Genomic DNA, 115,343 nt, shown 5'->3' on the forward strand with positions numbered 1-115,343 from the left:
CAACCCCTCTGCTTGAAGAGGAGATTCGCGCAATCCTGTTGTCAATGGGGCAAACTGTTGATGTCTTTGATACGAATATCAAAGAAGGTGATGTGGTTCAAATCATTGATGGCGCCTTTATCGGGCAAGAGGGTCGTGTCGTAGAAATTGAAAACAACAAGGTCAAGCTCATGCTTAATATGTTTGGCTCAGAAACCTTAGCAGAGGTCGAGCTTTACCAAATCGCAGAGCTATCGTCCTGATAGGCTTCTAAAGCTATTATTCATACCATAAAAAATAAAAGGCTGGCATCGGCTCTCTAAAATACCGATGTTAGGCCTTTTTTGTTGGTCTTCTACAGCCAAGACTCAAATTAACCAGGCCCTAAAAAGAGTTATTGTCCCTTCGCTTTTAAGTCTCTAACCGATCGCCCTAGCTTATTTTTAATCCAGCAATCGCAACAGATCAAAAGTTAAATGATATCGTGCAGTTATTGATTGGTATAGACAAAAATACGCTCAAAAAAAGATTGGAATATACAAAAAAAAAAAACATTACCATTTTATCTCATTTATAAAATTAATATAATAGTCACGTGAGAATTTAGCTGATAAATGCTTACGAACGATAAAAAACCGAAGGTCGTTACTCAGTGTTAGTAGTTGTCTTTGGTTTGACAATGTCTAAAAGTAATAGAATTGTCACATAAAGTAATATAAAAGGGTTATAGAGGAGAGAAAATGGCAAGGAAGCACTTTAATAAATATGCTCGCCGATATGGGTTAACATCAGCCGCAATTGTCCTTATGGCCGCAGCCATTGGTTCAGGAACAAGTGTTCAGGCGCAAAAACGTAATTTACAAGAATTAAAACAGACAGTAGCTAAATTTCCTAAAGTTAAAGACACTGTTATGGCTTCTAGCTGGTATTATAACAATGACTATACGACACCTTCTATTAAGGATTATTTAGATAAGTTGGAACAATACTTTATAAAGTATTTTGAATTACTAAATAAAGAGCTTGAGCTTCCTGGCCCACAAGGTCCTGTCGGTCCTGCTGGTCCTGTCGGTCCTGCCGGTCCTGCCGGTCCAATCGGCCCACAAGGTCCTGCAGGACAAAATGGTATAAGGGGGGTGCCAGGTCTCCCTGGCCCACAAGGTCCTGTCGGTCCTGCTGGTCCTGTCGGTCCTGCCGGTCCAATCGGCCCACAAGGTCCTAGAGGTGATAAAGGAGAAAGAGGTGAACGAGGCGAGACAGGTTCCGTTGGCCCCCGAGGAGAACAAGGTCCACAAGGAGTGCCAGGTGCTAATGGTCGTGATGGCGAGCGTGGTGAAGTCGGTCCTCAAGGTCCAAAGGGAGACCAAGGTGAAGTAGGTCCTCAAGGTCCAAAGGGAGATCAAGGCGAAATGGGTCCTCAAGGTCCAAAAGGAGACCAAGGTGAAGTCGGTCCTCAAGGTCCAAAGGGAGACCAAGGCGAAATGGGTCCTCAAGGTCCAAAGGGAGATCAAGGCGAAATGGGTCCTCAAGGTCCAAAGGGAGACCAAGGCGAAATGGGTCCTCAAGGTCCAAAGGGCGACCAAGGAGAAGTAGGTCCTCAAGGCCCAGATAGTCCTCAAGGCGAGCAAGGACAGGAGTCTAAACCGGACATGCCTGCACCAAAAGTTCCAGAGCAAATCCCAGCACCTCAGGCACCAAGTACTGCCACAAAAATGGTTTCAAGGCCTCAAAAAGCAGCAGCTCTGCCGGCAACAGGAGAGACAAGCAATCCCTTCTTTAGTCTTGCCGCTCTTAGCATTATCGCCAGCGCTGGTATGCTAATACTTAAAGAAAAAAAGGATAGGTAATATAGTCTTGGTTTGCTTGATAGATGGTGGTTGGCAACCGACCATTCGAGTGCTTTCCTTAACTATAAACTCCTAATCAATTCTAGCGTTTAAAAAAAATAAGATTATTCTTGGAGAGAAGCAAAGGGCTTCTCTCCTTTTTGAGTTGTAGCATTCTTGATCCTGATCCTATAGATAGAGCCCTGTTTGTCGGACTATTGAGATGAATAGGGGTATTTATATAGTGACCATATGGTCTTACATAGGTGTGTATGGTTTAAGGCCTAAATACTCTTCAAGCTTAGTTCTTGGGCAGTCAGTTCGGATTGGCTGGCTGATTTTTAAGCCTTTAATGGCTTAGTAGTAAGACAAACCAGCTTACGTTTGCTAAAAAGCCCCTAAGGCTACAACCATTTTTTGTGACTAAGATAAAAACTAGACCTTTTGAGATTTGTAATAATTTAGATTATTGTTTTTAAAATTAGCAAATATTAAACACTTTTTTTATTGAAGATACAGATGATAGTAATGGCAGAGCTAAAAAATAAGAGAAAATAAAAAAGTCTACAATTTATAATGTAATAAAAAAATGAGCTGACTGTTGTGTTTTAAAGGCTTTTGTCTATTTGTAATCGGTTAATTTGCGAACAATTCTAAGGTATTTCTGGCTAATAGTATGCTATAATGCAACTCTATTCTACAACCGACATTAAGAGTTAATGAAATAGTGTTGTGTTGCGGTAAGTTTTTAATCAGGAAAAGTATATTTAGGAGCTAAATACCATGTCTATAGATAATCTCTTTACCAAGCAGCAGTGGCGAGAGCTTGAGTTGATTACCTTATTAAGTGAAACGAAAAATCCATTATATTATAAAGATGCTTGTCAGCTGTTGGATTGTTCAGTTTTAACGCTGCAATCGTGCATCACGAATTCTGTTTTTATGGAAGATTTAGGCAAGCTGTTCTACAAGGATTCTCAATTTCATATTCATTACAATCATCAAAGTGGCTTAAAGGAGGTTTATCGGAGAGCCTTGCTAGAGTCTCCTTCTCTTCAGTTGATGTCAGCCTTGTTTTTTGATGATTTTGCGTCATTAGATGATCTTGCAGAGGCACTTTTTATTAGCTTATCAACCTTAAAGCGTTTGATTCGTAAAACCAATCTTTATTTAAAAGAGCATTTTGATATTATCATTTCGGCTAAGCCTATTCGTGTGGTTGGAGATGAATACAATATTAGATTGTTTTATATCAAGTATTTTTCAGAAGCATATACTTTTTCTGAATGGCCTTTTGCTTCCCTGCTCAACGAAAATCACCATGAGCAATTTGTTCAATTAATGGCATCTTTGACAGAGGTTAAGATTGATTTTGCGATTTTTCGTCACCTCAAGCTATTAAGTGCGGTTAATCTTATTCGCTACCTCAAAGGCTTTAAAATTGGTAAGCATAAAGCACTGGGTAGTCTTTCGCTGGAGTTGTTACAGGATTCTCAGGAGATGAAAAAGCTATCGCATTTGTTTGTGCTTAAATTTTCAGTACCGCTTGATGATCTTGTCTTGTCAGAAATGTTTTCTAATTATTTAGATGATGATTTGGTATTAGGAAAGTCCTTGCAGGTAGATAAGGTTAAGGAGGAAGTTCCGGGCCCTCAGTCCTTGCTGAGCTGGATAGACTTGCTTAGTGAAATGGAGGGAGCTACAGGTATTGTATTGCCAAATAAATATGAGGTTGCCAGATATCTTCATGCCACTGTTATTTTAGGAGTGGAGGATATTAATGAAAGCTTTCTGATTTACGATTATAAAAAGGATTACTTGGCCTTCTTTAAGAAGCATTATACCTATGTTTATTTTAGGTTTACCGATTATGTGAAGAGGCTATTTAAGGACGGGGATATGGTGCTTGCCACTAATCTGCTCAACAATTTGGTTTATTCCTTGCTGATAGCTTGGGAGAATTTCTTTTTAACCATGTGTGAATTGATGAAAAAACCAAAGCTCTTGATTATAGAAAGAAGTCATGGCAGTACGGGAAGCTTTTTGAAAAAATACATTGGTGAATTTTTTGAGATTACCATTTTTGATAAATTAACTATAGAAGCCTTGTGTCTACAGCATGACTATGACGTCATTATCACTGATACGGTCATTAGGGGTTGTGAGCATGCTGATATCTTTTTCTTTAGTCGATTTGTGCCAACCGTTATAGTCGCCAAGCTTAACCATTATCTAAGAAAACGAATGGGTAGTATCTTTGAAACAAAAACAACCAACAAGCTTGGAAACATCGGCTATTGATAGATATCGGTATATTTCATTAAAATAGGCACAACTTATCATTGTGTAAAATTAGTGAGCTTTGTTAATCCTATAAAATTAGGTAGAATGTAGTTATAGGTTAACGTGTAACTCCCTTAGGGAGTAGGTGCTTTGGCCTGGGAAATAGGAAAATAAAAAGGAGAAACAAACAACATGAAGAGTCGTAAATCAGCCCTACGTAAGGCAGTTATGGCCGCAATGCTGGCAGGTGCTATCACAACCACAGGAGGAGTGAAAGCTAGAACTTCAAACCCACTGATTATTAAATTAATGACTACTATAGTTAATGCTAAAGTTAGTGGGGAAGTTAGAGAGTCTCCAGTTTTGGACGACCTAGCAGAAGAATTTTCTCGATTATCGGCGGACGAAATGCGTGAACTCCTTGATATGTTAGCGAAAGAGGACTCATCACTTAAGATGATTAAACATGCAATTGGTGATAATGAAGATCCCGATGTATTTCTACACGCTCTTATAGATGGTATAGAGACTCACGTTCAAAATGAAGAAAATCTCAGAGAAGAAAAAAGCAAGTTACAAAGTGATTTAGAAAGATCTATTAAAATTTCAGAAGAGTTGGTCAATAAGCTTTCTCAAGCAGAATCAGATCGTGATATGGCTCTCAGTGAATCTGCCGACCTTGCCAACAAACTTTCAGCAGCTCAAGCAGAAGTAGAGCGTTTAGGGCAGGCTGTTGATAGTCTGGGTCGATTGACTGAATCTGCTAAGCGTGAGCTCACAGAGAAGCTTGCTGAGATTGAGCAATTAACACAGGACAAGGCTAAAGCAGATGCTGACCTTGAGGCTGCTAATGCTAACATCACAACACTTCAAGAGGAGCTAGTAGACGTTAAGGCTGACGTTGACAAGCTTTCGGAGGAAAAAGCTGCGGCAGATCAGGCACTTGCTGAAGCTAATGCAAGAGTATCAAATCTTGAGCAAGAGATAGTAGCAGCTAATAATAGAGTGGCTGACCTTGAAGCGCAATTAGCTGAAAAAACAGCTGAGCTTGATATGGTTAAGGCAGACAAGGCTGAGCTTGAGGCTAAGGTCAAGGAGCTTCAAAGCCTACTTGAGCAAAAGGACCATAATAATGCTGACCTTCAAGCTGAGATTAAGCGCTTGAAGCAGGAGCTTGCTGATAAGTTTAAGGATCTGTCACAGCCTCGCGCTAAGACTCCTCAGGCATCGAACTCGGTCGCAAAGCAAAAAGCAAGTAGACCAGCCGCAAAACCAGCAGGTCAGTTGCCATCAACAGGTGAAGATGCAGCAAATCCATTTTTCACTGCTGCTGCAGTTGCGATTATGACAGGTGCAGGTCTAGTGACAGTCATGCCAAAACGTCAAAAAGATTAAGCTATTCTCAATTCTCTCCCCTTTAACTATTGGTTTATAGCATTTTACTAATGGACATTGGCATTCCTATAAGCTCTATTGAGCCTCTTATCTAATAGAAAGGATAAGGGGCTTTTTAGTAGCTTAGCAAGCACTCCTTGGTCAAGCTCAATACCTCTTTGAGAGCTTAAAACCAGAGCTAGATCAGATCTGAAACCAAGTGAGGTAATAGTGGGTATTTGGCTGTTTTATGAGTTTGCTCGTAAGGCTTGAGCTTATGCGTCGCAGAGACGCGCTATCTAGTCTAAAGGGCTTTAGCAATGTCGTGACAAACGCATGAAGACAGTGATGCTTTCTCGTAGCGAGTTTTCATCATCAGTATAGTTTTTTTGGCAATATGTTAGGAAATAGTCAAATAGAAATCGAGAAACTGGTGATATTGCAATGCAAAACCGCTGAACATAGATTAAAAAATGCATGTAGCTAGAAAATGGTTACATGCATTTTTGTGATGCCGACGTCGTGGCAGCAATATGGCTTGCCCATTCCTAAAAGCCTGATATCGTGCTATAATAAGAAGACTAGACTTTTTACATGGGAGAATTCACATGACATTTTACAATCACAAAGCCATTGAGCCTAAGTGGCAGGCCTTTTGGGCTGATAATCATACCTTTAAAACGGGGACAGACGCCTCAAAGCCTAAATTTTACGCTTTAGATATGTTTCCTTATCCTTCTGGTGCGGGTCTACACGTGGGGCACCCTGAAGGCTACACTGCGACTGATATTTTAAGCCGCTTCAAGCGTGCACAGGGCTATAATGTTCTCCACCCAATGGGCTGGGATGCCTTTGGTCTGCCTGCTGAGCAATACGCGATGGATACTGGGAATGACCCTGCTGAGTTTACAGCAGAAAACATTGCGAACTTCAAACGTCAGATCAATGCCCTTGGCTTCTCGTATGACTGGGATCGTGAGATCAATACAACTGATCCTAATTACTACAAGTGGACACAGTGGATCTTCACAAAATTGTATGAAAAAGGCTTGGCTTATGAAGCTGAAGTGCCAGTTAACTGGGTTGAAGAGCTGGGAACAGCTATTGCGAATGAGGAGGTTCTACCTGATGGCACATCAGAGCGTGGGGGCTATCCAGTTGTTCGTAAGCCCATGCGCCAATGGATGCTCAAAATCACAGCCTACGCAGAGCGCTTGCTAGCAGATCTGGAGGAAGTGGATTGGCCAGAGTCGATCAAGGATATGCAGCGCAACTGGATTGGTAAATCAACAGGGGCTAATGTAACCTTCAAGGTCAAAGATACCGATAAAGACTTCACCGTCTTTACAACACGCCCAGATACCTTGTTTGGTGCAACCTATGCTGTTTTGGCACCAGAACACGCCTTAGTAGATAGCATTACCACAGCAGAGCAAGCGCAGGCTGTTGCTGAGTACAAACGCCAAGCGAGCCTCAAATCTGACCTTGCTCGTACCGATCTTGCCAAGGAAAAAACAGGTGTCTGGACAGGAGCCTATGCGATCAACCCGGTCAATGGCAAAGAAATGCCTATCTGGATTGCGGATTATGTGCTTGCAAGCTACGGTACAGGTGCTATCATGGCAGTGCCAGCGCATGATGAGCGTGACTGGGCATTTGCAAAGCAATTCAATCTTGAGATTATTCCAGTGCTTGAAGGGGGCAATGTTGATGAGGCTGCCTACACAGAGGACGGTATTCACATTAATTCTGGCTTCCTAGATGGTCTTGATAAGGCTTGTGCCATTGCTAAAATGGTGGCGTGGCTGGAGGAGACTGGTGTTGGTCACGAAAAGGTCTCTTATCGCCTACGTGACTGGCTGTTCAGTCGTCAGCGCTACTGGGGTGAGCCAATCCCAATCATTCATTGGGAGGACGGTACCTCGACAGCAGTTCCTGAGCAGGACCTACCGCTTGTTTTGCCAGTGACCAAGGATATTCGCCCATCTGGTACAGGAGAATCACCACTAGCTAACTTGACTGACTGGCTTGAGGTGACTCGCGAGGATGGGGTCAAAGGGCGTCGTGAGACCAACACCATGCCACAGTGGGCTGGCTCAAGCTGGTATTACCTTCGCTATATTGATCCACATAATGATAAGCAACTAGCTGATAAGGACCTGTTAAAGCAGTGGTTGCCAGTAGATATCTACATTGGAGGTGCAGAGCATGCTGTGCTTCACTTGCTCTATGCGCGTTTCTGGCACAAGGTGCTCTATGATTTGGGTGTAGTGCCAACCAAGGAGCCATTCCAAAAGCTCTTTAACCAAGGCATGATTTTAGGAACCAGCTATCGCGACCATCGTGGTGCCCTTGTAGCTACTGATAAGGTTGACAAACGTGACGGCAGCTTCTTTCATATGGAAACAGGCGAGGAGCTTGAGCAGGCCCCTGCTAAGATGTCTAAGTCGCTGAAAAACGTTGTTAACCCAGATGACGTAGTGGAGCAGTACGGTGCAGATACTCTGCGTATGTACGAAATGTTCATGGGACCACTTGATGCCTCAATCGCTTGGTCTGAAGAAGGCCTGGAGGGAGCACGCAAGTTCCTAGATCGTGTTTACCGTTTGATCACGACAAAGGAGATTGTTGCAGAAAATAGCGGGGCTTTAGACAAGACTTACCATGAGACTGTTAAGGCGGTCACAGAACAAATCGAAGGCATGAAATTCAACACTGCTATCGCCCAGCTCATGATTTTTGTCAATGCAGCCAATAAAGAGGACAAGCTTTATGTGGCATACGCAAAAGGCTTTGTTCAGTTGCTTGCCCCATTTGCCCCACACTTGGGTGAAGAATTATGGCAGATCCTAACAGCTTCAGGCCAATCCATCTCGTATGTTGCATGGCCAACCCATGACGACAGCAAGCTCGTTGAAAATGATGTCGAAATCGTTGTTCAAATTAAAGGAAAGGTTAAGGCTAAGCTTGTTGTGGCAAAAGACCTCTCAAGAGAGGAGCTAGAAAAAGTAGCCCTAGCACATGATAAAATACAGGCTGAAATTGTAGGCAAGGAAGTGATAAAGGTTATCGCTGTTCCTAATAAGCTCGTTAATATTGTGGTGAAATAAAGACCCTTCTTTATAAGTTTTGAGCCCAATACTATAAAAAGCTGATAACCACTCGTTTACATGAGTGGTTATTCTTGTTTTGTAACACGCTATTAAAACTGATATTAAACAATCATAAGGACAATGATAGAATAAACTCCTAAAATATTTATTATGTATGGAGGATTTTTCAACATGAAAAAATTGGTTTTAGCCAGTGCAGCAGCACTTGTACTCGCAGGAGCAGTTGCAGGTACAGGGGAAGTAAGGGCTTTTAGTTATTATCGTGGAGTGGAGTATAATCCTTATTCGTATCGAACAGAAACCGAAAAATCACTAGAGAGAAGTAAGCAAGAACTTATAGAAAAAATCAAAACATTTGGTTTATCTGAAAAGACAGTACAAGATTTTGAACGTAGAATTATGTCTTTGACAGATGCTTCCCCTTTAAACGAAATTGAACAGGAAGCAAAATGGGCTAAACAAGGATTGAGTGATGAGGAAAAATTTGATCTAGGTTTGCAAAATCTGAAGCAAGAAATAGAAAAAATATCAGATTTATATCGAGTACATAAAAGAGCTATGAAAAATCGGTTAAGTGATTTAGAGGGTTTAAAGCACGATATTTATTTTTCAGGTAGACAAAAAATGGAGAAGTTACAAGAATTGGAAGAATGTGTTGCTAAACCAAGTTTAGCAAGAAGACAATATTGGTATCGTATTTATTAATCTGGTAACTTTTACAATTACTTTATAGAATATTTTTACCGCATATATTTTATGTGGTATTTTTACTATGCTAATCTGATATTTTGATAGTGGATCATAAAAGTATTAAACAGTAAACTAAGGCAAGTTCAGTTGTTGAACTTGTCTTTTTCGTATTTATTTAAGTATTTTTTATCAGGTCTAATTTTGAACACATTACTGTGTGTTTCTTGGTCTTTTTTAAAACGCTTACATCTTTTACAATTATTGTATAGAAAATATCATATTTATTAACTGTGAAAAGAGGTAGTTCTTATGGAAATGCTCCTAGCTCCCCTAAACTGGTTTTCGCAAAATATTTTGCAAAATCCGGCTTTCTTTGTAGGTCTTTTGGTTTTAATTGGCTATTTGCTGCTTAAAAAGCCCCTGCATGAGGTATTTGCTGGCTTTGTTAAGGCAACGGTTGGTTACCTGATTTTGAATGTCGGTTCTGGAGGCTTGGTTAACACGTTTCGTCCAATCCTAGTGGCATTGGGTAAGAAATTTGAATTAAAGGCTGCAGTTATTGACCCTTACTTTGGACTTGCAGCAGCAAATACCAAGCTAGAGGAGATGGGATTCATCAGTGTTGCCACCACAGCTCTTTTGATTGGCTTTGGGGTCAATATTTTGCTAGTGGCGCTTCGTAAGGTGACAAAGGTTCGTACGCTCTTTATTACAGGTCATATCATGGTGCAGCAGGCGGCAACCATCTCTGTGTTTGTTCTTCTTTTAATCCCTCAGCTTCAAAATGCTTTTGGTGCTTGGGCGGTCGGTATTATCTGTGGCCTTTACTGGGCTGTCAGCTCCAATATGACAGTTGAGGCGACTCAGCGCTTGACAGGTGGTGGAGGCTTTGCCATTGGGCACCAGCAGCAGTTTGCGATCTGGTTTGTTGACAAGGTGGCGCCTTTCTTTGGTAAAAAAGAAGAGAACCTTGACAATCTCAAGCTACCAAGCTTTTTAACGATTTTTCATGATACGGTGGTTGCTTCTGCCACTCTAATGCTGGTTTTCTTTGGTGCTATCTTGGCTGTGCTTGGCCCAGACATGATGTCTAATGCAGAACTTATAGGTGCTGGTGCCTTTAATCCAACTAAGCAGGCCTTCTTTATGTATATTTTGCAAACCTCCTTAACCTTCTCAGTTTATCTCTTTATCCTGATGCAGGGTGTGCGTATGTTTGTGTCAGAGTTGACCAATGCCTTCCAAGGGATTTCAAGTAAGCTCCTTCCGGGTTCATTTCCTGCGGTGGACGTTGCAGCGTCATATGGCTTTGGCTCTTCAAACGCTGTTTTGTCAGGATTTACCTTTGGCCTTATCGGTCAGCTAATCACTATTGCACTTCTTGTGATCTTTAAAAATCCAATCTTGATCATCACAGGATTTGTTCCGGTCTTCTTTGATAATGCTGCGATTGCTGTCTATGCAGATAAGCGTGGCGGCTGGAAGGCAGCACTTGCTCTATCCTTTATTTCCGGTATTCTTCAGGTTGCCTTAGGTGCTGTGGCAGTTGGTCTGTTGGGCTTGACAGGTGGTTATCATGGCAATATTGACCTGGTGCTTCCTTGGCTTCCATTTGGTTACCTCTTCAAGTTCCTTGGTATTGCAGGCTATGTGGTGGTATGTGCCTTCTTACTTGCTATTCCACAGCTACAATTTGCTAGGGCTAAGGATAAAGAGGCTTACTACCGCGGTGAAGCACAATAAGCTAGGTGACAATAGCTGCTTATTCGTCTTTTAGGAAAGGCTGGTAGGAGTTTGTTGACAGACTTCTACAGGTCTTTATTCATATCAAATCATATATATTCGGAGGAAAATAAAATGGTTAAGGTTCTTACAGCATGCGGCAATGGCATGGGATCATCAATGGTTATTAAAATGAAGGTTGAAAACGCACTTCGTCAGCTTGGGGTGACTGATATTCAGTCTGCTTCTTGCTCAGTGGGTGAGGCAAAGGGACTTGCCTCAGGCTATGATATTGTGGTTGCTTCTAATCACCTGATTCATGAATTAGATGGGCGTACAAAGGGTCATTTGGTTGGACTAGATAATCTTATGGACGACAATGAAATCAAAACCAAGCTACAGGCGGTGCTTTAGAGCGGCCCTGATGACATCAGTGCTGCTCATGGCAAATGATAGTGAGCCTAAGAGCAGCCACTTGGCTGTAAGCTAAGCTGTAGCAATCAACTTTCAGTAAGGATAGATGGAGTGAGAGTTGTGAAGAGAGGTTCCAGCTCTTTCTCTTTATCAGCTAGATAGGAGTGAGGCAAAAAGTGTCTAGCCAAAGAATTTGATTTAGAAAGGATAGTTATATGAATTTAAAAAAAGCATTTATCGAAAACAACTCTATTCGCTTGGGCTTGTCAGCAGCTAGCTGGCAGGAAGCGGTTAAGCTAGCTGTTCAGCCTTTGATTGACAGCGGGGCGGTGACCTCTGAGTATTATGACGCTATTATCGCATCAACAGAAAAGTACGGGCCCTATTATGTCCTTATGCCGGGAATGGCCATGCCACACGCAGAGGCTGGTGTAGGGGTCAAGCGAAATGCCTTTGCGCTTATCACACTGACCAAGCCGGTGACCTTTTCAGATGGCAAAGAGGTTTCGGTATTGCTAACCTTGGCGGCAACTGATCCTTCTATTCATACAACAGTTGCTATTCCACAGATTGTCGCCCTTTTTGAACTGGAAGACGCTATTTCGCGCTTAGTTGCCTGTCACACTCCAGCAGAGGTTTTGGCTTTGGTGGACGAGTCCAAAAATAGTCCTTATTTAGAGGGCTTGGATTTGGATTCTTAGACAAGCCATCATCACTAAACGAATCAAACACAACAGAAAGGATAGGAGCTCGCTATTAAGCATTGAAGGCGGTGCTACGGGCTCTTGGTAGAAAATCATGACACATATTCCAAAATTACAGGTTGCCTTAGATCATTCTGATTTGCAGGGGGCGGTCAGGGCTGCTGTTGCAGTTGGTCACGAGGTTGATGTAATCGAAGCAGGGACAGTTTGCCTGCTTCAAGTAGGCAGCGAATTGATTGAGGTGCTGCGTAGCTTATTTCCAGAGAAGATCATCGTAGCAGACACCAAGTGTGCAGACGCTGGCGGTACTGTTGCTAAGAATAATGCTAAGCGTGGTGCGGACTGGATGACTTGTATTTGCTGTGCCACTATTCCAACCATGGCAGCCGCACTGAAAGCCATCAAAGAAGAGCGTGGGGAACGTGGCGAGATTCAGGTTGAGCTGTATGGTGATTGGACCTATGAACAGGCACAATTGTGGCTAGATGCAGGCATTTCACAGGCGATTTACCATCAATCACGTGACGCCCTACTCGCTGGTGAAGTATGGGGTGAAAAAGATCTGAACAAGGTCAAAGCCCTCATTGACATGGGCTTTCGTGTGTCGGTGACGGGTGGCTTAGATATCAATACCCTCAAGCTCTTTGAAGGGGTTGATGTCTTTACCTTTATTGCAGGTCGTGGTATCACTGAAGCAGAGGATCCTGCAGCAGCGGCACGTGCCTTTAAAGACGAGATTCGACGCATTTGGGGGTAACAATATGGCGCGTCCTATTGGTATATATGAAAAAGCAACGCCAAAGCATTTTACTTGGCTGGAACGCTTGCAATTTGCAAAGGCATTAGGCTTTGATTTTGTAGAAATGTCTGTCGATGAATCAGATGCTCGCCTAGCGCGCTTGGATTGGAGTAAACAGGAGCGACTAGACATTGTCAAGGCTATTTATGAAACAGGGGTTCGTATCCCAAGCATTTGCTTCTCTGGTCATCGTCGTTATCCACTTGGCTCTAGCAATCCAGAAACAGAAGCGACATCATTAGAGCTAATGAAAAAATGCATTGTGCTAGCACAGGATCTTGGTGTGCGTACCATTCAATTGGCTGGCTACGACGTTTATTATGAAGAAAAATCACCTGAAACGCGTGCACGCTTTATCAAAAATCTCAGACAGGCCTGCACTTGGGCAGAGGAAGCACAGGTCATTTTGGCTATTGAAATCATGGACGATCCTTTTATCAACTCAATTGAGAAATACCTGGCTGTGGAAAAAGAAATTGACTCCCCTTATCTCTTTGTCTATCCAGATACGGGCAATGTCTCTGCTTGGCATAATGACCTCTGGAGTGAATTTTACAATGGGCATCGGTCTATTGCTGCCTTGCATCTAAAGGACACCTATGCTGTGACAGAAACATCTAAAGGGCAATTTCGTGATGTGCCATTTGGTCAAGGCTGTGTTGATTGGGAAGAAATGTTTGATGTGCTCAAGAAAACGCATTATCATGGTCCATTTTTGATTGAAATGTGGTCAGAAAACTGTGAAACTGTAGAGGAGACAAGAGCTGCCATCAAGGAGGCACAGGATTTCCTTTATCCACTGATTGAGAAAGCGGGGTTAAGCTAATGGCAAAAAGGCTACAAGAAATGCGTGAACGTGTCTGTGCAGCCAACAAGGCCCTACCGCTGCATGGGCTGGTGAAATTTACCTGGGGCAATGTCTCAGAGGTCTGTCGTGAGCTGGGACGTATCGTCATCAAGCCAAGCGGCGTTGACTATGACCAATTAACACCGGAAAATATGGTCGTTACAGACTTAGATGGCACTATTGTTGAGGGAGAGCTGAACCCTTCTTCTGATTTGCCAACTCATGTGCAATTATACAAGGCATGGCCAGAGGTTGGCGGTATTGTGCACACACACTCAACTGAGGCAGTCGGTTGGGCACAGGCTGGGCGAGATATTCCATTTTATGGGACAACGCATGCGGATTACTTTTATGGTCCGATTCCTTGTGCTCGCTCTCTAACTGCCGATGAGGTTAACGGGGCATATGAAAAGGAAACTGGTACAGTCATTTTAGAAGAATTTGCTGCTCGTGGTCTTGACCCCATGGCAGTGCCTGGCATTGTTGTTCGCAATCATGGTCCTTTTACTTGGGGCAAGACGCCTGAATTAGCGGTTTATCATTCAGTAGTGCTTGAAGAGGTGGCCAAGATGAACCGCCTGACAGAACAAATCAATCCTCGTGTGGAGCCAGCTCCAGCCTATATTATGGACAAGCATTACCTTAGAAAACATGGTCCAAATGCTTATTATGGCCAAAAAGGTAGCCTGCATTAAGCCAGCAGCTAGTGATTTAGTCTAGCTGCTTAGCTAGGCTTAAGGTCAAGGTGTTAGTCACTGTTGCAATCTGGGATAAAAAGCCTCTTGTTTTAGAAAAGTTTAATAATTAATTCAACTATTACAATTATAAAAGAAAAAAGCGAACTAATTAGGAATTTTATCTTCAGAAAACTAATGATCGTTCGTTTTTTACTATTTAGAGACTGACTTTGACCTAGTATTCTTTCCTACAGATAGGTAAAATGGTAAACTGATAAAGCTGTGTGGTCGTGATGTTTCATAGAAGGGAGGTATGAACGTGATTATTTTGGATAAAAAAAGCTATGATCTGCTGTCATATCTGATTCGATTGAAGGAGGCTGAGACAGTCATGGCGATTTCAGCTGCCTTGGGTCAGTCGCGTCGTAAAATTTACTATCATCTTGATAAAATTAACGAAGCACTGCCCAGCCATGTTGCTCAAATTGTCTCTTATCCTCGGGTTGGCATCTTGCTAAATAGTGAGCAAAAGGCTGCCTGCCAACAGCTCCTCAATGAAGTGACAGATTATCACTATGTCATGAAGGGTGATGAGCGCAGGAGCTTATCAGCGATTTATATTGCAGTGGCAACAGAGCGGGTGACGCTGGATAAGCTCATGATGATTAATGATGTTTCCAGAAATACCATCTTAAATGACCTTGCTGAATTGAGAGAGGAATTGTCTAGCTGCAACAATAAGATTCAGCTGCATGCCACCAAGGCCAAAGGCTATTACTTTGACTGTCACCCTATGGCTTTGATTCAGTACCTTTACAAGGTACTGGCAGGTGTTTATCAGGGAGGCAATAGCAGCTTTATTGAGCTTTTTGATCATAAGCTTTCTGAGACACAAGGCTTGTCAGCTTATTTTTCAAAGGAGGTTTTGGATTATTTTCACGAATACCTCTTTTTGTCTCAGGCTAGCCTAGGCAAAACAATTAATATTCAGGATAGTCAGTTTATGCTGCAAATTCTTCCTTTTATCCTGCTTAGCTATCGCAACATGCAATTGCATTCGGAAACTAAAACAGCGCTTAAAAGGGATTTTAACCTGATTTGGAAGCGCAAGGAATACCAGATTGCTAAGGCATTGGCTAGTGAGCTTTACCACAATTTCAAGCTGCATTTAGATGACATTGAGGTAGGCATGGTAGCCATGCTGATGCTATCCTTTAGAAAGGATCAGGATCACCATGTTGAAAGTCAGGATTATGAGCAGATGCGAGCTACCATTGGTGATTTTATTGCCCAGCTGGAGCTGCGCTATCAGCTGCATTTTACCCACAAAAAGGACTTGCTTAGACAGCTGACCAGACATTGCAAGGCCCTTGTTTATCGAAAGGCCTATGGGATTTTTTTGATCAATCCTTTAACAGACCATATTAAGGAAAAATACGAGGAGCTTTTTGCTATGGCCCAATCCTGTGCTGTGATCTTAGAGCAGGCTTGGCAGATTAGTCTAACAGATGATGACGTGGCTTATCTAACGATTCATCTAGGAGGAGAGCTGCGCCATAGTCATGCTGACTGGGACAAGACCAAGCTTGTGATCGTTTCAGATGATGGCATTGGGATTCAAAAGCTGCTGCTGAAGCAGTGTCAGCGTTATTTGCCCAATTGTCAAATCGAGGCTGTCTTTACAACAGAGCAATACCAGAGTGTCTTTGATCTGATGTCTGTTGACATCGTGGTATCAACAACAGACGCATTGGAGGCCCTTGTTCCCATACTGATTGTTAATCCTATTTTGAGCGATGATGATATTATTAGATTGATCCGTTTTTCAAAGCAGGGGCGCTTGAGTGACAGCTCTCGTTTTTCTCTTGAGCTAGAAAAAGCGATTGAGACCATTGTTAAGGACGATGCTGACCGCTATGCCTTGAAAACAAAAATTGAAAAGCTCATTCATCACGAGTTATTGTAAGCTTACTAGCTTGCCTATTGATAAGGACCCCTCAGCTATCTATTGGTTTAGGAGAAGGCTGGGGCTTTTAGTTTATTTTGAGCCAAAATTCAGTCCAGTTTTGAACACAAGAATGTGTGACACTTGGTCTTTTTATGAGAATAAAGAAGGTCTATACTTAGAGTATAGATAAAAATTCATTTTGGAGGAAACATAATGGCTAAAGTACAAGATATAACTCGTGAATCATGGATTCTTAGCACCTTCCCAGAATGGGGAACCTGGCTAAACGAAGAAATTGAAGAAGAGGTAGTGCCTGAAGGAAATTTCTCTATGTGGTGGCTAGGTAACTGCGGTATCTGGATTAAAACACCGGGTGGTGCCAATGTTGTCATGGACCTATGGTCCAATCGTGGAAAGGCAACTAAAAAAGTAAAAGACATGGTTCGTGGTCACCAAATGGCCAATATGGCAGGAGTTCGCAAGCTTCAACCAAATCTAAGAGCTCAGCCAATGGTTATTGACCCCTTTATGATTAATGAGTTAGACTATTACTTGGTGTCTCATTATCATAGTGACCACATTGATATCAATACTGCAGCAGCCATTATCAACAATCCAAAGCTTGACCATGTCAAATTTGTCGGCCCTTATGAGTGCGGCAAGATTTGGGAGAGCTGGGGTGTTCCAAAGGATCGTATCATCGTGGTAAAGCCAGGAGATAGCTTTGCATTCAAGGATATCAAGGTTACTGCTGTTGAATCTTTTGACCGTACCTGTATCGTTACCTTGCCAGTTGCTGGCGCTGAGGAAAATGGCGGTGAGTTGGCAGGACTCCCAGTGACTGACGAAGAATTAGCTCGCAAAACGGTTAACTACATTTTTGAAACACCGGGAGGAACCATTTATCATGGTGCAGACTCCCACTTCTCAAACTATTTTGCTAAGCATGGACGTGACTACGATATTGATGTTGTCTTGAACAACTATGGTGAAAATCCAATCGGTATTCAGGATAAGATGACCTCTATTGACCTACTTCGTATGGCAGAAAATCTCCGCGCCAAGGTTGTCATTCCAGTTCACTATGATATCTGGTCAAACTTCATGGCCTCAACTGATGAAATCCTAGAGCTTTGGAAGATGCGTAAGGAACGCTTGCAATACCAATTCCATCCATTCATTTGGGAGGTTGGTGGTAAATACACCTATCCACAGGATCAGGATCGTATCGAGTACCATCACCCACGTGGCTTTGACGATTGCTTCTTGGAAGACTCAAATATTCAGTTTAAAGCCCTTCTCTAAACCTATTTTGCCTCATCTAGCCTTGCTAGGTGGGGCTTTTGATTTATCTAGAGTGCTATTAGACATGACTAGCAGCTATATGGTCAAAGCAAGCTAATGCTTTGCTTAGCAGCTCTTATTGCTATTGGGAGCTTGCTTGGCAGTCTAAGCATTGGTTTGGTTGCAGGACAAGAGTCAGATAGGTCAATCAAGTCAGCTAGAGGAGGCTGCTGGGTAAACTCTCAAGGCGCTAAGTGTCAGAAAGGCCTGCTTGCTGTGGTCTGCTCAGGATTGTTAAGTGCTTGGTTGACTAGTGATATCACTACTTAGGACGATCCTGATACTTGGGGAGCAAGCGTCCAGCTTGACAAAAAGTGACCATATATTGTATAATCAATGTGTTCTGTTTAGGCAGACTCTTTTTTTAAGCAAAAAGTGACCCATTGTTTTAAAATTGTGGTGGCACTTTTAGAAATCTATTAAGCTAATTTAGCTTTAATCAAGGAAGAGAACAAGAGAGGAAAAGAATGGGAACTATTTTAGAGGTCAGGCATTTGAGTAAATTGTTTGGCAAAAAACAAAAAGCAGCTCTTGAAATGGTCAAGGCTGGTAAAAGTAAGAGCGCTATTTTTAAGAAGACAGGAGTTACTGTCGGGGTCTATGATGCCAGCTTTGAGGTTCAGGAAGGCGAGATTTTTGTGATCATGGGACTTTCAGGCAGCGGCAAATCAACGCTTGTCCGTATGCTTAATCGGTTAATTGAGCCCTCAACAGGCTCTATTTTATTAGAAGGAAAGGATATTTCTAAAATGTCTGTGGATCAGCTCAGAGAGGTTCGCAGGCATGATATTAATATGGTTTTTCAAAGCTTTGCTCTTTTTCCGCACAAGACGATTTTGGAAAACACAGAGTTTGGCTTGGAGCTGCGTGGGGTACCAAAGCAGGAGCGTCGAGAGATTGCAAAGCGTGCTCTTGATCACTCAGGGCTTCTTGAGGTCAAGGACCAATACCCTGATCAATTGTCTGGTGGTATGCAGCAGCGTGTTGGCTTGGCGCGTGCCTTGGCAAACAGTCCCAAGATTTTGTTGATGGACGAGGCTTTTTCTGCCTTAGATCCCTTGATTCGTCGTGACATGCAAGATGAGCTGTTAGAGTTACAGGAGACGACGAAGCAGACCATTATTTTTATCAGTCACGATTTGAATGAGGCCCTGCGTATTGGTGATCGTATTGCCTTGATGAAGGACGGTCAGATCATGCAAATTGGGACAGGTGAGGATATTTTAACCAATCCGGCCAATGATTTTGTTCGTGAATTTGTAGAGGACGTTGACCGCTCAAAGGTGCTGACTGCTCAGCATATTATGATTAAGCCTATCACAACGACAGTTGATTTGGACGGTCCACAGGTGGCTTTGAATCGTATGCACAATGAGGAGGTGTCTATGCTCATGGCAACCAATCGTCGTCGTCAGCTAATAGGAAGCCTAACAGCAGACGGAGCGATTGAAGCACGTCAGAAAAAGCTCCCCTTGTCAGAGGTTATTGATCGTAATGTCAGAACGGTCTCAAAGGATACTGTTATTACGGATATTTTGCCCTTGATTTATGACTCTTCTGCGCCAATTGCAGTGACAGATGAGCAGCACCGCTTGTTAGGGGTTATTATTCGTGGGCGTGTCCTTGAAGCCTTGGCTAATATTCCAGATGACGACCTTAATTAGAATGGAGAGACTGTATTTTGGAAAACCTATTACAAACAACTCTACCAGTGGCACAGCTGGTTGAGCAACTAACTGAGTGGCTGACAAAAACCTTTTCAGGCTTCTTTGATCTGCTGCAGCTTGTGGGCAATACTTTGATGGATTGGATCACGCAGACCCTTTTGTTTATCAATCCGTTACTGTTTATGCTATTGGTTACCTGTGCGATGTTTTTCTTGGCAAGAAAAAAATGGCCTTTGCCGATCTTTACCCTCCTGGGTCTGTTATTTGTCTATAACCAAGGTCTGTGGGCAGAGTTGATCAATACCTTTACGCTGGTTTTGGTAGCAAGCCTCATCTCTGTCTTGCTTGGTATTCCCTTGGGCATTTGGATGGCTAAAAGTAAGACTGTTCACCAGGTGATTAATCCAATGCTGGACCTTATGCAGACCATGCCAGCCTTTGTTTATTTGATTCCGGCTGTAGCCTTTTTTGGCATTGGTATGGTCCCTGGTGTCTTTGCGTCGGTTATCTTTGCCTTGCCGCCGACTGTTCGCTTTACCAATTTAGCGATTCGTCATATTCCGACAGAATTGGTTGAGGCTTCAGATGCCTTTGGCTCAACCCCTAAACAAAAATTACTGAAGGTCGAATTACCCTTGGCAAAGCATACGATTATGGCAGGTGTTAATCAGACCATGATGTTGGCTCTATCAATGGTTGTGACAGGCTCAATGATTGGTGCTCCAGGTCTTGGACGTGAGGTCCTATCGGCCTTGCAGCATGCTGATATTGGGCGTGGTTTTGTTAGTGGCTTGGCTCTTGTTATCTTGGCGATTATTTTGGATCGTATGACCCAGCATTTTAACGGTAAGCCACAAGAAAGGACGCAGACTGGCAAAACCAAGAAATGGCTTGGTCTAGCTGCTTTAGCTGTCTTTTTGTTGTCAGCTTTGGGACGTGGCTTTGCTGCGATGTCATCAAGCTCATCAGACAAGGGGCAAAAGGTGACCATTGCTTATGTGCAGTGGGATTCTGAGGTGGCTTCTACTCATGTTATCGCTCAGGTCTTAAGAGATGAGGGCTATCAGGTCACCTTGACGCCACTTGATAATGCTGTGATGTGGCAAACCATCGCAAATGGCGATGCAGACTTTTCAACAAGTGCCTGGTTACCAGTGACCCACCAGCAGCAGTATCAAAAATATCAGGATAAGCTGGACAACCTTGGCCCTAACCTGAAGGGAACAAAGCTAGGACTTGCTGTGCCAGCCTATATGAGCGATGTGAACAGCATAGAGGAGCTTTCTGACCAAGCCAATCAACAGATTATTGGGATTGAACCGGGAGCTGGTATTATGACTGCTGCTGATAAGACGCAAAGGGCCTATTCCAACTTGGCAGATTGGGAGCTCGTTGCTGCTTCAACAGGTGCTATGACCACCTCACTTGATCAAGCCATCAAGAAAAAAGAGCCGATCGTTGTGACGGCTTGGTCTCCTCATTGGATATTTGCTAAGTACGATTTGAAATACCTGGCAGATCCAAAGAAAACCTTTGGTTCAAAGGAAAATATCAATACCATTGCACGTAAGGGCCTAAAGGCCGATCTGCCAGCTGTTCATAGGATTGTTGATCACTTTTACTGGACTCAAGAGGATATGGAGGCTGTCATGCTTGACATCAATCAGGGCATGACACCAGAAGCCGCAGCCAAGAAATGGGTGGCCAGTCATGCTGATAAGGTGGCCAAATGGACTCAGTCATAAGGTTGCTCGCTTAAATGGAGCTTAGCCTAATCATGGATTTTGCAGAAGGCTTTCCGTCCATATCAGTTGAGGAAAGTCATCGTATAACAGATGATGTCATCAATTGGAGGTTGGAATAAAGTCTGATCCCAAATAGAACAAACGAACGGGTCTAGTTTTCTGAGATTTTGAAAACTAGGCCTGTTCGTTTGTTAATGAATTAGATAACAAAGGATATTAGTTAAGAATCTCTAAAGTGTCACTCTTTTTATCTCAGTCTCTTTTTTGGTAGAAATGTTTTGCTGATAAAGCAAAATTGGACCTTTTGATCAAGCTACGGGTATGCTGCTTTACCTGCTGGTGCTTGCAAAAAGCGAAGCTGGTCAGAGCAAAGCAGGGCACTGTGTGGTATAATAAAGGCATGGAAAACAAGAATAAATTACTTTTGATTGATGGCTCCTCAGTGGCCTTTCGTGCCTTTTTTGCCCTCTATAACCAGATTGACCGCTTTAAAAATCACAGCGGTCTTCACACTAATGCGATTTATGGCTTTCATTTGATGCTAGACCACATGATGAAGCGTGTTCAGCCGACGCATGTCTTGGTGGCCTTTGACGCGGGTAAAACAACCTTTCGGACAGAGCTTTTTGCTGATTACAAGGCAGGACGTGCCAAGACCCCTGATGAATTTCGGGAGCAGTTTCCTTATATTCGTGATATGCTGGGAGCGCTTGGTATTGCCTTTTATGAGCTAGAGCATTACGAGGCAGACGATATTATCGGAACGCTTGATAAAATGGCAGAGCGTACAGAGATTCCTTTTGATGTGACTATTGTCAGTGGTGACAAGGATTTGATTCAGCTGACAGATGCAAATACCGTTGTTGAGATTTCTAAAAAAGGAGTTGCTGAATTTGAAGAGTTTACCCCAGCCTACCTTATGGACAAAATGAGGCTTACGCCAGAGCAATTCATTGACTTGAAAGCGCTCATGGGAGACAAGTCTGATAATATTCCAGGAGTGACCAAAATTGGGGAAAAAACAGGTCTAAAGCTCCTGCACGAATATGGAAGCTTGGAGGGGATTTACGAGCATATTGATAGCTTCAAGCCTTCAAAAATGAAGGAAAACCTGCTTCATGATAAGGAGCAGGCCTTCCTCTCAAAGACACTTGCTACTATCAACACTAGCGCTCCGATTACGATTGGATTGGAGGATATTGTCTATCAGGGTCCAGATCTAGATCGCTTGTCACAATTTTATGATGAGATGGATTTTGTTCAACTAAAAAATGCCTTAGCTAGTCAGTTGCCACAGGAGCCGGTAGCTGAGATTGCTTATCAGGAAGTTACTGACATAAGGGCGGACATGTTTTCAGACGATACGGTGTTTTATTTTGAAGCTTTGAGGGATAATTATCACCGCGAGGAGCTGATTGGCTTTGCTTGGGGCAACCAAGACCAGATTTATGCTTCAGCAGATATTAGTCTCCTCACTACAAAGCTCTTTAAAAAGGTTCTTGAGCAGCCGATTGCTACCTATGATTTTAAGCGCAGTAAGGTTCTGCTTAGTCATCTGGGGCTTGATTTGCCGGCTGCCAGCTATGATGCCCGCTTAGCTAATTACCTCTTGTCAACTGTAGAGGACAATGAGATGGCTACTCTGGCACGTCTTTATACCACTATATCACTGGATACAGATGAGGTTGTCTATGGTAAGGGGGTCAAGCGTGCTGTGCCTGACAAGGCTGTTTTGTTAGGACATCTGGCGCGTAAGGTTCAGGTCTTGCTGGATAGTAGACCAGTCATGCTTGATAAGCTGGCAGAGCATGAGCAGGTTGATCTCTACACTGACATTGAACTGCCGCTTGCCAATGTCCTTGCGAAAATGGAAATCGAAGGCATTGCTGTCAATCAAGATAGCCTGCAGGAAATGGCAGAGCAAAATAAGGTGGTCATTGAGGAGCTGACACAGGAGATCTATGAGATGGCTGGTGAGGTTTTTAACATTAATTCTCCAAAGCAGCTAGGAGTGATACTCTTTGAGAAAATGCAGCTCCCTCTTCATTTGACAAAGAAAACCCAGACAGGCTATTCAACGGCTGTTGATGTCTTGGAGCGCTTAGCGCCAATCGCACCAATTGTTGCTAAGATTTTGGACTATCGCCAGATTACTAAGCTGCAATCAACCTATGTGATTGGACTGCAGGATTACATCATGGCTGATGGTAGGATCCACACCCGCTATTTACAGGATTTAACCCAGACAGGCCGACTTTCCAGTGTTGATCCTAACCTGCAAAATATCCCGATTCGTCTGGAGCAAGGGCGCTTGATCCGTAAGGCCTTTACCCCATCTCATGATGACGCTGTTTTGCTTAGCTCGGATTATTCGCAAATTGAATTGCGTGTTTTGGCACATATTTCAGGAGATGAGCATTTGATTGCTGCTTTTAAAGAGGGGGCGGATATCCATACCTCAACGGCAATGCGTGTCTTTGGCATTGAAAAGCCAGAGGACGTCACTGCCAATGACCGCCGGAATGCTAAGGCTGTTAATTTTGGCATTGTGTACGGAATTTCTGACTTTGGCTTGTCTAATAACCTTGGAATTCCAAGAAAGCAGGCCAAGGCTTATATTGACACCTACTTTGAGCGCTATCCTGGTATCAAGGATTACATGGAAAGGGTTGTGCGTGAGGCCAAGGATAAGGGCTATGTTGAGACGCTCTTTAAGCGTCGTCGTCAATTGCCAGATATCAATTCTCGTCAATTTAACCTTCGTTCATTTGCGGAGCGTACAGCCATTAATTCGCCAATTCAGGGCAGTGCAGCTGATATTCTCAAAATTGCGATGATAAATCTTGACCAAGCCCTAGTAGCTGGTGGCTTTGAGACCAAAATGCTGCTTCAGGTGCATGATGAGATTGTACTTGAGGTGCCAAACCATGAGCTAGCGGCTGTTAAAGAGCTGGTCAAAGAAACAATGGAATCAGCTGTCAATCTGGCAGTTCCGCTGCGTGTGGACGAAAGTGCTGGCAAGAGCTGGTATGAGGCCAAGTAGGCTAGATTAGCACTGGTGTTAAGTGGCAGCCTGCTTGGCTGCTGTTACATGATAGACGCGTGAAGGATTTTAAGTAAGAAAAGAAAGCTTTTTTATATTTCATGTTCAGCTATTTCAAGCATATGTCTTATTTTTTATAGATTTTACTATGGGAAAAATGTGAAAAGTGCCTACTTTAATTGATATTATCATTCGGAAATAACTGTTTCGCGCCTCTGTCGTAGCTACTATTATCTCTTGTGTTCCTCATTTTAAAAACTTATGCTATAATGAAGAGAAAAAGCGGCAGAACATGCCATGCTAGGAAGAGCCTTCTTTGAGCTTGTTAGCCAGATGGTTGGCTATGTCATGCTAGCAGCTACTGTCTTTCTCTGTTGTTGATGTGCTGTTAGGTGTGCTTGATAAAAAAGGAAGTAACTGATGACTGATACATTTCAAAATCCCTCTGATGAGACTATCGCCTCTTATCTTGAATCTGCCAAGACCATTGCAGTGGTTGGCTTATCTGATCGTCAGACCACAGCTGCTTATGATGTGGCTAGGTTTATGCAGGCTAAGGGCTACCGGATTGTCCCTGTCAATCCCAAGCTGGCAGGTCAGTCTATTTTAGGAGAGGTCGTTTATGCTAGCCTTGCGGCTATTCCTTTTGCGGTGGATATTGTTAATGTCTTTCGACGAAGTGAGTATTTGCCTCAGGTTGCTCAGGACTTTTTAGCTTGTCAGGCTCAGGTCTTTTGGGCGCAGCTTGGCTTGTATAATCAGGAAGCTGAGAAGCTTTTGCGCTTAGCAGGCAAAGCTGACATTGTTATGAATCACTGTATCAAGATTGACTATTTACAGCTGATCACTAAGCAGGATCAAGATTCCTGCTAGTTAGCGCCACAGTTACAAAAGGAGGAGGTTGTAAGCTTGGACATTCATTCACATCAGCAAGCTCTAAATGCCTATGAAAATGTCCTAGAGCATCTACGTGACAAGCATATTCGTATTACCGAGACGCGTAAGGCGATCATTTCGTACATGATTCAGTCCACTGAGCACCCCAGTGCAGATAAAATCTATCGTGATTTACAGCCTCAATACCCTAATATGAGCCTTGCTACGGTGTATAATAATTTGAAGGTTCTTGTTGATGAGGGCTTTGTATCTGAGCTGAAAATTAGTAATGATTTGACGACCTATTATGACTTTATGGGACATCAGCATGTCAATGTTGTTTGTGAGGTTTGCGGGACAATCGCTGATTTTATGGACGTAGATGTGATGGATATCGCTAAGGAAGCACACCAGCAAACAGGCTATAAGGTCACCCGTATTCCAGTTATAGCCTATGGTGTTTGCCCTAGCTGTCAGACGAAGCAGGGCAAGGACACAGACTATTGAGAGCTGGCCTTTTTGATCTTGACTGCTCGTGTAGCTGATGATATGGTACAAAGTCTAGAAGAGAGAGTTAGAGACTCGCTCTTTTTTGTTGGCTGAAAAACCTTTAGCGATCACTATTGACAATAAAAAATGTTATAGACCAGATTGGTGTCTTTATCTTTGTTATATTTTTAAAAAATTTAACAAAAAACCCGTTTGTATCTTGACTTTTCTTGAAATTTTTTGTAAATTATAAGTGATATTTGAGTGTCACAATCAGGCTAATATCAGAGTGGCAGCTACTAGTGATAGTAGCTGTGATATGACACATATTGCTATTGTTCGAGCTTGCTAGGGCTCTAGAAAAGGAAAAAGAAGAATGAAGAAATTCACGAAACGGTGTCTTAAGGGCTGCGGTCTTGTTGGATTAGTTTTCAGCACAGGACTGGTTGCCTTGTCGGATAATATTGATAGCGCTTTAACAGTAGGGGCGGAAGAAAAGATTGAAGCATTTGATCCACAAACAGGTCAACATGTGAACTGGCATATAGATATGCCCAAAAATTATGCAGTTGAATTAGGAGAACCAATTACTATCTCAGATCTTATGAGTCAAATTACAGTCACTCGTGAAGATAGTAACGGAAGGGTTAGTGAGGGAGAGACTTTTGATTTTATTACCAATGGAAAGGAACCAAGAATCATAGCAGCTCCTGGTGTTGATATATGGTTTGAATTCTATAGTGGTAATGGTCAAAAGCTTTTAAATGATGATATTTTAGCTTCAAGTGAATATAGTGTACCAGGAGGTTATTATACTATCCAAGTTCGAGTATACTACGGAAAACAAGACGTTAGGAAGTACTTTATCACTAGTTTACAAAATTCTAAGAGCGATAAAACTGAATTAAAACAATCTCTTGCTACTGCTAACGAAAAGTTACAGGCTCCTGAGGGAACGTATTCTGAGGAATCACTACAACATTTACAAGAATCAGTTTTCCTTGGTCAAACCTATTTGAACAGTGACCCTGATCAAACAAAGGTAAATGAAGCACAAAAGACTATTGACTCCGCTGTTTCTGGTCTTGTTGATCTTACTGCCTTAAATACTGCTGTTAATCAAGCAACACCATTGTTAACAGATGGCAAAGAGTATCCTAAAGAAGCGTATGACGGTCTTGTGCAAAAGCTTGCAGCGGCAGCTAAGCTTCAAAATTCATTTAACCCATCACAAGAAGACGTTAACAAGGCTACGGCTGATTTAACGCAAGCTCTTACGACGCTTAAGACTGCTGTAGCGCATGAAGCCTTAGATCAAGCCTTGGCTAAGCTGTTAGAGCTTTACCGAGAAAATCCAAACCTTGCTTTGACATCAGAGTCTTTGAAGGAATTGTACAATAAGGCCATTGAAGCAGCAGGCACCTTCTATAGAACTGTTAGCAATGATAAGAAGAGAGAGGGAATTTCCCTTTATGAGCTAGAGCGCTACACTACAGAAACAAACTCAGTTGTTGATACTATTTTAAAGGTAAAGGCTGCGATTGCCGAAGAAGGAAAGGCAAAATTGCGTTCTGCTTTAGACCAATTAAATGCTCTTATCGGAGAAAATCTAGACCTATCTCCATATACAGCAGCTTCTGCTCAAGCCTATACAGACCAGCTAGCTAAGGCTAAGGAGGTCGCAGCAGCGGGTGAGACAGCTTATGCTCAGGAGACAGAACCGACAGCTATTACTAACAGCTTGGTTAAGGTGTTAAATGCTAAGAAATCCCTCTCAGATGCCAAGGCAGCCTTGGTTGCTAAACCAGTCGACCCGGTCGATCCAATCGACCCAGCGGATCCAGTAAAACCATCAGATCCTGAGGTTAAGCCAGAGCCTAAACCAGAATCTAAGCCTGAAGCTAAGAAGGAGGACAAGAAAGCAGCTGATAAGCAGCAAGTGCTTCCGGCAACTGCTGATAGAGCTAACCCATTCTTTACAGCGGCAGCTCTTGCAGTTATTGCTTGTGCAGGCCAGCTTGCTATTGTGTCAAGACGCAAAGAATCAAATTAACTGTAGGCGATGATTTTCCCCCTTTAATTAATTTCCTATAGTACGATATCTTTGTTGGACTGATTATCAACTGTAATGGTTGGTGGTCAGTCTTTACTTTGCTTAAATGTTTTATGTTTAAAGGAGAAGACCCCATGTTCAAACCCTATACTGATGGTAAGCAGCGCTTTGCCATTAAAACCTTTAAAACAGGCACAGCTTCTGTTTTGGTTGCAACCCTATTTCTAACACTGGGGCTGACAACCGTTTCTGCTGATGAGCAGCAAGCAACAGCTAGTGCAGCTACAGCAACCGCGCTAGAAGCAGAGGAAGCTGCCAATCAACAAACAGCTGACCAATCAACAACCGCCGCGCAAGACACAGCAGCTGAGAGATCCTCAGAAACGCTGTCCGTAACAGTTACCGCCAATACTGAAGCAAATGACTCTAAAAGTCAAGCAGCCACAGCAGAGCAAGCTACTGAGGCTTCCACCGAAGAAACCACAAATCAGGAGCAGACAGAAGTATCACAAGCAGTAGAGACCACCGATAAGACTGAAACTAAGGACTATATCTACTTATCAGATGAGACACGTGTCAACCCGTCCAAGGTTGGGCATGGCAGCTTTTTACAGGACAAAAACCCTGCCGGTGGCACCATTACTCTAGTAGTTGATGGCGAGGTGCTTGCATTTGATAAGGGAATTGCTGTACATGCTCCTTCCCAGCTTTATTATGATGTTGAACAATACTCCAATGAATACACACGTCTATCAGCCTACCTAGGAGTTGATTACAGTAGACGTGGTAAGGGCGACGGTGTTAGCTTTAACATCTATAAGTCTAAGGACGGGAAAAATTGGGAAAGCCTGGTGACAACTGGTACAGTAACTGGAGCTAGTGAGGCTGTTTATGTTGACCTAGACATTACAGGTGCTAAATATGTAAAGCTAATTGCAAATTCACTAAAAAATAACGGTAATGACCACTCTGTTTATGCAGATCTCAGGTTGCTCAAGACAGATTATGATTTATCAAGCGAGGTGTCTTATGACAGGCTAAAGACAACTGAAGAGTATGATGCCCTTCTCAGCAAGAACAGTGTCACAGATAATTATGATAATCCAGACAATTTGGCATTAGTGCTTGAGCGCGAATTTGTCAATCGTGTCGGCTACCACACCATTCAATCTGCTGTCAAGAAAAATGAAAAGGTCAAGGTCGCTCTTGATTGGCTATTGTCAGATGAGGACGCTCTGTCACTGTTTTTAGAGGCAGGCTCGATGTTTAACGGCTCTACCCTAAAAACCTTGAACGCCTTAGGAGACCTTTATGCTACTAATAAGGCAGATTTAGAGGACAAGGAAAATGGCTATGTCTACAAAAAAATGATGCTGGCGACCGCTGTTGCTTACTGCAAGGAGATCAAATCCTTTGTGGTTAACTATGGTGGTGCCTACCTTGCTTCTGACCCAGTGCTGAAATATCAAGCCTTTAAGGAATTGTATCGCGACAACGAATTCTTAAGGAAAGAAGAATTCGCCAACTACAATATGGAGTTGGTGCGTGCTGTTATGGATGCCAAAATAGATGACGAGGAAATTCTATGGCTGCACCATTACGCCGAACAAAAATATGGAGATAAGGTTGCTAGCTATACCAGTGGCTACTCTTATACGAAATACAAAAACATCGGCTATGGTGGTGCAGACATGCGCAGCGCTGACAATCAAGCTCAATGGACAGAAAAATACCAGCTCGTTGGCACCCTCAATGACGATGCCTTTAATGTTACTTATGACAATCGTCATCGGATCTGGATGCTGATGGAAAAAGGAGCTATTTGTTGGGGGTTATCAAACTTAGGTGTAGCAGTCAATGAGGTCTTTGGTATTCCAGCGGTCAATATTTATCAAAAAGGTCACGAGGCTTATTTGGTTTACCGTCAAGATGATCAGGGCAACGGGATTTGGGATATTAGAGACAGTGTTTATGGTAATCGCTGGGCAATCTCTTATTCTCGTTGGGGAACCACAACAGCAACAGAGGCTAGACTCTTGCTTGGCTGGGGCCTAAAATCCTACAATGACATTCATAAAAACGCTAGCTACATGCTACTGGCGCAAGCAGCCTTAAACCAATACGATAAGTTTAAGGAATCGCTTTATTATAATCTCATCGCTAATGTCTACAAGGCTGGCAGTGATCAACAGATTGAGGCCTACAGTAAGGCTTTAGATGTACTAGAGCTTAATCTAGATACTTACGATGGCTTGATAGAGGCCTATGCAAAAAATGGCCAAAAAACAGATCAGGACTGGCTGGACTTAGGAAGGCGTGTCATTGCAGCTTACACCTACTATCCACAGGTCATGGTAGAGGCTATCAAGCGTATCACGCCTAATATCAGCGATCAAGCAGCTAAGGCTGAGCTAGATTTACTGAGCTATAACGCCCTAATCGCAGCCAAAACAGCAACTGATAAGGAAGTGCTCCAATCTAATGAGGTTAGAATTATCGCCAACTATATCCTAACGGGCAATCCAATCGAAACAGCAAGCTTTAGCTTTGATGACAAGACCCTTCGTTTGCATGAGAATTATCAGGATACAGATTTGACAGTCCGCTATTCTATTGATAATGGAAAAACATGGCTTGAAACCAAGGACAAGGTTATCGTTTTTAGTGATGATCTTTTGACTAAGCTTAATGTAGAGGACGGTATTTTAGTTGGCTTTGACGCGGTATCGGCTACCTATAGGATTGACCTGACAAAAGCAGCAGCACCGACTAACAGCAGCCTTTATGGCAATGACTTGGAAAATCGCTTGATTGGTGCTATTGAGTATTTGGAGGTTAGTCTAGATAATGGACAATCTTGGCAGGCTTATGATGGCACAGAGCGCTTCAATGACAACATCACAGTTCTTGCTCGCTATCAGGCTCATGGTACCAGTCTAGCAAGTGACAGCGTTACTTATACCTTTACCACAGACAGCACTGATGCTACAATGCACTACATCTCGATTGATGATATTCAGGCGGTGACCTATGCTAATGAGCAATCAGGCAGATCTGGCAAGCACATGGTAGATGGTAGAGATATGGCTACCCAATGGCATACCTTATTTAATCAGGTTACTGAGGACAAGTCATATACTGTTGAGTTTAAGGACGATAAAAACTTCTCTGCTATTGCCTATCTCCCAGGAGGTGTTAATGGTATGATCCATTCTGCAAAGGTCGACATCAGCTCAGACGGTAAGGTCTGGACAACGGTTGTCGATAGCACTGATTGGAAGCAAAATACTGAGCTAAAAACAGTCAGCTTTACACCAACAACAGGTCGATTTGTTAGAATAACTGCCTTAGACACCTATGGAAAGAGTAGTGGACAGGCCAATAAATTTGTCAGCGGCTCTGCTTATCGCTTCTTTGAAGATATCTCTAGCCCCATTGCAGCACCGGTTAGAAATGACATTCTAGCGCTTAAAGACGGTATTTTAACCATTCTAAAAGAGACCAATACAGCTACCAAGGAGATTGAGAGCTTTGCTATTACAAATAGTGGTCTAACAGCGGCAACAACTGAAAAAAATCAAGCAATCCAAGGCAAGATTTTAGAGACAATCAAGGACTTAGAGCTCACAGGGACTTATTACATTACTCTTGAGAACACTGGTACTTATGATGACTTAGCTGATTTGCTAAACCATCAGCTTGTTATTACTTATCAGGATAAGACAACAGGTCCATTATATGTATTGGCGATGAACAGCCTGTCCTCAGGCGATCAGGCCTTAGATGCTGAATATAGCTTAGGCTTGATCAAATCAGCCTTAAAATCAGTCTTAGAGTCAGAGCACGTTGACCTCAAAGCCTTTAAGGGCTTATCAATCTCTAGTCAATTACCAGCAGCAAAGACAGCTGTTAATACCGCCTTAATGGAAAAGCTACATCAGCTTCTTCCGGGAGATTATTTTATTGACCTAGCAGGCCTGCCAACAGCAGCCTCAATTGATGAGCTATTAGATAGCCAGCTCTTTATTTACTATCGTGAGAGCCATTGGACGACTGGCTATGCCTTAGACCGAGGTGCTTTTCAGCAGCTCTAGGATAGCCTTGGATTAACATTGCTAAAAGAGGGCCTGTAAGTACGCCTTCCAACCGTTAGATGTGTCATCTAGCTTTGGATAGGCAACTGATGGGCTCCTCTTTTTTACTATAAAAAAGTTATCAAAGGTCATGCAAAAAACCTCTATGTCTACTCTGAACAAGGTCATGAGAGACATAGAGGCATATCGTTAAGGCTAGCTAATAGCAGATGGGGCTTCTTTTGAGCCTGTGATAGTGAGTCTTTCAGCATCTATCGGCAGCTCTGTTTCATCGTGAATGTGCTTTAAACGGTGGTAAAAGGTCACATCAGCAGTGGTGTAATAAGGCAGTACGTAGATATAGAGCAGGCCAAAAGACAAGATCACTAGGATAAACCAGCCAATAAAGCTAAGGTGCAGTAAAAAATACTTTCCTTTGTAGCCTGAGATCATGTCCTTGCTCTCTTCGATTGCCGTAATAGCACCCAAATAGGTGCCTTCCTTGACCTTGTCATAGAGAATGTACTCAGCCATGCTGTAAGCACAATAACGATTCATATAGACAATAAGTCCGACAATAAAAATCACAAGACCAACAATCATAAAGATGATTGGAGTCATCACAGCAGCACCAGTATTGTAGCTTGTCAGTAATGCCGCAGAGCTAATCGTTAGGATAACCAAGCCAACAATCCAAATCAAAGACCATAGGACAAATAAAAGCCATTTGATGATCAACAAAACAAGAACCTTGCCAAACAAGTTTCCAGAAAAAGCTATCGTTGCCTCTGAAAAAGAGACCTCACGACGATAGTAGCGGATAACCTCTAGCATGGTATAGGCTGCTGATAAGGTAAAGACCGTCAGCATTATCAGAACAATCAAAGGAAAGTAGCTTGCCCCGACTGATACCTCAATCCCCTGAGTAGTCACATAGGTCTGATGAACCTCAATTCCTGAGTAAAAAATAGATAAGATAATCGGTACTAAAAATAAGAGGTATTTCCCCTTTAGTCCCTTTAAAGTCTGCCTAGCTTCACGTTTTATTTCTCTAATTGACATCGTACAACTCCTTTGGTACATTATACCATATTCTAGGAGCCAGTGATACCCATACCGTCATTGTTCAGAGCTATTGTCTCTTTGAGGGCATGACAAGTCAGGGATTTTTTGATAAAATGATAGGGCTCTAAACAAGCCCATACCGCTTGGCTAAGTGCTTTGTAAGTGGTATGCAAAACGCTCAAGACTGTTTATCTTGATAGCAAGGAAAAAAGAAACAATGACTAATTATCCTATTACTTATCGTTTGATTAAAAAGGAAAAGCACACAGGTGCTCGTCTCGGTGAGATTATCACCCCGCATGGGACCTTTCCGACTCCCATGTTTATGCCGGTAGGGACACAGGCGACGGTTAAGACACAGTCTCCTGAGGAGCTCAAGGAGATTGGGTCAGGTATTATTTTATCAAACACCTATCACCTATGGCTAAGACCAGGAGATGAGCTGATTGCGCGTGCAGGTGGTCTCCACAAATTTATGAACTGGGATCAGGCAATCCTGACAGACTCAGGCGGCTTTCAGGTTTACTCCTTGGCAGACTCCAGAAATATCACTGAGGAGGGGGTGACCTTTAAAAATCACCTGAACGGCTCAAAGATGTTTTTATCACCAGAGAAGGCTATCTCTATTCAAAATAACCTAGGCTCTGACATTATGATGAGCTTTGATGAGTGCCCGCAATTTTACCAGCCCTATGATTATGTGAAAAAGTCAATTGAGCGCACCAGCCGCTGGGCAGAGCGTGGTCTGAAGGCCCATCGTCGTCCTCATGACCAAGGCCTCTTTGGTATTGTGCAAGGGGCAGGCTTTGAGGATCTGCGTCGTCAGTCTGCTGCGGACCTGGTGGGCATGGATTTTCCGGGCTATTCTATCGGTGGCTTGGCAGTTGGGGAGAGCCATGCTGAGATGAATGCCGTCCTTGATTTCACAACGCCCCTTTTGCCTGAAAATAAGCCACGCTACCTGATGGGAGTCGGTGCGCCTGATAGCTTGATTGATGGGGTGATTCGTGGGGTTGATATGTTCGACTGTGTCCTGCCAACGCGTATCGCTCGCAATGGTACCTGTATGACAAGTGAGGGACGCCTGGTGGTGAAAAATGCCAAATTTGCAGAGGACTTTACCCCACTGGATCATAACTGTGACTGCTACACCTGTCAGCATTACACGCGTGCTTACCTGCGTCATCTCTTAAAGGCTGATGAGACCTTTGGCATGCGCTTGACCAGTTATCATAACCTATACTTCTTGGTCAACCTCATGAAGCAGGTGCGTCAAGCTATCTTGGACGATAACCTTTTAGAGTTTCGTCAGGATTTCCTTGAGCGCTATGGTTACAATAGCTCAAGTCGCAATTTTTAAGCATGACAGGGCCAAAGAGCAGTGAGATCTAGTCTTAAATCGTATAAAGGTCTAGGCTTTCGCCTAGGCCTTTTAAGCTTGCCTATCAAAAGAAGGCTTTCTTTAAAAGTCATCAGGTATCAAAAAACATTAAAAAATCTAACAACAGTAAAAGACAAAGCCAGATTATCCTCGTTGCTTACCCTTTATCAAAACGGATAAGCTAATGAAAAGCTCGCTAACATAGGCAGTCTTCCTAAGCTAAAGGCCAATGCCAAAAGACACTAGCGTCAGACAATTGACCCTTTGATTAGAAAAAAAAAAAAAAACGAAACTACGGAAGCGAATTCCTCAAAACATATTCACAGCCCGCAAGTGTCATGTTAAGATTTTCTTTGGAAGAAAAAAGATTAGAAATCGTTAACATTTCTAAACTAAAAGGAGAGAAACATGAAGAATAAGAAAACAAGTATCAGGCTTGTTCAGAAGTACGGTATCTGCTCGGCAGTTGTCGCCCTAGCAACCATAGCTAGCTTAGGGGGAGCCGGTAACGTAAAAGCAGAAGACTTTACGTATCCTTCGATGTATAATCAAGGATATTTCTTTCAAAAGTTCATAAAAAACGAAATACTTAAGCCTGGTTCTGGTAGCTCAAGTGACTGGGAAACTTCGACACATTATAACAATGGTCGAATGTTAGAAAATGTTTTAAGATATCTATGGCGAGTGGAGCAATTTTTAAAAAAATCGACAGGCCAATCAGAGCAATTATACAAATTGTATGAGAAAGATTCATTAGGGATACCAGGCCCTCAAGGTCCAATGGGTCCCGCAGGTCCGCAGGGCTTAAAGGGTGAGCAAGGTCCAGTAGGCCCTGCAGGTCCTCGAGGCGAACGAGGTCCACAAGGAGCGCCAGGCCAACAAGGACCAAAAGGCGATACTGGTCCACAAGGAGCGCCAGGCCAACAAGGACCAAAAGGCGATACTGGTCCACAAGGAGCGCCAGGCCAACAAGGACCAAAAGGCGATACTGGTCCACAAGGCGAGCCAGGTCAACAAGGACCAAAAGGTGATACTGGCCCACAAGGCGAACCAGGTCAACAAGGACCAAAAGGCGACACCGGTCCACAAGGCGAGCCAGGTCAACAAGGACCAAAAGGTGATACTGGCCCACAAGGAGCCCCAGGTCAGCAAGGACCAAAAGGTGACACCGGTCCACAGGGAGAATCACAAAAGGTGCCAGAAATGCCAAAGGCTCCAGAAACACCGGAGAAACAAGAGCAGCCACAAGCACTAAAAAAACCAGAGACTCCAAAAGTACCTGAAAAGACTCCTGCACCAGAAGCTCCAAAGGCTTCAGAGCAGTTAGCTGGCCCTAAAGCACCAGCTCCTAAATCAGCACCAAGTAAATCAGCGTCCCCAACAGGTCAAAAAGCAGTCCTACCAGCTACAGGAGAAGCAAGCCATCCATTCTTTACTCTTGCTGCGGTTAGCGTTATTGCCAGCGCAGGTGTTCTAAGCTTAAAGAAAAAGCAAGATTAGTCATTGCATATCTCTCTAACAGATAGCTATAAAAGAGGGTCACAGGACCCTCTTTTAGTGATATGTCAGGTAGAAATAAAGGATTTTTTCGAATGCTCAGGGAAAAACAAAAGCAATTTAGACGAAATGCCAACTTGCCTCCGAAACAGTAACTGAAAAAAGAGAGGGGGCTATACTCTGTGAGAAAGAAGACCTCGTAGTTCAAATGGACAGCGCCTAAGACATCTAGCATCTTCTCTTCAGACCTATAGTCAGAGCATAAAAAAGCCGCCTGATTAGTTTAAGATTTGACGGATTATTGTGTGACTATGATATAATGGTTTTTGCAGAAAAGTTAAGGCGGTGGCTCTTATTTCTGAAAGGTGGTGGTGCCTATGGGCAATTCATCAAAATCCAACAGAAAGGAGCGATTTATTGTCTACTTACGAGGCCCTTCAGCTCATGCTTGCTTTTGGTTGCTTCTTACTTACCTTAATCAGCTTAGTTGTTGCAATCGTCATATTAAACAATAAAAAATAACCGTCTGAACTTTGGTAGGTCGACGATTATTTTTTAATAATTAAAGATATGCCACCGTCTTAAACGGTTTTGCACAGGGTAGTTGTTTAGAGCAACTGCCCTTTTCTATTGTCATTATATCCCAATAGGGAAAAATAGTCAAACGAGACCCCGTATTTTGGCTAGCTTGTTTGTTAAATTCAATTAAAGCTGAGCCTTATTAATGGATCTTTATAATCATGTTAGACTATGTTAAATTAGCCTAGCTTTCTCATGTGATTGTGATATAATGATCATTGCAGAAAAGTTAAGGCGGTGGCTCTTATTCTGAAAGGTAGGTGGTGCCTATGGACAATGCATCAAAATCCAACAGAAAGGAGCGATTTATTGTCTATTTACGAGGCCCTTCAACTCATGCTTGCTTTTGGTAGTTTCTTACTTACCTTAATCAGCTTAGTTGTTGCAATCGTCATATTAAACAATAAAAAATAACCGTCTGAACTTTGGTAGGTCGACGATTATTTTTTAATAATTAAAGATATGCCACCGTCTTAAACGGTTCTGCATAGGGTAGTTGTTTAGAGCAACTGCCCTTTTTCTGTCCTCATTATATCTCAATAGGGAAAAATAGTCAAACGAGACCCCGTATTTTGGCAGCTAGATTGGTAATCTTTTTCCCACACTCGGTTAAATCTGAACCTTCTTAAGCCAACCTTTATAGTCATATAGCTATTTGTGTGGTGCTGGTAAGAAGCAGCCGCCTATGAGGACTACCTTATGCTTTTTTGGTGTTTTTTAATGCTTTTAGTAACCCTATCTGTAAATATAGGTTGACAAAATAAAACGAATGCTTTATCCTTTTAATAAGAGGATAAGACATGAGGAACTGTTTTGGTATCGCGCTTGATCAGGAGTATCGCTGTGTGCATTATCACACAGTGTTGGATATTGTCGGCTTGAAGTGTGCTCGATGTCAGGCTTATTATGCCTGTTATCATTGTCATAACACGCTTCAAGATCATGCTTTTGAGCCGACAGATCACAAGGAGGCCTATCCGGTGATTTGTGGTCATTGCCGACAACTGCTGAGAAGATCTGATTATGAGTGTGGCAGCTGTCCTTTTTGTTTTAGCCCTTTTAACCCAGCTTGTCATAAGCATCAGGATATTTATTTTTCAAAGGAGTTATGAGATATGTTGTCAACCAAGGACTTGGTGAAGGTGGCAATGATGACCACCTTAATCATTATTTTAGGTCTTATTCCAGCGATTCCTCTAGGCTTTGTTCCAGTGCCGATTGTTTTGCAAAACTTAGGAGTCATGCTTGCTGGCTTGATCTTAGGTGGGAAAAAAGGAACCCTGTCTATCTTGCTTTTTCTAGTGATTGGTCTGTTCTTGCCAGTATTTTCAGGCTCTAGAACAACTGTTCCAGTCCTAATGGGACCATCGGCTGGCTATGTTTTGGCCTGGCTCTTTGTTCCACTAGTTTTTGCATTCTTGTACCGCAGCTGGCTAGCAAGGTATCGGTCTCTTGCTTTTTTAGCAATCTTTATTTCTGGTGTCCTGCTGGTGGATCTGTTGGGGACTATTTGGCTAGCGGTTTATACAGACATGCCGCTTACTAGATCGCTCGTTGCTAGCCTTGTCTTTATCCCAGGAGATACTATTAAGGCAGTCATCGCAACGGCGCTTGCTGTTAGCTATAAAGACAGCTTTTTAAACACCAACAACTAAATACCAAGCCTGTAAGTCCTAGCTCTTGTACACTAGGACTTATTTTTTGCTGCTATTTTTTGTTATAATAAGGGCAAAGCATGAAGGAAGGTTTTGTGATGAAGTTAACAACACTTGGTTCCTGGGGAGCCTACCCCTATCAAGATGCTGGGACGACAGCCTATCTTGTGACAGGGCATGACGGTTTTCAATTATTGATGGATGCTGGTAGTCGTTCTCTTAATGAATTAGAAAAAGAAATCAATCCGCTGGATTTAGATGCTGTTATGATCAGCCACTATCACCCAGACCATGTGGCAGACCTGGGTGTTTTGCGTCATTATTATCAGCTCTATCCCAAGCATCTTGGCAAGCCAAGGCTACTGCCTATTTATGGGCATGACGAAGATGAGGCTGAGTTTGCCAAGCTAACTCTGCCAGGTGTCTCAAAGGGCATTGCTTATCAGGTTGATGGGGTTGAAGCTCTTGGACCTTTTGACATTACCTTTATTAAGACGGTTCACCCGGTTGTGTGCTATGCTTTTCGTATTGTGGAAAGAGCAACTGGGCAGGTGCTTGTCTTTACAGGAGATACAGGTTACTTTGAGGAGCTGGCTGATTTTGCTGCGGAGGCTGATGTGTTTTTAGCAGATGTGTACCTTTATGAGGGCAATGAACATCATATGGCGCATTTGACCTCAAAAGAGGCTGGGCAGCTTGCCAGTCGTGCTAAGGTGAAGCGCTTGGTCTTGACCCATATGCCGCCTCTGCCGCCAGAGGGGATTGATCCTAAGAGGCATTTGGAGGTGCTGCGACAGCAAGCTCAAGGCTATGCTGGTCAGATTCCTGTTGATCTTGCTCTGCCACATAGGGCTTGGGATTTGGGGAGCCTATCTCAATGAGCTATTCCAAACAAGAGCAAGAGTATTTTATGCGAGAAGCCCTCAAGGAGGCTGAGAAATCGCTGCTAAAGGACGAGATACCGATCGGCTGCGTTATTGTGAAGGCTGGTCACATTATCGGGCGTGGTCACAATGCTCGTGAGGAGCGCAATCAGGCGATTATGCATGCTGAGATCATGGCTATTAGTGAGGCCAACGTGCATGAAGGCAATTGGCGTCTCTTGGATACGACTCTTTTTGTGACGATTGAGCCTTGTGTCATGTGCAGCGGAGCCATTGGGCTAGCTCGAATTCCTCATGTGGTCTATGGGGCCAGCAACCAAAAGTTTGGTGGTGCTGGTAGTCTTTATCAGATCTTAACCGATGAGCGCCTGAACCATCGTGTACAGCTTGAGGCAGGTCTTTTAGCTGATGACTGTGCCAAGCTCATGCAGACCTTTTTCCGGCAAAGGCGTGACCAGAAAAAGCAGGATAAGGAAAGTAAGGTTTAGCCCATTGAGCGATTAGCAAGAAAAAAGCCCCTTGAGAGCCTAGCACAGCTCTTTAATGGCTGGTAGAGCCATGCCATAAGCGCTTGTGCTTGTCTGTCAGGGTATTAGGCTATTGCTGATTGATAAAGCTAATGCTAAAGGTGCTGGGGTGTAGACTGTAGAAATAGCCAGCAGCATTAGGCCAATAAGCTTGAAACAGGCTATGGTAGCTGTCAGAATGCTGCTCAAGATCACTTACCATTTGGTTGTAGAGGTCCTGATTAGCAAATTGTAAGCTGGTCTGTGGCTGATTAGTCCTTAATTGCTGCTCAAGACTGGCCAGAATGTCTGGTCTATCAAAGGCAGTAAAGTAGCTGTGATTGAGCTTGGTATAGAGCAGAGAATCGTCTGAGCACTCAGGAATTGTCCAGACATCGGTCAAGGTTTCTGTCTGATTGATCACAATATCCCTGCTGGCTTGATGCGACTGCTTCATGAGCTGGTCTGGCAAGCATAAAAAGTTATAATTAACCTCTAGTTGTTTAATGGATTCGTTTTGATCAAAGACGGGATCTCCAAAGGTTGTGTCAACAGCATAGTTCTTGCCTGCAATCTGAACAGTATTCCAAGCATGAGTAAAAACGTCCTGTGATCGATCAAAGGTGACTGACCCTCGAATATAGGTGACGGGAATACCGGCCTTTTGGCAGAGAAACTGAAAGGCCTGTGCATAGCCGTTGCAGACAGAAAGATGATCAAGAAAGACACTGCGAATGTCTTGATTAGAGGCTATCAAGGCCTCATGACCCGATTGATATGCCTCAAAGGCATCTCTATTGTAGTCAGTTTGCTTGATGATCCACTCATAAAAATACCTCACGCGCTCATAGTCATTGGTTGCTGGCATGTCAGCGATGATATCATCTCCAATGGCTTGAAGCCTGTGATATGTTTGTTCGACCTCTTCTGGCAATGGAAAGGTAACAAAAGCTACCTGATCTGAACGCTCCAAGCGGTAGTTGGCTGAGGTAATCCAAAAAAAGGCAGGATTATCCATCATAAAGGCATCAATGGTTTTCATCAAGCTATGCTTAGAAGCTGGTGCTAGGCTAGTCACCTCGTGAAAGGCTGAGAGGTTATCATACAAAAGAAGGTAATTTTCCTTTTCTGCCTGACTAAGCTGCTGGTAATAATAATGTTGATCGACCTGATTAAGCACCTGCTGACGTCTTGCTCCAGTCAGGCTGAGCTGTTGCTCCTTGTCAGCAAGAGGATTGGATCTCCATGCACAGGCTGAGAGACCGACTATAGTAAGTGCTGCCAGCAGGAATAGGCTAAGCTTGTTTTTCATATCATCTCCACTCAGGTTTGTTAGTACCATTATAGCACAAGTCTAATCGAGCTTGGCTTTAAGGTATGGCCTTATTGATAGCGTTTGCTTGTTTGTTTTGATCAGCTTTGCCAGGCCTACTGCTGAGCTAATTAAGCTTTATGAGCCAGATGTGAGACGTTTTTGAAATAGGACTTGTTTTAGGGTACAACATATGCTACAATAAAAGTGGAGCAACACTTGTGCGTGAAGTGGGTCAGGGGAGGAATCCAGCAGCCCTAAGCGATGTCGGGTGTGTGCTCTTTTTTTATTTTCAAATAATGGCATTTTTTATATAATAGTGATAAGGAGTTGCTATGAGAAAATATTTGCAGATTAGGTTGTATGAGCTATCTCATTATGTTGAGATCATTATTTCCATCATCTTGGTGATTTCGTTACTAGTGCTGACAGGGCGCTTGGCCTTGACCTTGACAGGTATTTTTACCATAAAAAGTGGCATTGATACCTATTTACAGAGCTTTTTAAACCAAGCCATGAGTATTGCTATTGGTGTCGAGCTGATTAAAATGTTGAGTAAGCATACCTCAGGGACCATTATTGAGGTGCTTTTGTTTGCGATTGCTCGGCAAATTGTTGTCGCTCATGGCTCTGCTAAGGATTCTTTGTTGAGTGTCATAGCTCTTGCTATTTTATTTGCGACGCGAAAATACCTCTTTACAAGCTTTGATGATACTTCAAGCATTATCGTTCGGGGCAGTCAAAAGGTCAAAATAGCTAATGTGCTAGCGCGTGTCGAGCTGCCGGTTATTAACAAAAACGAGCTAATGCGTGATTTAATGCTGCGCCATTTGGAAGAGGAAGGAAAAACTGCAACGATTGGGGCATCTATTGCTTTTTCTGATGTTGCCTTAAGAGTAGATCATATGCATGAGGGGGTTATCACTCGCATTGAGATCATCAAGTCTCTAAAGTAACCTCTTGCCCTTATCCGTTAAGGAGCTCCTTATAGAATTGCTTTGTTACCAATATGAAGTGGCCTGATAAGGGCTGCTTTTTTGATGTCAAAAAAGAGAGCGAAAAGCGGCTGTCCAAAGCGCCTTGGTTTTGGACGGGCCATTTAGCTGCTAGCAGCAGCCACAGACTACCTCAGGTGTTATTTGTCTTTTGTAGGGAATTGATGACTGGGTAAGCATAGGCAAATCTTAGAAAAAGCTGTAATGACACTAAGATTAATCTATCTTTAATAGAATGGTAAATTAATGACCTTGTTTGCTTGCTGTGACAGATAGTATATTATGGTTAGCGTTTAAAGGCAAATTACAAAGCGCAAGAAAGGAACAATCCAATCACTATGGGAACTTTAAAAAACCTCATAACTGTTGTGGCCTTTAGTATCTTTTGGGTACTGTTGATTTACGTCAATGTTTATCTCTTTGGTGCTAAAGGAAGCTTGTCAATTTACGGCTTTTTGCTGATAGCTTATTTATTAGTCAAAATGTCCTTATCCTTTTTTTACAAGCCATTTAAGGGAAGGGTTGGGCAATATAAGGTTGCAGCCATTATTCCCTCTTATAACGAAGATGCTGAGTCATTGCTAGAGACCTTAAAAAGCGTTCAACAGCAAACCTATCCTTTATCAGAAATTTATGTTGTTGACGATGGAAGCGCTGATGAGACAGGTATTAAGCGCATTGAAGACTATGTGCGTGAAACTGGGGACCTATCAAGTAATGTCATTGTTCATCGGTCAGAAAAAAATCAAGGAAAGCGTCATGCACAGGCTTGGGCCTTTGAAAGATCAGATGCTGATGTCTTTTTGACCGTTGACTCAGATACCTATATCTATCCTGATGCTTTAGAGGAGCTGTTAAAGACCTTTAATGACCCAACTGTTTTTGCTGCGACGGGTCACCTTAATGTCAGAAATAGACAAACCAATCTCTTAACACGCTTGACAGATATTCGCTACGATAATGCTTTTGGCGTTGAACGAGCTGCCCAATCAGTTACGGGTAATATCCTTGTTTGCTCAGGCCCACTTAGCGTTTACAGACGCGAGGTGGTGGTTCCTAATATAGACAGATACATCAACCAGACTTTCTTGGGCATTCCTGTAAGTATCGGTGATGATAGGTGCTTAACCAACTATGCAACTGATTTAGGAAAGACTGTTTATCAATCCACTGCTAAATGTATTACAGATGTTCCTGACAAGATGTCTACTTACTTGAAGCAGCAAAACCGCTGGAACAAGTCCTTCTTTAGAGAGTCCATTATTTCTGTTAAGAAAATCATGAACAATCCTTTTGTAGCCCTATGGACCATACTTGAGGTGTCTATGTTTATGATGCTTGTTTATTCTGTGGTGGATTTCTTTGTAGGCAATGTCAGAGAATTTGATTGGTTAAGGGTTTTAGCCTTTCTGGTGATTATCTTCATTGTTGCTCTTTGTCGTAATATTCACTACATGCTCAAGCACCCTGTATCGTTTTTATTATCTCCATTTTATGGTGTGCTGCATTTGTTTGTCCTACAGCCCTTGAAATTGTATTCTCTTTTTACTATTAGAAATGCTGATTGGGGAACACGTAAAAAATTATTGTAGACCAGTTGACCTATGCTCTGATAAAGGGACTAAGCTAGGGAAGAACAAAGAGTTTTGATCCGACTCGAGCAGCTCATAAACGAAAGCTATCCCACTTGTAATTGAAGCTAAGAGCTTTTAGCTTGCAGCTCTATAAAGACGAACCAGAGGCTGAGTGTCAGCTTTGGTGTGAGGGCTAGGTCATTATGATCCTTCAGGTGTGGCACCTGAGCTCCGGCAGTAGCTAACTGTACTAAGGTATCAAAGGAAAAAATGAAGTGAAAATTTCTGTAGCAGGCTCAGGATATGTCGGCCTATCCTTGAGTATTTTACTGGCACAACATAATGACGTCACTGTTGTTGACATTATTGATGAGAAGGTGAGATTGATTAATCAAGGCATATCTCCAATCAAGGATGCTGATATTGAGGAGTATTTAAAAAATGCGCCGCTAAATCTCACAGCGTCGCTTGATGGCGCAAGCGCTTATAGCAATGCAGACCTTATTATCATTGCTACTCCGACAAATTATGACAGCGAACGCAACTACTTTGACACAAGGCATGTTGAAGAGGTCATCGAGCAGGTCCTAGACCTAAATGCGTCAGCAACCATTGTTATCAAATCGACCATACCACTAGGCTTTATTAAGCACGTTAGGGAAAAATACCAGACAGATCGTATTATTTTTAGCCCAGAATTTTTAAGAGAATCAAAAGCCTTGTACGATAACCTTTATCCAAGTCGAATCATTGTTTCTTATGAAAAGGACGACTCACCAAGGGTTATTCAGGCTGCTAAAGCCTTTGCTGGTCTTTTAAAGGAGGGCGCTAAAAGCAAGGATACTCCGGTCTTATTTATGGGCTCACAGGAGGCTGAGGCAGTCAAGCTCTTTGCGAATACCTTTTTGGCCATGCGGGTGTCTTACTTTAATGAATTAGACACCTATTCAGAAAGCAAGGGTCTAGACGCTCAGCGCGTGATTGAAGGAGTCTGTCATGATCAGCGCATTGGTAACCATTACAATAACCCTTCCTTTGGATATGGCGGCTATTGCCTGCCAAAGGACAGCAAGCAGCTGTTGGCAAATTATAGGGGGATTCCTCAGTCCTTGATGTCAGCGATTGTTGAGTCCAACAAGATACGAAAATCCTATTTAGCTGAGCAAATATTACACATGGCATCTAATCAAAAGCAACCTGGCCTACCATTGACGATTGGCTTTTACCGCTTGATTATGAAAAGTAACTCTGATAATTTCCGAGAAAGCGCCATTAAAGATATTATTGATATCATCAACGACTATGGGGTTAATATTGTCATTTACGAACCAATGCTTGGTGAGGACATTGGCTATAGGGTTGTAAAGGATTTAGAGCAGTTCAAAAACGAGTCTACAATCATTGTGTCAAATCGCTTTGAGGACGACCTAGCAGATGTCATTGACAAGGTTTACACGAGAGATGTCTTTGGAAGAGACTAGTCAAAAAACAAGTGGCACTCATAAGGAACCACAAATCAAGGAGGAACTCATGACAAAGGTCAGAAAAGCCATTATCCCAGCCGCCGGCCTAGGCACCCGCTTCCTACCTGCCACTAAGGCACTGGCCAAGGAAATGCTCCCAATCGTTGATAAGCCAACCATTCAATTCATCGTCGAGGAAGCCCTAAAGGCAGGTATCGAGGAGATTCTTGTCGTCACCGGCAAGGCCAAGCGCTCTATCGAAGACCACTTTGACTCCAACTTCGAGCTTGAATACAATCTCCAAGCCAAGGGCAAAACCGAGCTACTCAAGCTCGTTGATGAGACCACTGCCATCAACCTGCACTTCATTCGTCAAAGCCACCCTAGGGGGTTAGGGGACGCTGTCCTCCAAGCCAAGGCCTTTGTTGGCAATGAGCCCTTTGTGGTCATGCTAGGAGACGACCTCATGGATATTACCAATCCTAGTACCAAGCCCTTGACCAAGCAGCTTATCGAGGACTATGACTGTACACACGCCTCAACGATTGCTGTGATGAGGGTTCCGCATGAGGAGGTTTCTAATTATGGTGTGATTGCACCGCAAGGAAAGGCTGTTAAGGGCTTGTATAGTGTAGAGACCTTTGTTGAGAAGCCAAGTCCTGATGAGGCACCCAGTGACTTAGCGATTATTGGACGTTATTTGTTGACACCTGAGATTTTTGCCATATTGGAGAATCAGGCACCTGGTGCTGGCAATGAGGTTCAGCTGACAGATGCGATTGACAAGCTCAATAAGACACAGCGGGTTTTTGCGAGGGAGTTTAAGGGAGAGCGGTATGATGTTGGGGACAAGTTTGGCTTTATGAAGACCTCACTTGACTATGCTCTCAAGCACCCTCAGGTCAAGGACGACCTCACTGACTACATTATAAGGCTCAGTAAGCAACTGAACAAGGACGTCAAGAAATAGGCGTTTATTGATCAGCCATTGCAGAGCTATTTAAAAGCATTTAGAGCTTTAAGGTGGGATACTAGAGGATTGGTATCTCACTTTTTAGGCTGACTTGTATTAATACCAAAAGCCAAAACCAGGCAGATAAGCATAAGGAATTAGATTAAAAATAAGGAATCAAAACATGAAAAACTACGCCATTATCCTAGCAGCTGGAAAGGGAACGCGCATGAAGTCAGCGCTTCCCAAGGTGCTGCACAAGGTATCAGGCCTAAGCATGCTGGAGCATGTCCTCAATAGCGTCTCAGCCCTAGCTCCTCAAAAGCAGCTCACAGTGATCGGCCATCAGGCAGAGCAGGTACGTGCCGTCCTAGGTGATCAATCACTGACAGTGGTGCAAGAGGAGCAGCTGGGAACAGGTCATGCAGTCATGATGGCAGAAGAGGAGCTATCTGGCTTAGAAGGGCAGACCCTAGTGATTGCAGGTGACACCCCCTTGATCAGAGGAGAAAGCCTCAAGGAGCTGCTAGACTATCATATCAGAGAAAAGAATGTGGCAACCATTCTCACAGCCAGTGCCAAGGACCCCTTTGGCTACGGCCGAATCATTCGCAATGCATCAGGAGAGGTGGTCAACATCGTTGAACAAAAGGACGCTAATGAGGCAGAGCAAGAGGTCAAGGAGATCAACACAGGGACCTATATCTTTGACAATAAGCGCCTCTTTGAGGCTCTAAAGCATCTCACGACTGATAATGCCCAAGGGGAATATTACCTAACCGATGTGATCAGTATTTTCAAGGCCAGCCAAGAAAAGGTTGGGGCCTACCTGCTGAAGGATTTTGATGAGAGCCTAGGGGTTAATGATCGCCTAGCCCTAGCTCAGGCCGAGGTGATTATGCAAGAGCGGATCAATAGGCAGCACATGCTTAATGGGGTGACCCTGCAAAATCCAGCAGCTACCTATATCGAAAGTAGTGTAGAGATTGCGCCGGACGTCTTGATTGAAGCTAATGTGACCTTAAAGGGACAGACTAGAATTGGCAGCAGAAGTGTTATAACCAATGGGAGCTATATCCTTGATTCGAGGCTTGGTGAGGGCGTAGTGGTAAGCCAGTCGGTGATTGAGGCTTCAGTCTTAGCAGATGGAGTGACAGTAGGGCCATATGCCCACATTCGCCCAGACTCTCAGCTTGATGAGTGTGTTCATATTGGGAACTTTGTAGAGGTTAAGGGGTCCCATTTAGGTGCCAATACCAAGGCAGGGCATTTGACTTACCTGGGGAATGCCGAGATTGGCTCGGAGGTTAACATTGGTGCAGGAAGCATTACGGTTAATTATGACGGTCAAAGGAAATACCAGACAGTGATTGGCAGTCATGCCTTTATTGGGAGTCATTCGACTTTGATAGCTCCGGTAGAGGTTGGGGAGAATGCTTTAACAGCAGCAGGGTCTACGATAGCCCGGTCAGTGCCGGCAGACAGTGTGGCTATAGGGCGCAGCCGTCAGGTGGTGAAGGAGGGCTATGCCAAGAGGCTGCCACATCACCCAAATCAAGCCTAGTCGTTCAACCAAAAGAGGTAAGTGAAAAAGCCCATGCCATTAAAAAAGCTTTTGAAAAGAGATGATTATCGGGTAGCTAGGGGTAGCCATCTGTTTCTTAAATATAAAAACATTGAAATATTGAATAGAAAAGGTTATGATACTAATGAAACTTTAAAAGTTAAGGGAGTAAAATAATGTCACATATTACATTTGATTATTCAAAGGTTCTTGAGCAATTTGCCGGACAGCATGAAATTGACTTTTTACAAGGTCAGGTAACAGAGGCTGACCAGGCACTACGTCAGGGCACTGGACCTGGATCAGATTTCTTGGGCTGGCTTGAGTTACCTGAAAACTATGACAAAGAAGAATTTGCTCGTATCCTTAAAGCAGCTGAGAAGATTAAGGCTGACAGTGACGTTCTTGTTGTGATTGGTATTGGTGGCTCTTACCTTGGTGCTAAGGCTGCGATTGACTTTTTAAACAGCCATTTTGCCAACCTACAAACAGCAAAAGAGCGCAAAGCACCACAAATTCTTTATGCTGGTAACTCCATCTCATCAAGCTATCTTGCTGATCTTGTGGACTATGTTCAAGATAAGGATTTCTCTGTTAACGTGATTTCTAAGTCTGGTACAACAACAGAGCCTGCAATCGCCTTTCGTGTCTTTAAAGAATTACTTGTTAAAAAGTACGGTCAAGAAGAGGCCAACAAGCGTATCTATGCGACAACTGATAAGGTCAAGGGTGCCGTTAAGGTTGAGGCTGATGCAAATCATTGGGAAACCTTTGTTGTGCCAGATAATGTTGGTGGCCGTTTCTCAGTGCTGACAGCTGTGGGCTTGCTACCAATTGCAGCATCAGGGGCTGATATTACCGCGCTGATGGAAGGAGCAAATGCAGCTCGTAAGGACTTATCATCAGATAAAATCTCAGAAAACATCGCTTACCAATATGCTGTGGTCCGCAATATCCTCTACCGCAAAGGCTATGTGACTGAAATTTTGGCAAACTACGAGCCATCATTGCAGTATTTTAGCGAATGGTGGAAGCAGCTGGCTGGTGAGTCTGAAGGCAAGGACCAAAAGGGTATTTACCCAACCTCAGCCAATTTCTCAACAGACCTGCATTCTCTTGGTCAATTTATCCAAGAAGGCTACCGTAACCTCTTTGAGACAGTGATTCGTGTGGACAAGCCACGTCAAAATGTGATTATCCCAGAAATGGCTGAGGACCTTGATGGCCTTGGCTACCTACAAGGAAAAGACGTTGACTTTGTCAACAAAAAAGCAACAGATGGTGTCCTTCTTGCCCATACAGATGGTGGTGTACCAAATATGTTTATCACGCTTCCAGAGCAAGACGAGTTTACACTAGGTTATACGATCTACTTCTTTGAGCTTGCTATTGCCCTTTCAGGCTACCTCAACGGGGTCAATCCATTTGATCAGCCAGGTGTTGAAGCTTACAAGAAAAACATGTTTGCCCTTCTTGGTAAGCCAGGCTTTGAAGAGCTAGGAGCAGCGCTCAACGCACGCTTGTAAGCCTTGCTTAGCCAGATCAAGCACGCTAAAGCATAACAAAGAGTCTCGTGAGAGGCTCTTTTTTTTGCTTCTTTTCAAGGTCGGTCAGGTTTGTCAAGGCAAGTAGTGCGCTAGGTTATTGTTCCTGAGGGCTCTTGTCCTATTTTGAATACTATTTAAGTCAGGCTTTTTGGGGTCTACGCTTAGTAGGATCAGTCTCAATGGCTGCTCGTTTAATATGCTGCTGTTAGCTGTAGCTGCTGGGCTGTGACTTTGTGAAAAGAAGGTGTCAAACGCTTCAAATAGCATTGGTCAGGCGATTTAGCTGGTGATTTCCATCAGGCAATCCAGCCCTTCGCCTATGCTTACAGGAGGCTTAAGTGATCAAGAATCATATCATCAGCTTGTCTAAGAGCTGTTTTAGAGTGCTATGGGCTGTCATTACTTCGTAAGGGCTAATCAATTAGTTCATGATATTTTTAGAATATGAAAAAAAGTCTGTCTTAATATCATCTTGTAAGCGTTTTATAATAAAGCTGTTAAAATCTTTTAAAGGAGGCTGTTATGACAGATTGGTTAAACATTTCAGGTAAGACAGTGATTGTCACTGGAGGCTCATCAGGCATTGGTCAAGCCATTGTTGATGAGCTATTGGCCTTAGGCGTTAAGGTGGCTAACTTTGATATTGTTGACAATGGCAACAGGCATGATCACTTGCTGTTTATCAAGGTTGATGTGACGTCACGTCAAGAGGTAGAGGCAGCTGTGGATCAGGTGGTAGAGCATTTTGGAACGGTTGACGCTCTGGTCAATAATGCAGGAATCAACATTCCAAGATTGTTAGTTGATCCTAAGGACCCTCATGGGAAATATGAGCTGGACGATAAGACCTTCGAGAGAATAACAATGATTAATCAAAAGGGCTTATATTTGGTTAGTCAGGCTGTTGGACGTATTTTGGTTGCTAAAAAAGCAGGTGTCATTATTAACATGGCTTCTGAGGCAGGTTTAGAAGGCTCAGAAGGGCAAAGCGCCTATGCGGCAACTAAGGCGGCTGTTTACAGCTATACACGCTCTTGGGCTAAGGAATTAGGCAAGCATGGCGTTCGAGTTGTCGGCATTGCACCAGGTATCATGGAGGCGACAGGACTGCGGACATTGGCTTATGAAGAGGCTTTAGGTTATACTAGAGGAAAAACCGTTGACCAGATTCGTGCGGGCTATGCTTCGACCAGTACAACACCTTTAGGACGAAGCGGTAAATTAAGTGAAGTAGCAGACCTTGTTGCTTATTACATATCAGATCGCTCAAGTTATATTACGGGCATTACAACAAATGTAGCAGGTGGTAAAACGAGAGGCTAGTATCTGACAAGAGAGGTAGGACGTGACATTAGTTAATCGTTGGTATCGCATTTTAGAGCCCTTAGTTGCCCAAAATCAAATGGCCTTTGAAGAGCTGCGGCTTCAATTAGATGTAAGTGCACAGACCCTTGCTAAAAGCATTGAGCAGCTCAATGACATTCTTGATGGAGATGCGACCATCACCCAACAAGGCGCCTTTTTGCAGCTGCAGGTCTATGATTATGTTAGATTAGAGACGATATTAGCTGGTAGCTTACGTAAGGCTAGTGATTTTAATTCCGCTAGCAAGCGAGTAGCTTATCTTCTAAAAAGACTGCTGCAAAGCTCCTCAGCCTTAGTCATTGATGATTTGGCTGAGGAGATTGGCGTCAGTCGCAGTACGATCAATAAAGACCTAAAGACAGCCAAGGCCCTTGCTAGGTCTTATTCGGTCATGATTCAAGGCAAGCCCAATCATGGCATACAGGCTGTTGGCACTGAGTTGAACCTTCGGCTGCTTTATGTTCATGAGGTTTACAAATACTTTGAGCCGCAGGGCCTGTCTGGTGATAGCTTGTTTTTTCTAGACGAGCTGTATCAGACCTACCAGCTTCCACGCAAAATCCAAGAGCTTTTGACCAAGAGCCTTGCGATAACCATTGAGCGAATGCGTCAGGGGAGGTATCTGACAGACCCTATTCCTTACTACAGCAATGAGGTTGATTCCAATGCCTTTATGGAAGAGCTGGTCTATCACATCGAGCTAGCCTACCAGCTGTCACTGAGCCAATACGAGCGTCAGTTTATGAGCTTTCCCTTGAATATCCAATACATCGAGGGCCTAGCTTATCAGGAAAGGCCCCTGCAAGAGAGCATTGTCAGGCTTTATTCAAAAATGATTGAGCAAATCAAGGCCAGTCTCTTGGTGACTATTGACCAAGACAAGCTTTTTGTCGCTTTGCATACGCATTTAAAGCTCTTAGTGAATCGTTTGATTTTTCATGTTCAGGCCAATGATATTTTTCATGGAGAAATTAGATACAAATACCCCTTGGCCTTTGATATGGCCAATGTCGCAGCTCAGGTCTTAGCAGAGGAGTTTGACTGTGCCATAGAGTTATCTGAGTGCAGCTACTTGGCCCTTTATTTTGAAATGATGATGCAAGACGCTGAGCATGTGACAGAGCCAACAGTGAAAAAAATTGCAGTTGTCTGCACGACAGGTCGTGGCACTGCCAATATGATTTGTCGTCGCTTGAGCAAGGTGCTAGGTCCTGATTTGCTGATCTCACAATTCTCTGAGGAGCAATTCAATCCGGCTGATAATGATCACTATTTTGCCATCTTCACTACTGTGCCACTAAAGTTTGGTCAGCTAAAATCTCCTGTTGTCCAAATCACGAATCTGTTTGATGACCAGTGGCTGCAAAATGAATGGCGCAGGGTACATCATTATCACCAGAAAAACCTAACGACCATCACCCTGCACTTTGCTCGTCTGTCAAAGGGGAAGGCTTATACTGACTACCTGATTGAAATGGCGGAGCTGCTTGAGGACAAGCAGCTGGTTGACAGGCAGTTTGGCCAACGCCTGCTAGAGCGTGAGGCCCTGCAATCAACCTTATTTGGTAATCGCATTGCCTTTCCACATACGATTAATGACAAGGAAACAAAGACTGTTCTGTTGCTAGGCCTATTAGATGAACCTTATCGTGAGCATGACTGTCTGGTGGAGTTTATTTTTCTAGTGGCTATTCCCAAGAGGGTTGAAGCGCAGATGGAGGCTGATCTCTTGGACATTTATGATGATATTTTCAAAATAGCAAGCGACGATAAGCTTCAGGCGGAGCTAAGAGGCCTAAAAAATCAAGCTGATTTTATCGCATTTACCAAGGAAAAAGGAGTTTTTTAATGAGTTTCATGGTTATTTTTGGACTATTTGTCATAGCTGCTTACCTTTTTCAATTATTGTTAGGCCTGAGACAGCTTAAGCACTTCAATGCTGTTTATGCCAGCCTTAGACGACAGGGGCGCGTTGCCATTGGCCGTAGAGCCGGGAAAATCAGGGCCGGAACCATTGTCATGTTTGCCTTGGATCAGTCAGGTAAGGTATTAGATGCTAGACAAATGCAGGGTGTGACAGTGGCCGCCAGGTTTAAGCCGATGCAGGCCTACATTGGTCAGGATATTCATTACTTTGATCGCTATAATCCCCTGATTAGACGAGAAAATAAATTGCTGCGCCTAGCCATTGAAGATGCAAGAGAGGTCTTCTTGAGGGTTGAGGCAGGTGTCTATGAGGACGCCCCAAAGTATGCCTCAGCCTTTGATTGGACCCTGCAGGCCAAGCAGCTGCTAGCACGCTTCAAGTAAGGCACCAAAAGCAAGACTGATTGCTTGTCCTGTCAACATAAGAGCTATTTTGAGTTCAGCTCAAGCAGCTATTATCCAGCAGGCAGTGTGTCTATATTGCCTTACTTATCTCAATGCTTTTAAGTACATCATATGAGGAGTTTATTTATGGAAATGATAACAAGATTTGCGGAAGGCTTTATGAAGCTCTTCCAGCTTGGTGGTGAAACCTTTGTCAGCTGGATGACTGGCATTGTGCCGGTGGTCTTGATGCTGCTGGTTGCAATGAATGCCTTAATTGGTATTTTAGGAGATCAAAGGGTCAATCAATTGGCGAAAATCTCTGCTAAAAACCCTATCAGTCGCTACATGATATTACCTTTTATTTCAGCCTTTATGCTGGGTAATCCAATGGCAATCAGTATGGGACGTTTTATGCCTGAGTATTACAAGCCAAGCTATGTTGCCGCTCAAATGCAATTTTGTCATACGTCAAACGGTGTCTTTCCACACATTAATCCGGGAGAATTGTTTGTCTGGTTAGGTATTGCCTCAGGTATCAAGACGCTAGGCTTGAGCCAAATGGACTTGGCGATTCGTTACCTCTTGGTTGGGCTAATCATGAACTTTGTTGGTGGCTGGGTAACTGACTTTACGACAGCCTACGTGGCCAAGCAGCAGGGCGTAACATTAAGCAAGACGATTGAGTTATAGAAGAGAGGTAGCATGATGACTTATCACAGTATTACAGTTGTTAAGGGGAGCGGTGGCTATGGTGGGCCGCTAACCATTACACCAACAGAAGCTAAGCACAAATTTATCTATATTACTGGCGGTGGAAAAAAGCCTGACATTGTCGATAAAATTGCTGCCCTAACAGGTATGGAGGCGGTCAATGGCTTTGTTACCTCAATCCCTGATGATGAGATAGCCTTAGCTATTGTGGATTGTGGCGGCACCCTACGCTGCGGTATTTACCCTAAAAAAGGCATTCCAACCATTAATATCGTGGCGACAGGTAAAAGCGGTCCCTTGGCACAGTACATTACCGAGGACATTTACGTGTCTGCTGTAGGTCTTGAGCAAATCACAGCCAGTGACGCTCAAGCACAGACCATCAAGCCTGAGCCTGTAGCTCCAAAAGCTGCCAGCTATGACACCAACAAGAAAATAACAGAGCAGCGTGCAGAAAACAGCTTTGTGGCTCGCATTGGCATGGGAGCAGGTAAGGTTGTTGCGATCTTCAACCAAGCGGCGCGTGAGGCCATTCAGACCTTGATCAATACGATTCTGCCATTCATGGCATTTGTCTCTCTTTTAATTGGTTTTATTCAAGGCTCTGGTGTTGGAAATTGGCTGGCTAAGCTCATGGTACCATTGGCTGGTAATATTTGGGGCTTGATTATCATTGGCTTTATCTGTTCGTTGCCATTTTTATCACCGCTGTTAGGACCTGGTGCAGTTATTAGCCAAATCATCGGAACGCTCATTGGTGTTGAGATTGGAAAAGGCACTATTCCACCACAAATGGCTCTGCCTGCGCTTTTTGCCATTAACACGCAAAATGGCTGTGATTTCATTCCAGTAGCGCTTGGTTTATCAGAGGCTGATGCTGAGACAGTAGAGGTTGGTGTGCCATCTGTGCTTTACTCACGCTTTTTAAATGGTGTTCCTCGAGTTGTTGTTGCTTGGATTGCAAGCATTGGTTTGTATCAGTAAGGAGCTATCGTGTGATAGGAAGAGAGAATGTATGATAAAAGTATTTGAAACAAGAGTTACCGCTATTGGATCGGAGGCGGCAGACATGATTAATGCTGCCAATATGCTTATTCTTTTTGGTCAGGGAGCACCCGCAGACTTGGCAGACTTTTGCTATACGATTGACAACAAGCAAGTGTCTGGGCCTATCTCTGTTGGTGGTCAGCTGGTCATTGATCAAATGGCATATGACATCACAGCAGTAGGTGCTGTTGTTGAAAAAAATCTTGCTCAGCTAGGGCATATAACCATTTCTTTTGATGGCTCCACAGCCAGCTCTCTTCCCGGTACTCTGCATGTCAAGGGCAAAGGGCTGCCGCAGGTCAGACAAGGTAGCCTGGTACAAATCTTTGCTTAGCTTAGGTGCAGCTGAGACACGCCGTAGACCAGCAGGCTAAGTGCTGCTATCCTTGCAGGGCATTTCCTTTAGCTGTAGGCATGAGCCAAGCTAATGTCAGGTGATAAGGTCATCTCACAACTTGCTTTAGCAAGAGCTCTGCTAAGGGGGGGATTGTGTCATAATAATGATAGGTGCTAATAACGCTGTTCAATCAAGGATTTGATCGTTCTACAATCTAGTGAAATTGATAGTATAAATAATTTTTACAAATGTCAAAGCTAGTCGAAAAAAATCAATATTAAATTTCGAATAATAGAGTCTGGGACAATAATAGTTCCCGACCAGACAAAAAGCAACGGTTTTAATGCCGTTGCTTTTTGCTTTCATGAGTTAACCTTGATACAATATAGTTGTCAAGAAAATATTAGAAAGGTTTTCTCATGTACAGTCACTATAACACAAATCAAACGACTTTACCACTAGAAATCCGTTCCTTCTTGCCCCAAAATCATTTAGTCTTTACGATTGAACAGGTAGTGAACACACTTGATGAACGAGTGTTTGAGAACTGCTACCATGAAGTCGGTCGTCCTTCTTATCATCCTAAAATGCTTCTGGCTTCTCTGCTATTCGCCTACTCTCAAGGCATTTTTTCTGGGCGAAAGATCGAAAAGATGATGATTGAAACTATCGCCATGCAGTATCTAACAGGTCAGTTGGTGGTTTCCTATCGGACGATCAATCGTTTTCGAGTAGCTACTGGAATGAAAGACTTGACTCGTGATTTGTTCATTGACCTTAATCTTCGCTTGAAAATGGAAGAATTAGTCACTTTAGACTGTCTCTATATTGACGGGACTGAGATTGAAGCGAATGCCAATAAATACAGCTTTGTTTGGAAAAAAGCCACTGATAAGTTTTCAGCTAAACTCCAGACCAAATTGAAAAGCTATTTCCAAGAAGAAATCACTCCACTTATTCAAAAGGCTATCATTTTAGATGAGGAGGAGCCTGTTACTTCCCAACAGTTATCAGAATTTGCTCAGCTCTTGGAGGATGAGTTACAGGCTGTTAACCAAACTATTGAAGAAAATCCTATTAAAGGCAAGGACGAGCGAAAGACGAAACGTCGTAAACTCAAGAAAGTCCTACGAAAAGTGACGGATGATTTTTCAGTGCGCGCTAAAAAATATGAGACCCATCAAGAGACGTTTGAAGGGCGTAACAGTTTTTCTAAGACAGACACAGACGCTACCTTTATGCGCATGAAAGAAGACCACATGAAGAATGGTCAACTCAAGGCTGGCTATAATCTTCAAATCGCAACGGAAAACCAATTTGTTCTTCACTATGATGTCTTCCCAAATCAGGCAGATACTAAAACCCTTTTGCCATTTCTCAAAACTTATCCACATGACTTAAAGACAGTTGCCGCAGATGCAGGATACGGAAGCGAAGAGAACCTCCTTCGTTTGGATGAAAGCAATGTGAACCATTTGATGAAGTATGCCATGTTTGATAAGGAACAGAAGAAAAGGGACAAACAGTCGGCTAGGAACTTGGCAAACTGGCACTATGATGACAAAGAGGATCGCTATACACATCCTGACGGGTGGTGCTATCGTTTTCATCATATCAAACACACGAAAACACAGACGGGCTTTGAACAAGAAATCAAAGTCTACTACGCTGATGATCCTGAATCAACTCCTCAAAAGGGATGCTATATTAATGAACGCTATCAACAGTTAAAAGCTAAAGAATATCAAGCGCTTTTATCTCCCGAAGGTAGACGGATTTTCGCTCAACGCAAGATTGATGTGGAACCTGTCTTTAGGCAGATAAAGGCTTGTTTGGGGTACAAGCGTTGTCACCTGAGAGGGAAGCGTCAGGTAAAAATTGACATGGGATTAGTACTCATGGCTAATAATCTCCTGAAATACAACAGGAGAACCGCTCAAAACTAAAAAGCTAGAGGTCCACCATTGGGAAGCTCTAGCTTTTTTGTGACTGAGAACTATTTTGGATCAGACTCTATTTTTTGAACTGAAACTCCTTTTGTCCCAAACTCTTGAAATTATGGTATAATAGTAGCGAGAAAAAATCTCGGAGGCAAAATATGCTAATAGAATTTAAAGTTAAGAATTTTACATCTTTTAAGAAGGAAGCTACATTTAGTATGGTTTCTTCGGAAAAGTTGAATGAATTATTGGATAATAGAATTGAAATGGAAAATGATTTTCATTTACTAAAGGCTGCAAGTATTTTTGGAGCAAATGCCAGTGGTAAGAGTAATTTACTGAAGGCTTTAGGGTTTATGGTTGCTTTTATTGAGCGTTCTATGAGAGATTCACAAGAAGGGAAAAGAAATTTTAAAAACTTAACTTTTTCATTGGACAATGAAAGTAAAGATAAAGCAACTGATTTTGAGATATCATTTCTTATGGAAAATCAAATTGTAACATATAATTTTTCTCTTTATAAAGGAGATATAGCTTCAGAAAGTCTAACAGTTGATGATTTAGAGATATTTAGAAGAGATGCTAGTGGTATAGTAACATACTCTGAAAAAATCTTTCACACAAAAGATGAACTAAATCTGAAATTTAGCTTAACAAATTCTAATTCATTATTTTTAACTGTTCTGTCTGTGACAAATACAAAATTGGCAGAAGATATTATTAAGTATCTTACAGGAAATATTACTTTTTTATCAGGATATGGAAATAATGCTAAATTTACTAAAACAGTTATTAAGGAAGATGACAGTTATAAGATAAAAGTATTGGATTTACTTAAAGTAGCAGACTTTAATATTACTGGTTTAGATGTTAAGCAACATGAATTTGAGATAAAGCCATTGGGACAATCTGATGAAGAAATTCCTGAGGAAGCTCGTGATAAAGCGAATCGTCTTTTATCTAAACATAATATTTATGATTCCAAAGGTATGATTGTAGATAATAAGTTATTTGATGTTGATAGCTTTGAATCTAGCGGAACTAGAGTGTTTTTAAGTTTAGCGGGTCCAATAATTAGTGTATTAGAAAAAGGTGGTGTCTTAATAATTGATGAAGCAGATGCATTATTACATCCTCTAGTTACTAAGTATTTAATTGAACTTTTCAATACTACTGAAAATAGTAAATCTCAATTAATTATTACGAGTCATAACTCAAATATTCTTGATCAGGAGTTGTTGAGAAGAGATCAGATTTGGTTTGTAGAAAAAGATGAACTAGAGGTGAGTCATTTAACTTCACTTTCAGAATATAAGTTCAATGGCTCAGTTGTTCGTAGTGATGAAAGATATGCTAAAAATTATTTAAGAGGTAAATATGGAGCGATTCCCTATATTAAGAATGATATGATTCATAATATCTTTAAATCTGGATTGGGAGATTGATTTATTATGGGGAAGAATAAATTTTCACGAGATAAAAAGACTGGTAAAAAAGAACAATTGCCAATCATTTTGATTGTTTGTGAGGGTGAGAAAACAGAACCTAACTATTTTAAGCAGTTTGAAGTAGCTAGTGTAAAAATAGAAGCTAGAGGAATTGGAGATAATACTAGAAGACTGGTAAAATATGCTATTGAAGAATCAAAAAAAGGTTCTTACGATCAAGTTTGGTGTGTGTTTGATAAAGATAGCTTTCCAGATAATGATTTCAATACAGCAGTAGATTTGGCTCGAAATAAAAATTGTGGAATCGCTTATAGCAATGAATCGTTTGAACTTTGGTATATTTTACATTTTGAATACTTAAATTCTCAAATTGGTCGTGATTCGTATATTGATAAATTAAATAAAATATTTAAATCTAAACAATCAGAAGGATTTCCAGATTCTTATAAAAAGAACGATTCAAATATATATAGAATGTTAAAACCATATCAAAATACGGCTTTGAAAAATGCAAAAAGATTATCCCAAGATTATCAAAGTGAGGCAACTCCATCAGCTGCTCAACAATTTCCTGTAACTTATGTATATAAGTTAGTTGAAGAGTTAAATAGGTGGATTCCTTCAAATAGGCTTGATTAACAAATAAAAATTAACTTTTAAAAGTTTTCATAGCTAAGTGATTTTTATTTGTGATATCTTAAAGATAATCTTAAAATAATTGACATTGGTTTAAAGCTCTTTGCAATAAGTGGTATTTTGGGGAAATAGAGGTCTCATGAAACTGTCATCAGTTAGTTTTTAAAAGCGAGGGATTTGACCAGTAGTATGGTACCGCTGGTTAATGTTAATCATTTTTCTGAATAGAGGAAGATTATATTATTTATAACTCCTTAAAAATTGGTCTCTATCAGGCGGAGCATTGGACTTATCTATATCATAAAAAAGAGGCTGGTGATAGCCTCTTTTGTGGTCTTAGGTCATCTTTTTAGGCTGTTTTTGCTAAAAAAATGAGAAAAGCTGTTATGAGCTCATTGCCTAATGGGAAAGGTGCAATAGCTGGTTTAGTCTTTCTTTCCTTTTAGTGTTAGCACACCAGCGCTAGCGATAACGCTAAGGGCTGCAATGGTAAAGAATGGGTTGTTTGCTTCTCCTGTTGCTGGCAATGCTGCCTTTTGAGCTGCTGGTGCCATAGCTTTAGGTGTTGCTTTTGGAGCAGGTGATTTCTCAGGAGCTTTAGGTGCTGATGGCTTGCTGTCTTTGCCATGTTGACCTTTGTGTCCTTGTTGGTCTTGCATGCCCTGCTCACCTTTATGGTGCATGTGACCTTGCTGGTCTTGCATGCTTTGCTCACCTTTATGGCCCATGTGACCTTGTTGGTCTTGCATGCCTTGCCCACCTTTATGGTGCATGTGACCTTGCTGATCTTGCATACCTTGGTCGCCTTTTTCGCCCTTAGGCCCTTGCTCACCTTGTATGCCTTGGTCACCTTTTTCGCCCTTAGGACCCTGCTCACCTTGCATGCCTTGGTCGCCTTTTTCACCCTTAGGTCCGGCAGGTCCTTGAGGTCCCATTGGTCCAGCTTCCCCTTGAGGGCCTTGGATACCTTGGTCACCCTTTTCACCCTTAGGCCCTTGCTCACCTTTTTCTCCAGGTGCGCCCTTTTCACCTTGAGGTCCTTGAGGCCCCATTGGTCCAGCTTCGCCTTTTTCTCCTGGATCACCTTTATCACCCTTTTCGCCTTTTTCTCCTTTAGGTCCTTGAGGTCCAGGTTCTTTAGCTTGTTTTTCTAGGTCTCCTAAATAAGATTGTAGAAATTCATGTAGTTCGTTAAGATATTTTCTAGCTTCCCAGTCACCTGTCCAAGTATAGCGAATTTTTTTAGCAGGATCAGGTAATTGTTCTAATTTTTTCGCTTCCTCAGCTTTGGCGCTGCCAGCTGTTCCTAAGCTTGCTACTGTTGCTAGGACGATAGCTGCTGAGCCTAATCCGTACTTGCGAGCACGCTTGCTCTGCTTAAGTGTATGTGTCATGTTTCTCTCCTTTTATGGTAGAAATGGTAAAGTTTTTCTATAACTTCCTTTCCCAAAGGAGATTTTAACACGCTGGCTATTAGGGAGGAAATAGTTGTCTATTGGTTTTAATCCTTGGTTTTGTTTGTTCTAATAGTTAATTTAAGGATTAATAATTTTGATTTATCATTAAATTTACATTAATATCATCTTATCATGAATGAAGCGCTCTAAGAGCTTGCCTTAATAGCAAGAGCTGATCGGTTCTTGAGCTTTTTTTCTAATGTTTTGACGATGAAATAATCTAATGCTAATTAGCCTTGTCTTGCTTTTTTCTGATCAGCTTCACATTGGTACAGGTAAAGCCTAAAAAGGCACCTAGCACAAATGTACCAGATGCCCGGGAGATTATGAAAAGGGAAAACGAGGGATTCCATTCTCCCGGCAGTCTTTAAAAGACTGCTCTATTTAGGATAGCTGTATTATATAGCAGAAAGCTTAAACTTTCCTTAACCTAGAAAAAGGATTCTTTGACCTTCTGAACTCAAAATCCTACTTCAAGAAGCAAGAAGAACATTCACTGATTGAGTGGCTGTCTGTTTTGTCAGGATAACTAAGGAAAGAGTCTTGATGGTGGCCGATCCTTGAATAGTAGCTGCGCTTTGTGTTATGATATGGGCATGATTAAAAAAGACTATCGCCAACGGGTGCTTCAGCGCCTAGCTATGATGACCCCGGAGGATAAGCTGCAAAAGGACTTAGCTCTGCTATCAGCAGTGGTTGCTAGCAGCAGCTATCAAGAGGCGCAGACCCTTGCGACCTATCTGCCCTTGCCACATGAGTACCAAAGCCATCTACTGATTGAGCAAGCCCTGCAGGACGGCAAGACCATTCTTGTGCCTAAGACCCTTTCTCATGGGGAGATGGTGTTTGTGGCCTATGATCCTTGTGATTTGGTGCAGACGGCCTTTGGTCTTATGGAGCCTAGGAGTGCTTTGGGTGTTGACAAGGCAGAGATTGACGCCATTCATGTGCCGGGGCTTGTCTTTCACCCTGCGGGCTATCGTATAGGCTATGGTGGCGGCTATTATGATCGTTACTTGAGGGATTATCAGGGTGCTACCTTTAGCACGATCTATGCCTGTCAACGGGAGGATTTTGTGGTAGAGGCACATGATATTGCTGTGAAGGAGGTGTATTGCCAATGAGACTGATGATCAAAAAATACCCGATAACATTCTTTTTCTTGGGCTTGACTGGTTTAGTTTTTCTGATAATGCAGCTGGTCTATGGCCAGTTTGCTACGCACCCTTATGCTGTTGTTATATTTGGTGGCATGAATGGTTTAGTTGTCAGAGCAATGCCTGGTCAGCTGTGGCGCTTGGTGACACCGATAGTGGTTCATATTGGCTTTGGGCATTTTTTCATTAATGCTTTAACCCTTTATTTTGTCGGGCGGCTGGCTGAGTCCATTTGGGGCTCAAGACAGTTTTTGCTGCTGTATGTGTGTTCAGGGATTATGGGGAATGCTTTTATCATGTGGCTGACACCAGATACCGTAGCAGCAGGTGCTTCCACCTCTCTTTTTGGTCTTTTTGCGGCGATTGCTGTCTTAGGAATGGGAGGAAACAGCCATTCCTTGAGAGAGCTAGGCAGATCCTATCAAGCCTTGATTGTGATGAACCTGTTGCTCAATCTGTTTATGCCTAATGTGAGTATTGCTGGTCACCTTGGAGGTGTTGTCGGTGGCGGGCTATGCGGTGTTGCCTTGTCCAATCAGCTGCCAAATCAAGCCTTTTCGATCCGGCAAAGAAGGCTGGCAGCCTTGGCTTATGTAGTGATTGTGGTAGGCATAGTAAGCCGTAGCTTTCTGTCCTTGGCTAGCTAGCAGGCGCTCTTAGTGACAGCTGGTTGCTAGTTACCAGTGCGTTAGAACATCGTTGCTGTAGCGGTGCTGATGTGAGCCCTAAGCTCTGCCAGCTGGAGCAGAAGCTTCTAGGCTTAGAGTGCTAAGGTTTTCTTCTACTGTTTTGAGCTACTCCAAAAAAGATCAATAAGGTCTTTGCCCCTCAAGCTTATGACAGCTAGGACAGGACTGTCCTTGACTTAGACAAAAAGCAACGGTTTTGCTGCCGTTGCTTTTTAATGCTTCTAGGAAGGTTGTCTTAGTTCCTATTTTGTTTGCTGTTGAGTGCTTTCTAATGCTTTACCCAGCTTTATAATGTAGTCAGTGAGGTCGTCCTTGACCTGAGGGTGCTTGAGAGCATAGTCAAGTGAGGTCTTCATAAAGCCAAACTTGTCCCCAACATCATACCGCTCTCCCTTAAACTCCCTCGCAAAAACCCGCTGTGTCTTATTGAGCTTGTCAATCGCATCGGTCAGCTGTACCTCATTGCCAGCTCCAGGCGCCTGCTTCTCCAATATGGCAAAAATCTCAGGCGTCAACAAATAACGTCCAATAATCGCTAAGTCACTAGGTGCCTCATCAGGACTTGGCTTCTCAACAAAGGTCTCCACACTATATAAGCCCTTAACAGCCTTCCCTTGCGGTGCAATCACGCCATAATTGGAAACCTCCTCATGCGGAACCCTCATCACAGCAATCGTTGAGGCGTGTGTACAGTCATAGTCCTCGATAAGCTGCTTGGTCAAGGGCTTGGCACTAGGATTGGTAATATCCATGAGGTCATCTCCCAGCATGACCACAAAGGGCTCATTGCCCACAAAGGCCTTGGCCTGGAGGACAGCGTCCCCTAGTCCTCTAGGGTGGCTTTGACGAATGAAGTGCAGGTTGATGGCAGTTGTCTCATCAACGAGCTTGAGTAGCTCGGTTTTGCCCTTGGCTTGGAGATTGTATTCGAGCTCGAAGTTGGAGTCAAAGTGGTCTTCAATAGAGCGCTTGGCCTTGCCGGTGACGACAAGAATCTCCTCGATGCCTGCCTTTAGGGCTTCCTCGACGATGAATTGAATGGTTGGCTTATCGACGATTGGGAGCATTTCCTTGGCCAGTGCCTTGGTGGCAGGCAGGAAGCGGGTGCCTAGGCCGGCGGCTGGGATAATGGCTTTTCTGACCTTTGTCATGAGTTCCTCCTTGATTTGTGGTTCCTTATGTGTGCCATTCATTTTCTGAGCGAAATTCATTTGACATCATGCCCAGAATGCTTTCTTTAATGTCAGCACCTTCGTAGATAGACTTGTAAATCGCGCTGGTAATTGGCATATAAACCCCTAGCTCTTGGGCAATTTCGTAGGCTACCTTGGTTGTGGAAATGCCTTCAATCACCATGCCCATATTGTTTTCGATGTCCTTGAGCTTTTCGCCGCGACCAAGAGCAGCACCAGCTCGCCAGTTGCGTGAATGCACAGATGTTCCTGTGACAATCAAATCACCAACACCAGATAGGCCGCTATAGGTCAGAGGGTCTGCCCCAAGCTTGACCCCTAGTCGTGTGATTTCTGCAAGACCGCGTGTGATGACAGCAGCCTTGGCATTGTCACCATAGCCAAGGCCATGCAGAGCACCGGCTCCAACAGCAATGATGTTTTTGAGAGCACCAGCGGTTTCAACACCGATCACATCAGTATTGGTGTAGAGACGGAAGTAGTGGTTGCTAAAGAGGGTCTGAACATACCTAGCAGCTGTGATGTCCTTTGAGGCTGCAGTGATTAGGGTAATGTCACGAACGATGGTCTCCTCGGCATGGCTAGGCCCAGACACAACCACGATCTCACTGCGCAGCTGGGCAGGGATCTCCTCTTCGAGGATCGTTGAGAGGCGCTCATGGGTCTCAGGCTCTAGTCCCTTTGAGGCATGCATGACAATAGCCTTGTGATCTAGGACCTGAGCGACCTGCTTAGCGACTAGACGGGTCACCTTGGTAGGGACAACAAAGAGGATAGCATCAGCGTCTGCTAGAGCTTCCTTCAAATCAAGAGTTGCCTTGATGGCTTCATCTAGGACGATATCCTTAAAATAATGACTATTGGTATGGCATGTATTAATTTCGTTGATTTGTTCAGGGATATTTCCCCATAGTCGGACCTCATGTCCGTTGTCATTTAGGACCTGTGCCAGGGCTGTGCCCCAAGAGCCAGGTCCCAAAATGGCTACCTTTTGTTTTGGCATTTTTATTCTCCTTTAAGAGCTAATCACCTTATTATATCATAAGACAAGGCCTAACTCTAATAGAAAAGGTCTGCTGGCCTAGCCTGTCAGCTTAGTGGTGCTAGCAAGGGGTAAGTAGCAGGGAAGATAGTCAGATCGTAAGCCTTTTTGGTTGACAATAGTTTCCAAGAGAACTAAAATGGTTATCATGAGAACTAAGGAGGAAGGAAATGCCAAGAATCATTGCTGAGCTTCGTGAATTGACCCATCAGGTTGAGCAAATTAGCGAAGAAATTGCTAAAAAGTATGACCTTCAGCATCTTGCTGGTCCACAGGGGCATGTTCTTGTCTTTTTGCATTGCCATCAAGACAGAGATATTTTTGTCAAGGACATTGAAAAGGAGCTTCAAATCTCAAAATCGGTTACGAGTAATCTGGTGAAGCGTATGGAAAAAAATGGCTTTATTCGAGTTGTTGCCTCGGCTACAGATAAGCGCTGCAAGCAGGTTGTCTTGACCTCGGCTGGTAGGGCTAAGCTGCCGGTATTAAAGGAGTGCCGCAGAGATATTGAGCGCTATTTTTTCAAGGAAATTTCAAGAGAAGAGCTGCTGACGGTAAAAAAAGTTATCGATCAGCTGAAACAAAATATACGAGCTTATAAAGGAGATACAGATGCTTAGAAATGCTGTGATGAAGTATAAATGGTATGCGGCTCTGTCCCTGGTGATGATCTCTGGGGTCGTAGCCAGTGCTCTGCTCCAGCCGCACTACCTCAAAGATGTTCTAGCTGCTATTATGGAAAATGATAAGGCAAGGATTGCAGAGGTGGGCTTTTGGCTGTTAGTGATAGCAGGGATTGGCTTGGTGTCAGGTGCGGTCAATACCGTCTTGTCTGCCAAGATTGCTCAAGGGGTATCAGCTGATATTCGTGAGCAGACCTTTAGAAAGATCCAGTCCTTTTCCTATGCTAATGTGGAAGCCTTCAATGCTGGAAATCTTGTCGTTAGAATGACAAATGATATTAACCAAATCCAAAACTTTGTGATGATGCTTTTTCAGATATTGCTGCGCCTGCCGATTTTATTTGTCGGCGCCTTTATTTTAGCGGTACAGGCCTTGCCCAGTCTTTGGTGGGTCTTGGTGCTTTTGGTTGTGATGACAATGGTGGTCATTGGGCTAGTGATGAGCCAGATGGGCCCTCGCTTTGGAATCTTTCAGCGCTTGATGGATAGGATCAATCAGATTGCTAAGGAAAACCTCCGCGGTGTGCGGGTAGTCAAGTCCTTTGTTCAGGAAAAAAGCCAGTATGACACATTTAAGGAGGCTTCAAATGACTTGCTAGGTCTGAATTTATTTATCGGCTATGGCTTTTCAATCATGCAGCCTATTTTGATGCTGGTGTCTTACATGGCCATTTATTTGTCCTTGTATCTGGTTTCAGGGCTGGTCAAAACAGATCCTGCTGTTATTGGGAATATGGCTTCCTTTATGACCTATATGGGACAAATCAGCTTTGCGATCACGATGGTTGGCTTTATGGGTATGCAGGCAAGTCGTGCCTTGACCTCGATTGGTCGGATCAGGGAGATTTTAGAGACAGAGCCTGCTATGACCTTTGTTAACCAGCAGCATGAAGAGTTGACAGGTAGCATTGTCTTTGATGATGTGAGCTTTACCTATCCAAATGACAGTGAAGCCACCCTGAAGCATATTTCGTTTGAGGTTGAGCTCGGTCAAATGGTTGGTATTGTTGGTGCGACAGGTGCTGGCAAGTCAACCCTTGCCCAGCTGATTCCGCGCTTATTTGATCCGCAGGAAGGGCAAATCCTGATTGGTGGAAAGGCTCTGCCAACTATCAGTCAAGAGACTTTGCGCGATACAGTCTCTATTGTGCTGCAAAAGGCTATTCTTTTTTCTGGGACTATTGCGGACAATCTGCGTCAGGGCAATCCCTATGCTGACCAACTGGCTTTAGAAAATGCAGCACGCATTGCGCAGGCCAAGGAATTTATCGACCGTATGGACGCTGGCTACCAGAGTGAGGTAGAAGAGCGCGGCAATAATTTTTCTGGCGGTCAAAAGCAGAGAATGTCAATTGCTCGTGGTGTGATTAACAATCCTAAGATTTTGGTGCTTGATGATTCGACATCAGCTCTAGATGCCAAATCTGAAAAGCTTGTTCAGGAGGCCTTGAATAAGGAGCTCAAAGAGACAACAACAGTCATCATCGCACAAAAAATATCGTCAGTTGTCAAGGCAGATAAGATTCTTGTTCTTGATAATGGTCGATTGATTGGAGAAGGGACACATGCTGAGCTGGTTGCTTCTAATCCGATTTATCGTAAAATTTACGAAACTCAAAAAGGAAGAGAGGAGAACTAATGAAGACACTGCGATTTTTCTGGTTTTATTTTAAACGTTATAAGCTCTCTTTTGTTGTGATATTTCTTGCCATTGCCCTAGCGACCTATCTGCAGGTTAAGGCCCCTGTCTTTTTGGGAGACTCTCTAGCTGAGCTGGGAGAATGGGTGCAGCGCTATTATAAGGCTCAGGCTCTTAGTAAAATGACTGGCCAGCCCTTAGTAGAGCCGTCTATGGCTCCTTTTAGGACTGTTATGGGCAAGCTATTGTTGACCTATCTCTTTACAGCAGCGGCCAATCTTATTTACAGTATTCTCTTTACAAGGATTATTTCGCATTCGACCAATCGCATGCGTAAGGGCTTGTTTGGCAAATTGGAGCGCTTGACTGTCGGCTTTTTTGATAGTCACAAGGACGGTGCTATTTTGTCACGCTTTACCAGTGATTTGGATAATATCCAAAACTCCATGAACCAGTCTCTGATTCAGGTCTTGACAAATATTGCCTTATATATTGGTCTAGTGCTGATGATGTTTAGGCAGGATAGTCGCTTGGCTTTGATAACGATAGCCTCAACCCCTGTGGCTCTTATCCTTCTTGTTGTCATCATTACAATGGCCCGCAAATATACTGATTTGCAGCAAAAGGAGGTCAGTGCTTTAAATGCTTACATGGACGAGAAGATTTCTGGCCAGAAGGCTATTATTGTTCAAGGGGTGCAACAGGATGCTATTGATGGCTTTATTGAGCACAATGAGAGGGTGCGTGCAGCAACCTTTAAGGGACGCCTTTTTGCTGGTCTGCTGTTTCCTGTGATGAATGGGATGAGTCTTTTGAATACAGCTATTGTCATCTTTGCTGGCTCAACCATTGTCCTTGGTGACAAGTCCATGTCAACAGCAGCTGCTCTTGGCTTGGTGGTGACCTTTGTTCAGTATTCACAGCAGTATTATCAACCGATTATGCAGATTGCCTCTAGCTGGGGTGAATTGCAGCTGGCCTTTACAGGTGCTGGTCGTATCCAAGAAATGTTCGATGAAAAAGAAGAGGTTCGCCCTGAGCATGCTCCTGTCTTTACAGCATTAAAAGAAGGGGTTGAGATTAAGCATGTTGACTTTGGTTATCTGCCGGGACAAAAAATTCTGTCAGATGTGTCGATTTCAGCTCCAAAGGGGAAAATGGTTGCTGTTGTTGGACCGACAGGGTCTGGCAAGACCACGATCATGAATCTGATTAATCGTTTTTATGATGTTGATGCCGGCTCAATTACCTTTGATGGGCGTGATATTAGGGAATATGACTTGGATAGTCTGCGTCAGCAGGTTGGTATCGTCCTACAGGAGTCAGTCTTGTTTTCTGGGACTATTGCTGACAATATTCGCTTTGGTAACCAGACGATCAGCCAAGAAGAGGTTGAGACAGCAGCGCGTGCGACCCATATTCATGATTTTATCATGTCCTTGCCTGATGGCTACCAAACTCAGGTATCTGATGATGAGAATGTCTTTTCAACAGGTCAAAAGCAGCTTATCTCAATTGCTCGTACGCTGTTAACAGACCCACAGGTGCTCATTTTGGACGAGGCAACATCAAACGTTGATACCGTTACCGAAAGCAAGATTCAAAAAGCTATGGAGGCTATCGTGGCAGGCCGAACAAGCTTTGTGATTGCCCACCGCCTAAAAACCATTTTAAATGCTGATGAAATCATCGTTCTAAAGGACGGTAAGGTTATTGAGCAGGGAAATCACCATGAGCTGCTAAGGCAAAAGGGCTTTTATGCCGAGCTTTATCACAACCAGTTTGTGTTTGAGTAGCCCCTAAAAATAGGCTGCTATTGTTACGCTTAACAAATATCAAAGCAGCTTTTGCTGATTGACTCCGCTTTGGCGGAGTTTTTTGATGAAAAGCATGTCAAAGCAATGTGCTATAATAAAAGAGACAGACAATAGAAGGTAGAAGATGTAATGATTGACTTGCAAGAGATTCTAGCTAGAATGAATCCAAACCAGAAAATAAACTATGATCGGGTCATGCAGCAGATGACCAAGGCCTGGGCTAGAGAGGACGTGCGCCCCAAGATTTTGATGCATGTCTGCTGCGCTCCTTGCTCGACCTATACGCTAGAATATTTGACCCAGTATGCTGATATTACGGTTTATTTTGCCAATTCAAATATTCACCCCAAGGACGAATACCATCGTAGGGCCTATGTTACTCAGAAGTTTGTAGCAGAGTTCAACGATAAAACAGGTAATAGCGTGCAGTTTATCGAGGCAGATTATGTTCCAAATGAATTTGTCAAGACTGTCCGAGGCTTGGAGAAGGAGCCTGAAGGGGGCGATCGTTGTCGTGTTTGCTTTGATTATCGCTTGGACAAGACGGCACAAAAGGCTGTTGAGCTGGGCTTTGATTATTTTGCTAGTGCTTTGACCATCAGTCCCCATAAAAACTCACAGACGATTAACGATGTGGGCATTGATGTTCAAAAGGTTTACACCACCAAGTATTTACCGAGCGATTTTAAGAAAAATAATGGCTACCGCAGGTCGGTCGAAATGTGTGAGGAATATGATATTTACCGTCAGTGCTATTGCGGCTGCGTCTATGCTGCAAACATACAAGGGATTGATCTGGTTCAGGTGAAAAAGGACGCCAAGGCTTTTATGGCAGATAAGGATTTGGAGGCTGATTTTCCAAGGATTCGGTTTAGCTATGCCGGCAAGGAGATTTAGCTTTCCTTTACTTTTCCTGGGATCTGCTGGTAGGTGCTGCTGATGTTTTGCGGTGTCCTTACTTTTTTGCTATTCTTTTGCGAATATCTTATAATAAGAGGACTAAAAAAGAAAAAGGAGAAGAGAGCTTTTGTTAGCTGTGCTATCAAGTAGCCTTAGAGCTGCTGTGGTGACTAGCCAAGGCTCTTGGGATTAATCATGACAAAGATTCGAGGCTTTGAGCTTGTGTCAGGCTTTACTGATACTGAGCTCTTACCAAAACGTGAGACTGCTCATGCAGCAGGCTATGACCTTTCTGTTGCAAAGGAGGTTAGCATTGCACCGGGTGAGATTGTACTTGTGCCAACAGGGGTCAAGGCTTATATGCAAGATGGTGAGGTGCTTTATCTCTATGATCGCTCTAGCAATCCCCGTAAAAAAGGCTTGGTGCTGATCAATTCTGTTGGTGTTATTGACGGTGATTATTACAATAACCCTGCAAACGAAGGGCATATTTTTGCTCAGATGAAAAATATTACGGATCAGACCATTACCTTGTCAGCTGGTGAGCGCATTGTTCAGGGGGTGTTTATGCCTTTTTTGATTGCTGATGGTGATCAGGCCAGCGGTGAGCGGACAGGTGGCTTTGGTTCGACAGGAAGATAGGGAGTCAGTGGGCTGTGTCAGCAGTTGCAGCCTATTAGTGTTTAGGGTCAAGGAGGGAATGTGCTATAGCTAAGAAAAAGGCAAGGTTTATCTGTGGGGAATGTGGCTATCAGTCACCCAAATATCTGGGGCGTTGCCCTAATTGCTCTGCCTGGTCTTCTTTTGTAGAGGAGGCTGAGGTCAAGGATGTCAAAAATGCCCGTATTAGCCTGACTGGAGAAAAAAGTAAGCCCATCAAGCTAAAGCATGTCAATGGCGTTCGCTACCAGCGTATCCAGACTGAGATGAATGAGTTCAATCGTGTGCTGGGCGGAGGTGTTGTGCCGGGGAGCTTGGTGTTGATTGGTGGTGATCCTGGTATTGGTAAGTCAACATTGCTTTTGCAGGTATCTATCCAGCTTGCAGATAAGGGAACTGTTTTATATGTCTCTGGAGAGGAATCGGCAGAGCAGATCAAGATGCGCAGTGACCGCTTGGGACAGACCGACAATGACTTTTACCTCTATGCAGAGACCAATATGCAGGCAATTCGAGCAGAGATTGAAGCCATTCAGCCGGACTTTTTGATTATTGACTCCATTCAGACCATTATGAGTCCTGATATTTCCGGTGTTCAAGGCTCGGTTAGTCAGGTGAGAGAGGTCACTGCCGAGCTGCTCCAGCTAGCTAAGTCTAATCATATTGCAACCTTTATTGTAGGACATGTCACCAAGGAAGGTACCCTAGCAGGGCCTCGCATGCTGGAGCATATGGTTGATACGGTCCTTTATTTTGAGGGCGAGAGGCATCATACCTTTCGTATCTTGCGAGCGGTTAAAAATCGTTTTGGTTCAACCAATGAGATTGGTATTTTTGACATGCAATCAGGTGGCTTAGTGGAGGTTCTCAACCCCAGTCAGGTTTTCTTAGAGGAGCGTCTGGACGGCGCAACAGGCTCTGCTGTGGTAGTCACCATGGAGGGGAGCAGACCGATTTTAGCTGAGGTGCAGGCCTTGGTGACACCGACTGTTTTTGGTAATGCTAGACGAACGACAACTGGGTTGGACTTTAATCGTGTTAGTCTGATTATGGCTGTTTTGGAAAAGCGCTGCGGGCTTTTATTACAAAATCAAGATGCCTATCTCAAATCAGCAGGCGGTGTTAAGCTAGATGAGCCTGCTATTGACTTGGCAGTTGCTGTGGCGATTGCCTCTAGCTACAAGGAAAAACCGACCAACCCTCAGGAGGCTTTTTTAGGAGAGATTGGCTTGACTGGTGATGTTCGGCGTGTGACCCGTATTGAGCAGCGGATCAATGAAGCTGCTAAGCTTGGTTTTACCAAGCTTTACGCGCCTAAAAGCTCATTGCAGGGGATTGATCTGCCAAAGGGGATTGAGGTTGTTGGTGTGACGACAGTAGGAGAGGTTTTAAAGGCAGTCTTTGCTTAGGCTTGCTGCTTTTGATGTGAGGGTTAGGACAGTTATTTCTAGCCCTTTTTGGTTTGCCAGTAGCTATTGGTAGCTTTCTTATGGTGTCTCATAAGGCTAAAAAGCCCTTAGAGAGCTGGTCTCTAAGAGCCTTGTGATATGGATAGCGTATTAGTAGATCTTAGAAGCTTTTAAACCACTGCCATATAAAGTTAAACCAGCCTGAAATCCAAGTGAAAAATGGCGATCGTGAAGGTGCTTGGTAATCTTGATTAAAAAGAATGTCCCATCCTCCATTATCCTTAGGACATTTAAACCATCCATTACCTAGATCAATACACTTGTCTCCACTAACCTGACTGGCATATACGGTCTGTGGTTGTGTCTGGCCTGTGCTGAGAGGAGCTAGGGTTAGGACCGCAGCAGCAGCCAATAAGCAGATTCTTTTTATTCGTTTCATTGTTATTCTCCTCAATTTAGTATTGTTGGCTTAGCAGCTAGCGACTACCAAGGCCTTCTGAGAAGAGTTTAACATGCTGGTGAATCCTGATAAACAGCTTCTTATCAGCTTTTCTCCGTAGTTTCGTTTTTTTTTTTTTTTTTTAATCAAAATGACAATCGTCTGATTTTGTTACATAAGCTTGGTCTTTGTTTGGCTACCTGAGCTAGGCTGTTTTGCTCTACTAGCAGAAAACAGCAGTTCAAGAGTCAGACATTTCAGGCAAAAGATGGTAAGATAGACAGACAGCTCAAGGCTGAGATAGCTTAGAGATTAGTCTGGGAGGACCTTATTCATGTCATATTTTGAACGCTTTTTATCTGCTAACAAAGCCTATGTCGCCTTACATGGGACCGCCCATTTGCCCCTAAAGCCTAAAACTAAGGTAGCTATTGTGACCTGTATGGACTCAAGGCTACATGTGGCGCAGGCCTTGGGCTTGGCGCTTGGTGATGCTCATATTTTACGCAATGCTGGTGGTCGGGTAACCGATGACATGCTTCGGTCTCTTGTGATTTCTCAGCAGCAGCTGGGGACGCGTGAGATCGTTGTTCTTCATCATACGGATTGTGGGGCACAAACCTTTACCAACGAAGCCTTTAGACAGCAGCTTCACACTGCCTTGGGGGTGGACGTGTCGGCTTGTGATTTTCTCCCCTTTACTGATGTGGAGGCAAGTGTTCGTGAAGATATGGCTATATTGCAGCAATCACCGCTGATCCCAAAGGACGTGGTCATTAGTGGTGCGGTCTATGATGTTGACACTGGACGCATGTCTCAGGTGGCGATGCCAGAGTCGTGACAGCTGACTGGCTTGTGGTATGGCTTTGAGACGGTGTAGGAATGGCAGAGACAGTAGCTAGTGGACAATGCTGCCAAAAAAGGCTATACTTGATTGTATCAACAAAATCATACAAAGGAGTGGTGTTATGGCCTATAATCGAATGACCTATACTATTGACAGCAGCATGCAGTTTCCTCTTGTTGAAATTGATTTGGACATGGGGGAGTCTGTCTTTCTACAAAAGGGCAGTATGGTTTACCACACACCATCAGTTAGCTTAAATACCAAGCTCAATGGACGTGGCTCAGGTCTTGGCAAGCTGGTTGGTGCGATTGGCCGTTCAATGGTTTCAGGGGAGTCCATGTTTATCACACAGGCAATTGCTAATGATGTTAGTGGCAAGCTAGCTCTTGCTCCTTCAATGCCTGGTCAGGTTATTGCTCTTGAGCTAGGAGTGGACCAATACCGTTTGAATGACGGAGCCTTCTTGGCTTTAGATGGCTCAGCTCACTACACCATGAAGCGCCAAAAACTTGGTAAGGCCTTATTTAGCGGTCAGGGGGGCTTTTTTGTGATGTCGACACAGGGAGAAGGAACCCTGCTGGTCAATGCTTTTGGTTCAATTAAAAAAATCACGCTTCATGGTGACAGCATGACGATTGATAATAGTCATGTGATTGCTTGGAGTCAGGATTTGGACTATGATATTCATTTGGAAAATGGCTTGATGCAGTCTATTGGTACAGGTGAGGGAGTGGTCAATACTTTTAGCGGGTACGGAGATATCTATGTGCAAAGCCTGAATCTTCAGCAATTTGCTGGAGTTTTACAGAGCTATATTGTCACAGGTAGTCATTAAACAGCTGGGAGTAGACCAAGCCTTGCCAGTCGGTGGATTGAAATAGTTGGAGTTATTGGAGCACCTAGTAAAAGCTTTAGTCTCGCCTTTCATGGGCGAGTGGATTAAAATGGATATGATAGGTTCGTGGTTGCCAGACTATATTGTTGCTCTCTTTGTGGGGGCTTAGATTGAAATGTTATTCTGCTCTGCGACCTAACCCAAATAGCCATGTTGCTGCCTTTTCTGGGGCATAGCTGGAGATCAGGAGCTTTTGCAGGTTAATGGCCTTTTGTCAATGGTCTGGCTAACGTCTATAGCCAGGCATGTATGAAGCTGTTGAAAGAGGCAGCACTGCTTGCCAATGAGCTGCTTATAGAGCTATCCTAGCTCTAGGCCACACCAAACGCATAAGGAGCTTTACGCTTCTAATAGCGATTTTGGTCATTATTAGTAAGGTCTTTTTTAAGTCAATTCAGGCTACACTTAAGCTGAATGTGACCAGTTGATGATATCAAAATGTTAGAAGTAGATTAAAAAATGCATGTAGCTAGAAAATGGTTACATGCATTTTCGTTATGCAGCTGTTCTAAGTTGATTTTTGTCGCCCAATGCTTGAAGTTGTGCTATAATAGGAGCGATTGAAATCTTTAGATTTCCAAGGGATTAGCTGTATTTTTGTTCCTTATCGACCATTTTCTCATAGAGCAAGCCTACCGTAGGAACGGTTTATAGCCCAGGATCCCTTCTTTCAATGAAACCATAGGAGAAAAAGAATGTCTAAACCAATTCGTGTGCGCTATGCACCAAGCCCAACAGGCCTTTTACATATCGGAAATGCGCGGACAGCGCTCTTTAACTATCTTTATGCTCGTCATCATGGCGGTGACTTTATTATTCGTATTGAAGATACTGATCGTAAGCGTCATGTCGAGGACGGCGAGCGTTCTCAGCTGGAAAATTTAAAATGGCTTGGTATAGATTGGGACGAAAGTCCTGAGACGCACGAGCGTTATCGTCAGTCAGAGCGTCTAGCCCTTTATCAACAATACATTGACCAATTATTGGCAGAAGGCAAGGCTTACAAGTCTTATGTGACTGAGGAGGAGCTGGCAGCAGAGCGTGAGCGTCAAGAGGCAGCCGGTGAAACACCTCGCTATGTCAATGAATACCTTGGCATGTCAGCAGATGAAAAGGCGGCCTATATTGCAGAGCGTGAAGCAGCAGGTATTGTGCCTACGGTTCGTTTAGCGGTCAATGAGGCTGGCGTTTACAAATGGACAGACATGGTAAAAGGCGATATCGTATTTGAGGGTGGCAACATCGGTGGTGACTGGGTTATCCAGAAAAAAGATGGTTATCCAACCTACAATTTTGCTGTCGTTGTTGATGATCATGATATGCAAATCTCACATGTTATTCGCGGAGATGACCATATTGCTAATACGCCAAAGCAGTTGATGGTTTATGAGGCGCTTGGCTGGGAAGCACCTGTCTTTGGTCACATGACCCTTATCATTAATTCTGAGACAGGTAAAAAGCTCTCAAAGCGTGATACCAATACCCTACAGTTTATTGAGGATTACCGTAAAAAAGGCTATATGCCAGAGGCAGTCTTTAATTTCATTGCCCTTTTGGGCTGGAATCCTGGCGGGGTGGCTGAAATCTTTTCTCGTGAGCAATTGATTGACTTGTTTGATGAGAGTCGTCTTAGCAGGTCGCCAGCAGCCTTTGACCAGAAGAAAATGGACTGGATGAGCAATGAATACCTTAAGCATGCTGATCTTGATGAAGTATACGCGCTTTGTAAACCGTTTCTTGAAGCAGCAGGTCGCTTGACTGAAAAAGCAAAGAAGCTAGTCGAGCTGTATCAGCCTCAATTAACCTCTGCTGATGAGATTGTTCCATTGACTGACTTGTTTTTCCTAGATTTCCCAGAGCTGACCGCAAAAGAGAAGGAAGTGATGGCAGTTGAGACTGTTCCAACAGTTTTGAAGGCCTTCAAGGAAAAGCTCGAGGTGATGTCAGATGAGGACTTTAAGCCAGAAAACATCTTCCCACAAATCAAGGCTGTCCAAAAAGAAACCGGCGTCAAGGGCAAGAACCTCTTTATGCCAATTCGTATTGCTGTCTCTGGAGAAATGCATGGCCCAGAGCTGCCAAACACCATTTACCTCCTTGGACGTGAAAAATCAATTGAGCATATTGCCAATATGCTTTAAGCACTATCGTAGCTAACAGCTTGGTTTAGCTGGCTATCGCCCATAAAGGTAACATCATGAATGAAGCAGAGATGAGATATCTGATGTTTGCTTCATTCTTTTTTTTGTGTGCTTGAGGCAGCAACGTGACGTCCAGTAGCGCGCAGCTAGATATCATAGTCAAGTAGGCTGATCTGCTTGATTTGTGATCATTATGGAATATATTATTAAAATAAATATTAAATTGTCACTGGTTTTCTTAGATTATTTGTTATACAATATTTTTTCCTAGATAGGGTAAAGCTGGTCAGGCATTTTGATTTGCTTTAATGATTGGCAGCTGCCTTGTGAGCCTTGTCATAAACAAGCTGTGAGCTGTTTTTACGCTTGTCACTGCTTATATAAAAAATTCGTATAATAAGGATTGACACAAAGTGTGTTAAAATAATAAAGTTGGTAAGGAGGCAGAATGACTGATATTTATTATCTCTTTTTATTACTATCACTGATGATTTATTATGTGACAGAAATTAGTATTTTTTCCTTTTTATCAGACATTAAGCTGGCACTTTGGAAGCAGATTTTTGTCTTGGCGGGAGCTCTCTTTTTGAATCAGTTTGCTTTATTGCCGCCCTTGATGATTGATCCTTTTCTGCTACTAGCTGTATTGGCCTTAGAAAAGCGGCCCTGCTTTAGCTTAAAGGCCTTATTCTTAGCCTTTGTTCCTGGAGTGTTTGTTGATTTATTATCGCGCTTTATTTTAGCGATTGTGCTTCCTTATATTTTTTCAGTTAATGGCGGCTATGTTAGACACCTTGTCCTAGACTTTATTGCTTATGTGATGATTTTCCCAAGCTTTGCCTTGATTAATTATTTTGTAGGAAAGGATTACAAGCAGATTGTTAAGGCCGATAGGTTTGAGAAGGCCAGCAGCTTTTATAGCTTATTTTTGCTCTTTAGTCTGGCCTACTATATTGATTTATTTATGATTTTGGGATTTACTGATCCCTTTCTTGACCTTAAGTCTCCGATGATGATGTCAACGTCTTATAAGGTGCTGTTTCTCATCTTTACTTTATTGTTGATTTATTTACTATCTTATTTTAATCATCAATCCAAGGAGTACCTCAAACACGAATTGAAAAAGGAGCAGCAGGCTTATATTGCTAATCTGGAAACCTACGGAAAGCATCTGGAAAAGCTCTATAAGGGTGTTAAGGTATTTCAGCTAGATTACCTCAAGAGGCTAGAAAGGCTGGGGCAGGCTATTGACTCTGGCTCTGTGTCAGATGTACAGACTGTCTATGCCCAAACAGTAGATGAGGCGACAGATTATTGGGACGATAAGCACTACAATATTTCAAAGCTCAGTAAAATCAGTGTATCCTCGATAAAAAGCTTGCTATCATCAAAAATCATTAAGGCTGAGAAGGCAGGAATCGCCTTAAGCTTAGAAGTTCCAGATCGGATTCGGGATAGCTATATCTCAGAGCTGGATTTATTGCTGCTTGTGTCTATTTTTTGTGACAATGCTATTGAAGCTGCTCTAGAGACAGCCCGGCCAGCAGTGGCGATAGCCTACTTTTTATCTGATAATCAGCAGATTTTTACCGTCACCAATACGACCAAGGACGAAAGGGTCATGATTAATAAGATTTTTGAAGAGGGCTATTCCTCAAAGGGGAGCGGTCGAGGGATAGGCTTGTCTAATGCCAAGCGGATTTTGCAGAAATACCCTCAGCTATCCTTGCGCACCAAGAGTCATGATTATCAGTTTAGTCAGACCCTAATCATGCCAAAAATAGAGAAAGAGTAGAGTTTTGTTTTATGCTAGGTATGTCATTCTTTTATGCTCTGATCTTTGTGAATAGCTGGGTCATCTTTTCGACGTTTTCAGGCATTAAGCTAGCTGTTAGATCATTGCTTTTGGTTGGTGCCTGCTTTGTTGTGGCTAATCTGCTGCTAGATCATGTGCTGTTAGTTGATCAGCTGGTGTTTGTTGCTATCAGTGTTGGCTTTGCGCCCCATAAAAAGGCTTCTGAGCATCTGTTTAATGGCTTGTTTGCGATTATGATTGTTGAGCTGCTCTTTCGTATTATTGGTTCTTTCCTTTTGCCAGCGGTTTTAGGCTACAGCATTCATCAAATCAATAATGACATAAGTCTGTTGATGATCTGTCATGCCTTAGTTTTGCCGGCCTTTTACCTGTTTAGCTATATTTTTAGCGTTGATTTGACCCTTATCAAATTTATCAGCGAGGACAAGCTAAAGAAGTGGGTCTTTTGGATGAATGCAGCCTTGCTGTTCTACTATGTTATGGTTCATTGCATGATCAATATCCAAGGTGATTTTCTCAAGTTTTACTTTCGTTACCGCTCTGTCATGATTTTTCTTTACCTCATGCTGCTCATCTGGGTCATTGTCAAGCTGGACCGTTTTGCTAAGGACCAACTAGCTCAAAAATTAGCGCTGGCACAAAAAGAGCGTGTTGCCTACCTTGAAAAGCACAATCAGTATATTGAGCGGCTTTGTCGTGAGATTAGGGCCATTAAGCATGATTCAGAAAATATTCTAATTAGTCTAAAGGACAGTATTGATAGTGGAGATATAGCTGCTATCTCCAAGGTTTATCAAACAGTTATCCAAGAATCAGCAGCCAATATCAGTCAGCTAGCCCCTGAATTATCAGCCCTTGATAATGTTCAGGATTCGGTGATTCGCAGTCTCTTGCATGCCAAGCTATTAGAAGCAAAGCTGCAGGGCATTGATGTTTACATCGACATTCCTGAAACGCTTGCTAGGTCTTCTGTCAGGCTGTTAGATGTCATTGTTCTTTTCAAGGTAGTTATTGATAATGCTATTTTGTCAGCTAAAGGCAGCTCTCGTCCTTTTTTATCCATTGCCTATTTTAATCAAGATGGCAAGCGATTTTTTATCATTGAAAATAGTACAAGGCTCAAACGGGTTGATATTGCCAAGCAATTTGATGCTAGCCGATTGGAGCTAGGAAGCCATGCTCATAAGCGCCTGCTACAGTTCTCGGCTGTGTTAGAGCGTTATCCCCACATCACCTTTTCAACCAAAAGTGATCACTACCGTTTGAGACAATTGTTAGAAATGAGATAAGCCATGCTAAACATTTTTATTTTGGAAGACAATTTGATTCAACAAAGTCGTATTGAGGCCATTGTGGCGTCCATATTAGAGGAGGGTAAGATTCCTCATAACCAATTAGAGGTGTTTTCAAATCCTCAAAAGCTGTTTGATAGCATTCAGGAGAGAGGCGATCATCAGCTGTATTTTTTAGATATTGAAATTGGTGACAAATCAAGAAGTGGGCTGGAGCTAGCTTCAGATATTCGCCAGAAGGATCCCAATGCTGTGCTTGTTTTTGTCACGACGCATTCAGAGTTTGCGCCGATTTCCTTTAGGTACAAGGTGTCTGCCTTGGACTTTATTGATAAAGCGGTTGACAGTCAGCAGTTTAAAGAGCGCATTGAGGAGTGCATTCGCTACACCTATGAGATGATGTCGAGTCGTCAAGTAGAAGAGATGTTTTTATTTGAGACCCCGCAGACCCGCCTAAAGCTGCCTTATAAGGACATTCTTTATTTTGCAACTGCAACAACGCCTCACAAGGTGTGCCTGTGGACGCAAACAGAGCGCTTAGAATTTTATGGGAACTTATCTGAGATTCATGCGGTAGCTCCTAAGCTGTTTTTATGCCACCGTTCTTACTTGGTCAATCTTGACAATGTTGTTCGAATTGATAAGGCTAAGCAATTGGTGTATTTTGAAAATGGTGATTCTTGTATGGTCTCTCGTTTGAGAATGAAACAGCTTTTTGAAAAGTGGAAGTCTTTTCGCTAAAAATTAAGTTGAATGACATTTTAGGACGAAAAATGAACATTTCAGGAAATTGTCATCTTTTTTAGTGATTTTTCGCTATAATGTCTAGTATGAATAAAGATTTACGAAATCATTAGGTAATGGAGTGGTCCATCCCCAATTCAATCAAAATATTGTTTTCTCTCTCTCCATAAACAAATAGTATTTTTGATATGGCTGCTTGTTATTAAAATGATTGTTTCAGTTGTCTTTGTTTGGATATCATATTTGCTGATGCTCAAGTCAGCGGAGATAAAGCTCGGTTTACCGGGCTTTATTTTTTTCTCTCTCACTTGATTCATGACCAAGCAAGCGTTGAACTGTTTGTTAGAGTAAACAGTTAGCTCATTACCAGCAGGTGATAGAGGCTAGCGCTTTTGGATAACAGAAGTGAGTGATACTAATATTTTGGAGATTGTCAATGACACGATAAATACCTAGGAAAACATCATATTCTAAATGAATTTTCGGTAAAGTAATCGTTAATTTTATTAAAGCATCATTACAAGCTATTATTAGTCATGATATGGATTGGTTATTTTACTGCCTCTATATGGTAAATGTTAGGATAATAAAAAATATATCGACAAATTTGATGTGTTTATGTTAGAATAAAATTAGTAAAACGGTAAATAAGTTCAATACTGTAATATTTTTTATCGGTTTTATTAATCATAGATTATAGAAATTTAAGTGTAGTTTCTTTGGACTGTCATTGATGAAGACTTTATAGTGTTGGTATGATAGGACGGTAATGCGATATGTTGTAAAGTATTATTGATAATTAGTATCAAGTAGAAAAGAGGTTATTTTAATGGTTTTAAATATTTTTGATAGTATTGATTTGTATTTATCTAATAAGCATACGACAACTGTTCGTAATCATGCTGCCTTATTTTGGATTTTTGTTCTATTGATAGTTTTCTACTTTGGGTATGCCTATTATTGTACTAGTCGTGGTTATAATTTCTCAGGGATAGCAAACTTCTTTAGTGGTGGTGTTAACATTGGTTGTTATAGATAACTGTTAATATTTCATTTTTAGATTAGTATTTAATGAGTTGTAAACACGAGTGAGCTAGTTTCTAGAGAGTCTGTAGTTTATTCGCTTTTCGCTTTTAATAGCCCATCATGTCCTATTCTCAGACAGCAGATTATTATCTTAGGAGGTCGTATGCTTGAAGTCAAAAGCCTGTGTAAATCATTTGGCAGTCATTGTGTTTTGGATCATTTATCAATCACACTTGGAACAAGAGGGATTACTGTTATTGTTGGCTTGAACGGTTCGGGAAAGACTGTTTTTCTAGATTCGGTAGCAGGAATAATCCAGTATGACAAAGGAAATGTCTCACTAGATGGGCATGCGAGTGGCAGTGATGCTTTTAAAACAAATAGCTTTTATATCCCATCAGATTCTTATCTGCCAGAATATCTAACCGGTCGTGAATATGCGGCATTTATCCAATCACGCTACGCTAATGCTAATGGCTCTGTATTTGTTGAGCTTTCCCGTCTTTTGGATATGACTGAGGCATTAGATAGACCAATAGAAGCTTATTCATTTGGTATGAAAAAGAAGCTTCAAATTGCTCTGGGGCTTTCTTTGAATGTGGGATATCTTCTTGCAGATGAGGCATTTAGTGGATTAGATTTAGAAACGGTCATTCTTATTCAGGAATTGTTTAGTCTTTATGCCAGAGAGCATAAGCTTTTGCTTGTTTCTCATGAGCGACATATTATCAATCAATTTTCGACTGATATTTTATTAATGGAGAAAGGGAAACTAACTGAGTTTAGAGGTACAGCAGATGAGCTTTCTGACTATATTTATCAAAAAGGAAGGATTACTGAGAAGCTTCAAAGAATTGCAGAAATCCTTTGAGTTAGTGTCTTTTTATTATAACGACGCTTTAAATGGCTTTTTAAATAGGCCTTTTTTTAAGAAAAAGAAAAATCAGTACCTTGTAGCGATTGTTGGCTTTGTTTTATATTTTGGGTATTTTTTAGCAAATGTACGTGAAATTGGGCGATTGGGTTTTGGGGCAAGGCAGTTGGATACAGAGACGCTTATTGCATTAACACGCCTAACAATCATGAGCTACATTAATATGTGTCTTATTATCTCAATTGCTTTATTTGTATTTGTGAACTCGGTAATTTCACTTACTAAAAGCTCGGTTTACATTACTAATATCCTTCCCTACAGCAAAAGAGAGATTTTAATAGCTCAAAAAATGTTTAAGATGGGAGTTGCACTGATTGGATATGAAGCACTGTTACTTTTAGTGTTTCCTTTGTTTGGCCAGCTGCCAATTATTAAGCTAAGCGACCAGTTCCTCTTGTTATTGCTCTTTCATGTTCTTTTTATAGCAGTATTTTTGATAGTAGATGCCTGCTATGCAGTGCTAGCAAGAGCAACAGCAAGGTACAAAAAATGTTCAATAGGCTCACTGGTCTTCGGCTTAGATATCTTTTTTACCTTATTTTGTGTAGCCTATTTGGTTTATTTTAAAATAGGGATTGATACCTTCATAGGAAAACTTCCAATAGGGTTGACAGCGTTAATCGTACTTGCATTACTGATAGCTAGCTTTGTGCTTATTGTGGTATCACAATTAAGCTATCGGTATGCTTTGACTATTCAGCATTATAAGAAGTCATCTTATGGCTTAGTTAGATTACCAATGATTAGGCTTAACCTAATGACAACCTTTCCGGCAATTTATAGACACAAGAGCTTTATTCATTCACTAGCCTTAATTACCGTTTTTTCACTGATTATCTCTTACCAATTGGGGCTTAAAAGTGGGTTGGAAACCTTTGCTAATTTAAATGCTCTTTTGACCTTTTCAGCGGTTAATTATGCAGATGCAACAGCTAAGATAAGGAAATATTACCATTTTTTCAGGGTTAGCTTAAAGGAGGAGGTCCTTTCGCTAGTTTTAGGGGGAATTGTGGTCTCTATGGCGCCTTTTCTGATTTCTCTTTATTTTGGTGGCTCAATGCTAGCCTTCTTCTTATCAATGGCAATATACTTATGTGCTGTGATAGCAGGTCTTCTTTTTCCAACGACACAAGGTAATTTGAATGAGGCTGCTTCGACGACGACAACGATTTTTTTATCAATAGCATTATATCTGATACTAAAGCATGATAGCCTTTATATTTCATCAGCAATTCTATCAGTGCTAGTGCTTGTATTGAGTGTATGTTTGGCAAGAGAAAGAAGAGGTTAATATGGGAAAAAGGATAATGACTGATATCAAATGGGGCAGTATGCTTTATCTGTTTTTAGTAGTTATTGATTTAATGATAGAGCTTTTTCAAATTGATGAGAGTGGCACTGTGATAACACTTTTTGGTATAAAGATTATTAGTCGTATAACGCTACACGAATTAAACACAACATTCTTACTAGATAATAGGCTTTTGCTTTCTTATGCTGTGACGATCTCGCTATGCTTATTGGTTGGTTATTTTTGGACTCGTAGAGGATCAAAGGAGCCCTTGAAATGACAACGGTAGAGCTTGTTCTCCAATTGCCACTGGCTTTGTTGACCATAGCCCTTCATGAGCTTCTTCATTATCTGGTTGCTTACTTGCTTGGCTATAAGCCCAAGTTTGGCTGGGAGAGGAAACTGATTCCTTTTGTGTCGTTTCCTAATAAAAATAGAGATATAGATAACCTTTTGATTGCTTTAGCTGCTCCCGTAGGCCTTTTTGTCATTGGTATGTTAATTCCAAGGTCTATTGCTTTTTTATCACTAGTAAGGATCATTTGCCTTTTAAATATCTTGCATGTTTTTCCATGGTGCACAGATGGGCAGGTTATTTTACTATCATTGATTCACTGTTGTCAAAAAGGAGGACGAGTATGAGAAAAAGTATGAAAGCTTTAGCTATTGGTATTGTCATGGTAATATGCCTTGTGGGAGGATATTATTGGGCTATTGGTAAAGCAAAGAAGCCTGCTTATGCTGTTAATACCCCTCAATTTATCCATGAGAGGCCTGATGTTGTGCTTAGGAGGCTTGAAAATGGTGAGCAGGGAGTTTATTACTTTGGTTTTGCTGATTGTCCTTGGTGTGTTGAACTGCTTCCAGTTTTGGACGAAGCTTTAGCGGTGTCAGACCTGCAGGCCTATGCTGTAGATACCAAAGGTAAAGATTTTACAGAGACCCTTCGTTCTCGCTTGTCTCGATTTTATGCCCGTTATTATCAAAATCACCTCTCAGTTCCTTTTTTAGTTACTATTCTGGAGGATGGAAAAGTTCAAACCCATGTTGGTACACTTGAAAAACATAATGCTCATGAAGAGCCACTGACAGATAAGCAAAAAAAGGAACTGAAAAAAATAGTATTAGCATTACTTCGGTAGCTATAGCTGATCTAAAATACATCAGGTAAGGCTTGGTGTATTTTTTGTTTATGGCTAGTGTGAGCCATGACTGTATCAGAACCATACAGATGCTGCTATCCTCAAAGGCTCTCTTTTTTCTAGCTTTGACTGGTAGTCCGTTAATCTGTCATTAGGCTAACGTGATAAGGGTTGAGGCTTTTTAATGTTTTATGGTATAATGGTAATAATTTAGATATGGGAGTTAAGTTTTGAAAAAAAGCTATCGTGTCAAGCGAGAGAAAGATTTCCAGGCGATTTTTAAGCTTGGTCAGAGCATGGCAAATCGAAAATTTGTCATTTACCATTTGAAAGGGGAGCACAAGCATTTTCGAGCAGGGATTTCTGTTGGCAAAAAGCTGGGAAATGCTGTTACTCGAAATGCGGTAAAGCGCAAGATACGACACGTTTTAATGGAGCTGGGTGATCACCTCAAGACTGAGGATTTCGTTGTTATTGCTAGGAGAGGTGCAGAGGAATTAGATTATCAAGCAGTCAAACAAAATTTACATCATGTTTTAAAGCTAGCAAAATTGCTTGAGGAAGGTTTTGAGATTGAAAAAAAGAGTTAAAACAGCAGCCCTAGTGCCGCTTGTCTTGCTCCTAGTAGCCTGTGGGCGTGGAGAGGTGACAGCACAATCATCTAGCAGCTGGGAGCAATTGGTTTATTTTTTTGCCAAGGCGATCCAATGGTTGTCCTTTGATGGTTCGACTGGGATTGGGATTATCCTATTTACGATAATTATTCGCTTACTTTTACTGCCATTGTTTAACATGCAAATCAAGTCAGGGCAGAAAATGCAGGACATTCAGCCAGAGCTAAAGGCCCTGCAGAAAAAATACGCCGCTAAGGACACAGCAACTCGTATGAAGCTAGCTGAGGAAAGTCAAGCCCTGTACAAAAAGTATGGTGTCAATCCTTACATGAGCCTTTTGCCCTTGCTGATTCAGATGCCGGTGATGTTCGCCTTGTTTCAGTCCCTGTCTCGTGTGGCCTTCTTAAGAGAAGGAACCTTTTTATGGGTTGAGCTAGCGCGACATGATCATCTCTTTATTCTGCCTATTTTAGCGGCTGTCTTTACCTTTTTATCAACATGGCTAACCAATCTAGCGGCTAGAGAAAAGACGGCCATGATAACGATCATGACCTATGTGATGCCTGTGTTCATCTTCTTTATGGGCTTTAATCTGGCCAGTGGTGTGGTGCTTTATTGGGCAGTTTCCAATGCCTTTCAGGTTGTTCAGCTCTTGCTGTTTAATAATCCCTTTAAGGTTATTGCCGAAAGGCAACGTTTAGCAGATGAAGAAAAAGAGCGTCGAGCTAAGGAACGTCGCGCTCGTAAGAGAGCAATGAAAAGAAAATAGGAGTTTAGGATATGGTATTGTTTACAGGTAAGACTGTTGAAGAAGCAATTGAAAAAGGACTTCAAGAGTTAGGGTTGTCACGTCTAAAAGCACACATCAAGGTGATTTCAAAGGAGAAAAAGGGCTTTTTGGGCTTTGGTAAAAAGCCAGCTCAGGTTGATATTGAAGGCATTAATGAAAAAACAGTCTATAAGGCTGATAAAAAAGCCGTACGTGGTGTTCCAGAGGAGATCAACCGTCAAAATGCACCGGTTATTAACCCCGATGAGGTGGAGCTTGAGGAGATGAAGGCTGTTCGATCAGAAGGCAGAAGGGCTGCTGAGTCTGATGCTCATCAGCCAACAGGTCCATTAAGCACAGATCAGTCAGCTCCTGCTCAGTCAAAGGCACAGCCTGTGTCGTCAGCTGCTGGTACGAGTCAGCTGGATCCAGCTGCAGCGGACATGAGTAAGGATATTGAGCTAGCTGCACAGGAGGTTTCTGACTATGTGACCAAGATTATCTATGAGATGGATATTGAGGCCTCTATTGAGAGGACCAACAATCGTCGTCAGATTAATCTCCAGATAGAGACACCAGAGGCAGGTCGTGTTATTGGCTATCATGGCAAGGTTTTGAAATCACTGCAATTGCTGGCCCAGAATTTCCTGCATGACCGCTATTCTAAGAGTTTTTCTGTCTCCTTAAATGTTCATGATTATGTAGAGCATCGGACAGAGACCCTGATTGACTTTACCAAAAAGGTATCTAAGCGTGTGCTTGAGTCTGGTCAGGATTATACCATGGACCCTATGAGTAACAGCGAGCGAAAGATTGTTCACAAAACGGTTTCTGCTATTGATGGGGTTGAAAGCTATTCAGAGGGCAACGACCCTAACCGCTATGTCGTTGTCTCACTAATCCACGACTAGTATCATCAAAGAGGCTCTTTGTGTCTTTTTGTCAACTGTAGTGGGCGACTTATAGCTAAAGACGAGAGGAGACAGCTGTTGTCTTCTCTTTTGTCATGTTCAAAGTGATAAAGATACATTTTTGAAGCTGTCAATCTTGTGGAAATTAAAGGTATTAGGCTTCATGTCCTTGATAGGTTTGTTCCTTGCTTCTAGCTTAGCAGTTGAACCAGGAAGTTGAATAGCGTTAGCGATATATTTTTGCAGCGAATAAAGGTACTTAGAGCTGTTTTAAAGTCTGATGGACCAAGCACAAATGGTCTTTGAACAGTCCGAAAAACTTGGTTACCCGCTTTTTTTGAAAATGAAAGTGCCAGAGCTGGTAAAGGTTGCAGTGACCTCGTAGCTCATCTGAGAAATCAAGTGTCTTTTGGCTGGCTTCTCTAGGTGCTACGGTTTGTCTAAAAGTTCGTGAATAGAAGCACTGATTAGAAAGCTTACGACTGTCCTGCTGGTTGCCGCTTTATCATTGCTTTCTTGCTAAACCGCGCTGTTAAAGTTCCCTCCCTATGCCTTTTGGTCATTTTAGATTGGCGCTGGTTCTTATTTCTCCCCTTGCCATCATAGGCTTTGTCAGTTTTCACTATGGTGCTATGTTCAGAGTAAAATTATTTGGAAATACACTACTTGTAATATACCCTCTAACAAGGTTGATAAGCTATATTTTATTAACCTCCAATACCATTAATTTAGTGTGATAATCATTAAGTTTTTTGATATAATAAAAGAGGTATATTAAGGAAATATATTGCTATTATTGGTGAAACACTTTGATATCATACTAAAAAGCTAGGAGGAGAAATGAGCTACAGCATTAAATTTGACGAGATCAGTGCCGCCCAACAAAGCACCCAAACCACGATCAGTGCTTGGGGAGATGGGATGACGAGTATCCAGACCGCTATGTCAGCCTTGATTGGAGACAGTCGCCTTCAGGGTCAGACCGCTAGCTCGATCAAGAGCTACTTGAGTGAGGTGCATGGAACTCTCTTACAAACCCTGCAAAGCCTGATGAATGATTACTCAGCCAGCCTCCTGCTGTATAAGGACGGCTATTACCAGATAGACAGTAACAGCCATGCCCAGTTACCAGGTCAGGTCTTTAAGACCCTGCAGTCAGAGCTTCGGATCTCGCAGGCTCACCTCAAGGATCAGCTTGAGTTACTACAGAATGCCAGGGCTAAGGTATCAGACCTAGTACACTACTCTGGTGTCAGTCATGCCAAGACAGTGGTGGATTATAGCGAGCTAATCACTGATATCAATCGCTTGGACGAGGCCATCATTCAATACGAAAGCAATCATGCCAGTCAGGACTTGGCCGCCTTCAAGGAGCTTTTGGCTTCGACCAAGGCCTTGATAGCAGAATACAGCAGTAAGCCCAAGCGGGCTGGGAGCTATCAGGTTTAGGACAGCTCAATACTATAAAACGCTTTGCGACCGCTTATCAGGGGGTGGCTCGTCACCTTGAGACCAATGCCAAGCGTCTCCAAGCAGCGCAGGAGCGGGATCAGGCTCGTTTTGAGGCAGTAGCTGCAGAGGATAGGGCCAAGCAGGGCTGGATAGATCTAGCACTCAGCCTTGTGACAATAGCGGTTGGGGTAGCGGCTATCGTTATGACAGCAGGGGCAGCGACTCCCTTGGTGGTTGGAGCCTTTGTTGCTGGCAGTGGTACAGTTGCTTACGGGGCGTCGAATCTGTATGAGGCTGGCCACAACATTTATCTAGGCAGCGTTGGCGATGGGCTTACAGTGGCTACCAATCCTATTCGGGATACCTTGTTTATGGGGAATGACAAGCTGTACCACCAGGTTGGTGGCTTGTTTACAACAGCCAGTGCAGTCCTAATCCCGATCGGACAGACCAAGAGTGTTGCTAAGGGCTTAATGGAGTTCACGATCGGGGAGGTTGGCGGCTTTATCAGTGGTCAAGCCAGCTATCATGGCACCAAGCTCTTAGGCGGCAGCGAGCAAGACGCCCAAAGAGCTACCCTAGTAGGGAATATCCTAGGAGGACTTGCCGCCTCAAGTGTTGCCAGAAGGTTCAGCTTGAATGAGCCAATAGCAGCTAGGGTGACGAAACCAGCCTACAACCGCCAGCAGCTCTTGAAGAACCTTGAGCACAGCAGGCTGGCAAGAAAGAGCTCAAGGTTTGACGATTACCTTCGAAGAGAATACCAGTTAAAGGGAAGGTATTTTGCAGAAAGAATCACCATACCAGATGGAAAATATGCTTATCTGTCCAATGACATTGATAAAGCTACCGGAACACCAATTCCTGTCCGATATAGAAATTACCTTAAGGCTAATGGTTCTATTAATTGGCCAAACTATAATGGCTTTAGTCTTGATTTAAAGGGAAGGCCTATCATGGCTCCAGCTTTCCTAAAAACAGGTGATTTACTTGATAGATATGGAGAATCTGGAGGAACATTCACAAGTCCAATCGTTGACCATAAGGTTATACCATTTAACAAGCGAGGCTTACCATACCCAGAGGGCTATCAAAATTATCATCAATATAAGGTTCTTGAGGATATTACAATAGAAAATGTTAAGTTTGGCTATGATAATCTAGCTTATAAAGATAAATTTATTTTAGACAAATTAATGAAGGATTATAAATTCTCGTTAGATGACATAGCAACTCCACAAAAAGGAATGATTGATCTTGTCTTTGGCTCTGGTGGAGGTATCCAAATAAAGTTAGGAACTTCTGTAAGTTGGTATGAAAAATTGGGTTTAATTAAGGAGATAAAGTAGATGAAAAATTTAGATCATCAAAAGGCAGAACTATTAGAAGCAATCCATCAATTAGGTTATGATAGTCTAAGGTATTCCATTTTTTCTAAAGAGAGACCAGGAGAATGGGAAGTAGTTATTGAATATGATGATACTAGTGGAGTGTATCTTGTTTATGGAACCATGGATAGAGGTAGCTATCATGGAAAGACAGCGTATCGTAAATTTAATGCTGCAAAGGAGGGCTTCATGACATTTTTAGAAGATATTGTGATGATAAATAAATACTATGTGGAAGAGGGCATGCCTGTAAATTACGATTCTCCTTTGTGGTCAAACAATTAATACAAAGAAAGGAGATCACACATGGAGCGTAGTCAATTAACATGGGAAGATGTTAGTCAATATGAGGAAATCAAGGGTTATGGCCAACAGGTGTGGAAGCATCAGGGAGAATATTATCTAGTGACTAATGAAGGCGGTATAGCTGAGCAGCGAGTAGTATATGAGCTGCCGTATGATTTATTTCAATTATTGGAGCAAGGAAAACGGAATTTAGGGGAGATTGCTTTTAAATTACAAGATGGTTATTGGCCGCCGACAGAGGAGGAGAAGAGAGAAAGTGAGAAACAATTTGTGGAAAAAGGGTTAACCCCTTTAATTGCTAATCCTAAAAGTAGAGATCTGTTTACCCAGGAAGAGTTAAGAAAACTAATTCCAATTGCGGAGCAAAAATGGATAGATTGGAAGGGAAAGCTGCCAGATGATTATATTAGTCCTTTGAAATAATGTTTAAGATAGCGGAGCTGGGATCAGTTCTGCTATTTTAAGACTAGTTTTGCGACCGCCTATCAGGGAGTAGCTCGTCACCTTGCGACCACTGCCAAGCGTCTCCAAGCAGCGCAGGAGCGGGATAGGGCCCGTTTTGAGGCAGTAGCTGCAGAGGACAGGGCCAAGCAGGGCTGGATAGATCTAGCACTCAGCCTTGTGACAATAGCGGTTGGGGTAGCGGCTATCGTCATGACAGCAGGGGCAGCGACTCCCTTGGTGGTTGGGGCCTTTGTTGTTGGCAGTGGTACAGTTGCTTATGGCGCGTCGAATCTATACGAGGCTGGGCACAACATTTATCTAGGTAGCGTTGGCGATGGGGTTACAGTGGCTACCAATCCGCTTCGGGATACCTTGTTTATGGGGAATGACAGGCTGTACCACCAGGTTGGTGGGCTGTTCACAACAGCCAGTGCAGCCCTAATCCCGATCGGACAGACCAAGAGCATCGCCAAGGGCTTAACGGAGTTCACGATCGGGGAGGTCGGCGGTTTTATCGGTGGCCAAGCCATCTATCATGGCACCAAGCTCCTAGGCGGCAGCGAGCAAGACGCCCAAAGAGCAACATTAGTTGGGAATATCTTAGGAGGACTTGCTGCCTCAAGCGCCGCCAGAAGGTTCAGCTTGAATGAGCCAATAGCAGCTAAGGTGACGAAACCGATCTACAAGCGCCAGCAGCTTTTGAAGAACATTGAGCACAGCAGGCTGGCAAGAGAGAGCTCTAATTTCGGGGGCTATATAAAAAAAGAAAGTGTTACAAAATATCCAACTCAAATAGATAATAAAGTAACAGTGGGGGCTAAGGAAAATCTTCCTAGTTGGATTGCGGATTCATTTACAGATAGTCACTATAGAACAGTTATTACAGGTGAGGAAATAACACTTTATAGGACTTTTGGAGGGGCGTCAGATGCTGGAGGTGGTTTTGTCACAACGGTGCCTGCAACTAATCGTATACAAGCAAAAATAGATACAGCTTTACTTCCAGAATGGAAAAATACTAGACAATATGAGGCTGTAATTAAAATACCAAAGGGGAGTCAATTGAATATTGGCAAGGTTGCCCCACAGACGGTTAAATCTTCAGGAACAACCTTAATTGGAGGTGGAGATCAGGTCTTACTTCCCAATCGGTGGCCATTGGAGTGGATTCAAGAAATAAGGATCATTCCTAACTAAAAAAGGAGAAATTTATGGATAATAATAACTGTTTTCAATATACACAAAGGCTTAGAGAGTTGATAGAACTTGAGTATCCCGAGCAAAAAAACTATTCAGGAGTATTGCGAGATATTTATATTTTGACTAATGATATTGATAATAATCGGATTGTTGGGAATATTAATTTTTCAAGTTTAGCTAGACAATTTGTTGACGATACAACACAGTATGATAGTCCAATTTTAAAAGCTTTGAAGGACTTAGAAGTATGCCTAAATAAGAAGAGGAGATGATGAGTGAGATTAGATTGCTCGAATTGATTAAATTTTAAGATGAAATTATGATAAAAAACTGAAGAAAGGAGGAACAAGAGTAAGCTGACTATGCATCAATCTTTTATGAAAGCTTACTCGGCTTTGATGAGGGTTATCTTGGCAAAGATCCGCTCTATCGCTTGGATCTTTCGCCCAAGATGGTTTCAAAAAAAGGTGTTTCAATACCAAGTGGTAATGAAAAAGGGGCAAATAGCTGGTGGCGTCCTGGAGGTCGTACTTATTCGGGTGATATGCCAGAGGGAGTTATGAAAGATATCAATACAAGTAAAGGAGAACACACATGGAGCGCAGTCAATTAGAGTGGGAAGATGTTAATCAATATGAGGAAGTCAAGGGTTATGGTCAACAGGTGTGGAAGCATCAGGGAGAATATTATCTAGTTAGGGAAGAAGGAGGAATTGCTGTACAACGAGTAGTGTATAAACTACCTAATGAGCTTTTCCAATTACTGGAAAGTGGACGAAAATCGTTATTAGAAATAGATTTTTATGTCAAAAATAATTGCTGGCCACCGAATATAAGTCAAGAGGAGGCAAATAGACTATTTTGGAGAAAATACCCTGAGGTTTTGAAAAATAATAAAAATGCTCAAAAGCTCTTTACGCGAAGGGAGCTAGAGGAGTTATTGCCAGAAGGCAGCCCTATTTTAGCAAGCAGTGATAGCGATTAAGGTAATAACATGGGAATAACGCAAATGACGTGGGAAGAATACGAAACATTTAACAAAGTAGAGACACCTGATAATCTTTATATTCGTGAACACCGAGGTTATTATTATACTTTTTTTGAATTAGGAGTAGCTTCTGTTCGCCGAATTTTTGAGCTTAGTGCGGCTGATTTTGAAGAATATTTAAAAGGTCTTTGCACAGCAGACGAGATTCTCTTCAAAGTTCAAAACGACTGCTGGCCACCAACGGAAGAAGAGAAAAGAGCTAGTGATAAAGCATTTTTACAAAGATCCCCAATAGCCTTAATTGCAGATCCAACCAGTTGGGAACTTTTTACCCAAGAAGAGCTAAGAAAACTGATTCCAATCGCAGAGCAAAAATGGATAGATTGGAAGGGAAAGCTGCCAGATGATTATGTCAGTCCTTTGAAATAATGTTTAAAATAGCGGAGCTGAGGTCAGCTATGTTAAGGGCTCATTGTCAGCTGTATTAGGTAGGTGAAAAGCGGTTATTTTTGGGTACAATCAAAAATCTTATATATAATGCTTGCGGTGGAGTTACCCACTACGGGTATTGTAGAGCCTGAAAAGCTAGATGTGAGAGAGGATCGGATTGGTTCTCTCTTTTTTGTCTCTTTATCAAGCTTATCAAGCAATAATAGGGCCTAAGATAATTCTTGTTGAGAAATACTGCCTTATTTGGACTTAGCTGGCTAGCAAAAAGGTTTTTATGGCAAGAAGGTATGTCTTGTAAGGTTTTGCTGTTGTTGTATCAGCTCGTAAATAGCTCAAATAGGCTAGCTCTTTGGCATACTTAAGGCTATTGAATATGCTTTCAGAAAACAAGGATTTTTCTCTGAAAATGAAAGTACTTCCTAAAAGTGGGCTGTCTATTGAAAGTGTTTTAATATCTGCTACAATAAAGATGTGAACGTTCTCTAAAATTAATAAAAGGAGTAGAAACTATGCCTGAAAAACCAAGCAAGGCAGAGCTGCTGTCAGTTCTGAAGGACGGGCTGATTGTTTCCTGTCAAGCTCTACCAGGTGAGCCTCTCTATTCAGAGGCAGGAGGCATCATGCCTCTGATGGCAAAGGCAGCAGAGGAAGCAGGAGCAGTAGGCATAAGAGCTAATGGGGTTCGAGATATTAAGGAAATTCAAGCGGTGACAGCTCTGCCGATCATAGGGATCATCAAAAAGGACTATCCCCCTCAATCTCCCTTTATCACGCCAACTATGGCAGAGGTAGATGCCTTAGCGGCCTTAGATGTAGCAGTGATAGCCTTGGATTGTACGCAGAGGGAGCGCCATGATGGCTTAGCGATAGCGGACTTTATTCGAGCGATAAAGGAGAAGTACCCAGATCAATTGTTTATGGCAGACATCAGCACGCTTGAAGAGGGGCTAGCTGCCTATGAGGCTGGTATAGATTTTGTAGGGACGACCTTATCAGGGTATACGCCCTATAGTCGTCAGGGGACAGGTCCGGATATGGAGCTGATAGGTGCCTTGTGTGAAGCAGGGGTATCAGTGATAGCTGAGGGCAAGATTCATAGTCCAGAGGAGGCTAGGGCTGTTCAGGCCTTGGGAGTAGCTGGTATTGTGGTTGGTGGTGCTATTACCAGACCAAAGGAAATTGCAGAGCGCTTTGTGGCGGCTCTCAAGAAGGAGGAGTAATCAAATGGATTTTAAGAAATTTTCAAAATTAGGTCAGGCCTTTATGCTGCCGATCTCAATCTTACCAGTTGCTGGTTTGTTGTTGGGGATTGGTGGTGCACTGTCAAATAGCAATGCCATTGCACAATTTCCGATATTAAATCAAGCATGGCTACAGGCTATTTTTACCATTATGAGCACAGCAGGTAACGCTGTTTTTGCTAATATTGCCTTGATTTTTGCGATTGGTGTTGCTGTTGGCTTAGCCAACGGTGATAAAGGAACAGCCGGTCTTTCAGGCGCTGTGGCTTATTTGGTCTTTACTGCAACCATTAGTGGCTATTTAACCCTTTTTTCAGCAAAGGACGCTCAGATTGATACGGGTGTTTTAGGGGCTTTGACGGTTGGTTTAGTTGTGGTTAGCCTTCACAATAAGTACCGTAAGATCGAACTGCCAGCCTTTTTAGGCTTCTTTGGTGGCTCTCGTTTTATTCCGATTGTTTCTTCATTGGCAGCGATTGTGATTGGTAGTGTTTTCTATGTCATTTGGCCACCTATTCAAAATCTCCTGGTAGTGTTTGGTGAAAAAATTGCTGATATGGGAAGCATTGGAACATTCTTGTACGGTTTCTTTTTACGGTTGACAGGAGCAGTAGGACTGCACCACACCATTTACCCAATGTTTTGGTATACATCACTCGGTGGTAGTGAGGTTGTAGCAGGTGAGACTATCCAAGGAGCACAAAATATTTTCTTTGCGCAATTGGCTGATGCTAATCATACTGGCTTGTTTACTTACGGGACACGCTTTTTTGCAGGACGTTTTGCAACCATGATGTTTGGACTACCTGCTGCCTGTCTTGCTATGTATCACGCTATTCCAAAGGCTAATCGTAAAAAGGTTGGTAGCTTTTATTCAAGTAGTGCCTTGACTTCATTACTAACAGGGATCACAGAGCCTATTGAGTTTGCCTTTTTATTCGTAGCACCTTGGCTCTATGTAGTTCACGCTTTCTTAGATGGCTGTTCCTTCTTAGTTGCTGATTTATTAAAGATTCGTATCGGTAATTCCTTCTCAGGTGGTCTGATTGACTTTTTAATCTTTGGGGTGTTCCAAGGAAATGATCATACCAACTGGCTACTTGTTATCCCTGTTGGTATCGTGTGGTTTATGGTTTATTACTTTGTCTTTAAATTCTTTGTGAGCAAATTCCAGGTTGCTGTACCGGGAATGGTAGCTCAGGTAGAAGCAGAAGGACAGGCAGAGACTACTAGTGCTCAAGGCTCATCACTTCGTGAGGCGTCATTAGCTATTATTGAAGCCTTGGGAGGACCAGCTAATATCGAAGATGTAACCGCTTGCGCGACTCGCTTGAGAGTGTCTCTGTCAGATAGTAGCTTGGTCAACAAGAATGTTTTAACCTCACTGGGAGCAACAGCTGTATTAGATGTTAAAAATGGCATTCAGGCTATTTATGGTGGTAAGGCTATCTTGTATAGTCAAGAAATCAATCAACTATTAGGTAAAGAAGATTAACATGATAAAGAAGTGGAAGCAATTATTGTCAGCCAAAAAAGCTGATGCGTTAAGTGATCGTGTGCTATCAGTGGCTAAGGGACAATTAGTTCCTATTACCAGTGTCAGTGATCCTGTCTTTTCAGAAAGGCTAATGGGCGATGGCTTTGCTGTGATTCCTCAGGAGGGTGCCGTTTATGCTCCTGTGACAGGAAGGGTAATGACGGTTTTTCCAACCAAGCACGCCTATGGCATTGTCACTCCAGCTGGTCTTGAGGTATTGGTTCATATTGGTGTTGATACTGTTGAATTAGGAGAGGCTGCTTTTAGCTCTGATATTGTTGCCGGTCAGGAGGTAGTAGCTGGGCAGTTATTGGCTCAGGTTGATTTGCCGGTGCTTGAGGCTGCTCAAAAAGACAGCACCGTTATGGTTGTCTTTACCAATTCACAGGCTATTGCTGATATGAGTCTTGCTGCTGCTGGAACAGTTGCTGCTAAGGCAGAAGTCGGCCAAGTTAGGCTAAAGGCTACTCCCTAGCTAGAAGCTATCGATCCAGCTCTTGATTACAACTAAAAGGTCATATGAAAAAACTGCACCCCAGCACTTGGCTAAGTCGGTCAATGCTTTGGGGTGCTTTTATTATTGTCAGCAATCAGCAGGCTTTGATTGTCCTATCTTTTAACCTCTATTTAAATGTTAACAGCTGTCGTATGTGTCTTGTGGCAGACAAAAGAAAGGCTCTGCGACCTATTTTCATATTGCTTAGCACACTTTATTTTAGATGTGCTATTATATTCTCTTCAGTATTCAAGGGCTGAAAAAGGAAAGTAAGTGGTAAGAGTTTTTAGGTAACGTAAAATGTTGATATATAAGGGAGAACAGACAATTGTCTGTTCTCCCTTTTTTTCTGAAAAAAATAATTAAAGGAGCTTGAAAATGTCAAATCATTTAGAAATTGTTATGGATATTGATACATTAGAAATCTTTGAAGTCATTAATCATGACGAAAACAGTGATGATGTTGAAATTGAAGAGCTTGCAGTAGACAGTGATTCTGTTTTGATGTCACAAGAAAAGAAGGTTCAATCTAATAAACAGAGTAAGACAGCAACTCTTGCTACGGAAAGATATGTCCAATTAACATTGTTTGACACTATTTTAGACAGTGATTTGATTGGACAGAAAATAGCTTATTTCAATGATTCTTAAAACCGACAAACGGTTATTAGGTTTTCTAAGTATCGCAAACAGAACCGTTAACAACAAGGTAAAAAAGGCGATTGAGTTATGGATAAGGAGTCAGTGATGACACAACACATGCTGAAATGTTACCCCAAGTATTTTGAAGCGGTCAAAGATGGTACAAAACCTTTTGAATGTCGCTATAACGATAGAGATTTCAAAGTTGGTGATGAACTATTATTGAGAGAATACGATCTAAAACGAGGCTATACCGCTCGATGTATTGTTAGAAAAGTAACTTATATTCTATCTGATTTTATTGGCTTAAAAGAGGGTTATGTGATTTTAGGAGTGACAAATGAGCCCATTGATTATTTTTAATATGTATTTTCTAACGGGGGATTAAGATATGGCTATTAAAGAAAGCTATTCTTAGAAACTTTAAAAGATGCTAGAAGCAGAGTTGTCCTATTAGATCGACTAAAGTCATCCATACTTGACAATACAGCAGTCGATTTAGAAACCGTTCCATTTGCAGGGAGTAATTCTACCAATCTAGATGAAGCTATCCAATGCTACATTGACTATGGTGAATTGCCGCTAATTGGAAAAATAGAAGATTTTTGGAAAGCCTATGAACAAGGTCTACAAAAAGAGAACTCAGAGGATGGATGTTGATTTCTCTTGAGTGTTGGAGAGTAAAAGGAATAACTAAATAGGCTAACTGCTTTGAGAAAGGGGGAAATGATGTCTCAAAATCCATATTATGATCAATTAGTGTCCAGTGAACCATTAGGCTTTATTGATCCTTTTGAAGATTTAGGAACGTTTGATGCCTACCATATGCGTTTCAAAGAATCTGTTCGAGAACTCATCAACCCCCACTCAGGCAAACCTTATTCCCCAAAATGGCAGACTAAAATTCAGGAAATGAGAAAGCTCTATATCAAGTATCAAGCGAGTCTACGAGAAGAACCACATCATGAATTGAGTCATCGTATGAGAAGTGAGGCTAACCAAGCCTACGTTGACAAAATAATAACCACTTATTTGACATTAGGCTTTCACTTTAGCGAGATTGAACGACAGTTATCAGTATCTAGTAAAAATCTTAGAGCAAGATACAAGCGCAGTGATTATATAAAGATTAATTCTTTGGAAGTTTATGACAAGCAGGATTTATCAGACGGCTATATGATGGCTAAAGATTATATCCCTGAAAACAAAATGATTAAATAGGGAAGATTATGTATTTGAAAGATATTTATCAACTCATCCTTAAAGATGGACTAAGACAAACCAAATTCAAAAATAGTCACATGAAACTAATCTCTTCAGCTGAAGAGAAGATGAAAGGTTCCATCTTTGGTTTTCGTTCTAAAGCTAATATGGTTAAAGCCCGTGGTATTGTTCTGACCTCACTAGAAGCAGTCTTAGAAAACCAAGCTAACTTTACCCACTGGACACCAAATGTCTATTGTTATGGCTCTTACAGCGATGAAACACGCCAAATCACATGTGGGCATTCAGAAGATAATTTGAGACAGATTAATACGTTCTACATCGATTTTGATATTACTTCTTCAGCTGAGGAGATGACGACAGGAGATATTCTAACCGCTGCTATCGATCTTGGCTTTATGCCTACCCTAATTTTGAAGACAGATAAAGGCTATCAAGCTTACTTTGTACTGTCTGAAGCAGCTTACGTGACAGCTCATTCTCATTTTAAAGTTGTCAAAGTTGCTAAAGCTATCTCTCAAAATTTGCGAAATCACTTCAATCAAACCTTACCAGTCGATTTGACCTGCAACCATTTTGGGATTGCACGTATGCCACGAACGGATAATATTGCCTTTTTTCATGCAGACTACACTTATTCATTCCAAGAGTGGCTAGATTGGTCGATGAAACAGTCTGGTCTCCCATTTCCAAGCAAAAAACCAAATCTAACTGTCATTTCTGGGACAGAAGGGATCAAACAAGTCGATGAGCCTTGGTATCACATGCTTTTGAATGAGTCTAATATCAAGGGGGCTAAAGCTCTGATGGGGCGAAACAATGTTCTCTTTACACTAGCACTTGCCAACTTCTCAAGTGGTGTTTCTCAGGGCGATTGTGAGGTCGTTTTAAATGACTTTAACCTAGGATTGGACGAACCAATCACGACAAGCGAGCTTCTCAAACTCGTTTCAAGTGCCTATTCAGGTAAATATGAGGGAGCTAGTCGTGACTACATCACCTTACTCTGTCGAGCATGGGTCGATGAGAAACTGAAACATACTGACTTCTTTACGCATCAGAGATGGTACAAATTCAAAAAGAAACGTTCAGAACGTCAAAAAAGCCACTTGCATGAATGGAAAGCAGATGTCATGGCTTACTTGGAAAAAGAAGGCCAAGAGACCCCTTTTCTTCAGACGACTAAAAAGGCTATTCATGAAGCGATTGGTATTCCTGAACGCAGCTTAGTCAGAGTCCTAAACGTTTTGAAAGCAGAAGGTAAAATTTTTTACCGGGTCAAACGGGGCCGAAATGGTGGCTTACGCTTGGCAGCTATCGTCTCCATCTTCCAGTCTGTGATTCGGTTAAAAAAAGAACGACAGGAGGCTTATTTGGCGAGCATTTCAGGTTTCTTTAGCGAACCCCTAACCCTTGTAAAACAAACCGTTCTAGCCCTTGAAACAAGGTTAAAAAAGGGACAACAATTGTCGCTCTTTGAACGGGATATTGGTTAAAAACGAAAATGTGCCAAGTGCCTTACATTTATATCTACGATACGAGAGATAGAAAAGAGAGGAATGGCTCATTTCATAGTATTAGTATTAAAATACTAAATGAAAGAAAATGCTAAAAACATAGAAAGTGAGAACTAATAGTATGGATTATCTGATTTTTAATTATCACGACGGAGAATTTCTTTGTGCTCAAGGAAGGTTGCTTCGTTTTGCTAGTCAAGGATTGGCTAAGCAGTACATGACGAGTCATTACCAAGTGCCTCGACCTGAAGATGTCACGAAAAAAACACTAGAGGTCAATCATTATGAATTTCCATTTAAAATTGTGAAAGCGAGGAGTTGTTCATGAGAACTATACAAAAAGGGGATTATCAGCTCCTTAGGGGTTACTACTTGACTGGTCTTGGTCAAGAAGGAGATGCTTATTATTTCAAGCTGTCAAAAGAACATCCCTTATTTCAAAAGTTACAGGCAGGTGATGTTATCGTGAGTTTCTATCAGACCAAAGAATTGATAACGAGTATCCCAGCTTTAGTCAGGGTTGACGGTGTCATAGAAAACTTAATGACCATCAAAGCGACACTTGCGGAGGAAGAGAAAAAGCATGTGCCACATCTCCCCGTGATTAGAGTCTATGAAGGTTTTGATCCGCTTCACTATGCCCAGATAATGGAAAGCTATCAGGACTTGAAGAAAGAAATGAGACAATTAACTCAATTCCAAGTGGTTCAAAGTAGTCTCTTTGATATGGATGAGGGGGAATGTTATGAAAGTTATTAAATTATCTAGTCTTATAGTCATTGTTGTAGCAGTCTTGTCCTTTGCAGGATTAGGAGTAAAGACCTTTTGGCAAGAGACAGTTGACTTAGATTATCCTAGCCATTTGACAGCTAAAAGCTACCAACAACTAGTGGAGACCGGGGATTTTAATCTTGTCTTTTTCAAACGAGGGTGTCCGATGTGCCAAGCAGGAAAACAAGCGGTTCTAAAAGCCAGTCAAAACAGCCCTTATCCAAGTGTGATGGTGGATGTGGAAACTGATGAAGGTCAAGTTCTTGTTAGACAATATGGTGTGACCAAAGCAGCTAGCCTTGTACTTAGTCGTGATCATCATATCCAACAGTATCGCTATGTCATCAAAGCTCATGGTGGGCAATTCATGCCAAATCAAGAGGCACTCAAGGCTTTAACAAAGGAGACGACACATGCCAAAATGGAGTAAACAATGGTGGGAAAAAGCTAAGACATGGTCATTTGTTAGGCAGATGCTCACACTAAAAGTATGGTTTGAGGATCATACAATTCATCGTAAAGTCTTTACCTTTTTTGCCCTCTTGTTAGCTTGGTTGAGCTTATTGGTTGGGGCACTGGCTTCCCCTGAGAGGATTCGCTACACCAAAGAAGAATTGAATACACGGCAAGTCTTTGGCAATGGTAGTGGTGAAGTGACCCTTGTGAGTCAAGTCTATTCCCCAAAAACGAAGATGATTGTTTTGTCCTTTCAAACCAAGGATAGTACGTCCAGTGTTCGAGAAGGGATTGTGAGTCAAGAGTTAACATGGCATCTTTATGGCAAGAAAAAAGGAACACAGGCAATTATGGAGGTAATTCCTGTCACAGATAACAAGCTGTCCGTTGTTATTCGTCATGTGCCAAGCGACTTTGATACCTTTGCGGTTGAGATTACGAATCATACGGCACTCTCTAGTAGCGTAGATGTTGATATTGCTTCGTCAAAAGATAGCAGTCAAACATCATTAAAGCAGAAAAAAACGAACGATAATAGTGTTCAGTTCTATATCACGACTGCGAACAAGGAGCTGAAAACCAAACAAATCACATCGGTCTCTCGAGAGGCCGTTGCCTTAGCTGCTGTCAGGGAGGAAAAAGAATTTCAAGAAGACCAAATGCAAAAATTGAAGTCCTCTATTGAACAATTGAAGCAATCCATCAAGACGGACCAAACCACTAAAGAGAGCTTGGAAATTGAAAGCAAGTATTTATCTGGTTCTGATTTAGAAACTAATCAAAAGAAAGTAGAGACCCTAGAAACTGAGATGACGACTAAAACCAAAGCCATTGATAAGGCCCTGTCCAATATCCAATTGGTTGATGAAAAACTAGCTAACCTGACTAAGAAGGAAACAGCTATCAAAGACGGTTCTTTCCAATTTACAGACGCCATTAAAACCATTGAGATGGAATAAGGAGGTTTCCCTATGACAAAAGGAGTCTATAAAGGCAGTTTATTAGCCCAGAAAATTTTAACGGAAAAGTTGGAAAAGACAATGACTAAAGAGAGAATGTTAAGGGAGATGAGTCCTCGTTATAGGCGATTAGAAAACGTTCAACTAGTAGGAGTGGTTTTAGTTGGCCTAGTGTTTTGGTATTTTTTTAGTTTATTGCTATTCACAGTCGTAGGAGTTCTACTCGTGAAACTACATAACCATTTTCCTGCTGTGAATGCAATTCCTCTTGATACCCCTATAACCATCTTATGGCTGGAGAATTGGCAGGTCAATATTACCTTGGTAGCGATAGGAATTTGTTGCCTTTGTCTGAGTAAAACGATGACTGATAAGATGGAAGCGCTCAAAAGGCAGCAGATGACAAGCAACTCACGAAGGATTACCTCACTTGGAAGGAGAAACTAGAATGACAACGCTTGAAAAAATTGAACGCTTTTTAGGTCGTCCTCTTGGAAAAGATGAAGGAGTCATACAGATTCAGTATCAGATGTGGTGGCCGTCTTATTTGGTAGAAGAGGGGGAACAGATAGAACTACAAGTCCATATTCTTGGTGATGATGAGGATATAGAGCAACCGCCGCGACAACGTTCTAAACGTTTCAGCGATCCCATTTTCTATGCCTTGTCATCGCAAGAAACAGTCAATGCGGTCACAAAGCGACCGTTTCCCAATAAATATTACGTGTCGTTAGCGAGTAAAAATAGTCGTAAACATCATAACGATGGTTATCTGATTGTTGGAGAAATATATAAGTTACGGACAATCCGCTACCTTCAATTTTCTGCCTACGGGAAGCAGAGTGGACTAGATAAATGTTTTGTCTTTTCCGTTGATACGTCTGCTTTAAACCCAACAAAACCGCTCATGAAGATCAGGTTTCAAGATATGGCTTTCTTTAATAGAGAGTGTATGGACGAAGAAAGATGCTCTCAATGTGTACCAACTTTGACCGTGTCCAATTCTCAGATGATAGGTGATACAGATAAATCTAATGGTTACCATCTTACTAACTATATTTACTCTCCTTATCAGGATGTCCTTGGAAAAGCACTTAATCAAACGTGTGAAAAAGAGCTAATGATTCCACTAGCAATAACAGATGAAGGGGTATCTGAAGTTTATGAATCCGTCGATGAGCAAGGACAAGCAACTTGGATACCATACCCAGAACCTTTATTTACTTGGTATGTTTATTTTCTAACTGAAGCGGTAGTATTAGGTGCTTTACCCTTGACAACTTATTAACTAATAGTCAGATCAGAAAGGTATTTAACCAATGAAAAAACATACTCGAAAATGGAAAACACTAAACAAAAATAGTCTCAAATTATCGTTGATTTGTGGGATAAATTGGCTCATAAAAATTGTTTTCATGGGAGAATTTTATCTTTTATCAGCTACCTTTTTAGGCTTATTGACGTATTACATGCCACAGGATATTCAATTCTTTACAGTGAGAGTTTTGGAATCGATAGTTATGCTCAAAATAGTCATAGATGTTACCCGTACACTTCTTTCAAGAGAGATGCAATGGATAGTAAAATCTCTCCGATTAGGGGTAATGTATTTAGCTTTTCTAGCTGGCAATACCTATATCAAGCAAAATAATTTGACAGAAATGTTGGTCAATCGCCTGTTGACGTTCTGGCTCATTAGTCTTGTTCTAGCAGCTCTTGTAGCGTTCATTCAGCCGAGATTATTTAAACATTATCTTTTCAAAAATGTTATTAACAAAGAGTATCTAGGTATCCGAAAACTAACAGATCAAAAATGTTATTAACAAAGAGTATCTAGGTATCCGAAAACTAACAGATGAGCTACCGCCAATATCTAATCTTTATGTAGATGTCAAAGAAGTAGATGCGGACAAACGGATGCGACTCATTAACCAGAATGTCATCAAGCCACCTTATCAAGATGCGGTCGAATTGAGCTATTTAAATAGGGAAGTTATCACAGCTATTAGTTATAAAGTAGTTCCATTTAACAAAGAAACTGAACGTACTTTTATAGACGATGATAGTATTTATTATCCAATATTTACGGTTCACCCTTTTGGAAGTTTGGAAGGGAAATCAGACTTTTATCACACACTAATTAAACTTAGACTCAGTCAAAAAGATGCGTTTACGGCAATAGGAGTCAGAGATTTTTAACGAAAAAAACCATTCCATTTAGTTTATTTGGGATGGTTTTTTAGTGACTTGCCCATTTAAGAACAGAAGAATGGTTTATCCCTTATGATAGATTTATCAAAAAGAAGGAGGCCACCTTATGGCAAAAAAAGCAATTTCAAAAATCGAACAAGACCTTGAACAAGCAAAAGCTCGTGTATCTGAATTAGAAGAACAACGCAAACTAGCTTTGGAAGAATCGGACAAAAAAATTGGTCGTACTTATGTCCAATTGAAGCAGTTAGAAAACAAGGCCTTGACTCGTGAGGCTATTTTAGCCGAACTCAAAGAAGATTTATTGCTGGCAAAAGAATATCAAAAAGAGTCCAAAAAACCGCAAAGCACATCACAAGAAGTGTCTGAACAAGACCAATTGTGAAGCCAAAAATCACTCGTTTTCAGCTGAAAATGAGCGAAAGAGAGCCTTCAAAAAAGTGTGCGCAAGTATGTTAAGAGTGTATGTAATAGTGTGCTTTAGTATGATGTTGTATGCTTTGTAGGTGTGCGGCGGTATGTTTTAGTATGTTATTGTATGCTAAGAGTGTATGTCAAAAGTAGGCGAAGCCGAGAAAAATACCGGTACGGGAAACGTTGATACTATCAACATATCACGGTATGTGATATCAGTTTCCCTTATGCTCTTTTCAGTCAGTGATCAGTTTGAGATGACAGACTGATCATCTGAAAAAACAGAAAAACAACTTTTTCGTTATCTTGTGAGATTTGGCTTGTGTTTGCTCTTTTTACTCAAAAACAAAAAAGCAGAACAGACTATTTTTCAAGAAAGGAATATCACAATGAATTCTAAATATCAAAATCGAATTGAGATAAGAGGGCTAAATGACTCTGAGATTGATTATCTAAAAACGCTCGCTAACCAACAAAAGGCAAAATCCTTTAATCAGTTTTTAGTTGACCTGTGTCGGGAAAAAATCCGTCATGGGAACTTTAATCGTGCAGAACATTTGTATGTTGTGCCACTTAAACAAATGGCAGAGGCAAACCAATTTCTCGTCCAACAAACGACCCAACAAAGCCAAGACCTTGAACAGCTAACGGCGCAAATGGGAACCTTTGCTTATCACATTGCTCGTTGGTTGAAGTATGAAGGAATGGAGGAAATTGATGAGTAAACAATTGATGATTCGTAATCTTTCTGACGATACCTTTTTACAATTAAAGAGCCTATCTAAACAATTAGGTTATGACAGTTTTAATCAATTTATCTTATCGCAATTGGAATTAATCGCAAGTAATAACGGTTTGACCCTTTACGATAATGCCTTTGCGGAAGAATTGATAACGATCAAATCAAATCAAAAACAGTTACTCGCTAACCAACACCAAATTCAAATCAACCAAGTGGCCTTGTTAGCCAAACAAAAAGAAGTTGGGGAGTTGTTGGAAACATGGTTACAGTTCATGGATGAGGTGGATGCCATTAACCAACGGGATATGTTGTAAGGGAGTGAGCTATGAAGAAAAACAAATCATTTGTCCTTGTCTTGATTTTTACCCTTATCATTTTGGTACAACCGCAAAGTTGGCAATGGCTTAAAACAACCTTCACGCAAAAAGATATTGCCCAGCAATTAGCCTTTACGAATGCAACGGAAGAAAAAAATGAGACAGAAGATGAGCTGCACCAAACCGAAAATCAAAAACTCCTTGAGTTGTCTTATCAAGGTCAATCGGTCATAAAGGTTCATGACAAAGCGACCTTTACGGACACAGACTTATCTCTTGACAAGAGCAGTTGGGAATCTTACAAGCCACTTGATTGGCTCAATCGTGTCGGAGAAGCCAATGCTCTTTTAGGAAAAGAGTTGTTACCTCAAACAAGACGAGGGGATATTTCATCCGTTAAACCAACGGGCTGGAAAAATAAAAAAATTATCTTTAATGGCAAAAACGATTATCTCTATAATCGTTGTCATCTGATTGCCTATGAGTTGACGGGACAAAATGATAATCCCAATAATCTTTTTACAGGCACACGTGCCTTAAATGCTAATTTTCAAGATCAAGATTCATCCATGCTTTACTATGAAAACCTCATCGCAGGTTATATCAAACAAACAGGTCATCATGTCCGTTATCGAGTAACCCCCTTATTTAGAAAGCTTGAGTTAGTGGCACGGGGGATCAGACTGGAAGCCCAAAGTGTTGAAGATGAGACTATCTCATTTGATGTCTATCTCTTTAACGTGCAGCCCAACTATCGCATTAATTACTTAACAGGCTCATCTGAAAAAATCAAATGAGTAACTTATAGAAAGAAGAGGAAAAATCATGACCCCAAAAACAAAGCGACAAGCTGTTTATTTTACCCAACACCGTAAAGAACAAATGGAAAAAATTAAGAGCTATCTAAATGATTCCTATGTGATTTCAGATACTCGTAAATTTTCAACAGTAGTGGGAATTTTGATTGATACGTTTGAAGAACTGTTTTTAGAAGATAACACACTACCTTATTATGATCGTTTGGCAGATTTGAAAGAACGGCCATCAAGCAAAGATGCGATTTCCAAAGAACTGAAATTATTGGCCAAACAATTAGACCTGATTACTTATTTGGGTCTAAGTAATTTCCATGCGACAACCAGTGGACCGATGTGGAACATTGATGATTTGACCGCTATCCATTCCATGGATGATCCCCACCAAACCCAATTACTGTCTCATATTGAAGACCTCATTCAAAAAGACAAAAGTCGTGGGCAAGTGATGAAACATTCTTAAACCATTGAGGAGTTAAGTCGACATGAACATGACCAGTCCTGCTATTACGTTTATGATGCAGTACACTAAGCCCAATACTCGTTATGTGGATTACACTAACCGTGAAGAAGCCACAGAAGTTGAGAATGAATTAGCCTTAGAAAACCAACGTCAGACTACCGAAGCCCTGACAGAAGAACAAGTACAAGCTATCTATGATCAAGTACCTGAACAGGATTTAAGCTTCAAAGCCTACATTGATTACATGAATCGCTCCTATGCGACTGAAAACCAAAATGAAGAAGTGACTGCCATCTTTACACAAGAGACAAATTATTTGGAACGAGAGAAGGTTTCTCAGTTGAAAGAAAAATTACAAGAGGCCTATCGCAACGAGTCGCTTTTATGGCAAGGGGTAATTTCCTTTGATAATGCTTTTTTAGCGGAACAAGGACTCTACAATCTTGAAACCCATCAGGTTGACCAAACAGCTTTGAAACAAGTCATGCGTGAGACGATTCCTCAACTCATCAAGGCAGAAGGTCTATCGGAAACGGCTTTTTGGTGGGGGAACATTCATCTCAATACTGATAACATCCACATTCATTTTGGCTTGTCTGAGCTAGAGTCCAATCGTGACAAAATCTATTACGAACCAAGACAACAATGGGAATACAGGGGCAATTTCAAACAAAAAAGTCTCAATCAGGTCAAGTCTACTGTTTATCATGGCTTGCTTAAGGAAAATGCCAAAGAAGACTTACTTCGCCAAGAACAGATTTTAGCCAATCTCAAAACAAAACTTCTTGGTCAAGTGATGGAATCAACTCGTCAGGTTTCTTCAGCTGAAAAAAATTTTTTGGAACAGGCTTACCGTCATTTACCTAAGGATAAGCCATGGCGCTATGGATCGAATGCCAAGGATTTTGCGGTCAGTAAATTTTTCTTAGACAAGTATATGGATGCCTATTTAGAACAAGACGGTAACGAAAACTATCAAGCCTTTTTAGCCCAAACAAAAGCCTTTCTCCAGAACTTTGAGGGAGCTTATTCAGCTGAAAAAAACAATAGCTATGATCCAGAGCGATTAGTGGCTAAGCGTGTTAATGAGTTGAGAGAGCGTCTCGGCAATCATATTCTGCGTTACCTCAAAGAGCATGCGGATGATGCGTTGATCATGACACAACCTTCTAACCTATCACAATTGTCAACCGCAAACCAAGAACGAATTTTAGCACAATTTCCAGAGGCCTCCTTTGTTCAGTCTCGTGAGTCTTGGGAAAAAGAAGGTTATACTGTTCCTGAAACGGCTATTCCTCTTTGGATCATCAAACCAAGCTATCAAGAGTATGACAAATACGGCAATGGAATCGGCCAACCAAGTTTTGAGGAAGTGGCTATGTTTGATATTCGACACGTTGATGGTAGTCACCGAACAGAGCGGTTGAGTCTGAGTCACCTTGCTGATTTAAGTAAGACCGATCTTGAAACCTTAATAGGGCTAACTAAAGATCAAAAAGAACTGTCAGACAAAGACCGACAATCATTAGGCTTGTATCGATATGCTTTGAAACGCTATCATCTTGAAGAAAAGCAAGTTGAACTAAGGCTCAAGGAACGCTTATTGCATCAATGGGAAGCCAAAGGAAGTGATGTTTTATACAAAGAGTGGAAACTAGCGGATATTCGTCAGGAGTTAAGCTATATCCAGTTACAATTAACTCCTAACTATCAACTGACATCCTCTGATATTAGTCATAAAGAAGCCCTAGCAATGGCTTATCAAGATCCTAAAGCCTTACCAATTGCTAAAGCGACTCAAGAAGCATTAAGCCCCCTTAGAGAGCGTTTATCAGCTGAAAAAAATTTAGTGGGGTTATTACAAGATAAAACCATTTTAAGTCTCTTAGAAGGTCAGGAAATAACACCAGCTATAGTGATTAAGCAACTTGACAACCGATTATCACTCCTAGATACCAAGGCAGCGATTCATCAAACCAATCAAAAAATCGCCCAAACAGACGATAGCGAGTTTCAAAAACAACTGAAACAAGAAAATGGTCGCTATTTTGCACAACTGAAACAGTTAGAAAAAGAATTCACATCAGTTTCTTCAACTGACAAAAACAATCGGCTCAAACAATCCATACAGAATCAGCTTCAACGTCAAAAACAGTCTTATGCTCAACAGCGTATGAACTCTAGTGGAAAGTTTTCGACAGCTTTTATGAAGGGCATGTCCATGAGCTTGAGAAATCTTGGAACAAGCCAGAAACGAGCGCTTCAAGCAAGACGTCGTCAAGAAGAGCGAGAAGAAAGAGAAAAGCAAAATCGTTAAGGTATGGTTGACGAAGCTATCAAAAGAGGTTCTGATGAATCTCTTTTTTATTCAGTGACTTGCCTATTTAAGAACATGATTATTGATTATCCCTTATGATGTCCTTAGAAAAAAGAAGGAGGCAGATGCATGCGAACATATTTTCCAAGTACAAGGCATGAAGACCTTGATATGACTGAAGAATGGTTGGTTCAAAAGATAGATGAACTAACCCAAACAGTCCTTTTTGAGGGACGAGGTGTGAATGAGAAGCTAACGTTGGAGGTTGACTACAGTCAAAACCTCAAAGCCTTTTCACAGTTAAGTATCGGTGAGTTAGTTGCTCTACCAAAAGAATGGTTAGTGACAGAGGCAGTTGGTCGTTATCAGTCAGATTGGGAATGGTTTTAGGAGGGCATCATCATGGCAGAGAAAACATGGGAAGAAAGCGTTCAGTATGCTAAATCACGATCTATTTTAGACGTGGCAGCGAACCTAAATATGGAACTATATCGTCAGGGAAAAGAGTATCGATGGAAAGAACACGATAGTTTGGTTATTACTCCCTCTAATAATCTGTGGAATTGGTTTTCGAAAGAAGATGTTGGTGGTGACGTTATTGAATTAGTTCAAACGATCAAAGAAGTCGACTTTAAACAAGCTGTTTCTTACCTGAATACTGGAGATTTTAAACAGGTTGTCGCTCAAACACAAGTATCTCAAGAAGCCTTTCGTTACTATCTTGCACCTTATGAGCAGCCTTTTGATGAAGCGCGACGTTATCTAAAAGAGGAACGAGGCTTATCAGATGATACTATAGATTTCTTTTACGACAAAGGTGTCCTTGCCCAAGCTAATGCTAAGGTAGGAAATGATATTGAACCTGTTTTAGTCTTTAAAAATTTGGATGAGAATGGTCAAGTGGTTGGTGCGGCCTTACAAGGTTTAGTGGCTAATCCTGATAAGTATTTCGGCCGAGGTTACCTCAAACAAATCATGAAAAATTCCCAACCTTACAACGGAATGCATGTCGATATTGGCACACCAAACAGACTTATCTTTTCGGAAAGTAGTATCGACCTCATGAGTTACTATGAAATCCATAAGGATAGCTTATCAGATGTTCGTTTAGTTTCTCTAGAAGGATTAAAAACAGGAACAATGGGACGGCATTTGGTTCAGTTAAGATCTGAAATGGAAAGGCGACAACTATCATCTAGTTGGACGGATGATATTCTATCTCAAGGCTTAGATGAGGCAGTAAAACAGGGGTATTTCAAGGATGGCAAGAATAGTCAACTCCTAACCTTAGCGGTTGATAATGATCCCAAAGGTAAGCAACTAATTCAAGGATTGAAAGACAAGGGGATTCCAGTCATTGATGCGACCCCTCCTAAACAAGAAGACCAATCTAAGATGGATTGGAATGATTATTTGAAGCATGAAAAACTAGGGGACAATCTTACTGAGATTCCAATTGAACACCTGATAACCGTTGCAAGGAAAGAGCTACCTGCTAATATTCAAAGCAATGAAAAAATCCAAGACTTACTTGGACAAGTGGAGGAATTGGGACAGACAGCCTATTTTTGGGTAACGGAGGAAGATATTGGTCAACCTAGGGAAATTGTTTCTCAACTTGATAACTGGTTTTCATCTGGCAAGGTGGATGAGAATTATACGAGCGAGAGATTTGAACTGACGACAGGGGATAATACCTATATGATTGAATTCAAAGATGGTAATCAATCACTTCAAAATATGGAAGATTATGTTCAATATATTTCTGAACAGATTAAAACTGAGGGGGTTGGAAGTGTCCAATCAGAGCTTGAAATGACCATCTATGATTTCAATCAAGTGAAAGAAGCTATTACTAAAGCAATGGATAGTCAAATAGATGAGCTATCTATCATCTTTAGTCAACAAGAAAAGTCCCTTGATGATTATCAAAAGACAGGACTTGGTTCAGAACAACAAAAAAACGAGAGGACGTCTCAGCGCAAGGGTTCTTTACAGCCCGAAGCTGAAGGTAGCACCTCACCCGTACTTGAAACAAGTACCTTTGATCGCTCTGTTACCAGTCGACCTACTAGATCCTCTCATTACTTAAAGTTTACCATAAAAGATGGCTTTAAGTCAAGAAAAACAAGGGTAGAGAAGTCTATTGATGCTTATCATTTAGGTAAATTGAACCGAAGGGGATATGACCTTCAAGAAGCGGCACAATTTTATTTAACGGAATTGGCCAATAGTACCATTCATTACTTTACTATGGATGGTAGCTTAGTACAAGTCAATTTTTGGAAAGTAATTTTATGCATCTAACGGGCTTGAAAATAGTTGGTGAAGGAGCTACACCAGAAAGTATATTGCATGACTTTGCTAGAGGTGGTGAGCTTAGCTATGAGGACATTCGTCTAAAAAATACGGAGTCTCCTTTTGATAAAATCAAGGTGCTACCTGATTTAGAGACAGTCCTTCAAACAGATTCATTCTATTTTGATCAGTTACAGAACATATCTAGATATGAAGGTCGTTTTGATAGCTTAATAAAAGCAGATGATAGTGATTTGATGGTTCTCTTTCGTATGAATACGGAGGATGGGACAGTTCCTGTTTCTGTTTTTAAAGCAAGACAAATTTTGAGAGATGAGTTGAAAGGGACAAGAAAGAATGAAATCTTAGGTATTTTCCGTGAACGAGACGGTCAGATAGAACAAATTGCCGTCAACAGCTCCTATGTTAAAGACGGCGGTCAAGAAATGCTTCGCTTATTACAAACCAACAGCGTTCAAGAAGGAGTATCAAGTCCTAAACCTGCGATGACTAAAGCCCCCCTATCTCCAAAGTCGAAAATTAAGGAGGCCATCCAACGTCAAGCCAAACAAGCCTTGACTGACTTGACGGTTTCTTCAGCTGAAAAAAATAAAGGTTTTGATTATCATAAGGCATCGGCTTATGAGTTAAGCCAACAAGCTATTCAAGATATCAAAGCCTTTACAGAGTCTCCTGAGGACTTAAAAGCCTATCTTGATTTTATGAGTCGTTTCCCTCAGTTATCGCCAAGAAATGCAGCACTCATCCAAGCACAGTGGCCGGGCGCAAATGCGGTTGCCACCTTTAAACAGTGGCAGGAATTAGGAAAAGCACTGGACTTAGGGGATGCTGATGTCATGGCAAGCAAGCGAACCTATACCAATAAGCGTACTGGGGAAAGTAAAGAAGTGGTTGACCATAACCTCTCCGTCAAAGCAGGGGAAAAATCCCAAATCACTCTTTTTAGACCGGTCATGGTAGCCATGATACCAGTCTTAGATGATAAGGGAAAACAAGTCATCAATCAAAAAGGGAATCCTAAGTTTAAACCCTTATCACAAGCGACTCCTGACGAAAAAGCCTTAGTCAAGGCTCAAAAGTTGAAAGTCTCTCATTTTCAAGATGTCGATGTGAAAGGCAATCGCAAATTTATGACTTATAAGGTGTTTGAACTGTCGCAAACGACATTGAAACCTGAGTCTTACCCCAAAGCCATGCCGAATCGTCATTATGATTTTAATTTGGATCAGGTCAAGACCAAAGAAGTCCTACAAGGCTTACAAGATTATGCCAACTATATCAAGGTATCCATTGCCACAGACGGTCAAAATGGGCAAGACAAACAATTAGGCAATGCTAAAGGGGCTTTCTATCCTCTGGAACAGAAAATTTTACTCAATCCATCTAATACCCAAGGGGAAAAGATTAGCACGACCATTCATGAACTAGCACATGCCACACTCCATAACCCACAATTAACCCAAGGGAAACAAAACGATTTGACCAAACCTCAAAAAGAATTAGAAGCTGAGATGACAAGCTATTTAGTATCCAAGCATTTTGGCTTGGATACGGCTGAAAAAGCTATTCCTTATATGGCTAAATGGACCAATCAATTGAAAGAGATGACCGAGGAGGACTTATCAACGGCTATGACGAGAGTCCATAAGACGGTCGCTCGTATGGTATCAAGTGTTGAGACTTACACTAAACCCTATGCGCTAAAAAAGTCACAAACACGACCACAAGCACCAGTCAAAAAGCCACCCAAAGGCAGAAAGCTATAAGATGATGACCCCTTATTAAGGGGTTATTTGCTTTTTTAAGTGAGTTGCCCATTTAAGAACATGGTTTGTCATTATCCCTTATGATGATGATAGAAAGACTAACTATCAGGAGGAGTGGATGCATACCTTATTATTAGCTGAAAAAACAGAACAAGCTAAGGCTTATCTATCCTGTCTAGGTCAAAGCAAGAAAGAAAAAGGCTATTTTTCAATCATCAGTACCCCCTATTTTTCTGGTCAAGTGCGAGTGGTAGCTTCAGAAGGGCACCTCTTTGATTATACCTTGCCTGAAAACAATTGGGATTTGGGTCAGCTCCCTTTGACAGACGTTCATTTTAAGCAGGTATTAAAGGCTACAAAACAAGCCAAAGCAACCTTTCAAACCATTTATCATCTTGTGGAATGGGCTGATGAGATTGTGATTGCAACAGATAGTGACCGTGAAGGAGAGCGAATCGCCTATTCGATTTTATCACATATCCCTCAAGGTCTAGAGAAAATAACCAAACGTTTATGGGTGAATTCTTTGACCAAAAGAGGACTCGAACAGGCTTTTTTGAACTTGAGAGATCCCAGAGAAACCTATGACTATTATTTGGAAGCTGAGGCTCGCAGTCAAAGCGATTGGTTGGTAGGCATGAACTTATCACCTCTAGTCACTTTGAGCCTACAAGCAGAAGGGCATCTGGCTCAGAAATTATCTGTAGGTAGGGTTCAGACCCCTTTAGTTCGCTTAATCTGTGAGAATGATGTGGCTATTCGTGATTTTGTGCCAAAAACTTATTTCAAAATAGTGCTAGAAGACAAAAAAATAGGACAACTGTTTGTGTCAGAAGACAAATGGTTATCCAGTGAAGCGGTGCTCTTAGCGAGTCGACAGTTAACTAATAGTGCTATCATCCGAGAGATTCAAGGAGAGGAGGTTCGAAAGCTAGCACCACAGCTCTTTAATCTGTCAGATCTTCAAAGTTATAGTGCCAAGCATGCAGGACTAAGTAGCCAAGAGACCTTGCAAATTGCTGAAAAACTCTATTTGAAAGGCTACCTGTCTTACCCACGAACCGATTGTCGTTATATTAGTGCCTTTGAGTTTAGTTACCTAAAGGATCACCTACTCGAATATCAAAAAGCCACGAACACAGTATTTGATCCTGCTTATCTGAGTCAGCGAGAGACTTATGTTAATCCTAAGAAAATCCAAAAGCATTCTCACCATGCCTTAATTCCAACGGATAAGATTCCTGATTTAACCTCTCTCAGCCGAGAAGAACGGTTTGTCTATGAAGCTGTCACTAAGCGAAGTTTACTCATGTTTTCGGCAGACTGTCGTTACCACATCACTAGCATCAGTCTTGAGAATAGCGGAATCATCTTTAAGGGGCAAGGGAGACAATTAATCGATAAGGGGTGGACCGCTCTTGTGCCATCTGGTATTCGAAAAGATAAGGTTCTCCCTGATTATCATGTGGATGACTCTGTTTTAGTGGCATCACGGATTGTGGAAGGTAACACTAAGCCTCCTAAACGCTTGACAGAAAGTCACCTCATCGGCCAAGTCATGCCTAAGTATGGACTAGGCACACCTGCCACAAGGGGAGGAGTGATTGAAACCATTCAAAAACGAGGCTATGTGACGAAAGATAAACAGACCGGTCAACTCTTTCCGTCCTCTCTGGCCTATATCTTGGTCAATGCATTGTTAGATAATGAGTTTTCAGATCCTGAAACGACGAGTGGTTGGGAACTCTTTCTCTCCCAAATTGGGGAGGGACGATTAAATCCGAGAGAGTTTGTGGATGGCATCAAAGCAAAGATTAATCAAGAAGTTGAATCAGTTAAGGAGGAAATGAGGAATGACCGTCACTAAAACCCCGTTTTTGGATCGGTACACGACCAATGAAACCCAAAAAATCGCTGAGTTAGCACACTTCTATCCTATTTATGGCAGGGATAAGGAAATAGAAAGCCTCATTGTCTCACTGCTCAGGCGAAGCAAGAATAATCCTGTTTTAGTTGGCGAAGCTGGTGTTGGAAAAACAGCGATTGTTGAAGGTTTGTGTCAGGCAATTTTAAAAGGGAACGTGCCTAAAGAACTAAAGAGTGTCAACGTTCGTTCTCTTGAATTAGCTAGTTTGATGGGACAAGACGAAGGATTTATCCCAACCTTTAAAGCGATTCTACAAGAAGCTATGGCGACCAAGGGGGAGAACCTCCTCTTCATCGATGAATTTCATACCGTAGTTGGAACAGGTGGCTCAGAGCGCTCTGCCCTCGATGCAGGGAATCTCCTCAAACCTGCCCTTGCTAGAGGAGATATTCAACTAATTGGGGCAACAACACTCGATGAATTTCATGAGTACATTGAAACCGATAGGGCTTTGGAAAGACGGATGCAGCCTATTATGGTAGAAGAACCCACTCAAGAAGAAGCCATTCAGATTTTGGAAGCTGCTAAAGGGGCTTATGAAAGGCATCATCAGCTGACCATCACGAGGGAAGCCATTCGTCAAGCGGTTCATCTTTCTGTTCGCTATATCCCAAGTCGCTTTTTACCAGATAAGGCTTTTGACATCATCGATGAAGCGGGAGCTATGGTGGCCAGGAAAGGGCAATCTTGTGTCACAGAAACAAGCGTTGCGACTGTTTTTCAAGAAACCTTAGGGATTCCCATGACAACCCTCTTGAAAGAAGAGAGAAAAAGTCTTTTGGAGTTGGAGGAAAAACTAAAAGAGCGTGTTAAAGGTCAAGAGGGGGCTATTGAGATGGTGGTAAATAGCCTTTTAATTGCTCAAGCAGGCTTGCAAGATTTAAGCAAGCCCCTAGGTAGTTTTCTCTTTCTAGGGACAACAGGAGTCGGTAAGACAGAACTGGCTAAAGCATTAGCCCAAGCCCTATTTGGCGATGAGGAAGCTATGATTCGCTTTGATATGAGTGAATATGCTCAAGAAGGCGATGCGAAAAAGTG

Annotated in this window: 105 protein-coding genes, 1 other RNA gene and 1 pseudogene (2 of these 107 running past the window's edge); 101 read left to right on the forward strand and 6 right to left on the reverse strand. The window is 42.1% G+C overall.

Going from position 1 to position 115,343, the window contains the following annotated elements; all coding sequences use genetic code 11:
* The 22 genes from nusG to I2432_RS01095 form a co-directional block, all read left to right on the forward strand.
* Window positions 1-242, forward strand: the 3' end of a protein-coding gene (gene nusG / locus I2432_RS00990; RefSeq protein ID WP_012514821.1) for a transcription termination/antitermination protein NusG. The gene continues 304 nt to the left of window position 1, outside the view; the window shows 242 of its 546 coding nt (coding positions 305-546); its start codon lies off the left edge, out of view; the stop codon is at window positions 240-242.
* A 477-nt stretch (window positions 243-719) separates the two neighbouring features.
* Window positions 720-1,826: an LPXTG cell wall anchor domain-containing protein gene (locus tag I2432_RS10390; protein WP_206158919.1), complete on the forward strand. Its 1,107-nt coding sequence runs from the start codon at window positions 720-722 to the stop codon at window positions 1,824-1,826.
* Window positions 1,827-2,588: 762 nt separating this feature from the next.
* Window positions 2,589-4,106 carry an AcpB/EbpR/MafR family transcriptional regulator gene (locus I2432_RS01000; RefSeq protein WP_115250243.1) on the forward strand — a complete coding sequence of 506 codons (1,518 nt, stop codon included), beginning with the start codon at window positions 2,589-2,591 and terminating at the stop codon, window positions 4,104-4,106.
* 174 nt (window positions 4,107-4,280) lie between these two features.
* Entirely contained in the window at window positions 4,281-5,483 is a 1,203-nt protein-coding gene (locus I2432_RS01005; protein ID WP_115250244.1) for an LPXTG cell wall anchor domain-containing protein, read from the forward strand.
* Between the two features lie 587 nt (window positions 5,484-6,070).
* A complete protein-coding gene (gene leuS, locus I2432_RS01010; protein ID WP_115250245.1) occupies window positions 6,071-8,572 on the forward strand; it encodes a leucine--tRNA ligase in 2,502 nt (833 codons plus the stop codon).
* A 174-nt stretch (window positions 8,573-8,746) separates the two neighbouring features.
* Complete coding sequence (locus I2432_RS01015; protein WP_111677677.1) at window positions 8,747-9,280, forward strand: hypothetical protein; 534 nt, start codon at window positions 8,747-8,749, stop codon at window positions 9,278-9,280.
* Between the two features lie 294 nt (window positions 9,281-9,574).
* A complete protein-coding gene (locus I2432_RS01020; protein ID WP_115250246.1) occupies window positions 9,575-11,008 on the forward strand; it encodes a PTS sugar transporter subunit IIC in 1,434 nt (477 codons plus the stop codon).
* Between the two features lie 114 nt (window positions 11,009-11,122).
* On the forward strand, window positions 11,123-11,401 hold the full coding sequence (locus I2432_RS01025; protein WP_012514830.1) for a PTS sugar transporter subunit IIB: 279 nt from the start codon (window positions 11,123-11,125) through the stop codon (window positions 11,399-11,401).
* Between the two features lie 215 nt (window positions 11,402-11,616).
* The gene (locus I2432_RS01030; RefSeq protein WP_037580553.1) at window positions 11,617-12,102 is read left to right on the forward strand and encodes a PTS sugar transporter subunit IIA; all 486 of its coding nucleotides are present in this window, start codon (window positions 11,617-11,619) and stop codon (window positions 12,100-12,102) included.
* A 97-nt stretch (window positions 12,103-12,199) separates the two neighbouring features.
* Window positions 12,200-12,862, forward strand: a complete 663-nt coding sequence (locus I2432_RS01035; RefSeq protein ID WP_115250247.1) for a 3-keto-L-gulonate-6-phosphate decarboxylase UlaD — start codon at window positions 12,200-12,202, stop codon at window positions 12,860-12,862.
* A gap of 4 nt (window positions 12,863-12,866) precedes the next feature.
* Complete coding sequence (locus I2432_RS01040) at window positions 12,867-13,730, forward strand: L-ribulose-5-phosphate 3-epimerase (RefSeq protein ID WP_115250248.1); 864 nt, start codon at window positions 12,867-12,869, stop codon at window positions 13,728-13,730.
* Entirely contained in the window at window positions 13,730-14,446 is a 717-nt protein-coding gene (locus I2432_RS01045; RefSeq protein WP_115250249.1) for an L-ribulose-5-phosphate 4-epimerase, read from the forward strand. The genes I2432_RS01040 and I2432_RS01045 overlap by 1 nt, the downstream gene beginning before the upstream one ends.
* A gap of 301 nt (window positions 14,447-14,747) precedes the next feature.
* Window positions 14,748-16,394: a BglG family transcription antiterminator gene (locus I2432_RS01050; protein WP_206159069.1), complete on the forward strand. Its 1,647-nt coding sequence runs from the start codon at window positions 14,748-14,750 to the stop codon at window positions 16,392-16,394.
* Between the two features lie 195 nt (window positions 16,395-16,589).
* Window positions 16,590-17,681: an L-ascorbate 6-phosphate lactonase gene (gene ulaG, locus I2432_RS01055; protein ID WP_043039978.1), complete on the forward strand. Its 1,092-nt coding sequence runs from the start codon at window positions 16,590-16,592 to the stop codon at window positions 17,679-17,681.
* Window positions 17,682-17,777: 96 nt separating this feature from the next.
* Entirely contained in the window at window positions 17,778-17,990 is a 213-nt protein-coding gene (locus I2432_RS01060) for a hypothetical protein (RefSeq protein ID WP_043039979.1), read from the forward strand.
* Between the two features lie 197 nt (window positions 17,991-18,187).
* Complete coding sequence (locus I2432_RS01065) at window positions 18,188-19,384, forward strand: quaternary amine ABC transporter ATP-binding protein (RefSeq protein WP_115250251.1); 1,197 nt, start codon at window positions 18,188-18,190, stop codon at window positions 19,382-19,384.
* A 17-nt stretch (window positions 19,385-19,401) separates the two neighbouring features.
* Window positions 19,402-21,132 carry an ABC transporter permease/substrate binding protein gene (locus tag I2432_RS01070; protein ID WP_115250252.1) on the forward strand — a complete coding sequence of 577 codons (1,731 nt, stop codon included), beginning with the start codon at window positions 19,402-19,404 and terminating at the stop codon, window positions 21,130-21,132.
* 400 nt (window positions 21,133-21,532) lie between these two features.
* On the forward strand, window positions 21,533-24,175 hold the full coding sequence (polA, locus tag I2432_RS01075) for a DNA polymerase I (RefSeq protein WP_206158920.1): 2,643 nt from the start codon (window positions 21,533-21,535) through the stop codon (window positions 24,173-24,175).
* Window positions 24,176-24,595: 420 nt separating this feature from the next.
* Window positions 24,596-25,048, forward strand: a complete 453-nt coding sequence (locus I2432_RS01080; protein ID WP_206158921.1) for a CoA-binding protein — start codon at window positions 24,596-24,598, stop codon at window positions 25,046-25,048.
* 36 nt (window positions 25,049-25,084) lie between these two features.
* On the forward strand, window positions 25,085-25,558 hold the full coding sequence (gene perR, locus I2432_RS01085) for a peroxide-responsive transcriptional repressor PerR (RefSeq protein ID WP_012677286.1): 474 nt from the start codon (window positions 25,085-25,087) through the stop codon (window positions 25,556-25,558).
* A gap of 358 nt (window positions 25,559-25,916) precedes the next feature.
* Entirely contained in the window at window positions 25,917-27,593 is a 1,677-nt protein-coding gene (locus I2432_RS10395) for an FIVAR domain-containing protein (protein WP_206158922.1), read from the forward strand.
* 134 nt (window positions 27,594-27,727) lie between these two features.
* Entirely contained in the window at window positions 27,728-31,687 is a 3,960-nt protein-coding gene (locus tag I2432_RS01095; RefSeq protein ID WP_206158923.1) for an NPCBM/NEW2 domain-containing protein, read from the forward strand.
* A gap of 195 nt (window positions 31,688-31,882) precedes the next feature.
* Here I2432_RS01095 and I2432_RS01100 read toward each other — a convergent pair whose 3' ends face one another.
* Window positions 31,883-32,728: a DUF975 family protein gene (locus tag I2432_RS01100; protein ID WP_012677289.1), complete on the reverse strand. Its 846-nt coding sequence runs from the start codon at window positions 32,726-32,728 to the stop codon at window positions 31,883-31,885.
* 220 nt (window positions 32,729-32,948) lie between these two features.
* Between I2432_RS01100 and tgt the strand changes: the two genes are divergently transcribed.
* From tgt to tadA, 8 genes are all read left to right on the forward strand, one after another.
* On the forward strand, window positions 32,949-34,091 hold the full coding sequence (gene tgt / locus I2432_RS01105) for a tRNA guanosine(34) transglycosylase Tgt (RefSeq protein ID WP_206158924.1): 1,143 nt from the start codon (window positions 32,949-32,951) through the stop codon (window positions 34,089-34,091).
* 429 nt (window positions 34,092-34,520) lie between these two features.
* Window positions 34,521-35,612 carry an LPXTG cell wall anchor domain-containing protein gene (locus tag I2432_RS01110; protein ID WP_206158925.1) on the forward strand — a complete coding sequence of 364 codons (1,092 nt, stop codon included), beginning with the start codon at window positions 34,521-34,523 and terminating at the stop codon, window positions 35,610-35,612.
* A 342-nt stretch (window positions 35,613-35,954) separates the two neighbouring features.
* Window positions 35,955-36,131: a putative holin-like toxin gene (locus I2432_RS10400; RefSeq protein ID WP_269457116.1), complete on the forward strand. Its 177-nt coding sequence runs from the start codon at window positions 35,955-35,957 to the stop codon at window positions 36,129-36,131.
* Between the two features lie 333 nt (window positions 36,132-36,464).
* Complete coding sequence (locus tag I2432_RS10405) at window positions 36,465-36,602, forward strand: putative holin-like toxin (protein ID WP_080332469.1); 138 nt, start codon at window positions 36,465-36,467, stop codon at window positions 36,600-36,602.
* Between the two features lie 386 nt (window positions 36,603-36,988).
* Window positions 36,989-37,300, forward strand: coding sequence for a CHY zinc finger protein (locus I2432_RS01125; RefSeq protein WP_206158926.1), 312 nt, complete (start codon window positions 36,989-36,991; stop codon window positions 37,298-37,300).
* Window positions 37,301-37,303: 3 nt separating this feature from the next.
* Complete coding sequence (locus I2432_RS01130; protein WP_164336088.1) at window positions 37,304-37,843, forward strand: biotin transporter BioY; 540 nt, start codon at window positions 37,304-37,306, stop codon at window positions 37,841-37,843.
* A 98-nt stretch (window positions 37,844-37,941) separates the two neighbouring features.
* On the forward strand, window positions 37,942-38,724 hold the full coding sequence (locus tag I2432_RS01135) for an MBL fold metallo-hydrolase (RefSeq protein WP_206158927.1): 783 nt from the start codon (window positions 37,942-37,944) through the stop codon (window positions 38,722-38,724).
* The gene (gene tadA / locus I2432_RS01140; protein ID WP_042669878.1) at window positions 38,721-39,215 is read left to right on the forward strand and encodes a tRNA adenosine(34) deaminase TadA; all 495 of its coding nucleotides are present in this window, start codon (window positions 38,721-38,723) and stop codon (window positions 39,213-39,215) included. Before I2432_RS01135 ends, tadA begins: the two co-directional genes overlap by 4 nt.
* Window positions 39,216-39,324: 109 nt before the next feature.
* Here tadA and I2432_RS01145 read toward each other — a convergent pair whose 3' ends face one another.
* Window positions 39,325-40,545: a transglutaminase domain-containing protein gene (locus I2432_RS01145; RefSeq protein WP_206158928.1), complete on the reverse strand. Its 1,221-nt coding sequence runs from the start codon at window positions 40,543-40,545 to the stop codon at window positions 39,325-39,327.
* A gap of 199 nt (window positions 40,546-40,744) precedes the next feature.
* Here I2432_RS01145 and ffs point away from each other — a divergent pair.
* The 16 genes from ffs to I2432_RS01225 all read left to right on the forward strand — a co-directional run bounded on the left by ffs (window position 40,745) and on the right by I2432_RS01225 (window position 58,440).
* Window positions 40,745-40,840, forward strand: an RNA gene (ffs, locus tag I2432_RS01150) — signal recognition particle sRNA small type.
* Between the two features lie 40 nt (window positions 40,841-40,880).
* Entirely contained in the window at window positions 40,881-41,501 is a 621-nt protein-coding gene (locus I2432_RS01155; RefSeq protein ID WP_043038431.1) for a hypothetical protein, read from the forward strand.
* 377 nt (window positions 41,502-41,878) lie between these two features.
* Window positions 41,879-43,132 carry a glycosyltransferase family 2 protein gene (locus I2432_RS01160; protein WP_206158929.1) on the forward strand — a complete coding sequence of 418 codons (1,254 nt, stop codon included), beginning with the start codon at window positions 41,879-41,881 and terminating at the stop codon, window positions 43,130-43,132.
* 257 nt (window positions 43,133-43,389) lie between these two features.
* Entirely contained in the window at window positions 43,390-44,595 is a 1,206-nt protein-coding gene (gene hasB, locus I2432_RS01165; RefSeq protein ID WP_206158930.1) for a UDP-glucose 6-dehydrogenase HasB, read from the forward strand.
* A 49-nt stretch (window positions 44,596-44,644) separates the two neighbouring features.
* A complete protein-coding gene (galU, locus tag I2432_RS01170; RefSeq protein WP_206158931.1) occupies window positions 44,645-45,547 on the forward strand; it encodes a UTP--glucose-1-phosphate uridylyltransferase GalU in 903 nt (300 codons plus the stop codon).
* 166 nt (window positions 45,548-45,713) lie between these two features.
* Entirely contained in the window at window positions 45,714-47,093 is a 1,380-nt protein-coding gene (gene glmU, locus I2432_RS01175; protein WP_206158932.1) for a bifunctional UDP-N-acetylglucosamine diphosphorylase/glucosamine-1-phosphate N-acetyltransferase GlmU, read from the forward strand.
* Window positions 47,094-47,269: 176 nt separating this feature from the next.
* Window positions 47,270-48,619: a glucose-6-phosphate isomerase gene (locus I2432_RS01180; protein WP_012514863.1), complete on the forward strand. Its 1,350-nt coding sequence runs from the start codon at window positions 47,270-47,272 to the stop codon at window positions 48,617-48,619.
* A gap of 543 nt (window positions 48,620-49,162) precedes the next feature.
* The gene (locus I2432_RS01185) at window positions 49,163-49,963 is read left to right on the forward strand and encodes an SDR family oxidoreductase (RefSeq protein WP_012514864.1); all 801 of its coding nucleotides are present in this window, start codon (window positions 49,163-49,165) and stop codon (window positions 49,961-49,963) included.
* Window positions 49,964-49,985: 22 nt separating this feature from the next.
* A complete protein-coding gene (locus tag I2432_RS01190; RefSeq protein ID WP_206158933.1) occupies window positions 49,986-51,854 on the forward strand; it encodes a BglG family transcription antiterminator in 1,869 nt (622 codons plus the stop codon).
* On the forward strand, window positions 51,854-52,315 hold the full coding sequence (locus I2432_RS01195) for a transcriptional regulator GutM (RefSeq protein WP_206158934.1): 462 nt from the start codon (window positions 51,854-51,856) through the stop codon (window positions 52,313-52,315). The genes I2432_RS01190 and I2432_RS01195 overlap by 1 nt, the downstream gene beginning before the upstream one ends.
* A gap of 147 nt (window positions 52,316-52,462) precedes the next feature.
* On the forward strand, window positions 52,463-53,008 hold the full coding sequence (gene srlA, locus I2432_RS01200; protein ID WP_012677306.1) for a PTS glucitol/sorbitol transporter subunit IIC: 546 nt from the start codon (window positions 52,463-52,465) through the stop codon (window positions 53,006-53,008).
* 15 nt (window positions 53,009-53,023) lie between these two features.
* Window positions 53,024-54,013 carry a PTS glucitol/sorbitol transporter subunit IIB gene (gene srlE, locus I2432_RS01205; protein ID WP_037580510.1) on the forward strand — a complete coding sequence of 330 codons (990 nt, stop codon included), beginning with the start codon at window positions 53,024-53,026 and terminating at the stop codon, window positions 54,011-54,013.
* A gap of 31 nt (window positions 54,014-54,044) precedes the next feature.
* Entirely contained in the window at window positions 54,045-54,410 is a 366-nt protein-coding gene (locus tag I2432_RS01210; RefSeq protein WP_115250528.1) for a PTS glucitol/sorbitol transporter subunit IIA, read from the forward strand.
* 422 nt (window positions 54,411-54,832) lie between these two features.
* Entirely contained in the window at window positions 54,833-56,359 is a 1,527-nt protein-coding gene (locus I2432_RS01215; protein ID WP_206158935.1) for an IS1182 family transposase, read from the forward strand.
* Window positions 56,360-56,511: 152 nt separating this feature from the next.
* Entirely contained in the window at window positions 56,512-57,798 is a 1,287-nt protein-coding gene (locus I2432_RS01220) for an AAA family ATPase (RefSeq protein ID WP_012514871.1), read from the forward strand.
* 6 nt (window positions 57,799-57,804) lie between these two features.
* A complete protein-coding gene (locus I2432_RS01225; RefSeq protein WP_012514872.1) occupies window positions 57,805-58,440 on the forward strand; it encodes an RloB family protein in 636 nt (211 codons plus the stop codon).
* 422 nt (window positions 58,441-58,862) lie between these two features.
* Here the strand turns inward: I2432_RS01225 and I2432_RS01230 are convergent, their stop codons facing one another.
* The gene (locus I2432_RS01230; protein WP_206158936.1) at window positions 58,863-59,831 is read right to left on the reverse strand and encodes an LPXTG cell wall anchor domain-containing protein; all 969 of its coding nucleotides are present in this window, start codon (window positions 59,829-59,831) and stop codon (window positions 58,863-58,865) included.
* A 659-nt stretch (window positions 59,832-60,490) separates the two neighbouring features.
* On the opposite strand from I2432_RS01230, the gene I2432_RS01235 reads away from it, so the two are divergent.
* Together I2432_RS01235 and I2432_RS01240 are read left to right on the forward strand one after the other, a co-directional pair.
* Entirely contained in the window at window positions 60,491-61,018 is a 528-nt protein-coding gene (locus I2432_RS01235) for a 5-formyltetrahydrofolate cyclo-ligase (RefSeq protein ID WP_206158937.1), read from the forward strand.
* Window positions 61,015-61,698: a rhomboid family intramembrane serine protease gene (locus I2432_RS01240; RefSeq protein WP_206158938.1), complete on the forward strand. Its 684-nt coding sequence runs from the start codon at window positions 61,015-61,017 to the stop codon at window positions 61,696-61,698. The genes I2432_RS01235 and I2432_RS01240 overlap by 4 nt, the downstream gene beginning before the upstream one ends.
* A gap of 284 nt (window positions 61,699-61,982) precedes the next feature.
* On the opposite strand, the gene galU (I2432_RS01245) is transcribed toward I2432_RS01240, so the two are convergent.
* Together galU (I2432_RS01245) and I2432_RS01250 are read right to left on the reverse strand one after the other, a co-directional pair.
* Window positions 61,983-62,891 carry a UTP--glucose-1-phosphate uridylyltransferase GalU gene (galU, locus tag I2432_RS01245; RefSeq protein WP_041785235.1) on the reverse strand — a complete coding sequence of 303 codons (909 nt, stop codon included), beginning with the start codon at window positions 62,889-62,891 and terminating at the stop codon, window positions 61,983-61,985.
* Between the two features lie 25 nt (window positions 62,892-62,916).
* A complete protein-coding gene (locus I2432_RS01250) occupies window positions 62,917-63,936 on the reverse strand; it encodes an NAD(P)H-dependent glycerol-3-phosphate dehydrogenase (protein ID WP_206158939.1) in 1,020 nt (339 codons plus the stop codon).
* A 209-nt stretch (window positions 63,937-64,145) separates the two neighbouring features.
* On the opposite strand from I2432_RS01250, the gene I2432_RS01255 reads away from it, so the two are divergent.
* The 6 genes from I2432_RS01255 to radA all read left to right on the forward strand — a co-directional run bounded on the left by I2432_RS01255 (window position 64,146) and on the right by radA (window position 71,083).
* Window positions 64,146-64,595, forward strand: a complete 450-nt coding sequence (locus tag I2432_RS01255; protein ID WP_012514879.1) for a MarR family winged helix-turn-helix transcriptional regulator — start codon at window positions 64,146-64,148, stop codon at window positions 64,593-64,595.
* Window positions 64,588-66,297 carry an ABC transporter ATP-binding protein gene (locus I2432_RS01260; RefSeq protein WP_206158940.1) on the forward strand — a complete coding sequence of 570 codons (1,710 nt, stop codon included), beginning with the start codon at window positions 64,588-64,590 and terminating at the stop codon, window positions 66,295-66,297. Before I2432_RS01255 ends, I2432_RS01260 begins: the two co-directional genes overlap by 8 nt.
* Window positions 66,297-68,093, forward strand: a complete 1,797-nt coding sequence (locus tag I2432_RS01265) for an ABC transporter ATP-binding protein (protein ID WP_206158941.1) — start codon at window positions 66,297-66,299, stop codon at window positions 68,091-68,093. Before I2432_RS01260 ends, I2432_RS01265 begins: the two co-directional genes overlap by 1 nt.
* 150 nt (window positions 68,094-68,243) lie before the next feature.
* Window positions 68,244-69,011: an epoxyqueuosine reductase QueH gene (locus I2432_RS01270; RefSeq protein ID WP_043025106.1), complete on the forward strand. Its 768-nt coding sequence runs from the start codon at window positions 68,244-68,246 to the stop codon at window positions 69,009-69,011.
* Window positions 69,012-69,209: 198 nt separating this feature from the next.
* Entirely contained in the window at window positions 69,210-69,656 is a 447-nt protein-coding gene (locus tag I2432_RS01275) for a dUTP diphosphatase (protein ID WP_037580461.1), read from the forward strand.
* Window positions 69,657-69,721: 65 nt separating this feature from the next.
* Window positions 69,722-71,083 (forward strand): DNA repair protein RadA, encoded by a 1,362-nt coding sequence (radA, locus tag I2432_RS01280; RefSeq protein ID WP_206159071.1) that lies wholly within the window; start codon window positions 69,722-69,724, stop codon window positions 71,081-71,083.
* Window positions 71,084-71,243: 160 nt separating this feature from the next.
* On the opposite strand, the gene I2432_RS01285 is transcribed toward radA, so the two are convergent.
* Window positions 71,244-71,522, reverse strand: coding sequence for a hypothetical protein (locus tag I2432_RS01285; RefSeq protein ID WP_115250537.1), 279 nt, complete (start codon window positions 71,520-71,522; stop codon window positions 71,244-71,246).
* Window positions 71,523-71,856: 334 nt separating this feature from the next.
* Between I2432_RS01285 and I2432_RS01290 the strand changes: the two genes are divergently transcribed.
* From I2432_RS01290 to I2432_RS01520, 47 genes and pseudogenes are all read left to right on the forward strand, one after another.
* Entirely contained in the window at window positions 71,857-72,363 is a 507-nt protein-coding gene (locus I2432_RS01290) for a beta-class carbonic anhydrase (RefSeq protein ID WP_115250538.1), read from the forward strand.
* Window positions 72,364-72,490: 127 nt separating this feature from the next.
* Window positions 72,491-73,204 carry a TIGR00266 family protein gene (locus I2432_RS01295; RefSeq protein WP_206158942.1) on the forward strand — a complete coding sequence of 238 codons (714 nt, stop codon included), beginning with the start codon at window positions 72,491-72,493 and terminating at the stop codon, window positions 73,202-73,204.
* Between the two features lie 755 nt (window positions 73,205-73,959).
* Window positions 73,960-75,405 (forward strand): glutamate--tRNA ligase, encoded by a 1,446-nt coding sequence (gene gltX, locus I2432_RS01300; protein ID WP_206158943.1) that lies wholly within the window; start codon window positions 73,960-73,962, stop codon window positions 75,403-75,405.
* A 448-nt stretch (window positions 75,406-75,853) separates the two neighbouring features.
* The gene (locus I2432_RS01305) at window positions 75,854-77,200 is read left to right on the forward strand and encodes a GHKL domain-containing protein (RefSeq protein WP_165622974.1); all 1,347 of its coding nucleotides are present in this window, start codon (window positions 75,854-75,856) and stop codon (window positions 77,198-77,200) included.
* An 11-nt stretch (window positions 77,201-77,211) separates the two neighbouring features.
* On the forward strand, window positions 77,212-78,510 hold the full coding sequence (locus tag I2432_RS01310) for a sensor histidine kinase (protein ID WP_014622241.1): 1,299 nt from the start codon (window positions 77,212-77,214) through the stop codon (window positions 78,508-78,510).
* 3 nt (window positions 78,511-78,513) lie between these two features.
* Window positions 78,514-79,254 (forward strand): response regulator transcription factor, encoded by a 741-nt coding sequence (locus I2432_RS01315; protein WP_043038466.1) that lies wholly within the window; start codon window positions 78,514-78,516, stop codon window positions 79,252-79,254.
* Window positions 79,255-80,086: 832 nt separating this feature from the next.
* Window positions 80,087-80,296: a hypothetical protein gene (locus I2432_RS01320; protein ID WP_012514891.1), complete on the forward strand. Its 210-nt coding sequence runs from the start codon at window positions 80,087-80,089 to the stop codon at window positions 80,294-80,296.
* 150 nt (window positions 80,297-80,446) lie between these two features.
* Window positions 80,447-81,154: an ATP-binding cassette domain-containing protein gene (locus I2432_RS01325; protein ID WP_012514892.1), complete on the forward strand. Its 708-nt coding sequence runs from the start codon at window positions 80,447-80,449 to the stop codon at window positions 81,152-81,154.
* A gap of 4 nt (window positions 81,155-81,158) precedes the next feature.
* Entirely contained in the window at window positions 81,159-82,508 is a 1,350-nt protein-coding gene (locus I2432_RS01330; RefSeq protein ID WP_037583999.1) for a hypothetical protein, read from the forward strand.
* 1 nt (window position 82,509) lies between these two features.
* A complete protein-coding gene (locus tag I2432_RS01335) occupies window positions 82,510-82,788 on the forward strand; it encodes a hypothetical protein (RefSeq protein ID WP_021320323.1) in 279 nt (92 codons plus the stop codon).
* Entirely contained in the window at window positions 82,785-83,150 is a 366-nt protein-coding gene (locus I2432_RS01340; RefSeq protein ID WP_012514894.1) for a metalloprotease family protein, read from the forward strand. The genes I2432_RS01335 and I2432_RS01340 overlap by 4 nt, the downstream gene beginning before the upstream one ends.
* Window positions 83,147-83,650 carry a transporter accessory protein gene (locus I2432_RS01345; protein WP_021320325.1) on the forward strand — a complete coding sequence of 168 codons (504 nt, stop codon included), beginning with the start codon at window positions 83,147-83,149 and terminating at the stop codon, window positions 83,648-83,650. The genes I2432_RS01340 and I2432_RS01345 overlap by 4 nt, the downstream gene beginning before the upstream one ends.
* Window positions 83,651-83,880: 230 nt before the next feature.
* Window positions 83,881-84,240: a ribonuclease P protein component gene (gene rnpA, locus I2432_RS01350; protein ID WP_012514896.1), complete on the forward strand. Its 360-nt coding sequence runs from the start codon at window positions 83,881-83,883 to the stop codon at window positions 84,238-84,240.
* Window positions 84,206-85,033, forward strand: a complete 828-nt coding sequence (locus I2432_RS01355; protein ID WP_282957533.1) for a YidC/Oxa1 family membrane protein insertase — start codon at window positions 84,206-84,208, stop codon at window positions 85,031-85,033. The genes rnpA and I2432_RS01355 overlap by 35 nt, the downstream gene beginning before the upstream one ends.
* An 11-nt stretch (window positions 85,034-85,044) precedes the next feature.
* Window positions 85,045-85,944 (forward strand): RNA-binding cell elongation regulator Jag/EloR, encoded by a 900-nt coding sequence (gene jag / locus I2432_RS01360; RefSeq protein WP_037580444.1) that lies wholly within the window; start codon window positions 85,045-85,047, stop codon window positions 85,942-85,944.
* A gap of 840 nt (window positions 85,945-86,784) precedes the next feature.
* Window positions 86,785-87,393: a T7SS effector LXG polymorphic toxin gene (locus I2432_RS10260; protein WP_249093278.1), complete on the forward strand. Its 609-nt coding sequence runs from the start codon at window positions 86,785-86,787 to the stop codon at window positions 87,391-87,393.
* Between the two features lie 44 nt (window positions 87,394-87,437).
* Window positions 87,438-88,745 (forward strand): glycohydrolase toxin TNT-related protein, encoded by a 1,308-nt coding sequence (locus I2432_RS10265; RefSeq protein WP_249093281.1) that lies wholly within the window; start codon window positions 87,438-87,440, stop codon window positions 88,743-88,745.
* On the forward strand, window positions 88,746-89,069 hold the full coding sequence (locus tag I2432_RS01375; protein ID WP_014622246.1) for an Imm59 family immunity protein: 324 nt from the start codon (window positions 88,746-88,748) through the stop codon (window positions 89,067-89,069).
* 21 nt (window positions 89,070-89,090) lie between these two features.
* A complete protein-coding gene (locus I2432_RS01380) occupies window positions 89,091-89,513 on the forward strand; it encodes a hypothetical protein (RefSeq protein ID WP_012678587.1) in 423 nt (140 codons plus the stop codon).
* A 177-nt stretch (window positions 89,514-89,690) separates the two neighbouring features.
* On the forward strand, window positions 89,691-90,731 hold the full coding sequence (locus tag I2432_RS10270) for a hypothetical protein (protein ID WP_346265915.1): 1,041 nt from the start codon (window positions 89,691-89,693) through the stop codon (window positions 90,729-90,731).
* 14 nt (window positions 90,732-90,745) lie between these two features.
* A complete protein-coding gene (locus I2432_RS01395) occupies window positions 90,746-91,006 on the forward strand; it encodes a hypothetical protein (RefSeq protein ID WP_206158945.1) in 261 nt (86 codons plus the stop codon).
* A gap of 322 nt (window positions 91,007-91,328) precedes the next feature.
* Entirely contained in the window at window positions 91,329-91,718 is a 390-nt protein-coding gene (locus I2432_RS01400; protein ID WP_206158946.1) for a hypothetical protein, read from the forward strand.
* Between the two features lie 9 nt (window positions 91,719-91,727).
* A complete protein-coding gene (locus I2432_RS01405) occupies window positions 91,728-92,150 on the forward strand; it encodes a hypothetical protein (RefSeq protein WP_206158947.1) in 423 nt (140 codons plus the stop codon).
* Between the two features lie 530 nt (window positions 92,151-92,680).
* Window positions 92,681-93,391, forward strand: a complete 711-nt coding sequence (locus tag I2432_RS01410; RefSeq protein WP_115250547.1) for an N-acetylmannosamine-6-phosphate 2-epimerase — start codon at window positions 92,681-92,683, stop codon at window positions 93,389-93,391.
* Window positions 93,392-93,395: 4 nt separating this feature from the next.
* Complete coding sequence (locus tag I2432_RS01415; protein ID WP_164335356.1) at window positions 93,396-94,907, forward strand: PTS transporter subunit EIIC; 1,512 nt, start codon at window positions 93,396-93,398, stop codon at window positions 94,905-94,907.
* Between the two features lies 1 nt (window position 94,908).
* Window positions 94,909-95,424 (forward strand): PTS sugar transporter subunit IIA, encoded by a 516-nt coding sequence (locus I2432_RS01420; RefSeq protein WP_206158948.1) that lies wholly within the window; start codon window positions 94,909-94,911, stop codon window positions 95,422-95,424.
* Between the two features lie 399 nt (window positions 95,425-95,823).
* On the forward strand, window positions 95,824-96,096 hold the full coding sequence (locus I2432_RS01425; protein ID WP_111710202.1) for a hypothetical protein: 273 nt from the start codon (window positions 95,824-95,826) through the stop codon (window positions 96,094-96,096).
* Window positions 96,097-96,192: 96 nt separating this feature from the next.
* On the forward strand, window positions 96,193-96,450 hold the full coding sequence (locus I2432_RS01430) for a DUF3850 domain-containing protein (RefSeq protein WP_111710204.1): 258 nt from the start codon (window positions 96,193-96,195) through the stop codon (window positions 96,448-96,450).
* Between the two features lie 366 nt (window positions 96,451-96,816).
* Window positions 96,817-97,308, forward strand: a complete 492-nt coding sequence (locus I2432_RS01435; RefSeq protein ID WP_027970832.1) for a hypothetical protein — start codon at window positions 96,817-96,819, stop codon at window positions 97,306-97,308.
* Window positions 97,309-97,316: 8 nt separating this feature from the next.
* Window positions 97,317-98,807 carry a primase C-terminal domain-containing protein gene (locus tag I2432_RS01440; RefSeq protein ID WP_111710206.1) on the forward strand — a complete coding sequence of 497 codons (1,491 nt, stop codon included), beginning with the start codon at window positions 97,317-97,319 and terminating at the stop codon, window positions 98,805-98,807.
* Window positions 98,808-99,152: 345 nt separating this feature from the next.
* Complete coding sequence (locus I2432_RS01445) at window positions 99,153-99,587, forward strand: hypothetical protein (protein ID WP_111710208.1); 435 nt, start codon at window positions 99,153-99,155, stop codon at window positions 99,585-99,587.
* Window positions 99,574-100,029 carry a hypothetical protein gene (locus I2432_RS01450; protein ID WP_111710210.1) on the forward strand — a complete coding sequence of 152 codons (456 nt, stop codon included), beginning with the start codon at window positions 99,574-99,576 and terminating at the stop codon, window positions 100,027-100,029. Before I2432_RS01445 ends, I2432_RS01450 begins: the two co-directional genes overlap by 14 nt.
* On the forward strand, window positions 100,013-101,014 hold the full coding sequence (locus I2432_RS01455) for a hypothetical protein (RefSeq protein ID WP_111710212.1): 1,002 nt from the start codon (window positions 100,013-100,015) through the stop codon (window positions 101,012-101,014). Before I2432_RS01450 ends, I2432_RS01455 begins: the two co-directional genes overlap by 17 nt.
* Before the next feature lie 12 nt (window positions 101,015-101,026).
* Window positions 101,027-101,461: a hypothetical protein gene (locus I2432_RS01460; RefSeq protein WP_231140757.1), complete on the forward strand. Its 435-nt coding sequence runs from the start codon at window positions 101,027-101,029 to the stop codon at window positions 101,459-101,461.
* A 1-nt stretch (window position 101,462) separates the two neighbouring features.
* On the forward strand, window positions 101,463-102,302 hold the full coding sequence (locus I2432_RS01465) for a hypothetical protein (RefSeq protein ID WP_206158949.1): 840 nt from the start codon (window positions 101,463-101,465) through the stop codon (window positions 102,300-102,302).
* Between the two features lie 31 nt (window positions 102,303-102,333).
* Window positions 102,334-103,213: pseudogene (locus I2432_RS01470) on the forward strand (hypothetical protein).
* A gap of 118 nt (window positions 103,214-103,331) precedes the next feature.
* Complete coding sequence (locus I2432_RS01475) at window positions 103,332-103,610, forward strand: restriction endonuclease subunit S domain-containing protein (RefSeq protein ID WP_111710214.1); 279 nt, start codon at window positions 103,332-103,334, stop codon at window positions 103,608-103,610.
* A gap of 418 nt (window positions 103,611-104,028) precedes the next feature.
* Window positions 104,029-104,364, forward strand: a complete 336-nt coding sequence (locus I2432_RS01480) for a hypothetical protein (RefSeq protein ID WP_111710217.1) — start codon at window positions 104,029-104,031, stop codon at window positions 104,362-104,364.
* Entirely contained in the window at window positions 104,357-104,695 is a 339-nt protein-coding gene (locus I2432_RS01485; protein ID WP_111710219.1) for a hypothetical protein, read from the forward strand. Before I2432_RS01480 ends, I2432_RS01485 begins: the two co-directional genes overlap by 8 nt.
* 11 nt (window positions 104,696-104,706) lie before the next feature.
* Window positions 104,707-105,495, forward strand: a complete 789-nt coding sequence (locus I2432_RS01490) for a DNA/RNA non-specific endonuclease (RefSeq protein WP_111710221.1) — start codon at window positions 104,707-104,709, stop codon at window positions 105,493-105,495.
* Between the two features lie 28 nt (window positions 105,496-105,523).
* Window positions 105,524-105,976, forward strand: a complete 453-nt coding sequence (locus I2432_RS01495; protein WP_111710223.1) for a hypothetical protein — start codon at window positions 105,524-105,526, stop codon at window positions 105,974-105,976.
* A gap of 22 nt (window positions 105,977-105,998) precedes the next feature.
* Window positions 105,999-108,293 carry a MobP2 family relaxase gene (gene mobP2 / locus I2432_RS01500; RefSeq protein ID WP_111710225.1) on the forward strand — a complete coding sequence of 765 codons (2,295 nt, stop codon included), beginning with the start codon at window positions 105,999-106,001 and terminating at the stop codon, window positions 108,291-108,293.
* Window positions 108,294-108,422: 129 nt separating this feature from the next.
* Window positions 108,423-108,683 (forward strand): hypothetical protein, encoded by a 261-nt coding sequence (locus I2432_RS01505; protein WP_111710227.1) that lies wholly within the window; start codon window positions 108,423-108,425, stop codon window positions 108,681-108,683.
* Between the two features lie 12 nt (window positions 108,684-108,695).
* On the forward strand, window positions 108,696-110,600 hold the full coding sequence (locus tag I2432_RS10455; protein ID WP_346265913.1) for a DUF3991 domain-containing protein: 1,905 nt from the start codon (window positions 108,696-108,698) through the stop codon (window positions 110,598-110,600).
* Window positions 110,591-112,378: a PBECR4 domain-containing protein gene (locus I2432_RS10460; protein WP_346265914.1), complete on the forward strand. Its 1,788-nt coding sequence runs from the start codon at window positions 110,591-110,593 to the stop codon at window positions 112,376-112,378. The genes I2432_RS10455 and I2432_RS10460 overlap by 10 nt, the downstream gene beginning before the upstream one ends.
* A 118-nt stretch (window positions 112,379-112,496) precedes the next feature.
* Window positions 112,497-114,245, forward strand: coding sequence for a type IA DNA topoisomerase (locus tag I2432_RS01515; RefSeq protein ID WP_111710231.1), 1,749 nt, complete (start codon window positions 112,497-112,499; stop codon window positions 114,243-114,245).
* Window positions 114,232-115,343, forward strand: the 5' portion of a protein-coding gene (locus I2432_RS01520) for an AAA family ATPase (RefSeq protein WP_111710233.1). 700 nt of this gene lie beyond the right edge of the window; only the first 1,112 of its 1,812 coding nucleotides appear in the window; its start codon is at window positions 114,232-114,234; its stop codon lies off the right edge, out of view. Before I2432_RS01515 ends, I2432_RS01520 begins: the two co-directional genes overlap by 14 nt.

This window comes from Streptococcus equi subsp. zooepidemicus, assembly GCF_015689395.1.
In the GTDB taxonomy this organism is placed as follows: domain Bacteria; phylum Bacillota; class Bacilli; order Lactobacillales; family Streptococcaceae; genus Streptococcus; species Streptococcus equi.

What these genes read in the sequence shown, in the direction of transcription:
- I2432_RS10390 (WP_206158919.1), top strand. Translation starts at nt 720, where the DNA reads ATGGCAAGGAAGCACTTTAATAAATATGCTCGCCGATATGGGTTAACA.
- I2432_RS01220 (WP_012514871.1), top strand. Translation starts at nt 56,512, where the DNA reads ATGCTAATAGAATTTAAAGTTAAGAATTTTACATCTTTTAAGAAGGAA.
- I2432_RS01415 (WP_164335356.1), top strand. Translation starts at nt 93,396, where the DNA reads ATGGATTTTAAGAAATTTTCAAAATTAGGTCAGGCCTTTATGCTGCCG.
- tgt (WP_206158924.1), top strand. Translation starts at nt 32,949, where the DNA reads ATGACTAATTATCCTATTACTTATCGTTTGATTAAAAAGGAAAAGCAC.
- I2432_RS01035 (WP_115250247.1), top strand. Translation starts at nt 12,200, where the DNA reads ATGACACATATTCCAAAATTACAGGTTGCCTTAGATCATTCTGATTTG.
- I2432_RS01410 (WP_115250547.1), top strand. Translation starts at nt 92,681, where the DNA reads ATGCCTGAAAAACCAAGCAAGGCAGAGCTGCTGTCAGTTCTGAAGGAC.
- I2432_RS01215 (WP_206158935.1), top strand. Translation starts at nt 54,833, where the DNA reads ATGTACAGTCACTATAACACAAATCAAACGACTTTACCACTAGAAATC.
- I2432_RS01320 (WP_012514891.1), top strand. Translation starts at nt 80,087, where the DNA reads ATGGTTTTAAATATTTTTGATAGTATTGATTTGTATTTATCTAATAAG.
- I2432_RS10405 (WP_080332469.1), top strand. Translation starts at nt 36,465, where the DNA reads ATGCATCAAAATCCAACAGAAAGGAGCGATTTATTGTCTATTTACGAG.
- I2432_RS01460 (WP_231140757.1), top strand. Translation starts at nt 101,027, where the DNA reads ATGACAAAAGGAGTCTATAAAGGCAGTTTATTAGCCCAGAAAATTTTA.
- I2432_RS01210 (WP_115250528.1), top strand. Translation starts at nt 54,045, where the DNA reads ATGATAAAAGTATTTGAAACAAGAGTTACCGCTATTGGATCGGAGGCG.
- I2432_RS01045 (WP_115250249.1), top strand. Translation starts at nt 13,730, where the DNA reads ATGGCAAAAAGGCTACAAGAAATGCGTGAACGTGTCTGTGCAGCCAAC.
- I2432_RS01265 (WP_206158941.1), top strand. Translation starts at nt 66,297, where the DNA reads ATGAAGACACTGCGATTTTTCTGGTTTTATTTTAAACGTTATAAGCTC.
- I2432_RS01240 (WP_206158938.1), top strand. Translation starts at nt 61,015, where the DNA reads ATGAGACTGATGATCAAAAAATACCCGATAACATTCTTTTTCTTGGGC.
- I2432_RS01040 (WP_115250248.1), top strand. Translation starts at nt 12,867, where the DNA reads ATGGCGCGTCCTATTGGTATATATGAAAAAGCAACGCCAAAGCATTTT.
- I2432_RS10260 (WP_249093278.1), top strand. Translation starts at nt 86,785, where the DNA reads ATGAGCTACAGCATTAAATTTGACGAGATCAGTGCCGCCCAACAAAGC.
- I2432_RS01195 (WP_206158934.1), top strand. Translation starts at nt 51,854, where the DNA reads ATGAGTTTCATGGTTATTTTTGGACTATTTGTCATAGCTGCTTACCTT.
- I2432_RS01285 (WP_115250537.1), bottom strand. Translation starts at nt 71,522, where the DNA reads ATGAAACGAATAAAAAGAATCTGCTTATTGGCTGCTGCTGCGGTCCTA.
- I2432_RS01405 (WP_206158947.1), top strand. Translation starts at nt 91,728, where the DNA reads ATGGGAATAACGCAAATGACGTGGGAAGAATACGAAACATTTAACAAA.
- I2432_RS01505 (WP_111710227.1), top strand. Translation starts at nt 108,423, where the DNA reads ATGCGAACATATTTTCCAAGTACAAGGCATGAAGACCTTGATATGACT.
- I2432_RS01255 (WP_012514879.1), top strand. Translation starts at nt 64,146, where the DNA reads ATGCCAAGAATCATTGCTGAGCTTCGTGAATTGACCCATCAGGTTGAG.
- I2432_RS01425 (WP_111710202.1), top strand. Translation starts at nt 95,824, where the DNA reads ATGTCAAATCATTTAGAAATTGTTATGGATATTGATACATTAGAAATC.
- I2432_RS01400 (WP_206158946.1), top strand. Translation starts at nt 91,329, where the DNA reads ATGGAGCGCAGTCAATTAGAGTGGGAAGATGTTAATCAATATGAGGAA.
- I2432_RS01295 (WP_206158942.1), top strand. Translation starts at nt 72,491, where the DNA reads ATGGCCTATAATCGAATGACCTATACTATTGACAGCAGCATGCAGTTT.
- I2432_RS01455 (WP_111710212.1), top strand. Translation starts at nt 100,013, where the DNA reads ATGCCAAAATGGAGTAAACAATGGTGGGAAAAAGCTAAGACATGGTCA.
- I2432_RS01420 (WP_206158948.1), top strand. Translation starts at nt 94,909, where the DNA reads ATGATAAAGAAGTGGAAGCAATTATTGTCAGCCAAAAAAGCTGATGCG.
- I2432_RS01060 (WP_043039979.1), top strand. Translation starts at nt 17,778, where the DNA reads ATGCTTTGCTTAGCAGCTCTTATTGCTATTGGGAGCTTGCTTGGCAGT.
- I2432_RS01030 (WP_037580553.1), top strand. Translation starts at nt 11,617, where the DNA reads ATGAATTTAAAAAAAGCATTTATCGAAAACAACTCTATTCGCTTGGGC.
- I2432_RS01310 (WP_014622241.1), top strand. Translation starts at nt 77,212, where the DNA reads ATGCTAGGTATGTCATTCTTTTATGCTCTGATCTTTGTGAATAGCTGG.
- galU (WP_206158931.1), top strand. Translation starts at nt 44,645, where the DNA reads ATGACAAAGGTCAGAAAAGCCATTATCCCAGCCGCCGGCCTAGGCACC.
- polA (WP_206158920.1), top strand. Translation starts at nt 21,533, where the DNA reads ATGGAAAACAAGAATAAATTACTTTTGATTGATGGCTCCTCAGTGGCC.
- I2432_RS01490 (WP_111710221.1), top strand. Translation starts at nt 104,707, where the DNA reads ATGAAGAAAAACAAATCATTTGTCCTTGTCTTGATTTTTACCCTTATC.
- I2432_RS01235 (WP_206158937.1), top strand. Translation starts at nt 60,491, where the DNA reads ATGATTAAAAAAGACTATCGCCAACGGGTGCTTCAGCGCCTAGCTATG.
- I2432_RS01095 (WP_206158923.1), top strand. Translation starts at nt 27,728, where the DNA reads ATGTTCAAACCCTATACTGATGGTAAGCAGCGCTTTGCCATTAAAACC.
- I2432_RS01025 (WP_012514830.1), top strand. Translation starts at nt 11,123, where the DNA reads ATGGTTAAGGTTCTTACAGCATGCGGCAATGGCATGGGATCATCAATG.
- I2432_RS10460 (WP_346265914.1), top strand. Translation starts at nt 110,591, where the DNA reads ATGCATCTAACGGGCTTGAAAATAGTTGGTGAAGGAGCTACACCAGAA.
- tadA (WP_042669878.1), top strand. Translation starts at nt 38,721, where the DNA reads ATGAGCTATTCCAAACAAGAGCAAGAGTATTTTATGCGAGAAGCCCTC.
- I2432_RS01015 (WP_111677677.1), top strand. Translation starts at nt 8,747, where the DNA reads ATGAAAAAATTGGTTTTAGCCAGTGCAGCAGCACTTGTACTCGCAGGA.
- I2432_RS01100 (WP_012677289.1), bottom strand. Translation starts at nt 32,728, where the DNA reads ATGTCAATTAGAGAAATAAAACGTGAAGCTAGGCAGACTTTAAAGGGA.
- I2432_RS01260 (WP_206158940.1), top strand. Translation starts at nt 64,588, where the DNA reads ATGCTTAGAAATGCTGTGATGAAGTATAAATGGTATGCGGCTCTGTCC.
- I2432_RS01515 (WP_111710231.1), top strand. Translation starts at nt 112,497, where the DNA reads ATGCATACCTTATTATTAGCTGAAAAAACAGAACAAGCTAAGGCTTAT.
- glmU (WP_206158932.1), top strand. Translation starts at nt 45,714, where the DNA reads ATGAAAAACTACGCCATTATCCTAGCAGCTGGAAAGGGAACGCGCATG.
- I2432_RS01125 (WP_206158926.1), top strand. Translation starts at nt 36,989, where the DNA reads ATGAGGAACTGTTTTGGTATCGCGCTTGATCAGGAGTATCGCTGTGTG.
- I2432_RS01145 (WP_206158928.1), bottom strand. Translation starts at nt 40,545, where the DNA reads ATGAAAAACAAGCTTAGCCTATTCCTGCTGGCAGCACTTACTATAGTC.
- I2432_RS01225 (WP_012514872.1), top strand. Translation starts at nt 57,805, where the DNA reads ATGGGGAAGAATAAATTTTCACGAGATAAAAAGACTGGTAAAAAAGAA.
- I2432_RS01395 (WP_206158945.1), top strand. Translation starts at nt 90,746, where the DNA reads ATGGATAATAATAACTGTTTTCAATATACACAAAGGCTTAGAGAGTTG.
- I2432_RS01495 (WP_111710223.1), top strand. Translation starts at nt 105,524, where the DNA reads ATGACCCCAAAAACAAAGCGACAAGCTGTTTATTTTACCCAACACCGT.
- I2432_RS01465 (WP_206158949.1), top strand. Translation starts at nt 101,463, where the DNA reads ATGACAACGCTTGAAAAAATTGAACGCTTTTTAGGTCGTCCTCTTGGA.
- I2432_RS01230 (WP_206158936.1), bottom strand. Translation starts at nt 59,831, where the DNA reads ATGACACATACACTTAAGCAGAGCAAGCGTGCTCGCAAGTACGGATTA.
- I2432_RS10455 (WP_346265913.1), top strand. Translation starts at nt 108,696, where the DNA reads ATGGCAGAGAAAACATGGGAAGAAAGCGTTCAGTATGCTAAATCACGA.
- I2432_RS01305 (WP_165622974.1), top strand. Translation starts at nt 75,854, where the DNA reads ATGACTGATATTTATTATCTCTTTTTATTACTATCACTGATGATTTAT.
- I2432_RS01065 (WP_115250251.1), top strand. Translation starts at nt 18,188, where the DNA reads ATGGGAACTATTTTAGAGGTCAGGCATTTGAGTAAATTGTTTGGCAAA.
- mobP2 (WP_111710225.1), top strand. Translation starts at nt 105,999, where the DNA reads ATGAACATGACCAGTCCTGCTATTACGTTTATGATGCAGTACACTAAG.
- I2432_RS01315 (WP_043038466.1), top strand. Translation starts at nt 78,514, where the DNA reads ATGCTAAACATTTTTATTTTGGAAGACAATTTGATTCAACAAAGTCGT.
- I2432_RS01345 (WP_021320325.1), top strand. Translation starts at nt 83,147, where the DNA reads ATGAGAAAAAGTATGAAAGCTTTAGCTATTGGTATTGTCATGGTAATA.
- I2432_RS01380 (WP_012678587.1), top strand. Translation starts at nt 89,091, where the DNA reads ATGGAGCGTAGTCAATTAACATGGGAAGATGTTAGTCAATATGAGGAA.
- leuS (WP_115250245.1), top strand. Translation starts at nt 6,071, where the DNA reads ATGACATTTTACAATCACAAAGCCATTGAGCCTAAGTGGCAGGCCTTT.
- I2432_RS01445 (WP_111710208.1), top strand. Translation starts at nt 99,153, where the DNA reads ATGAGAACTATACAAAAAGGGGATTATCAGCTCCTTAGGGGTTACTAC.
- ulaG (WP_043039978.1), top strand. Translation starts at nt 16,590, where the DNA reads ATGGCTAAAGTACAAGATATAACTCGTGAATCATGGATTCTTAGCACC.
- I2432_RS01185 (WP_012514864.1), top strand. Translation starts at nt 49,163, where the DNA reads ATGACAGATTGGTTAAACATTTCAGGTAAGACAGTGATTGTCACTGGA.
- I2432_RS01110 (WP_206158925.1), top strand. Translation starts at nt 34,521, where the DNA reads ATGAAGAATAAGAAAACAAGTATCAGGCTTGTTCAGAAGTACGGTATC.
- I2432_RS01180 (WP_012514863.1), top strand. Translation starts at nt 47,270, where the DNA reads ATGTCACATATTACATTTGATTATTCAAAGGTTCTTGAGCAATTTGCC.
- srlE (WP_037580510.1), top strand. Translation starts at nt 53,024, where the DNA reads ATGACTTATCACAGTATTACAGTTGTTAAGGGGAGCGGTGGCTATGGT.
- I2432_RS01155 (WP_043038431.1), top strand. Translation starts at nt 40,881, where the DNA reads ATGAGAAAATATTTGCAGATTAGGTTGTATGAGCTATCTCATTATGTT.
- I2432_RS01130 (WP_164336088.1), top strand. Translation starts at nt 37,304, where the DNA reads ATGTTGTCAACCAAGGACTTGGTGAAGGTGGCAATGATGACCACCTTA.
- I2432_RS01160 (WP_206158929.1), top strand. Translation starts at nt 41,879, where the DNA reads ATGGGAACTTTAAAAAACCTCATAACTGTTGTGGCCTTTAGTATCTTT.
- I2432_RS01275 (WP_037580461.1), top strand. Translation starts at nt 69,210, where the DNA reads ATGACAAAGATTCGAGGCTTTGAGCTTGTGTCAGGCTTTACTGATACT.
- I2432_RS01450 (WP_111710210.1), top strand. Translation starts at nt 99,574, where the DNA reads ATGAAAGTTATTAAATTATCTAGTCTTATAGTCATTGTTGTAGCAGTC.
- I2432_RS01325 (WP_012514892.1), top strand. Translation starts at nt 80,447, where the DNA reads ATGCTTGAAGTCAAAAGCCTGTGTAAATCATTTGGCAGTCATTGTGTT.
- I2432_RS01080 (WP_206158921.1), top strand. Translation starts at nt 24,596, where the DNA reads ATGACTGATACATTTCAAAATCCCTCTGATGAGACTATCGCCTCTTAT.
- I2432_RS01250 (WP_206158939.1), bottom strand. Translation starts at nt 63,936, where the DNA reads ATGCCAAAACAAAAGGTAGCCATTTTGGGACCTGGCTCTTGGGGCACA.
- gltX (WP_206158943.1), top strand. Translation starts at nt 73,960, where the DNA reads ATGTCTAAACCAATTCGTGTGCGCTATGCACCAAGCCCAACAGGCCTT.
- I2432_RS01020 (WP_115250246.1), top strand. Translation starts at nt 9,575, where the DNA reads ATGGAAATGCTCCTAGCTCCCCTAAACTGGTTTTCGCAAAATATTTTG.
- I2432_RS01480 (WP_111710217.1), top strand. Translation starts at nt 104,029, where the DNA reads ATGAATTCTAAATATCAAAATCGAATTGAGATAAGAGGGCTAAATGAC.
- I2432_RS01135 (WP_206158927.1), top strand. Translation starts at nt 37,942, where the DNA reads ATGAAGTTAACAACACTTGGTTCCTGGGGAGCCTACCCCTATCAAGAT.
- I2432_RS01270 (WP_043025106.1), top strand. Translation starts at nt 68,244, where the DNA reads ATGATTGACTTGCAAGAGATTCTAGCTAGAATGAATCCAAACCAGAAA.
- I2432_RS10395 (WP_206158922.1), top strand. Translation starts at nt 25,917, where the DNA reads ATGAAGAAATTCACGAAACGGTGTCTTAAGGGCTGCGGTCTTGTTGGA.
- I2432_RS01475 (WP_111710214.1), top strand. Translation starts at nt 103,332, where the DNA reads ATGGCAAAAAAAGCAATTTCAAAAATCGAACAAGACCTTGAACAAGCA.
- I2432_RS01430 (WP_111710204.1), top strand. Translation starts at nt 96,193, where the DNA reads ATGACACAACACATGCTGAAATGTTACCCCAAGTATTTTGAAGCGGTC.
- I2432_RS01440 (WP_111710206.1), top strand. Translation starts at nt 97,317, where the DNA reads ATGTATTTGAAAGATATTTATCAACTCATCCTTAAAGATGGACTAAGA.
- I2432_RS01375 (WP_014622246.1), top strand. Translation starts at nt 88,746, where the DNA reads ATGAAAAATTTAGATCATCAAAAGGCAGAACTATTAGAAGCAATCCAT.
- I2432_RS01000 (WP_115250243.1), top strand. Translation starts at nt 2,589, where the DNA reads ATGTCTATAGATAATCTCTTTACCAAGCAGCAGTGGCGAGAGCTTGAG.
- I2432_RS01335 (WP_021320323.1), top strand. Translation starts at nt 82,510, where the DNA reads ATGGGAAAAAGGATAATGACTGATATCAAATGGGGCAGTATGCTTTAT.
- jag (WP_037580444.1), top strand. Translation starts at nt 85,045, where the DNA reads ATGGTATTGTTTACAGGTAAGACTGTTGAAGAAGCAATTGAAAAAGGA.
- I2432_RS01340 (WP_012514894.1), top strand. Translation starts at nt 82,785, where the DNA reads ATGACAACGGTAGAGCTTGTTCTCCAATTGCCACTGGCTTTGTTGACC.
- I2432_RS01435 (WP_027970832.1), top strand. Translation starts at nt 96,817, where the DNA reads ATGTCTCAAAATCCATATTATGATCAATTAGTGTCCAGTGAACCATTA.
- galU (WP_041785235.1), bottom strand. Translation starts at nt 62,891, where the DNA reads ATGACAAAGGTCAGAAAAGCCATTATCCCAGCCGCCGGCCTAGGCACC.
- I2432_RS01005 (WP_115250244.1), top strand. Translation starts at nt 4,281, where the DNA reads ATGAAGAGTCGTAAATCAGCCCTACGTAAGGCAGTTATGGCCGCAATG.
- I2432_RS01485 (WP_111710219.1), top strand. Translation starts at nt 104,357, where the DNA reads ATGAGTAAACAATTGATGATTCGTAATCTTTCTGACGATACCTTTTTA.
- I2432_RS01290 (WP_115250538.1), top strand. Translation starts at nt 71,857, where the DNA reads ATGTCATATTTTGAACGCTTTTTATCTGCTAACAAAGCCTATGTCGCC.
- srlA (WP_012677306.1), top strand. Translation starts at nt 52,463, where the DNA reads ATGGAAATGATAACAAGATTTGCGGAAGGCTTTATGAAGCTCTTCCAG.